Source organism: Cellulomonas sp. ATA003, from assembly GCF_031582905.1.
GTDB lineage: Bacteria > Actinomycetota > Actinomycetes > Actinomycetales > Cellulomonadaceae > Pengzhenrongella.
In genome coordinates, this window is the sequence record NZ_CP133990.1 from 1717694 (window position 1) to 1833036 (window position 115343).

Annotated in this window: 90 protein-coding genes and 17 pseudogenes (2 of these 107 running past the window's edge); 52 read left to right on the forward strand and 55 right to left on the reverse strand. The window is 74.4% G+C overall.

The window, feature by feature from the left end; translation table 11 throughout:
- Nucleotides 1–1743, forward strand: partial view of a formate C-acetyltransferase gene (pflB, locus tag REH70_RS08415; RefSeq protein ID WP_310753704.1) — the 3' portion only. 522 nt of this gene lie to the left of the window's left edge; the window shows 1743 of its 2265 coding nt (coding positions 523–2265); its start codon lies off the left edge, out of view; its stop codon occupies nucleotides 1741–1743.
- A 74-nt stretch (nucleotides 1744–1817) separates the two neighbouring features.
- Here the strand turns inward: pflB and REH70_RS08420 are convergent, their stop codons facing one another.
- From REH70_RS08420 to REH70_RS08460, 10 genes and pseudogenes are all read right to left on the reverse strand, one after another.
- Nucleotides 1818–2480 (reverse strand): response regulator transcription factor, encoded by a 663-nt coding sequence (locus REH70_RS08420; RefSeq protein ID WP_310753705.1) that lies wholly within the window; start codon nucleotides 2478–2480, stop codon nucleotides 1818–1820.
- A gap of 108 nt (nucleotides 2481–2588) precedes the next feature.
- Nucleotides 2589–2912 carry a phosphotransferase gene (locus tag REH70_RS20565; RefSeq protein WP_396134697.1) on the reverse strand — a complete coding sequence of 108 codons (324 nt, stop codon included), beginning with the start codon at nucleotides 2910–2912 and terminating at the stop codon, nucleotides 2589–2591.
- Nucleotides 2909–3409: a phosphotransferase gene (locus REH70_RS20570; RefSeq protein ID WP_396134698.1), complete on the reverse strand. Its 501-nt coding sequence runs from the start codon at nucleotides 3407–3409 to the stop codon at nucleotides 2909–2911. The genes REH70_RS20565 and REH70_RS20570 overlap by 4 nt, the downstream gene beginning before the upstream one ends.
- Nucleotides 3410–3713: 304 nt before the next feature.
- Nucleotides 3714–5060 carry a phosphotransferase gene (locus REH70_RS08430; protein ID WP_310753707.1) on the reverse strand — a complete coding sequence of 449 codons (1347 nt, stop codon included), beginning with the start codon at nucleotides 5058–5060 and terminating at the stop codon, nucleotides 3714–3716.
- A complete protein-coding gene (locus REH70_RS08435; protein ID WP_310753708.1) occupies nucleotides 5044–6360 on the reverse strand; it encodes an ABC transporter ATP-binding protein in 1317 nt (438 codons plus the stop codon). The genes REH70_RS08430 and REH70_RS08435 overlap by 17 nt, the downstream gene beginning before the upstream one ends.
- 98 nt (nucleotides 6361–6458) lie before the next feature.
- Nucleotides 6459–6881, reverse strand: a pseudogene (locus REH70_RS08440) (ABC transporter transmembrane domain-containing protein); the annotation flags it as partial.
- Nucleotides 6878–9379 carry a glycosyltransferase family 4 protein gene (locus REH70_RS08445; RefSeq protein WP_310753710.1) on the reverse strand — a complete coding sequence of 834 codons (2502 nt, stop codon included), beginning with the start codon at nucleotides 9377–9379 and terminating at the stop codon, nucleotides 6878–6880. The pseudogene REH70_RS08440 and the gene REH70_RS08445, both read right to left, overlap by 4 nt.
- Nucleotides 9366–10763, reverse strand: a complete 1398-nt coding sequence (locus REH70_RS08450; protein ID WP_310753711.1) for a glycosyltransferase — start codon at nucleotides 10761–10763, stop codon at nucleotides 9366–9368. The genes REH70_RS08445 and REH70_RS08450 overlap by 14 nt, the downstream gene beginning before the upstream one ends.
- Before the next feature lie 154 nt (nucleotides 10764–10917).
- Nucleotides 10918–11865: a HAMP domain-containing sensor histidine kinase gene (locus REH70_RS08455; protein WP_310753712.1), complete on the reverse strand. Its 948-nt coding sequence runs from the start codon at nucleotides 11863–11865 to the stop codon at nucleotides 10918–10920.
- The gene (locus REH70_RS08460; protein WP_310753715.1) at nucleotides 11748–12278 is read right to left on the reverse strand and encodes a hypothetical protein; all 531 of its coding nucleotides are present in this window, start codon (nucleotides 12276–12278) and stop codon (nucleotides 11748–11750) included. The genes REH70_RS08455 and REH70_RS08460 overlap by 118 nt, the downstream gene beginning before the upstream one ends.
- 736 nt (nucleotides 12279–13014) lie before the next feature.
- On the opposite strand from REH70_RS08460, the gene pflA reads away from it, so the two are divergent.
- On the forward strand, nucleotides 13015–13908 hold the full coding sequence (gene pflA / locus REH70_RS08465; RefSeq protein WP_310753717.1) for a pyruvate formate-lyase-activating protein: 894 nt from the start codon (nucleotides 13015–13017) through the stop codon (nucleotides 13906–13908).
- Nucleotides 13909–13993: 85 nt separating this feature from the next.
- Here the strand turns inward: pflA and REH70_RS08470 are convergent, their stop codons facing one another.
- Complete coding sequence (locus tag REH70_RS08470; RefSeq protein WP_310753719.1) at nucleotides 13994–15205, reverse strand: cobalamin-independent methionine synthase II family protein; 1212 nt, start codon at nucleotides 15203–15205, stop codon at nucleotides 13994–13996.
- Between the two features lie 374 nt (nucleotides 15206–15579).
- On the opposite strand from REH70_RS08470, the gene REH70_RS08475 reads away from it, so the two are divergent.
- Nucleotides 15580–16578 carry a diacylglycerol kinase family protein gene (locus REH70_RS08475; RefSeq protein ID WP_310753721.1) on the forward strand — a complete coding sequence of 333 codons (999 nt, stop codon included), beginning with the start codon at nucleotides 15580–15582 and terminating at the stop codon, nucleotides 16576–16578.
- Between the two features lie 107 nt (nucleotides 16579–16685).
- Here REH70_RS08475 and REH70_RS08480 read toward each other — a convergent pair whose 3' ends face one another.
- The 3 genes from REH70_RS08480 to REH70_RS08490 form a co-directional block, all read right to left on the reverse strand.
- Entirely contained in the window at nucleotides 16686–17090 is a 405-nt protein-coding gene (locus tag REH70_RS08480; protein WP_310753722.1) for a hypothetical protein, read from the reverse strand.
- Nucleotides 17075–17587, reverse strand: a complete 513-nt coding sequence (locus REH70_RS08485; RefSeq protein ID WP_310753723.1) for a maleylpyruvate isomerase N-terminal domain-containing protein — start codon at nucleotides 17585–17587, stop codon at nucleotides 17075–17077. The genes REH70_RS08480 and REH70_RS08485 overlap by 16 nt, the downstream gene beginning before the upstream one ends.
- A 2298-nt stretch (nucleotides 17588–19885) precedes the next feature.
- On the reverse strand, nucleotides 19886–21040 hold the full coding sequence (locus tag REH70_RS08490) for an adenylate/guanylate cyclase domain-containing protein (RefSeq protein ID WP_310753725.1): 1155 nt from the start codon (nucleotides 21038–21040) through the stop codon (nucleotides 19886–19888).
- 856 nt (nucleotides 21041–21896) lie between these two features.
- Here REH70_RS08490 and REH70_RS20575 point away from each other — a divergent pair.
- From REH70_RS20575 to REH70_RS08505, 3 genes and pseudogenes are all read left to right on the forward strand, one after another.
- Nucleotides 21897–21974, forward strand: a pseudogene (locus REH70_RS20575) (hypothetical protein); the annotation flags it as partial.
- Between the two features lie 222 nt (nucleotides 21975–22196).
- Entirely contained in the window at nucleotides 22197–24368 is a 2172-nt protein-coding gene (locus tag REH70_RS08500) for a 5'-nucleotidase C-terminal domain-containing protein (RefSeq protein ID WP_310753727.1), read from the forward strand.
- Nucleotides 24369–24646: 278 nt separating this feature from the next.
- Complete coding sequence (locus tag REH70_RS08505; RefSeq protein ID WP_310753728.1) at nucleotides 24647–26155, forward strand: DUF222 domain-containing protein; 1509 nt, start codon at nucleotides 24647–24649, stop codon at nucleotides 26153–26155.
- A 601-nt stretch (nucleotides 26156–26756) separates the two neighbouring features.
- Here REH70_RS08505 and REH70_RS08510 read toward each other — a convergent pair.
- The 3 genes from REH70_RS08510 to REH70_RS08520 form a co-directional block, all read right to left on the reverse strand.
- Nucleotides 26757–27332: a hypothetical protein gene (locus REH70_RS08510; RefSeq protein ID WP_310753730.1), complete on the reverse strand. Its 576-nt coding sequence runs from the start codon at nucleotides 27330–27332 to the stop codon at nucleotides 26757–26759.
- Nucleotides 27333–27526: 194 nt separating this feature from the next.
- A complete protein-coding gene (locus REH70_RS08515; RefSeq protein WP_310753731.1) occupies nucleotides 27527–28714 on the reverse strand; it encodes a bifunctional diguanylate cyclase/phosphodiesterase in 1188 nt (395 codons plus the stop codon).
- 1221 nt (nucleotides 28715–29935) lie between these two features.
- Nucleotides 29936–30793, reverse strand: a complete 858-nt coding sequence (locus tag REH70_RS08520) for an HAD family hydrolase (RefSeq protein ID WP_310753733.1) — start codon at nucleotides 30791–30793, stop codon at nucleotides 29936–29938.
- Nucleotides 30794–31060: 267 nt separating this feature from the next.
- Between REH70_RS08520 and REH70_RS08525 the strand changes: the two genes are divergently transcribed.
- From REH70_RS08525 to REH70_RS08535, 3 genes are all read left to right on the forward strand, one after another.
- The gene (locus REH70_RS08525) at nucleotides 31061–31756 is read left to right on the forward strand and encodes a hypothetical protein (protein ID WP_310753734.1); all 696 of its coding nucleotides are present in this window, start codon (nucleotides 31061–31063) and stop codon (nucleotides 31754–31756) included.
- Nucleotides 31753–32145, forward strand: coding sequence for a M15 family metallopeptidase (locus tag REH70_RS08530; RefSeq protein WP_310753736.1), 393 nt, complete (start codon nucleotides 31753–31755; stop codon nucleotides 32143–32145). Before REH70_RS08525 ends, REH70_RS08530 begins: the two co-directional genes overlap by 4 nt.
- A 102-nt stretch (nucleotides 32146–32247) precedes the next feature.
- Complete coding sequence (locus REH70_RS08535; RefSeq protein WP_310753737.1) at nucleotides 32248–32655, forward strand: VOC family protein; 408 nt, start codon at nucleotides 32248–32250, stop codon at nucleotides 32653–32655.
- A 243-nt stretch (nucleotides 32656–32898) separates the two neighbouring features.
- Here the strand turns inward: REH70_RS08535 and REH70_RS08540 are convergent.
- Together REH70_RS08540 and REH70_RS08545 are read right to left on the reverse strand one after the other, a co-directional pair.
- Nucleotides 32899–33884 (reverse strand): annotated as a pseudogene (locus REH70_RS08540) (acetylxylan esterase); the annotation flags it as partial.
- Between the two features lie 8 nt (nucleotides 33885–33892).
- The gene (locus REH70_RS08545; protein WP_310753739.1) at nucleotides 33893–35299 is read right to left on the reverse strand and encodes a cellulase family glycosylhydrolase; all 1407 of its coding nucleotides are present in this window, start codon (nucleotides 35297–35299) and stop codon (nucleotides 33893–33895) included.
- A gap of 114 nt (nucleotides 35300–35413) precedes the next feature.
- Here REH70_RS08545 and REH70_RS08550 point away from each other — a divergent pair, with 114 nt between their 5' ends.
- The 4 genes from REH70_RS08550 to REH70_RS08565 all read left to right on the forward strand — a co-directional run bounded on the left by REH70_RS08550 (nucleotide 35414) and on the right by REH70_RS08565 (nucleotide 42012).
- Nucleotides 35414–36442, forward strand: coding sequence for a LacI family DNA-binding transcriptional regulator (locus tag REH70_RS08550; RefSeq protein ID WP_310753740.1), 1029 nt, complete (start codon nucleotides 35414–35416; stop codon nucleotides 36440–36442).
- A 286-nt stretch (nucleotides 36443–36728) separates the two neighbouring features.
- A complete protein-coding gene (locus REH70_RS08555) occupies nucleotides 36729–38090 on the forward strand; it encodes an extracellular solute-binding protein (RefSeq protein ID WP_310753741.1) in 1362 nt (453 codons plus the stop codon).
- A 102-nt stretch (nucleotides 38091–38192) separates the two neighbouring features.
- A complete protein-coding gene (locus REH70_RS08560; protein WP_310753743.1) occupies nucleotides 38193–40469 on the forward strand; it encodes a hypothetical protein in 2277 nt (758 codons plus the stop codon).
- 523 nt (nucleotides 40470–40992) lie between these two features.
- Nucleotides 40993–42012, forward strand: coding sequence for an exodeoxyribonuclease VII large subunit (locus REH70_RS08565; RefSeq protein ID WP_310753745.1), 1020 nt, complete (start codon nucleotides 40993–40995; stop codon nucleotides 42010–42012).
- A 156-nt stretch (nucleotides 42013–42168) separates the two neighbouring features.
- Here REH70_RS08565 and REH70_RS08570 read toward each other — a convergent pair whose 3' ends face one another.
- Nucleotides 42169–43050: a Gmad2 immunoglobulin-like domain-containing protein gene (locus tag REH70_RS08570; RefSeq protein WP_310753746.1), complete on the reverse strand. Its 882-nt coding sequence runs from the start codon at nucleotides 43048–43050 to the stop codon at nucleotides 42169–42171.
- Nucleotides 43051–43170: 120 nt separating this feature from the next.
- On the opposite strand from REH70_RS08570, the gene REH70_RS08575 reads away from it, so the two are divergent.
- Nucleotides 43171–43866, forward strand: coding sequence for a DUF488 family protein (locus REH70_RS08575; protein ID WP_310753747.1), 696 nt, complete (start codon nucleotides 43171–43173; stop codon nucleotides 43864–43866).
- Here the strand turns inward: REH70_RS08575 and REH70_RS08580 are convergent.
- Nucleotides 43844–44176: a YnfA family protein gene (locus REH70_RS08580; RefSeq protein ID WP_310753749.1), complete on the reverse strand. Its 333-nt coding sequence runs from the start codon at nucleotides 44174–44176 to the stop codon at nucleotides 43844–43846. The genes REH70_RS08575 and REH70_RS08580 overlap by 23 nt on opposite strands.
- 246 nt (nucleotides 44177–44422) lie before the next feature.
- Here REH70_RS08580 and REH70_RS08585 point away from each other — a divergent pair, with 246 nt between their 5' ends.
- The gene (locus tag REH70_RS08585; protein WP_310753750.1) at nucleotides 44423–45229 is read left to right on the forward strand and encodes a DUF1353 domain-containing protein; all 807 of its coding nucleotides are present in this window, start codon (nucleotides 44423–44425) and stop codon (nucleotides 45227–45229) included.
- Between the two features lie 49 nt (nucleotides 45230–45278).
- Here REH70_RS08585 and REH70_RS08590 read toward each other — a convergent pair whose 3' ends face one another.
- From REH70_RS08590 to REH70_RS08600, 3 genes are read right to left on the reverse strand one after another with little or no spacing between them, the layout of a single operon-like run.
- Nucleotides 45279–46130: an NAD(P)H-binding protein gene (locus REH70_RS08590; RefSeq protein ID WP_310753751.1), complete on the reverse strand. Its 852-nt coding sequence runs from the start codon at nucleotides 46128–46130 to the stop codon at nucleotides 45279–45281.
- A 36-nt stretch (nucleotides 46131–46166) separates the two neighbouring features.
- Nucleotides 46167–46349 carry a DUF1059 domain-containing protein gene (locus REH70_RS08595; RefSeq protein ID WP_310753753.1) on the reverse strand — a complete coding sequence of 61 codons (183 nt, stop codon included), beginning with the start codon at nucleotides 46347–46349 and terminating at the stop codon, nucleotides 46167–46169.
- Nucleotides 46346–47611, reverse strand: coding sequence for an EAL domain-containing protein (locus REH70_RS08600; protein ID WP_310753754.1), 1266 nt, complete (start codon nucleotides 47609–47611; stop codon nucleotides 46346–46348). The genes REH70_RS08595 and REH70_RS08600 overlap by 4 nt, the downstream gene beginning before the upstream one ends.
- Nucleotides 47612–48178: 567 nt before the next feature.
- Between REH70_RS08600 and nirB the strand changes: the two are divergent.
- The 11 genes and pseudogenes from nirB (at nucleotide 48179) to REH70_RS08650 (ending at nucleotide 59400) form a co-directional block, all read left to right on the forward strand.
- Nucleotides 48179–50726: pseudogene (nirB, locus tag REH70_RS08605) on the forward strand (nitrite reductase large subunit NirB).
- Nucleotides 50727–50782: 56 nt separating this feature from the next.
- Nucleotides 50783–51250, forward strand: coding sequence for a nitrite reductase small subunit NirD (gene nirD / locus REH70_RS08610; RefSeq protein WP_310754205.1), 468 nt, complete (start codon nucleotides 50783–50785; stop codon nucleotides 51248–51250).
- Nucleotides 51247–51834: an NAD(P)-dependent oxidoreductase gene (locus REH70_RS08615; protein WP_310753755.1), complete on the forward strand. Its 588-nt coding sequence runs from the start codon at nucleotides 51247–51249 to the stop codon at nucleotides 51832–51834. Before nirD ends, REH70_RS08615 begins: the two co-directional genes overlap by 4 nt.
- Nucleotides 51835–51836: 2 nt before the next feature.
- Complete coding sequence (gene cobA / locus REH70_RS08620) at nucleotides 51837–52643, forward strand: uroporphyrinogen-III C-methyltransferase (RefSeq protein ID WP_310754207.1); 807 nt, start codon at nucleotides 51837–51839, stop codon at nucleotides 52641–52643.
- Nucleotides 52644–52663: 20 nt separating this feature from the next.
- Nucleotides 52664–53742 (forward strand): annotated as a pseudogene (locus REH70_RS08625) (uroporphyrinogen-III synthase); the annotation flags it as partial.
- Between the two features lie 169 nt (nucleotides 53743–53911).
- Nucleotides 53912–54652: a CbiX/SirB N-terminal domain-containing protein gene (locus REH70_RS08630; RefSeq protein WP_310753756.1), complete on the forward strand. Its 741-nt coding sequence runs from the start codon at nucleotides 53912–53914 to the stop codon at nucleotides 54650–54652.
- Between the two features lie 327 nt (nucleotides 54653–54979).
- Entirely contained in the window at nucleotides 54980–56611 is a 1632-nt protein-coding gene (locus tag REH70_RS08635; protein WP_310754209.1) for a ribonuclease J, read from the forward strand.
- A 102-nt stretch (nucleotides 56612–56713) separates the two neighbouring features.
- Nucleotides 56714–57103, forward strand: a pseudogene (locus tag REH70_RS20580) (deoxyribodipyrimidine photo-lyase); the annotation flags it as partial.
- A 326-nt stretch (nucleotides 57104–57429) separates the two neighbouring features.
- Nucleotides 57430–58099, forward strand: a pseudogene (locus REH70_RS20585) (FAD-binding domain-containing protein).
- 113 nt (nucleotides 58100–58212) lie between these two features.
- Nucleotides 58213–58485 carry a DUF2277 domain-containing protein gene (locus tag REH70_RS08645; protein WP_310753758.1) on the forward strand — a complete coding sequence of 91 codons (273 nt, stop codon included), beginning with the start codon at nucleotides 58213–58215 and terminating at the stop codon, nucleotides 58483–58485.
- Between the two features lie 99 nt (nucleotides 58486–58584).
- Nucleotides 58585–59400 (forward strand): phytanoyl-CoA dioxygenase family protein, encoded by an 816-nt coding sequence (locus tag REH70_RS08650; RefSeq protein ID WP_310753759.1) that lies wholly within the window; start codon nucleotides 58585–58587, stop codon nucleotides 59398–59400.
- Between the two features lie 148 nt (nucleotides 59401–59548).
- On the opposite strand, the gene REH70_RS08655 is transcribed toward REH70_RS08650, so the two are convergent.
- Both REH70_RS08655 and REH70_RS08660 read right to left on the reverse strand, forming a co-directional pair.
- On the reverse strand, nucleotides 59549–61231 hold the full coding sequence (locus REH70_RS08655) for a DUF222 domain-containing protein (RefSeq protein WP_310753760.1): 1683 nt from the start codon (nucleotides 61229–61231) through the stop codon (nucleotides 59549–59551).
- 409 nt (nucleotides 61232–61640) lie between these two features.
- Nucleotides 61641–62591: an oxygenase MpaB family protein gene (locus tag REH70_RS08660; protein WP_310753761.1), complete on the reverse strand. Its 951-nt coding sequence runs from the start codon at nucleotides 62589–62591 to the stop codon at nucleotides 61641–61643.
- A gap of 191 nt (nucleotides 62592–62782) precedes the next feature.
- Between REH70_RS08660 and REH70_RS08665 the strand changes: the two genes are divergently transcribed.
- Genes REH70_RS08665 through REH70_RS08680 form a run of 4 tightly spaced genes read left to right on the forward strand, consistent with a single transcriptional unit; the run spans nucleotide 62783 to nucleotide 64852 of the window.
- Nucleotides 62783–63262, forward strand: a complete 480-nt coding sequence (locus REH70_RS08665; RefSeq protein ID WP_310753762.1) for an NUDIX domain-containing protein — start codon at nucleotides 62783–62785, stop codon at nucleotides 63260–63262.
- Entirely contained in the window at nucleotides 63259–64167 is a 909-nt protein-coding gene (locus REH70_RS08670; protein WP_310753763.1) for a ribonuclease Z, read from the forward strand. The genes REH70_RS08665 and REH70_RS08670 overlap by 4 nt, the downstream gene beginning before the upstream one ends.
- On the forward strand, nucleotides 64164–64409 hold the full coding sequence (locus REH70_RS08675; protein ID WP_310753764.1) for a hypothetical protein: 246 nt from the start codon (nucleotides 64164–64166) through the stop codon (nucleotides 64407–64409). The genes REH70_RS08670 and REH70_RS08675 overlap by 4 nt, the downstream gene beginning before the upstream one ends.
- The gene (locus REH70_RS08680) at nucleotides 64406–64852 is read left to right on the forward strand and encodes a uridine kinase (RefSeq protein ID WP_310753766.1); all 447 of its coding nucleotides are present in this window, start codon (nucleotides 64406–64408) and stop codon (nucleotides 64850–64852) included. Before REH70_RS08675 ends, REH70_RS08680 begins: the two co-directional genes overlap by 4 nt.
- A gap of 156 nt (nucleotides 64853–65008) precedes the next feature.
- Here REH70_RS08680 and REH70_RS08685 read toward each other — a convergent pair whose 3' ends face one another.
- The 11 genes and pseudogenes from REH70_RS08685 to REH70_RS08730 all read right to left on the reverse strand — a co-directional run bounded on the left by REH70_RS08685 (nucleotide 65009) and on the right by REH70_RS08730 (nucleotide 75609).
- The gene (locus tag REH70_RS08685; RefSeq protein WP_310753767.1) at nucleotides 65009–65656 is read right to left on the reverse strand and encodes a hypothetical protein; all 648 of its coding nucleotides are present in this window, start codon (nucleotides 65654–65656) and stop codon (nucleotides 65009–65011) included.
- 158 nt (nucleotides 65657–65814) lie between these two features.
- Nucleotides 65815–68733, reverse strand: coding sequence for a DUF2382 domain-containing protein (locus REH70_RS08690; protein WP_310753768.1), 2919 nt, complete (start codon nucleotides 68731–68733; stop codon nucleotides 65815–65817).
- 119 nt (nucleotides 68734–68852) lie between these two features.
- Nucleotides 68853–69422, reverse strand: a complete 570-nt coding sequence (locus REH70_RS08695) for an EAL domain-containing protein (RefSeq protein WP_310753769.1) — start codon at nucleotides 69420–69422, stop codon at nucleotides 68853–68855.
- 44 nt (nucleotides 69423–69466) lie between these two features.
- Entirely contained in the window at nucleotides 69467–69946 is a 480-nt protein-coding gene (locus REH70_RS08700) for a diguanylate cyclase domain-containing protein (RefSeq protein WP_310753770.1), read from the reverse strand.
- On the reverse strand, nucleotides 69844–70257 hold the full coding sequence (locus REH70_RS08705) for a GGDEF domain-containing protein (protein WP_310753772.1): 414 nt from the start codon (nucleotides 70255–70257) through the stop codon (nucleotides 69844–69846). Before REH70_RS08705 ends, REH70_RS08700 begins: the two co-directional genes overlap by 103 nt.
- On the reverse strand, nucleotides 70182–70793 hold the full coding sequence (locus tag REH70_RS08710; protein ID WP_310753773.1) for a GAF domain-containing protein: 612 nt from the start codon (nucleotides 70791–70793) through the stop codon (nucleotides 70182–70184). The genes REH70_RS08705 and REH70_RS08710 overlap by 76 nt, the downstream gene beginning before the upstream one ends.
- Nucleotides 70794–70995: 202 nt before the next feature.
- Entirely contained in the window at nucleotides 70996–71454 is a 459-nt protein-coding gene (locus REH70_RS08715) for a TraR/DksA C4-type zinc finger protein (RefSeq protein ID WP_310753774.1), read from the reverse strand.
- Between the two features lie 137 nt (nucleotides 71455–71591).
- Nucleotides 71592–72068: pseudogene (locus REH70_RS20590) on the reverse strand (SRPBCC family protein); the annotation flags it as partial.
- Nucleotides 71981–72565 carry a PP2C family protein-serine/threonine phosphatase gene (locus REH70_RS08720; RefSeq protein WP_310754211.1) on the reverse strand — a complete coding sequence of 195 codons (585 nt, stop codon included), beginning with the start codon at nucleotides 72563–72565 and terminating at the stop codon, nucleotides 71981–71983. The gene REH70_RS08720 and the pseudogene REH70_RS20590, both read right to left, overlap by 88 nt.
- Complete coding sequence (locus REH70_RS08725) at nucleotides 72457–74106, reverse strand: PAS domain-containing protein (protein WP_310753775.1); 1650 nt, start codon at nucleotides 74104–74106, stop codon at nucleotides 72457–72459. Before REH70_RS08725 ends, REH70_RS08720 begins: the two co-directional genes overlap by 109 nt.
- Nucleotides 74107–74223: 117 nt before the next feature.
- Complete coding sequence (locus REH70_RS08730) at nucleotides 74224–75609, reverse strand: aminotransferase class V-fold PLP-dependent enzyme (RefSeq protein ID WP_310753776.1); 1386 nt, start codon at nucleotides 75607–75609, stop codon at nucleotides 74224–74226.
- A 101-nt stretch (nucleotides 75610–75710) separates the two neighbouring features.
- Here REH70_RS08730 and REH70_RS08735 point away from each other — a divergent pair, with 101 nt between their 5' ends.
- From REH70_RS08735 to REH70_RS08775, 9 genes and pseudogenes are all read left to right on the forward strand, one after another.
- Nucleotides 75711–76553 carry a PAS domain S-box protein gene (locus REH70_RS08735; RefSeq protein ID WP_310753777.1) on the forward strand — a complete coding sequence of 281 codons (843 nt, stop codon included), beginning with the start codon at nucleotides 75711–75713 and terminating at the stop codon, nucleotides 76551–76553.
- Nucleotides 76481–77902 (forward strand): EAL domain-containing protein, encoded by a 1422-nt coding sequence (locus REH70_RS08740; RefSeq protein WP_310753779.1) that lies wholly within the window; start codon nucleotides 76481–76483, stop codon nucleotides 77900–77902. The genes REH70_RS08735 and REH70_RS08740 overlap by 73 nt, the downstream gene beginning before the upstream one ends.
- Nucleotides 77903–78028: 126 nt before the next feature.
- Nucleotides 78029–79705, forward strand: a complete 1677-nt coding sequence (locus tag REH70_RS08745) for a S8 family serine peptidase (RefSeq protein WP_310753781.1) — start codon at nucleotides 78029–78031, stop codon at nucleotides 79703–79705.
- Nucleotides 79706–79890: 185 nt separating this feature from the next.
- Nucleotides 79891–82524, forward strand: a complete 2634-nt coding sequence (locus REH70_RS08750; RefSeq protein WP_310753783.1) for a bifunctional diguanylate cyclase/phosphodiesterase — start codon at nucleotides 79891–79893, stop codon at nucleotides 82522–82524.
- A gap of 86 nt (nucleotides 82525–82610) precedes the next feature.
- The gene (locus REH70_RS08755) at nucleotides 82611–82862 is read left to right on the forward strand and encodes a hypothetical protein (protein ID WP_310753784.1); all 252 of its coding nucleotides are present in this window, start codon (nucleotides 82611–82613) and stop codon (nucleotides 82860–82862) included.
- Nucleotides 82863–82948: 86 nt separating this feature from the next.
- Nucleotides 82949–83734 carry an alpha-glucosidase domain-containing protein gene (locus tag REH70_RS08760; protein WP_310753785.1) on the forward strand — a complete coding sequence of 262 codons (786 nt, stop codon included), beginning with the start codon at nucleotides 82949–82951 and terminating at the stop codon, nucleotides 83732–83734.
- A pseudogene (locus REH70_RS08765) lies at nucleotides 83701–84929 on the forward strand (glycoside hydrolase family 31 protein); the annotation flags it as partial. The gene REH70_RS08760 and the pseudogene REH70_RS08765, both read left to right, overlap by 34 nt.
- An 18-nt stretch (nucleotides 84930–84947) precedes the next feature.
- On the forward strand, nucleotides 84948–85364 hold the full coding sequence (locus REH70_RS08770) for a DUF5110 domain-containing protein (protein WP_310754213.1): 417 nt from the start codon (nucleotides 84948–84950) through the stop codon (nucleotides 85362–85364).
- 61 nt (nucleotides 85365–85425) lie between these two features.
- A pseudogene (locus REH70_RS08775) lies at nucleotides 85426–86042 on the forward strand (flavodoxin family protein).
- Nucleotides 86043–86071: 29 nt separating this feature from the next.
- Here the strand turns inward: REH70_RS08775 and REH70_RS08780 are convergent.
- The 12 genes and pseudogenes from REH70_RS08780 to REH70_RS08835 form a co-directional block, all read right to left on the reverse strand.
- Entirely contained in the window at nucleotides 86072–86890 is an 819-nt protein-coding gene (locus tag REH70_RS08780) for a putative protein N(5)-glutamine methyltransferase (protein ID WP_310753787.1), read from the reverse strand.
- A gap of 16 nt (nucleotides 86891–86906) precedes the next feature.
- Nucleotides 86907–88279, reverse strand: a pseudogene (gene nhaA / locus REH70_RS08785) (Na+/H+ antiporter NhaA).
- A gap of 161 nt (nucleotides 88280–88440) precedes the next feature.
- The gene (locus tag REH70_RS08790; RefSeq protein WP_310753788.1) at nucleotides 88441–89961 is read right to left on the reverse strand and encodes a SulP family inorganic anion transporter; all 1521 of its coding nucleotides are present in this window, start codon (nucleotides 89959–89961) and stop codon (nucleotides 88441–88443) included.
- 174 nt (nucleotides 89962–90135) lie between these two features.
- Nucleotides 90136–90906, reverse strand: a complete 771-nt coding sequence (locus REH70_RS08795) for an ABC transporter permease (protein WP_310753790.1) — start codon at nucleotides 90904–90906, stop codon at nucleotides 90136–90138.
- A gap of 1 nt (nucleotide 90907) precedes the next feature.
- Nucleotides 90908–91846, reverse strand: a complete 939-nt coding sequence (locus tag REH70_RS08800; RefSeq protein ID WP_310753791.1) for an ABC transporter ATP-binding protein — start codon at nucleotides 91844–91846, stop codon at nucleotides 90908–90910.
- Between the two features lie 123 nt (nucleotides 91847–91969).
- Nucleotides 91970–92605 (reverse strand): hypothetical protein, encoded by a 636-nt coding sequence (locus REH70_RS08805; protein WP_310753792.1) that lies wholly within the window; start codon nucleotides 92603–92605, stop codon nucleotides 91970–91972.
- Nucleotides 92587–92754: a hypothetical protein gene (locus REH70_RS08810; protein WP_310753793.1), complete on the reverse strand. Its 168-nt coding sequence runs from the start codon at nucleotides 92752–92754 to the stop codon at nucleotides 92587–92589. Before REH70_RS08810 ends, REH70_RS08805 begins: the two co-directional genes overlap by 19 nt.
- Nucleotides 92751–93644, reverse strand: a complete 894-nt coding sequence (locus REH70_RS08815; protein ID WP_310753794.1) for an ABC transporter ATP-binding protein — start codon at nucleotides 93642–93644, stop codon at nucleotides 92751–92753. The genes REH70_RS08810 and REH70_RS08815 overlap by 4 nt, the downstream gene beginning before the upstream one ends.
- On the reverse strand, nucleotides 93619–94092 hold the full coding sequence (locus tag REH70_RS08820) for a GntR family transcriptional regulator (protein WP_310753796.1): 474 nt from the start codon (nucleotides 94090–94092) through the stop codon (nucleotides 93619–93621). Before REH70_RS08820 ends, REH70_RS08815 begins: the two co-directional genes overlap by 26 nt.
- A 203-nt stretch (nucleotides 94093–94295) precedes the next feature.
- A pseudogene (locus tag REH70_RS08825) lies at nucleotides 94296–96223 on the reverse strand (beta-galactosidase).
- Nucleotides 96117–97637 carry an MFS transporter gene (locus REH70_RS08830; protein WP_310753797.1) on the reverse strand — a complete coding sequence of 507 codons (1521 nt, stop codon included), beginning with the start codon at nucleotides 97635–97637 and terminating at the stop codon, nucleotides 96117–96119. Before REH70_RS08830 ends, REH70_RS08825 begins: the two are co-directional and overlap by 107 nt.
- A 7-nt stretch (nucleotides 97638–97644) precedes the next feature.
- A pseudogene (locus REH70_RS08835) lies at nucleotides 97645–98855 on the reverse strand (alpha-hydroxy-acid oxidizing protein).
- 221 nt (nucleotides 98856–99076) lie between these two features.
- On the opposite strand from REH70_RS08835, the gene REH70_RS08840 reads away from it, so the two are divergent.
- From REH70_RS08840 to REH70_RS08870, 7 genes and pseudogenes are all read left to right on the forward strand, one after another.
- Entirely contained in the window at nucleotides 99077–100393 is a 1317-nt protein-coding gene (locus REH70_RS08840) for an extracellular solute-binding protein (protein WP_310753798.1), read from the forward strand.
- Between the two features lie 59 nt (nucleotides 100394–100452).
- A complete protein-coding gene (locus REH70_RS08845) occupies nucleotides 100453–101394 on the forward strand; it encodes a sugar ABC transporter permease (RefSeq protein WP_310754214.1) in 942 nt (313 codons plus the stop codon).
- Between the two features lie 2 nt (nucleotides 101395–101396).
- On the forward strand, nucleotides 101397–102350 hold the full coding sequence (locus REH70_RS08850; RefSeq protein WP_310753799.1) for a carbohydrate ABC transporter permease: 954 nt from the start codon (nucleotides 101397–101399) through the stop codon (nucleotides 102348–102350).
- Between the two features lie 51 nt (nucleotides 102351–102401).
- Nucleotides 102402–103070, forward strand: coding sequence for a hypothetical protein (locus REH70_RS08855; RefSeq protein WP_310753800.1), 669 nt, complete (start codon nucleotides 102402–102404; stop codon nucleotides 103068–103070).
- On the forward strand, nucleotides 103067–104221 hold the full coding sequence (locus tag REH70_RS08860; RefSeq protein ID WP_310753802.1) for a Gfo/Idh/MocA family oxidoreductase: 1155 nt from the start codon (nucleotides 103067–103069) through the stop codon (nucleotides 104219–104221). Before REH70_RS08855 ends, REH70_RS08860 begins: the two co-directional genes overlap by 4 nt.
- 35 nt (nucleotides 104222–104256) lie before the next feature.
- A pseudogene (locus REH70_RS08865) lies at nucleotides 104257–104559 on the forward strand (Gfo/Idh/MocA family protein); the annotation flags it as partial.
- Nucleotides 104560–104794: 235 nt separating this feature from the next.
- On the forward strand, nucleotides 104795–105349 hold the full coding sequence (locus tag REH70_RS08870; protein WP_310753803.1) for a Gfo/Idh/MocA family oxidoreductase: 555 nt from the start codon (nucleotides 104795–104797) through the stop codon (nucleotides 105347–105349).
- A gap of 69 nt (nucleotides 105350–105418) precedes the next feature.
- Here the strand turns inward: REH70_RS08870 and REH70_RS08875 are convergent, their stop codons facing one another.
- Nucleotides 105419–106060 (reverse strand): maleylpyruvate isomerase family mycothiol-dependent enzyme, encoded by a 642-nt coding sequence (locus REH70_RS08875; RefSeq protein ID WP_310753804.1) that lies wholly within the window; start codon nucleotides 106058–106060, stop codon nucleotides 105419–105421.
- 149 nt (nucleotides 106061–106209) lie between these two features.
- Nucleotides 106210–106998, reverse strand: coding sequence for a hypothetical protein (locus tag REH70_RS08880; RefSeq protein WP_310753805.1), 789 nt, complete (start codon nucleotides 106996–106998; stop codon nucleotides 106210–106212).
- A gap of 200 nt (nucleotides 106999–107198) precedes the next feature.
- On the opposite strand from REH70_RS08880, the gene REH70_RS08885 reads away from it, so the two are divergent.
- A complete protein-coding gene (locus tag REH70_RS08885) occupies nucleotides 107199–107516 on the forward strand; it encodes a putative quinol monooxygenase (protein WP_310753806.1) in 318 nt (105 codons plus the stop codon).
- A 36-nt stretch (nucleotides 107517–107552) separates the two neighbouring features.
- On the opposite strand, the gene REH70_RS08890 is transcribed toward REH70_RS08885, so the two are convergent.
- Together REH70_RS08890 and REH70_RS08895 are read right to left on the reverse strand one after the other, a co-directional pair.
- Nucleotides 107553–107795, reverse strand: a complete 243-nt coding sequence (locus REH70_RS08890; RefSeq protein WP_310753807.1) for a hypothetical protein — start codon at nucleotides 107793–107795, stop codon at nucleotides 107553–107555.
- A 313-nt stretch (nucleotides 107796–108108) separates the two neighbouring features.
- Nucleotides 108109–108900 carry an SDR family oxidoreductase gene (locus tag REH70_RS08895; RefSeq protein ID WP_310753809.1) on the reverse strand — a complete coding sequence of 264 codons (792 nt, stop codon included), beginning with the start codon at nucleotides 108898–108900 and terminating at the stop codon, nucleotides 108109–108111.
- A gap of 157 nt (nucleotides 108901–109057) precedes the next feature.
- Here REH70_RS08895 and REH70_RS08900 point away from each other — a divergent pair.
- Nucleotides 109058–109270: pseudogene (locus REH70_RS08900) on the forward strand (MarR family transcriptional regulator); the annotation flags it as partial.
- Between the two features lie 341 nt (nucleotides 109271–109611).
- Here REH70_RS08900 and REH70_RS08905 read toward each other — a convergent pair.
- Both REH70_RS08905 and REH70_RS08910 read right to left on the reverse strand, forming a co-directional pair.
- Nucleotides 109612–110082: a substrate-binding domain-containing protein gene (locus tag REH70_RS08905; RefSeq protein ID WP_310754215.1), complete on the reverse strand. Its 471-nt coding sequence runs from the start codon at nucleotides 110080–110082 to the stop codon at nucleotides 109612–109614.
- Between the two features lie 8 nt (nucleotides 110083–110090).
- Nucleotides 110091–110957, reverse strand: a pseudogene (locus REH70_RS08910) (LacI family DNA-binding transcriptional regulator); the annotation flags it as partial.
- On the opposite strand from REH70_RS08910, the gene REH70_RS08915 reads away from it, so the two are divergent.
- From REH70_RS08915 to REH70_RS08930, 4 genes and pseudogenes are all read left to right on the forward strand, one after another.
- Nucleotides 110929–111297: an L-rhamnose mutarotase gene (locus REH70_RS08915; RefSeq protein ID WP_310753810.1), complete on the forward strand. Its 369-nt coding sequence runs from the start codon at nucleotides 110929–110931 to the stop codon at nucleotides 111295–111297. The pseudogene REH70_RS08910 and the gene REH70_RS08915 sit on opposite strands and share 29 nt — an antisense overlap.
- Nucleotides 111298–111521: 224 nt before the next feature.
- Nucleotides 111522–112718 (forward strand): L-rhamnose isomerase, encoded by a 1197-nt coding sequence (gene rhaI / locus REH70_RS08920; RefSeq protein WP_396134699.1) that lies wholly within the window; start codon nucleotides 111522–111524, stop codon nucleotides 112716–112718.
- A gap of 3 nt (nucleotides 112719–112721) precedes the next feature.
- A pseudogene (locus REH70_RS08925) lies at nucleotides 112722–114805 on the forward strand (bifunctional aldolase/short-chain dehydrogenase).
- A gap of 144 nt (nucleotides 114806–114949) precedes the next feature.
- On the forward strand, nucleotides 114950–115343 hold the start of the coding sequence (locus REH70_RS08930) for a rhamnulokinase family protein (protein ID WP_310753811.1). 1061 nt of this gene lie beyond the right edge of the window; 394 of the gene's 1455 nt are visible here — the first part of the coding sequence; the start codon lies at nucleotides 114950–114952; its stop codon lies beyond the right edge, outside the window.

Consider the following 115343-nt stretch of genomic DNA (forward strand, 5'->3'; position numbering starts at 1 on the left):
GACGCCTACGGCCGCGGCCGCATCATCGGGGACTACCGCCGTGTCGCCCTCTACGGCGTGGACGCCCTCGTCGCCGCCAAGAACCTCGAGCGCGCCGAGCTGGACCTCGAGCGCTCCGTCGAGGACGTCATCCGCGACCGCGAGGAGGTCGCCGAGCAGATCCGCGCGCTCGGTGAGCTCAAGACGATGGCCGCCTCGTACGGCTATGACATCTCCGGCCCGGCCACCACCGCCCGCGAGGCCGTGCAGTGGCTCTACTTCGCCTACCTCGCCGCGGTGAAGGAGCAGAACGGCGCCGCGATGTCGCTCGGCCGGACGTCGACCTTCGTCGACATCTACCTCGAGCGCGACCTCGCCGACGGCCTCCTCACCGAGGAGGAGGCGCAGGAGATCATCGACGACTTCGTCATCAAGCTGCGGATCGTGCGCTTCCTGCGCACGCCCGAGTACGACGCGCTGTTCTCCGGCGACCCGACCTGGGTCACCGAGTCGATCGGCGGGATCGGCGACGACCGCCGGCCCCTGGTCACCCGGACGTCGTTCCGCTACCTCCAGACCCTCTACAACCTCGGCCCGGCGCCCGAGCCGAACCTCACCGTGCTGTGGAGCGCCGCGCTGCCGGACGGGTTCAAGCGGTTCTGCGCGCAGGTCTCGATCGACACCTCGGCCATCCAGTACGAGTCCGACGACCTGCTGCGCGAGCAGTGCGGTGACGACGCGGCGATCGCGTGCTGCGTCTCGGGGATGACGGTCGGCAAGCAGATGCAGTTCTTCGGCGCGCGGGTCAACGTCGCCAAGGCGCTGCTGTACGCGATCAACGGCGGCCGCGACGAGATCACCGGCGACCAGGTCGCCCCGGTCTCCGCTCCGCTCGCCGGTGACGTGCTCACCTACGACGCCGTGTACCCGGCCTACGACGCGCTGCTGGACTGGCTCGCCGAGACCTACGTGGACGCCCTCAACTGCATCCACTACATGCACGACAAGTACGCCTACGAGCGGCTGGAGATGGCGCTGCACGACCGCGCCGTCCGCCGGACGCTCGCGTGCGGCATCGCGGGCCTGTCCGTCGCGGTCGACTCGCTGTCGGCGCTGCGGTACGCGACCGTCCGGCCCGTGCGGGACGAGACCGGTCTCGTCGTGGACTACGACGTCGAGGGTGACTTCCCGACCTACGGCAACGACGACGACCGCGCCGACGACATCGCGGTGGCGCTCGTGCGGTCCTTCATGGCGAAGATCCGCCGGCAGCCGACCTACCGGGACGCCGTGCACACGCAGTCGGTGCTGACCATCACGTCGAACGTCGTCTACGGCAAGCACACCGGCAACACCCTCGACGGGCGTCGCACCGGCCAGCCGTTCGCGCCGGGTGCGAACCCGATGAACGGCCGCGACACCCACGGCATGCTCGCCAGCGCGCTGTCCGTGGCGAAGCTGCCGTACGACGACGCCCAGGACGGAATCTCGCTGACGTCCACCGTCGTCCCGTCGGGCCTCGGCCGGACGCGCGAGGAGCAGGTCGGCAACCTCGTCGGGCTCATCGACGGGTACACCCTCTCCCACGGGTTCCACGTCAACGTCAACGTGCTCAACCGCGACACGCTCACCGACGCGATGGAGAACCCGGACAAGTACCCGCAGCTGACCATCCGGGTGTCCGGGTACGCGGTGAACTTCACGCGGCTGACCCGCGAGCAGCAGCTCGACGTGCTGTCCCGCACGTTCCACGGGGCGGTGTGACCGGCACCTGACCGCGTCCGGGCACGCACGACCGGCGGCCTCCTCGACGAGGGAGGCCGCCGGCGTGCCCGGAGTCAGCCGTCCGCGAGCCGGTAGCCCATCCCGCGCACCGTCTCGATGCGCTGCGGCCCGAGCTTCTTGCGCAGGTAGGCGATGTAGACGTCCACGACGTTGGAGCCGGGGTCGAAGTCGAAGCCCCACACCTGGCTGAGGATCTGCTCACGGGACAGCACCTGGCCCGGGTTGCGCAGGAACATCTCGGCGAGGGCGAACTCGCGGGCCGACAGGTCGACGGTGCGTCCCGCGGTCGTCGCCCGGCGGGTGCGCAGGTCGAGCGACAGGTCACCCGCGGTCAGCACGGTGACCTCGGCGGCCCGCTCCTCGCGCAGCCGCAGCCGGACCCGGGCCAGGAGCTCCTCGAACCGGAACGGCTTGGGCACGTAGTCGTCCGCGCCGCCCTCCAGGCCGGCCACGGTGTCGGCGACGGAGTCCCGGGCCGTGAGCATGATGACCGGGATGGTGACGCGGGTCTCGCGCAGGCGGGCGAGGACCGCGAACCCGTCCAGGCGTGGCAGCCCGACGTCCAGGATGAGCAGGTCGAACTCGCCCGACGACGCGTGGTCGAGCGCGTCGAGGCCGTCGCCGACGACGGTGGGGGTGAAGCCGCCCGCCCGCAGGCCCTTGGCCACGAACGACGCGATCCGCTCCTCGTCCTCCGCGATGAGGATCCGCTTCATGCCCGTGCTCCCGTCCCGCGGCCCGTGGGCGACCACGCGCCGGACCCTCCGACGCCGCGGTGGCGCGAGGGGCGGCCGCCTCGGTGCTCATCGTGCCCTGCTCGTCGCTCACCAGCCGCCGCGCCGCGGCCGCCGACCCGGGTCGGAAGCCGTACACCGCCACGAGGCGTGCCCGGGTGGCCGCCGCGTACGCCGGGACGCGAGCCAGCACGTGCGGCTCGGGGCGGTACCCCGCCAGGACGGCGTCCCGCGCCGCCGCCGCGCGAGCCGCCGAGCACACCCCTGGTGCACGCGGAGCTCGAGGTGGACGAGCAGGTTGGCCAGGTCCAGGGCGGCCTCCCCGGCCGCCGCGAGGTCGAAGTCCAGCAGCCCGATCCCGCCCGAGCCGTCGACGAGCAGCTGCTTGTCGTGCAGGTCCCGGTGGACGGTCACCAGCGGACCGGCGCTGCCCGGCCACGCCGGCTGCGGGACGTCGACCGGCACGCCGTGCGCCGCGGCGAGCGCCTGCCAGCGGTGCAGCACCGCGAGCTCCGCGGTGGCGTCGTGCACCGGGGCGTCGGGGGCGGTGGGGTCGTGTGCAGGGCGGCGAGGGTGCGGCCGACCTCCCGCGCGGCCGTCACGACGTCGGCGGTCGGGTCGCCCAGCAGGGCGTGCAGCGTGCGCCCGGGCAGCGGGCCCGTGACCACGACGCCGGCGTGGGCGTCGACGTGCAGCACGGGCGGCACCCGCACCCCGGGGACGGCGGCGGCACGGGCCGTCCGGGCCACCTCGGCCGCGCGGTCGGGCCGGACGACCTTGGCGTAGGACCCGTCCCCGAGCCGGACGACGGCGCGACGCTCCGGTCGGTGGGCGACGAGCGCCGCACCCGGGTCGCGCAGCAGGTCCGCCAGCACGCGCAGGCGCCGGTCCGCCCCGGCCGGCTGCACCACGACGCCCCCGGGCGTGCCCGTGCTGCCGGGCGTGCCTGCGCTCCCGGGGGCTCCGTGCCGGCCGCGGTCGGCGCCGTTCGCGCGGACGGGGACGCGGCGGGCGGCAGGCCGACGAGGTGAGCGGGGCGGCCGGTCGCGGCAGCGACGTGGGCGGCACGTGCCGGGTCCGCGAACCACTGCCCGGCGACGGCCGGACCGTGCGGCGGGACGAGCTCGAGCAGCAGGTGCTCGCCGCTGCGCGGCCACGCGCGCCCCAGCCGCAGGCCGTGCGCGTCGGCGACCCGGGCCACGTGCGCGAGCGCGGTCACCGGGCACCGCCGACGGGCATGCGCGACCGACCGGCCCACCCGGCGAGCTCGGCGTCCTCCGCGGTGGTGAGGAGCCGGGCGACCTCGTCCGGCCACCGGGGGCTGCAGCGGCGGAAGGGATCGACGGCGCGTCGCAGCAGGGCGGCGGCGGTGTGGACGCGCAGCCGGTCCTCGTCGACCGTCGCGGCGCAGCCCGCCGCCTCATGGCCCGCGAGGAGGGCGGACGCCGGTCCGGTCACGTCCGCCGCGGCCCACGGGCCGAGCCGGTCCGCGCCGCGGACCGCGCCGCTGTGCAGGGCGGCGATCGCGCTGCCGAGGTCCCCCTCGGCCTCGCCGCCGCCCACCGCGTCGAGGTCGACCAGGCCAACCGTCCCGTCGGCGTCGATCACGACCTGGTCGGCCGAGAAGTCGCCGTGCACAGTGACCGGGGAGGTCCGGCGGTCGGACAGTGCGACGGCCAGCCGTTCGGCGAGCGCGTGGGCGCGGCCGGCCAGGGTCGGGTCCAGCGAGCTCACGGCCTCGGCGGCACGGCGCAGGTCCGTCACCTCGTCGGGGGCGGACCGGACCGGCAGGGCGCCGGCGGGCAGCGCGTGCAGCGCGGCCAGGGCTGCGCCCGTGGCTCGCAGGTCGTCCGCGGTCGCCGTACCCGCCGCGAGCAGCCGGTGCAGCCCCGTCCCCGGGACCCAGGTCAGCGCGACGACCCCGCGCGTGGCGTCGGCCCCCAGTATCTGGGGCACCCGCAGCCCGGCGCCCTGCAGCGCCCGGGTGCCGCCGAGCGTGGCGAGCGTGTCGGCCGGGCGGTGCACGCGCAGCACGACCGCCTCCCCGGACGCCGGGGTCAGCAGGCCGACCCACCGCCGCTGCGGCTTGTGGGCGAGGGTGCGCAGCCCCGAGGCGGCAGGGTCGGCAGCAGGTTCGGCCGGGTCGGCCGGGTCGCCGACCCCGCGCACGCCGACCCCGCGCACGCCGATCCCGCGCACGCCGACCCGCGCGAGCAGGCGGGCGGGGTCGCGGGCCAGCCGGGCGAGGGCGGGCAGGTCCCGGTCCGCCGGGGGCCGCGCGACGACGACGCCCGCGGCGTCGTCCACGAGCAGGAGGTCGTCCGGTCGTGCGGCCGCGACCGTCTTGGCGAGCTTGGGCGCCCCCGGCCGGTAGGCGAGGGCGAACGCGGGCCGGCCGCCGACGTCCAGGGCCAGCGTGCAGGACACCCCGCGCTTGTGTCGCAGGTAGCCGCGGCTGACCGGGGCGCCGAGCCGCTCGGCCAGTGCGTCGTCGTCGAGCAGCAGCGCCAGCCCGGTCAGGGGGTCGCGGCGGACCAGGGTCTCGTCACCGGGCGACAGCACGGCGCACCTCCTCGAGATCTGCCGGCACAGGGACGGCCGGCACGGGGTCGGCCGGCACAGGGTCGGCCGGCTCGGGCATGGCCGGCGGGGTGGGCTCGACGCGACCGTCCCGAAGGCGGACCACACGGTCGCAGTCCCGGGCGGCGTCGAGGTCGTGCGTGATGACGAACGTGGTGCGGCCGGCGGTCAGGCGGCCGAGCGCGGCCACCACCTCGGCCTCGGTGTCACCGTCGAGCCCGGTGAGCGCCTCGTCCAGGACGACGATCGGGGCGTCCCGCAACGCGGCGCGGGCGATCGCGACGCGCTGGCGCTGCCCGCCGGACAGGGTCGCGCCACGCTCGCCGACCACGGTGTCGTACCCGTGCGGCAGGTCCCGGACGAAGCCGTCCGCCCCCGCGAGGCGAGCGGCCGCGACGACGTCGTCGTCGGTGGCGCCGGGCCGGCCGAGGGCGATGTTCTCCCGGATCGACGTCGCGAACAGGACGCTCTCCTGCAGGACGACGGCGACCTGCTCGCGCACCGAGGCCAGCGTCAGGTCGCGCAGGTCGTGCCCGTCGACGAGCACCCGGCCGTCGTCGGGGTCGCGCAGCCGGGACAGCAGCGACAGCAGCGTCGACTTCCCCGAGCCGGACGGCCCGACCACCGCGACCCGCTCCCCGGGGTGGACCACGAGGTCGAGCCCACGCAGGACGGGGTGACCCGGCGTGTAGGACAGGTGCACCCCCTCGAAGCGGACGTCGCCGCGGAAGCGGGGCGCCGGGCGGGCCCAGCTCCGGTCCGCCAGGTCGGGCGCGGTCTGCAGGACGTCGACGATGCGCTCGCCGGACGCCGCGGCCTTCGCGATGCGGCCGGTGTACTTGGCGACGTCGCGCAGCGGCTTGAACGCCGTCTTGAGGTAGGTGAGGAACACGACGAGCTCACCGGGGGTGAGCGCGCCGGCCAGGACCCGCTGCGCGCCGAGGTAGAGCACGAGCCCGGTCGCCAGGCCGACGAGGGCGTCGGTCTTGCGCTCGAGGCCCGCGGACAGCCGCTTGGCCTTGACCCCCTCGGTGAGGCTCTTGTCGTTGCTGCCGCCGAACGCCCGCTGCAGCGGGCCCTCGAGGCTGTACGCCTGGACGACCGTCATCGAGGACAACGACTCGGTCGCCATGGAGGCGAGCGCCCCCTCGGCGGTGCGCTGGCCGCGCGAGACCGTGCTGATCCGGCGCGTGAGCCGGACGCTGACCAGGGCGAACAGGGGGAACACCAGGAGCACGACCCCGGCGAGCTGGAGGTCGAGCACGGCGATGACGACGAGCATCCCGACGAGGGTGACGACGTTCCCCAGCAGGGGAGGAGCGCGGTGACGGTCGCCTCCTGGACGCGGCCGACGTCCCCGGTCACCCGGGTGACCAGGTCGCCGGTGCGCGCCCGGTCGTGGAACGCGAGGGACAGCCGGTGCAGGTGCGCGTACAGCTCGGCCCGCACCCGGGTCAGCACCCGGTTGCCGGCGAGCGCGAAGCACACCGTCATGAGGTAGGACGCCCCGGCGCGCAGCGTCACGACGGCGACGACGGCGAGCGACGCGACGAGCAGCAGGGCGCCGAGGTCGTCCGGCGGGCGGACCGCCAGGTCCGCCCCCGCGGCGACGACGACGGCGTCCAGCACCCACTTCAGCGGCCACGGCTCGAGCAGCCGCAGCGCGACCTCGGCGAGCAGAGCCGCCCCGCCCCCGGCGATGAGCCGCCGCTGCTCGCGCACGTGCGGGCGGAACTCGCGCAGCGTGCGGCGCAGCCCCGGGACGGCCTCCCGCAGCCCGGCGGGGCGCGACCCGCGGCTCATCGGGCGCCCGCCCGGGCCGGGGCGTCGAGAGCCGCGCCGAGCAGCCGGTCGACGACGGCGCGCCACGTGTGGTCGGCGACGGCGGCGGTGCGGCCCGCGCGACCGAGCTCCGCCCGGCGTGCGGCGTCGTGCCGCAGGGCCGCGAGGGCCCGGGCGAGGTCGGCCGGGTCGCCGGGGGTCACCAGGGCGCCGAGGCGGCCGCCGTCGAGCGTGCGGGGCAGCTGACCGACCGCGCTCGCGACCACCGGGACGCCCGCGGCCAGGTACTCGACGACCTTGAGCGGGGAGAAGTAGAGGTCGGGCAGGTCCGGGTAGGGCGCGCACGCGACGTCCATCCGGTGCAGGTGGGTCAGGACGTCGGCCGGCGCGAGCGCCCCGGTGAACGCCACGTGCCGCCCCGCGGCCGCGCGCAGGTCCGCCCCGCACGGACCGTCGCCGACGACGAGGCCGCGCCAGGACGGGTCCGTCCGGTGCAGCCGGTCGAGCGCGGTGAGCAGGACGTCCACGCCGTGCCACGCCTTGAGCGTCCCGACGAACCCCACCGTGAACGGGTCCGACCCGGCGGGGGCGGTCGGCCGGGGTGCGGGCACGACGGCGTCCGTGTCGACCCCGTTGGGGACCGTGAGGACGGCGTGGGTGCGTCCGGACGCCCGCACCCAGTCGGCCACCGCGTCGCTCACGCACGCCACCACGCCGGCTGCACCGAGCGCCTCGGCGGCCACCGCCTCGGCGGCGGCGCGGTCGGCGAGCTCGCGGTGCGCCGCCTGCTCGGCGACCAGCGGGGCGTTGACCTCGAGCACACTCGGGACGCCGGCCGCCGCGGCCCATGCCGTCGCCGTCCGGCCCCACAGCGCGTAGCGCTCGTACACGAGGTCCGGTGGGGGCAGCGCGCCGAGCACGTCCGCGACCGCCCGGTCGCTGCGCTGGGCCGCGCGCTCGCGCTCGGCGGCGGGCCCGCGGCCCACGGCGGGCAGCCGGTGCACCCGGACCGTCGCGAGGTCGGCCGGCGGTGTGCCGCCCTCCCGGGCGCAGACGAGGTCGACGTGGGCGCCGCGGCGCACGAGCTCGCGCAGGACGGCCTGGACGTGCACGGAGGCACCCTTGCTGCCCCACACCGGGATGCCGGGGTCGGTGCAGACGTACGCGACCCTCATCGCCCGGCCCCCGCGAGCAGGTCCCGGCCGTGGGCGCCGACGCCCGGGACGGCGTCGACCGTGCCGGGGAGTGGGGGGTGCCGGGGGTGCCGGACGGGACGGGGAGCCGGGCGGGACGGCGGTGCCGGGGGAGCCGGCGGGACGAAGGGAGCCGGCGAACACCGACCGCAGCACGGCCGCCTGCCGGTGCACGTCGAACCGGTCCTCGACGACCGCGCGGGCGCCGCTCGCGAGCCGGACCCGCAGGGCGGGGTCGCTCAGCAGCCGGCGCAGCGCGTCCGCGAGGGCCGCCGGGTCGTGCTCGGGCACGAGCAGCCCGGTGCGGCCGTCGTGGACGACCTCGGGGATCCCGGTCACCGGGGTCGCGACCGCCGGGGTGCCCAGCGCCATCGCCTCGAGCAGCACGGTCGGCAGGCCGTCGCGGTTGCCGTCGGTCCCCACGACGCACGGCGCGGCGAACGCGGCGGCGCCCTGCACGACCTCGCGGACCCGGCTCTGCGGCAGCGCGCCGAGCAGCCGCACGTGGTCGCCGAGACCGAGGCGCTCGACCTGCGCGGCCAGGTCGGCCTCGCACGGCCCGGTGCCGACGAGGTCCAGGCGGACCGGGACGCCGTCCGCCACGAGGAGGGCGATCGCGTCGACCAGGTCCGCGAACCCCTTCTTCTCCACGAGGCGCCCGACCGCGGCGACGACGCAGGGACGGTCGGCGGGGTCCGCGCCGGGGAAGGTGTCGAGGTCCAGGCCGTTGTAGACCCGCACGACCGACGCCGCCGCCGTGCCGAAGCTCGCGCGCAGGTGGGCCAGGTTGTAGTCGCTCACGGTGACGACCTCCGCGGCGTCGGTGAGCTTGCGGCGCAGGTCCCCGGGGTCGACGTCGTCGTGGAAGATGTCCTTGGCGTGGGCCGTGAAGCTGTACGGCACCCCGGCGAGGCGCGCGCTGAGCCGCGCGACGGTCGTGGCGACGCTCGCGAAGTGGGCGTGCACGTGCGTGATGCCGCGTCGGCGGAGCTGGACGGCGACCTCGACCGCCTGCACCGCGTCGACCACCGCGACCTCGAGCAGCTCGTCGAGGCACGCGGCGAGGCCGGGCAGCTCGGCCCGGGCGCCCGCGAGGCACTCCCACACGTCCGCGGCGCGCAGGCCGGCCGACCGGACGTAGGTCACCGAGGCCCGCACCTGCGCCAGCGCCTCGTGGAAGCGTCCGTCGACCGGCGTGCGCAACGAGAAGACGTCGACGTGCTCGCCGGCCGCCTCCACGGCGAGCAGCTCGTTGACGATGAACGTCTCGGAGAACCGGGGGTACATCTTCAGCACGTAGGCGGTGCGGCGCTCAGACGGGGACACGGGCGGGCTCCTGGGGTCGGGTCAGGCTGGTGGCGGTCGGCTGGGTCGTCGGGACGGTCGTCGCTCGGACGGTCGGGGCGGTGCGGACGGTCGGGGCGGTCGGCGGGCGGGCGTGCGCGCGGCGTGCGGCGCGGTCCAGGAGCTCGGCGCGGTCCAGGAGCGCGGCGGCGAGCCTCGGGACGCGGGCGAGACCGTCGAGGTCGATCGGGCCGGCCGGTGCGGCGGGTCGCGGCCCCACCGCTGCGTCGAGCCAGCGGCCGAGGGCAGCGGGCTCGACGTCACCCGGCTCGAGGACCGACGCGAGGCCGACCCGCTCGAGGCTGCGCGCGCGCACGAGCTGCTCCGCGCGTGGCGTCGTCCGCGGCGCGAGCAGGGTGGGTGCGCCCGCCGCGAGGAGCTCGCAGACGCTGTTGTAGCCCGCCATCGACACGACCGCGGCGGCGCCGGCGATGAAGCGGTCGGCGTCCGGCACGAACTCCAGCAGCACGTGACCGGGCCGGTCGGCCGCCGTCGACCGCAGGGCCTCGCGGGCGTCGCGGCGCATGTAGGGCCCGGTCAGCACGACGCCGGTGTGGCCGGCCGGCAGCGGCGCGCGCAGGAACGCCTCCGCCAGCTCGACGCCGTCCTGGCCGCCGCCGACCAGGCACAGCACGTAGGGCGTGGCCGGGGGTGCCACGCGCGGCGTCGGGCGGGTGCGCACGACGGCGCCCGCGCCACGGCCGTGCGCGAGGTACCCGGTGTAGCTCACCTTGCCCGCGACGGCGGCCGGCAGCCCGCACTCGGTCACGAGGTCGTGCACGGCCGGGTCGCCGTAGACCCAGACGGCGTCGTAGAGGTCGCGCACGGCCTCGGTCGTCCGGGCGTCGTCCCACTGCCGGCGGGCGACCGCCGGGTCGTCGAGGACCTCGCGGAGGCCCAGGACGACCACCGTCGGTGTCGACCGCAGGGCCTCGAGAGCCGGGTCCAGCTCGCCGCCGAGACCGCGGGCCACCTTGTCCACCACGAGCAGGTCCGGCCCGAAGGCCAGCAGGGTCGCGGTGAGGATCGCCGAACGCAGAGCGAGGACCTCGGGGAGCGTCACGCCCAGGGTCCGCGCGGCGTACCCGCCGGCGTGGTCCTTGTGCAGCGTCGGCAGGGTCACGACGTCGGTCCGCGGGGGCAGCGGCAGCGCGGTCGCCTCCGGCGCCCCGGTGAGCAGCAGGACGTCGGTGTCCGGCTCGGCGGCGACGAGCGCGGCGGCCAGGGCGATGTTGCGCCGGATGTGGCCCAGCCCCTGGGTGTCGTGGGAGTACAGCGCCACCCGCCGCGGGCGCTCGGGCTGCCGCGGGTGCTCGAGCCGTCCGGGAGCACCACGCGGCGGCGAGGGCAGGGAGGTGAGGGTCACGGGGATCTCCGACCGGTCGGGCACCGGGTGTCGGTGCGTCCGGTGACGACACTCGCGGGCGTCGATGGGAGTGACGTGAGGTGGCGATGAGAGACCTCTCATCGCCGGGTGCTGCCGCGTGCTACCCGCGCGCTACCCGCGTGCTGCCCATGGGCTACGCGCGCGCGGCGGTCCGGCCGACGGGCAGCACGAGGCGGAAGGTCGACCCCCGGCCGACCTCGCTGTCCAGGCGGACCTGACCGCCGTGCGCCTCGACGACCGCGGTGACGATCGCCAGGCCCAGGCCGTGCCCGTCGGAGCGGCGCGCCTGCGCGGTGGCGCGCGCGAACCGCTCGAAGATCCGCTCGCGGTCGACCTCGGCGATGCCCTCGCCCTCGTCGCGCACCCAGATGTGCACCCGGTCGCCGTCGCGCGAGGAGCCCAGCGCGATGACGTCGCCCGGAGCGGTGTGCTGGACGGCGTTCTGGGCGAGCTGCGTCAGCGCCTGCGTCAGCCGCTGCGGGTCCGCGTCGATCTCGACCGGCACCGCGCCGTCGTACGTCCAGGCGCGGTCGGCGAGGGCCGAGACCTTGGAGAACACCTCGGGCAGCAGGTCCTGCACCGGTACGGGGCGCCGGTCGAGGAAGTCCGGCCGCTCCGACCGGCTGAGCAGCAGGAGGTCGTTGACCAGCCGTCCCATGCGGTCGAGCTCATCGAGGACGAGGGCGATGGTCTCCTCGCGGTCGGCCGGGTCGTCGGTCATCACCTCGAGGTGGCCGCGCACGATGGTGATCGGCGTGCGCAGCTCGTGGCCCGCGTCGCTGACGAAGTCGCGTTGGGAGTCCAGCGCTCCTTCGACGCGGTCGAGCATCTCGTTGAAGGTCCGGGCGAGCTCGGCGGTCTCGTCCGCACCGGACACCGGCATCCGGGCGGACAGGTCGTTCTCGTTGATCGACCGCGCGGTCTCGATGGCCCGGTGCAGGGGCGCGAGCACCCGCCCCGCGATCACGTACGCGAGCGCGGACGCCAGCGCCAGGACGGCGAGGAGCACCAGGGCGATCCGCCCGACCAGGGTGTCCACGCGGGCGAGGCGCTCCGCGGGGAACTCCGCCACCACGAACACCCCCGGACCTCGGGCTCCCCGGCCGGCCCGGTGGAGACCAGCGGGACGGCGAGGTACTCGGCGGTTCCCGCGGTCGTCTCCACCTGGCCGCGTTGCGGCTCGGTGATCTCGGCCATCCGGGCGACGAACGCGCGGTCCGCGGTGAGCTCGGCGGGCGGGCTGGCGCTGGTGAGGAACGGCTCGCCGTCGACGAAGGCGTAGAGGCCCTCGTCGGCGGCGGTCACGTTGCGGCGGAAGAACGTGTCGAGGATGGCCGGCAGGTCGCCGGCGAAAGGCTGCGCGGTCGTCGGGTCGTTGCCCGCGGCGAGCCGGTCCAGCTCCTCGACCTCCTGGCGCAGCCGCGTCTCGACGCTGCTGGTGACGTCGTCGACGAGCACGGTGCGGGCGGCGAACCCGGTGACCCCCAGGGACAACGCGAGCAGCCCGACGTAGGCGAGCAGGATGCGGGTGCGGGTGCCGCCCAGCCCGGCCCGACGCCGGGGGCCGGGCCCGCGGCGCGGGAGCGGGCACCGGTCGACGCGGCGGACGCGCCCGGTGACGCGTCCGGGAGCGTGGGCAGGGCGGTCGGCTCAGTCGTCGTCCGCTCCGTCATCGTCCCCGTCGTCCCCGTCGTCGTCCCGGTCGTCGTCATCATCGTCCCAGTCGTCATCGTCGTCGTCGGGGGGGCGGGGGCGGGCGGTACGGGGGCCGGACGAGGCGGCGGAACCGGTGCCTGCCGGACGGCGGGTGGTGCGGCCGGCGCGTCGGCGCCGGGCCCCGCTCCGGACGGGCCGGTGAGCTGATCGGCGGGCTGATCGGCCGGTGGGACGGCGGGGTCCTCGCCCGCCGGTGGCACCGGGGCGCCCGTCACGTCGGGGACGGGCTCGGTGTCCGGCGTCGTCCCGTCCGGCGAGCCCTCGCCGTCGGACCCGTCGGACCCGGTGCGGAGCTGGATCACCGGCACCGGGGGCGTGTCGTCCGGTGCCTGCGGGAGGGCCAGGGCCAGGGCGCCCGCGACGAGCACCGCGAGCACGCCGACGATCACGGGGGTGCGCATGCGTCCACCGTGCGCGCGGGGGATGAGGCCCCGGTGAGCGGTGGATGAGAAGACTCTCATCTGCGGGACGGAGGTCCCGGGTGCGGGCCCGATCCGCACGGCAGGCTCGAACCATGACCACGACAGCGGCCCCTCTGCCCGCGACGGCCGACGGCGCGCCCGTCATCGAGCTCACCACGCCGCTGGTCGGCGGCGCGCGGGGACGCTCGTCGGGCGGCACCGCGGGTCTCGAGGTGTCCGACGCCGACCGCCACGACCGCCTCGCGCAGATGCGCGCCGGCGAGCTCGGGTCGGTGCACTCCTGGGAGCTGGTGACCGCCGTCGACGGCCCCGGGACGCGCCTGACCGTGTTCCTCGCCGGCTGCCCGCTGCGGTGCCTGTACTGCCACAACCCGGACACCATGGAGATGCGTCGCGGCGAGCCCGTCACCGCCGACGAGCTGCTGGCCCGCATCGCCCGCTACCGCGGCATCTTCGCCGCGACCGGTGGTGGCCTGACCATCTCCGGTGGTGAGCCGCTCATGCAGCCCGCGTTCGTCCGTCGCATCCTGCGCGGCGCGAAGGGGATGGGCATCCACACGACGATCGACACCTCGGGCTTCCTCGGGGCGCACTGCTCCGAGGCGATGCTCGACGACCTCGACCTCGTGCTCCTGGACGTGAAGTCGGGCGACCCGGACACCTACCGCCGGGTGACCGGCCGCGACCTGCAGCCCACCCTCGACTTCGGCCGCCGGCTCGCGGCGCGCGGCACCGAGATCTGGGTGCGCTTCGTCCTGGTCCCCGGCCTGACCGACGACGTCGCGAACGTCGACGTGGTCGCGGACTACGTCGCGACCCTGCCGACCGTCAGCCGCGTCGAGGTGCTGCCCTTCCACCAGATGGGCCAGGACAAGTGGGAGTCCCTCGGGATGCGGTACACGCTCGGCGACACCCGCGCGCCGTCACCCGAGCTCGTGGAGCGCGTCCGCGGGCAGTTCCGCGCGCGCGGGCTGACGGTGCACTGAGCCGCGGCGGCGCCGGGAGCGGCCGGCACCGCGTGAGCGCGCAGCATCGCGCCAGCGCGCCGCGCGCCGCGCGCCGCGCACCGCGTCATCGCCAGAGGCGCTCGCTCGCGATCCGCGCGCCCGCCGAGAGCGCCTCGAGCTTGGCCCAGGCGATCTGCGGGTGGACGCGACCGCCGAGCCCGCAGTCGGTCGAGGCCAGGACGTTCCCCCGACCGACCCGCTCCGCGAACCGGGTGATGCGCTGCGCGACGAGCTCGGGGTGCTCGACCACGTTCGTCGCGTGCCCGACGACGCCCGGGATGATCACCTTGCCGTCGGGCAGGGCGACGTCGTCCCACACGGTGTACTCGTGCTCGTGCCGGGCGTTGGCCGCCTCGAACGTGTACCCGCCCGCGTTCACCTCGAGCATCGTGGAGACGATGTCGGCCATCGGCAGGTCGGTCGTGTGCGGACCGTGCCACGAGCCCCAGCACAGGTGGAAGCGGATGCGGTCCTCGGGCAGCCCGCGCAGCGCGTGGTTGAGGGCCTCGACCCGGATCCGGGTGAACCGCAGGTAGTCCTCGACGCTCGGTTCGGGGTCGATCTGGTCCCAGTTCTCCGCGATCGAGGGGTCGTCGATCTGCAGGACGAGGCCGGCGTCGAGGATCGCCTCGTACTCCGGGCGGAGCGCGTCCGCGCACGCGTACACGAACTCCTCGTCGGTGGCGTAGTGCTCGTTGGCGATCCGTGACGCGCTGCCGGGCGACAGCGCGGTGATGAACCCCTCGGCGGCGCCGGTCGCGGCCATCGCGGCCGTCATGTTGGCGACGTCCGCCGCAACGGCGTCGTGCCCGGTGTAGGTGAGCGGCCCGGTGCACTTGGGGAACGGCGGCGGCGAGTCGCCGCCGGAGAAGATGCCCGACGTCGGGTCGGCGTACGCCGCGGCGAAGCGGCCCCGGTCGCGGCGGTGGAGGAAGCCGGTGAGCCGGACGTCGCCGGGCGCGGCGGCCACCTGGTCGACGGCCCAGCGGCCCTCGAGGTCGAGCTCCAGCCCACCCAGACGCTGGAAGGAGTAGGACCACCACGCGCCGTAGTCGACCGGCGAGCTCATCGCCTTGCCGTACTCGCCGTCGCCGACGACCGAGATCCCGGCGTCGAGCTGACGCTGCACCACCCCGACGACCTGGTCGTGGAGCATCCTCTCGAAGCCCTCGGGTCCCTCGCCGGCGGCGCGTGCGGCGTTCGCGGCGATGAGCTCGGCGGTGCGCGGCAGCGAGCCGGCGTGGGTGGTCTGGATGCGGTCGGTGCTCCGGAGCACGGGGTTCCCTTCGCCGGTCGGGCAGGTCGCGGCCATGCTGCCACGCGGCTGCTCGGCAGTGACGCTCGTCACCGGTCCGTGGGCGCCCCGGTCCCGGCGTCCGGCACCGGCGTCCGGCGGCCCGGGCTCACGGCACCGGGCGACGTCCTGCTGCGGGCACGCTGCTCGTGCTGCCGGAACCGCTGCTCGGCGGGACCCGTCGGCATACCGCGCGGAGGTCGCCGTGGTCTGCGAGGGTGTGGCCGCAGGTACGGCGTCGGCGACGACCCGGAGGCGTCCCGCGGGGCCGTCCGCCGGGTCGGCCCGGTGGGCACGTCCGCCGGACGCCCCGTGGTGCCGCCGCCCACCTGCACCATCTTCAGGAGGCCATCGTCATGGACGCAGCACCCACCGACCGCGCGACCGCGCAGCCCGGGCCGCACCTCGCGCCCGCGGACGAGCGCCGTCCGCTGCGGTCGGCGGTCGTCGTCAACCCGGTGCGCGTCGAGGACCTCCCGACCCGCAAGGAGGCCGTCGAGGCAGCGCTCGCCGAGGCGGGCTGGCCCGCCCCGCAGTGGATCGAGACCACCGCGGAGGACCCGGGTGCAGGTCAGGCGCGCCAGGCGATCGCCGACGGCGCCGAGCTCGTCTTCGTCTGCGGCGGTGACGGCACCGTGCGGTCGACCATCGAAGGTGTCGCCGGGACCGATGTCGCGCTGGCGGTGCTGCCCGCCGGCACCGGCAACCTGCTCGCGACCAACCTCGGCGTGCCGGACGACCCCCGCGCCGGAGTCCATCTGGCGACCCAGTGGGGTCGTCGCCGGCTCGACGTCGGCGACGTCGACGGGCAGGCCTTCGCCGTGATGGCCGGCATGGGCTTCGACGCGGCGCTGCTCGAGGACGCCTCGACCGACCTCAAGGCGAAGATCGGGCCGCTCGCCTACGTGCTCTCGGCCGTGCGGCACCTGACCGACCGCCGTGCGACCGTGCGGGTCAGCATCGACGGACGGGCACCGGTGCGCCGCCGCGCGCGCAGCGTCGTCATCGGCAACGTCGGGCGGCTCCAGGGCGGCGTCACGCTCCTCGCGGACGCCGAGCCGGACAACGGCCAGATGGACGTGGCCATCCTCGCGCCGCGGACCGTCGGGCACTGGGTCGCGCTCGCCTGGGGCGTCGTGCGCCGCCGGCGCGACGTCGCCCACATGCAGGTGCTGCGTGGCACGGACATCACCGTGTCCTGGGACAGCGAGCAGCCGCGGGAGCTGGACGGCGACGTCATCGAGCCCGGCCGGTCCATGCGGGTGACCGTCCGGCCGGGTGCGCTGCTGCTGTGCGTGCCGCAGCCGGAGGAGAGCCCGGACCTCTCCGAGGGCGCGGAGCGGCTCGCGGACTGACCCGCGCACTGCCTGACCGGCTCGCGGGTCACGCCCGGGATCACCGCCCGGGCGCGGCCCGGGTCAGGGCCCGGGTCAGGCCAGGTCCGGTTTCGTGTCGGCGCGGGTCAGGGCCCCGGTACGAGGTCCTTGAACCGGACCGCGAGGTCGTGGTCCCCGGTCACCGTCAGGCCGGAGTGGTCGAGGGGGAGCCGGCCGAGGGCGAACAGCAGCAGCGACTCGTCCTGCCCGCTCAGGACGACCGCCGGCTCGCTGGTCACCGCGCCCCATGTGGTGCCGTCCCACTCCGCCTCGACGGTCAGCGCGGTGCCGGTCAGGCGGATGGCGGTCCCGACCGGCGGCACGGTGCCGGCCGATCCCGCCAACGCGGGCCAGAACACCTGGAGCACCACAGCGCACGCCGGGAGCGCGGCCGCCGTCAGCGTGCCGTCACCGGTGAGGGCCTCGGCGAGATCGCTGCGGTGCACCGCGGCCTCCATGAGGAACACCTCGAGGGCTAGGTCGAGAGGCACGTCGCCGTACGGCATGGGGACGGTCGCCGTCCCGCGCCCAGTGCCCGCGGCCGTGCCGCCGCCCCTGCGCCGGTCCCCCTGCCGGTCCCCGCGCCGGTGCTGCTCGTGGCGTCGGCCAGCGCAGCGGTCAAGGCGTCCAGGGCCTGCCGCAGCGCGGGCACGATCGCGTCGCGGTCGACCGTCAGCTCGCGTCCATGCGCGACCCCGGCGCCGCCCGACGTCGCCAGGCGCAGACCGGCGGTCTCCAGGGTCGTGCCCCAGTGCACGTGGCGGACGAGGTCCTCGACCGTCCACCCGGCGAGTCGGGAGGGTCGGTCCCACACCGTCCGGGCACCGTCGGGCGAGCCGCCGCGCACCGCACCGGGGACCTCAGCGGGCACCTCACCGGGGGAGCCGTCGGGCAGGGTGCCCTCGCGCAGGGCGCCGTCGAGCAGGGCGAGGAAGCCGGCCCACTCCGCGCGGATGAGCGCGGCGGTGGCCGTGACGTCGTCCGGCATGGTGGCTCCTCTCGGTCATCGGTCATCGGTCGTCGGTCATCGGTCGTCGGTCGTCGGTCGGTGGTCAGGCGGGTCTGCCGCCGGCACGGAGGCGGGCACCGAGCTCGGTCGCGAGGTCCGTCATGCCCAGCGCGGTCGCGGTGGCGTACGCCGTCCGGTCGAGCTCCTGCGCCGCGGCACCGTCGCCGAGCGCGTCGAGGACGCGGGCGAGCTCGGCGCGGGACCGCGCGGCGAGCCCGCGGGCGCCCAGGGCGTCGTTGCGGCGCACGGCGTCGGTGAGGTGCTCGCGGGCGCCCGCCGGGTCGCCGGCCGTGTGCAGCGCCAGGCCGACGTAGTGCGACCCTGCCCCCAGGCACATCGCGCCGGCACCGACGACGACGTGCTGGCCGGCCCACGGCAGCAGCCGGTCCGCGATGCGCGCCGCTGTCGCGGCGTCGTCGAGCACCGCGGCGGCCTCGGCGAGGTGAGCCATCGTGGACGCCCACGCGAGGTCGTCCGGCACGAGCGAGAAGTCGTCCGCGGCACACCGGTCGAGGTGCACCTGGGCCCGATCGCGGTCCCCGACGCGGGCGAGCACGGCCGCCGCGGCGAACTCGAACCGGGGGTGGAGCGTCAGCAGGTGGTCGACGGTGGGCAGCAGCGCGGCCACGTCACCGGTCTCGAGGTGCAGCCGCATGAGCTGGCCTCCCCACACCTGCTCGACGGCGCCGTAGTGCGCGCGCCGCGCCTCGACCCGGAAGGCGTCGATCAGGGGCGCGCCGCGCGGTAGTCGCCGGCGAGCAGCGCGCATGGACCGCCACATCGGCGGGTACCAGAAGTACAGCGGTCGCCCGAGCTGCTCGATCAGCGTGGTCGCCGCGGTCTGCATCGCGTCCGCGCCCGCGAGGTCGCCGGCCTCGAGGAGGTCCGTGAGCCGCAGGCGGGTGGCCTCCAGTCGCAGCTCGAGGTCGTCGGTGCCGTCGGCGGCGGCGGCGATCCGCGGGCCCGCAGCGAGCCGGTCGGTCAGGTGCCGGGGATCGCTCTGCGCCGCGCGCAGGGCCAGCAGCGCGTGCGCGAGCGCGGCGGGGTCGCCGCACTCCTGCGCGAGGTCGACCGCCCGCCGGCAGGTGTCGGCGCCCGCCGGGTCGCCGTCGAACACGAGCGCACGCCCCAGGTCGGCGAGCAGGTGGCTGCGTCGCACCCGCTCGCCCGGCGGCAGGGTCGCCTCCGCGGCCCGCAGCAGCTGCACCGAGCGGGCACCCCAGACCGATCGCGGCAATCGGCTCGCGAGCAGGGCGCTCTCGTACCCGGCCGCAGCGGTCACCAGGGTGTCGTCGTCCTCGGCCACCCGCGCGGTGTCGCCCGCCTCGGCGAAGGCGAGCATCGCCTCCTCGACGCGGCCCGAGCGTCGCTCGGCCTCCGCGAGCGCGAGCCGCCGGCGGAGCCGGTCCGGTCCGCCGCCGGTCCCCGGGAGGTCCAGGGCGCGGTGCAGGAGGGCGGCGGACCGCTGCGGGGAGCTGACCGCGTGCCGGGCGGCCGCCTCCTCGAGGCGTGCGGCGGCCTCGTCGGCGAGCGTGCCCGTCGGGGTGCCGTCGGCGAGGCCGGCGGCCAGGGGCGGCAGGGTCTCGACGGCGCGGGCCAGGTGGTGGCCGACGATCTCCGGCTCGCCGCCGTCCGGGGCGGCGTTGACCTCGAGCCACCGGGCGAACCGCACGTGCAGCTCGGCTCGCTCCCGGCGGGCCAGCGACCCGTAGGCGGCGTCGCGCAGGAGGGCGTGCCGGTAGGTGTAGGCGTCACCGGCGAGCGGGTGGGGGTGCGGCCCGACGAGCAGGCCGACCCGCGTGAGGTCCGCGAGCGGGGCGTGCGGTCGCTCGACCCCGAGCGCGGGCAGCGCACCGGTCGGGAACGTGACACCGGGGACCGAGCCGCGCTCGACCACGGTCCGCGACGCCCCGGGCAGCGCGTCGAGCTGTCCCTGGTAGATCGCCTGCACGGTGCTGGGCAGCACGGGCGGCGTCGTGCGGCCGGTGAACGTCCAGCAGGTGCCGTCCGGGCGCAGCGTCCCGGCCTGGATCCACGAGCGCAGCAGCTCCTCGACGAACAGCGGGTTGCCGCCGGACGCCGCGACGACGCCGTCGAGGTGCGTCTCCGGGAGCGTGCCGTCGCCGACCAGCGTGAGCACGAGCTCGCGCGTGACGTCCGCGGCGAGCGGCTCGAGGTGTCGCTCCCGCATCCCGGCGAGGTCGGCGGCGCCGCGGGCGAGGCCGGCGGTGGGGCGTGCGGTGACCAGCACGAGCCGGCCGCCGGGTCGAGGGTGGGTCAGCGCGTAGCGGACGAACGCGCGCAGGTCGGGTCCGGCGAGGTGGAAGTCCTCGACCACCCACACCGGGACCGGCGCCGACGTCGCGTCGAGGACGGCGGTCCACGCGCTGTACAGGTCGAGCGGCGCGGCGTCGAGCACGTCCCCGCGGAGCAGTCGGACCGTGTGCCGTACGTGCACCTCGGCGTGCGCCCGGTCGTAGCCGTGCGCGACCAGGGCGGCGACGAGGTCCGCGTCGAGGTCCGCGTCGAGGTCCACGCGGTGCTCGTCCGGCTCGGCGGACCGCCCACGGAGGCCGTCGCACGCGGCCGCGAGCAGGCGTGCGACGCACGTGTAGCCCCACTCGGGCTCGTCCCCGAGCCGCACCGTCCAGCTCGGGTGCCCGGCCGGCGCGATCGCGTGGCAGAACTCCTCGACGAGCCGGCTCTTGCCGACACCCGGCGGGGACACGAGCACGAGCCCGGGGGTGCGGTGGGCGACGTCGCGACGGCCAGTGCGTCGTGCAGGACGGCGAGCTCGTCGGCGCGGCCGAGCAACGGGGCGTGCAGGCCGTGCTGGCCCAGTCCACGGCGCGGCTCGCTGCGCTCGTGCAGCACGCGCCAGGTGCGCAGCGGTTCCGCCTTCCCCTTGAGGTGCAGCTCGCCGTGGTCCTCGAGGACGAAGCGGTGCGCGACCCCGAACGCCGTCTCGGGGCCGAGGAGCACCTGACCGGGGTCGGCCGCCGACTGCAGGCGCGCTGCGGTGTTGACCGCGTCGCCGGTGACACGCCAGCCGTCCGGCGCCCGGGTCACGACGACCTCACCGGTGTTCACCCCGACGCAGACCCGCAGGCCGCCGCGCGCGGCGTCGGCGTCGAACCCGAGGTCGTGCTCGAGCCGGGCGGTGTCGCGGACGAGGCGGGTCGCGGCGCGCACCGCCCGCACCGGGTCGGTGTCGTCCGCGTGGTCGGTGCCGAACGTCGCCATGACCGCGTCGCCGATGAACTTCTCCACTTGGCCGCCGTGCGCGACGACGGCGTCGGTGGCCCGCGCGAACCAGGCGTCCTGGATCCCGGCGACGTCCTCCGCGTCGAGCCTCTCGGACAGCGCGGTGAAGCCGGCGAGGTCTGCGAAGACCACGCTGACGACCCGCCGTCCCGTCGCGCCCGTGCTCATGTCGCGCTGACGGTAGCGTGCGTCGTCGCAGGTCGTCACCGGTATCGGCTCCCGACGGAGGTGGGCGCGTGGCTGTTCCGACGGCGGGCGTGACGTCGTTGTCCTGGATCCCGTCCGAGCTGATCCGTGGCCCGCTGCGGGTGCCGTTCGACGTCGGCCTCACCCACTACGACGACCCGCCGCCGGACCGGCTCGACGACCTGGACGCCCTGCGCCGCGCCGGCCGGTTCCGCTTCGTCAACCGGCTGCGCGCCACCGCCGAGCTGCATGACGGCCGGATCACCGCGGTGCACCCGGGGCCCGGCACGGGCGGCGTCATCGGGCTGACCAACCTGCTCGGGGGCGCCGTGCGCTTCCCCGCGGTGCAGATGCCCGACCTCCTGACGACACGGATCTCCGACGACGGTGCGGTGGCCGTCGTCCGGCAGACCGCCGGTGGGCGCGCGCCGCTGCCCGCACCGCGTCTCGTCCGGGGGCGCCCCCGTCTGGTCGCTCCGCTGGTGTGGACGACGCTCGAGCTCACGCTGCACGCGGACGGTCGTGCCACCCACCGCGTCGAGGGCGCGAGCGCGTTCCCGCGCCACTGGGTGTACGACGACGCCGGCCGGCTCACCGAGAAGGTGGCGCTCACCGACTCCGACGGTTGGCTGCACGACATGACCGAGGAGCAGAACCCGTGGCGCGGCGTCGAGGCGGCCGCGGTGACCACCCCGGTGGAGACCGAGCTCGAGCGGCGGCTGTCCGTGCTGGTCATGGGCGGCGACCGCCGGGTGCGGCGGCTCGCCGCGGGTGACGTGCTGTTCCGCCAGGGGGAGCCGGGGAGCATGTCGCCCTCCTGCTCGACGGCGTGGTCGCCGTGCGGCGGGACGGCGAGCGACTCGCGGAGATCGGCCCGGGCGCGATCCTCGGTGAGCGTGCCCTGCTCGAGGGAGCGCGGACGTCGAGCGTCGTCGCGGTCACCGACGTGACCGTCGCCGTCGTCCACGGCTCCGCCCTGCCGCGCGAGGAGCTCGAGCGCCTCGTGGACGGACACCGCCGTGAGGACCACCCGCCGCGCTGAAAGTCACCTCCCGTTCATCCGGACGGGCTAACGTCACCGCGTCGAGCATCGCTCGGCGTCCTCCGCTCGCCGTTCCGCCTCTCCACCAGGAGTCCCATGTCCGTGCGCAAGTCCAGCGCGACCGTCGCCGTCGCGTGCCTCGCGGTCGCCGTCGTCCCCACCCTGTCCGCGACCGCCGCGACGGTGCCGCCGGCGCCGTCCGACCCCGTGACCCTCACCCTGCTGTCCACCACGGACACGCACGGGCACGTCATGAACTGGGACTACTTCGCGGACGCGGAGTACGAGGGCGAGGACACGCTGGGCCTGTCCCGCGTCGCGACCGTCGTGAAGGAGGTGCGCGAGCGCGAGCCGGAGAACTCCGTGCTGGTCCTCGACAACGGCGACGCGATCCAGGGCACGCCGCTCACCTACCTCTACGGCCTGGGCGAGCGCGCCGACGAGGTCCTCGGCGGCACGACCGAGCACCCGATGGCGCAGGCCTTCGACGCCATCGGCTACGACGCCCAGGTCGTGGGCAACCACGAGTACAACTACGGCCTCGACATGCTCGCCGCGTACGAGGACGACCTGGCGGCGCCGCTGCTGGGCGCCAACGTCATCGACGTCGTGACCGGTGAGCCGTACCACGAGCCGTACACGCTGCTCGAGCAGGAGATCGACGGCCAGACGGTGACCGTCGGCGTCATCGGCCTGGTCACGCCCGGGGTGCGCGTGTGGGACAAGCAGCACGTCGACGGGGTGCTGGAGTTTCAGGACATGGTCGAGGCGGCGGAGCAGTGGGTACCGGTCGTCGACGACCTCGCCGACGTCGTCGTCGTGCTGGCCCACACGGGCCAGGGCACGGTGCCCGACGCGACGTACGACCCGGCCGACCTGAACGAGGACGTCGTCAACAACATCGCCGTCCAGGTGCCGGGGATCGACGTCATCGTCGCCGGGCACAGCCACCAGGACAGGCCCGCCACGGTGTTCACCAACGTCGCGGACGAGAAGGTGCTCGTCACGCAGCCGTACTACTGGGCGCAGAGCGTCACCGAGACCACCCTGTCCCTGGTGCCCGAGAACGACGGCTACCGCGTCGACTGGAGCGAGGGCGCGGCGCCGAGCGTCGAGCCGCACTACGGCCAGGAGATCGAGACCGAGGACGCCGCGTTCGTCGCCGAGCTCACCGCCGAGCACGAGGCGACGGTCGAGTACGTCAACACGCCGGTCGCGACGTCGGTCACCGAGCTCTCCGCGGCGACGTCGCGGTACGAGGACACCCCGATCATCGACTTCATCAACCACGTGCAGGCGCAGACCGTCGAGTCCGCTCTCGCCGACACCCCGTACGCCGACCTGCCGGTGATCTCCCAGGCGTCCCCGTTCTCGCGCACCGCCGTGTTCCCCGAGGGCGAGGTCACCATCCGCGACATGGCGGGCCTGTACATCTACGAGAACACCCTCGTGGGCGTGCGGATGACCGGTGCCGAGCTCACCGACTACCTGGAGTTCTCGGGGCGGTACTTCAACCAGGCGGAGGTCGGCGCGGAGTTCGACCCGGAGACCGGCACGAACGCGGTCACCGAGGACCGTCCCGAGGGCATCCCGGACTACAACTACGACGTCGTCTCCGGGCTCGAGTACGCGATCGACATCTCCCAGCCCGCCGGGGAGCGCATCGTCGGGCTCTCGCACCCCGACGGCACCCCGGTGGCCGACGACGACGTCTTCGTGCTCGCGGTGAACAACTACCGCCAGAGCGGTGGTGGGGGATACCCGCACGTCGCGGACGCCGAGGTGCTGTACGACGAGCGCCTGGAGATCCGGCAGCTGCTCATCGACTGGGCCGCGGCGGCCGAGGTGATCGACCCGGCGGACTTCTTCGAGCCGAGCTGGACGCTCGTCACCGAACCGGTCGCCACGCCGGTCCCGACGCCCACGCCGACCACCCCGGCGCCGACTCCCACCCCGAGCCCGACGACGACGCCCGCCCCGGGCACGGGCGGTGGGTCGGGTGCCGGGGGACCGGCTCAGGTGCGGCAGGTGGCGGCTCGGGTGGCGCGGGAGGCTCGGGTGCGGCGACGGGCGGCGGCCGGTCCGGGGCCCTCGCGGCGACCGGAGCCGAGGCGGCCGGCATCGCCGGTCTGGCCGCACTGCTCCTCGCGCTCGGCGCCGGCCTGTGGTCGGTCGCGCGCCGCGGGCAGCGGGTGGAGTGACCCGCGGGGACGGGGATCGCGGCGCAGGCACGGGACCTCGCGCCGTGACGTGACGGCTGGTAGCTGACGACGGCGGTGGTGGGCGACGCCCGCCACCGCCGTCGCGGTGTGCGACCGGACGATGTGGTGGAGGTGTTCGGTCAGGGAGGGCCCCTTCCTCCCGCGCCGCCGCCGCACGTTCTCTTAGTCGCGCGCGCTGTCCACAGATGCGTCGCGGTACCTCCGCGTGTGGGTGCCCTCGGTAGACTTCGAACATACGTTCGACGCGGGGAGGTGGCTGCGGTGACCGAGAGCACTCCGCCTGCGGCGCGTCCAGCGCTCCCTCCACCGCCCACGCTCACCGGTGTGGCCATCGCCGTTGACGGGTCCGCTGACGGCGGCACCCCCGCCTGCGCACCAGCGACGCCCGCTCTCGCGTCCGGGCAGACCCTGGTGACGGTGATGGCGTCGCTGACCCGGCAGGTCGGTGGTGCGGCCGGGTGGTCGGCCGTGGACCGGTCGGCGTTGCTGGCGGATCTGGACCGGGTGATCGACGGTCTGAGCGTCGTGCGGGCCGGGGTGCTGGTGGCGGACCGGGATGCCGGGGCGTGGCGTGGTGCGGGTGACCGGTCGTACGAGGCGGCGCGGGGGCGGGTCTCTGGGACAGGTGTGCGGGCGGCGGGGGTGCAGGTGCGGCAGGCCGAGCAGCTCGACGCCGCCCCCGCCGCCACAGCAGCGGTCACCGAGGGTCGCATCACCGTGGGTCACGCGGCGGTGCTGGGGAAGGTCGCGGTGACCGGTACCCCGGTGCAGCGGGAGGCCTTGGCGGACCCGGCGGTCCAGGAGGCGCTGGTCCAGGTGGCCGAGCGGCAGGACGCCGGCACGTTCCAGATCACCGTGGACCGGTGGGCCGCGACCGTGGACCCCGACGGGCTGGAACGCGACCACCAGGCGCGGCGCGCCGAGCGGTACCTGCACCTGACCCAGTCCACCGCGGGGACGTTCCTCAAGGGGCGGTTGGACACGATCGCCGGGCACCGGCTGGCCTTGGCGTTGGAGGCGCTGACCCCGCGCCCGGCAGAGGACGACGACCGTGACCCGGGCGAGCGCCGCGCGGACGCGCTGACGGAGATGGCGGGGCGGGTCCTGGCGTCGGTGGACACGAAGCCTGGTGGGCATGTGCCGGCGCAGATCACGATGGTCATGACTCCCGAGACGTGGGCGGCAGCCCGGGCCGAACGCGACCGGCGACGCCGCGCACCACAGCCCACCACCACGGGCTCAGGCACCAGCACTGGCACTGGCACTGGCACGAGTACGGGTACGGGTACCGGCGATGCGCCCTCCGGTGTGGGGGTGTCCGCCGGCGACGCGGTCAGCCCATCGGCCACGGTCGCCCCGGTGAGCTACCCGCCGGCGACCCTGGAGGACGGCACCCCCGTCCCGGTCACCGAGCTGGCTGCGGCGATGTGCGACTGCGATATCACCAGGGTCGTCATCGACGCCCACGGGGAACTGCTTGATCTCGGCCGCACGCAGCGGTTGTTCACCGGGGCATTGCGCAAGGCGATCATCGCCCGCGACCGCGAGTGCGGGTGGCCGTCGTGCCACGCACCGGCGCGGTGGTGCGAGATCCACCACATCGCCTGGTGGGACCGCGACGACGGACCCACCTCCGCCGACAACGGCGTCCCCCTGTGCTCCTTCCACCACCACGAGACCCACCGACGCGATCTCACCATCACGCGCATCGCCGCCACCGCGACGTCGACGAAGAACGCGACGGCCGCGAGGAGCGCGGCGGCGGTCAGCCGGTCATCAGCGCAGGAGCCGCCCGACGCCGGCGACGCACCTCCCGGCCACCCGCCCCCGTAGGCGCGGTCGCCGCACCGCACGGACCCCCACCGCACGGACCCGCGCCTCGCGGGAGCGGCGCGAGCTGCGCACCACCGGGAGCACTCGCCCGGGTCACCTACGAGTTCCGCGACCGCACCGGTCGGCTGGTCGCCGCGGCGGACGGGGTGATGGGCGCGGGCGACGGGGCTCTGCACCCCGCAGAAGCGGGGCGCTCCGGTGGTCGCGCTTCGTCAGGGACCGCGCCTGCGCAGGCCACCGCCTCGCCCGACACCGGTGAGCTCGAGTGGACGACGGACCCGTTCACGGGCGCCCGTGTGCCGGCGTTCTTCCTGGAGGTGTGAGGTGTGCCGATCACTGCCGAACCGCGGTCCGACGCCACGGCCGGTCGGCGGCACGGGGACGCGCGGAGCCGAACCGTGTGACCACACCGGCGCTGCCGGGCCTGCCCGGGTTGCCGGGTCTGACCGCGCTGCAGGGTCTGACCGCGCTGAAGGGCCTTGCCGCGCTGAAGGGTCGGACCGGGCTGCCGCATCTCACCTCCAGCGCGACGCTGCTGATGTCTCCCTCCGCTCGCCGTGCTGCCGTTCCGTCCATCAGCGGGGTCGCAGTCCCGCACCCTTCAGGGTGATGCCGGCCAACGCGCGGACGACGTCGGGATCCCCGCGTCGCCAGGCGCTGACGACGTCCGGCGCGACGTCGGTGACCCGACCGAGGGGCGCGTCCACGAGTGCGCGGAGCGCGAGCAGGTCCGTACCCGCGGGGAGTCACGGACCGTACGGACCCGCGCAGCGCGCCGCGCGGACAGCCACCGGTGCACGGCCCAGACGCCGGCCACCAGCACGACGGGCCACGCGGCGACCGAGACACCGGCGAGCACCGCTACCCGCTCCGCGCCGGTCTGGATGTCGACTCCCGAGCCCGCGAGGGCGAGTGCGGCGTCGCCGGCCGAGTCGAACGGTGCCCGCAGGTCGTCTCCCAGGAGCGGCGTGCGCGCGACGCCCTCGGCTGCATCGCGCAGACCTTCCTCGAGGGCTCCGCCTGCGCTCTCGAGAGCGCGACCGGGCTCGGCGAGCCGCCCGACGACGTCGTGCACCGCCCGGCCCACGAGGACCCAGGCGACGACCCATGCGAGGACCAGCGTGTCGCCGGCAAGCTGCCGGGCGCGGCGGGCGGGGATCTCGGCGTAGAGGCTCACCGAGGCATCGTCGCGTGTGCGACTGCCTCCCGCACCGGGTCGCCGTGGGGTGCGAGCCGTGGCCGCTCGGCTGTGGCTCGATGAGCGTGCCCGCGCTGACCTGGGGCGCGAGGAGCTGAGGCGCGAGGAGTTGGGGCGCGCGAGGAGCCGAGGCGCGAGCGCCTGGCGAGGTCAGCGTGCAGGGCGAGGGCGGGTCAGGACCCCGTCGCGGGGCGTGGGCGCGGCACGTCGGCGCCGGCGGCACGCCGACCGCCGGTCGGGCTGACCCGGGCGCGATCGGCGCGCAGGCGCACACCGATCTCCTCGGGGGTGGTCGGTCGGGCGAGGTGGAAGCCCTGCCCGATCGCGCAGCCGAGGTCCCGCAGGCTGATGGCGGTGGCTTCCTCCTGGACGCCCTCGGCGATGACCCGCAGCCCGAGGTCCCGGGCGAGCATGATGGTGGAGCGCACGATGATGAAGTCGTGGTGGTCGCGGTCCATGTCGCTGACGAACGACCGGTCGACCTTCAGCTCGTCGACGTCGAGGCGCTTGAGGTAGTTCAGCGAGGCGTGCCCGGTCCCGTAGTCGTCGACGGCGATCCCGACGCCGAGGCTCCGCAGCTCGGCGATGACGACGCCGGCGCGGGCGGGGTCGGACATGAGGCCGGTCTCCGTGACCTCGAGGACGAGCTCCGTGGGCGGGACGCCGTGGTGACGCAGCGCCTCGGCGACCTGACCGGGCAGCGCGAGGTCGGACAGGTGCCTCGCGGACAGGTTGACGGCCATCCGCAGCCGGTGCCCCTCCGCACGCCACCGGGCGAGGTCGGCGAGCGCGGTGTCCAGCACGTAGGCCGTCAAGGCGCCGATGAGGCCGGAGTTCTCCGCGAGCGGGATGAAGCTGTCCGGGGGGACGAGGCCACGGGCGGGATGACGCCAGCGGATCAGCGCCTCGACCCCGACGGTGCTGCGGTCGGTCAGGTCGATCTGGGGCTGGTAGGCGACGGTGAGGTGGCCGTTCTCGAGAGCCGCGCGCAGATCCGCGAGCAGGCGCAGTCGCTCGACGGTGTTGACGTCGAGCCGCTCGGAGTAGACGCAGGTCCGGTCGCGGTCCAGCTTGGCCTGGTAGAGCGCGATGTCGGCGTTCTTCAGCAGCGTCGCGGCGTCGGTGCCGTGCGCGGGTGCGACCGCGACCCCGGCGCTCGCCCGGACCACGAGGTCGAGCTCACCGACCGGCATGGGCGCGGCGAGCGCGGCGAGCAGATCGTGCGCGAGCGCCTCGCTGTCGACGAGGCCGCCGTCGACCACGACACCGAACTCGTCACCGCCCAGGCGGTTGACGAGCTGGGAGCCGCCGAGCACGCCGTCGAGGCGATCGGCGACGGTGCGCAGCAGCTGGTCGCCCACCGGATGTCCGAGCGTGTCGTTGATGTCCTTGAAGTTGTCCAGGTCGAGCAGGACGAGACCGGGGCCGGTGTCGTCCCCCGCGCCGCGATGGAGTGGGAGAGCTGCGCCTGGAGCCGGTCGCGGTTGCCGAGACCCGTGAGCGGGTCGTGCGTGGCCTGGTAGGCGTGCCGCACCGCCACCTTGGTGGACAGGTAGACCGCGAGGGCGGGGGCGCACAGCAGCAGCAGGAACGGGACGCCGCTGCTCGCGACGTTCGCGGCGACCGCGCCGATGCACAGCAAGATGGTTTGGGTGGCGGCGAAGAAGCGCACGTCGTGGCCCACGACCCGCTGCAGCGGCTGGGCAGCGGCGAGCGAGACGACGACGGCGACCAGCAGCCGGTTGACGACGACCATGACCACGCCCGCGATCAGCAGGGGCAGCAGGTCCTCGAGCGGGACCGTGCCTGGCACCTCGAGCAGCCGCAGGTCGGCGAGCCACGTGAACACGGCGCCCGCCGCGAGCAGGCTCAGCGCGTACTGGCCCGAGTTGAACACCGACTTCAGCGGCGCACGCCGCTGCAGGACGTCGTCGGCGAGGCTCGCGACGAGCTGCGCGAGCATCGCGACCCCCAGCCCACCGACGGGGATGAGGGCGAGGACGAACGGCGTGGACGTCGACACGGCCTCGGCCGGCTCGTCGCCGCGTGACACGCTGAGCGGCTTCACCTCGCCGATCAGCGCCGCGAGGGCGAGGAAGGCGGCCGGCCAGACCGGCAGGTCGGTGAGCGTCCGGGACCAGTCGGTCCGGACGGTCACCACGACGAGGGCTGCGACACCGAGGAGTGCGACGAGCAGGACGTACGCGGAGACCACTGAGGACCGGGTGGGCCGACGTGCGGCCCCCGGTCCGGTGTGGAGCCGGTCAGATCCACTTCCAGCCGCTGGTGACGACGGTCGCGGCGACGAGCACCGGAGTGCTCCCCGCGAGACGGACGACGGTGTGCTTCGTGCTGCGCCACTTGAACATTGCCGGGCTCCTCGTGCTGTGTGCCGCCGGATCGCGATCGTGGTCGCGTCTCGGCGTCGGTTCGGGTCCGCCTGCGGGCGGGGCGGGTGCTCCCGCCGTCACTGGACCCATCGGCGCGGAACTCACCTCGTTGAGCGATAGGACCCCCTGCGTGCGAACGGGTGAACCGACGCATGACCTGGTCATCTGTAGCACACCGACGGTCGGTGGGGATCACGGAGCGCCCGTCAGGCCGAGGGCCGTGCGCAACGTGCGGACCACTCCGTCCTGGGTGTTGGACGGCGCCCGGTACCGCGCCCGCGCCAGCACCTGGGGATGCGCGTTGTCCATGGCGACCGAGTGCTCGGCGGCGTCGAGCATCTGCAGGTCGTTGAGGTAGTCCCCGAACGCCATGGTCTGGCTTCGGCTGATCCCGTGCAGGCGCTGCAGGGTCTGCACGGCCGCGCCCTTGTGGACGTCGGCGTGCATGACGTCCACCCAGTGGGCACCCGAGACGACGACTTGATGGGTGTCGGCGAACCGGGCGAGCGCCGGGGCGGTGGTCCGAGCAGCCGAGCCGGCGTCGAAGACGGCGACCTTGAGGACGTCGTCGTCGACCGCGAGGAGGTCGGGGACCGACTCGAGCCGCGCGTAGTAGCGGTCCGCCTCCGCGCGGACGGCGGCGTCGTGCGTCTCGAGGTAGGCCGAGCGTTTCCCGCAGACGACGGCGCCCGCGTGCACCCCGGTCGCCACGAGGTCGCGCACCGCACGCACGACCTCGTCGACGACGCCCCGGTCGATCGTGGTCGAGCTGATCTCCCGTCCACCGTGCGCCACGTAGGAGCCGTTCTCCGCGATGATCACGAGGTCGTCGGCGACCGGGGCGAACTGGGCCGCGAGCGTCGCGTGCTGACGGCCGCTCGCGGGGCAGAAGATGACACCGCGCTCTCGCAGCTGCGGCAGGAGCGACCACAGCGAGTCCGGGATGCGGTGGTCGGCGTCCAGCAGGGTGCCGTCCATGTCGACCGTCACGAGGCGCAGGTCGGGCAGCGGGCCGGTCAGCGCCACCCGGGCAGCGGTGTCGAGGGACATGCGTCGATCCTCCCAGCGCGGTGGGCCGCGGGTGAAATGCGGGCGGCACGCGCGCCGTGACCTGATCGTGACCTCCGGGCCCGTTACCGCGCGGGTCCGGCTGTGCTGTGCTCGGACCGTCGCGCTGATCGGGAGGATCCGGGCAGTGCGACGAGGCGCAGAGGAGGGCGACGGGTGACGGTCGACAGGTCGCGAGGGCGTCACCGCGCTCCGGGGAGAGCCGCAGGGCCCGCCCTCCGCTGGAGCCGCGGCGGCGCGGTCGTGGTCGTGGCGGGGATTCTCGCCGGTGGACCCCCGGCCACCGCGGCACCGGACCGGTGGACCGGCTTCGGCGGGACCATCGCGCCCCCCGTGGCCCAGCGTGCCGCGGGGGCGGCGACGGATCGGCTCGCCCCGGCCGCGCGGGCCTTCGCCGACGCCGCCTGGAGGGAGTCGGTCGCGCTCGCGACCGCTGCGCTCGCCGCGGCCGCTGCCGCGGACGGCCTCGCGGCGACCCTCCCGCCGGACCAGGTCCCGGACCAGGTCCCGGACGCCCTCAGGACGGCAGCCGACCGGCTGACCGGGTTGCTCGGCCCCGGTACGGGCCGATCCCGCGACGTCGGCGACCTGACGCGGAGCGCCGCCGTCGCGCAGACCGCGGGCGAGGTCTTCCGGTACGCCATGGACGTCGAGTCCCTCGTGCAGGCGGCTGCTCAGGAGGCCGTCGTCGTCCCGGGGCAGCGACTCGCCGAGCTCGAGGCGGCCGCCGGGGCTGCCGCGGACGCCGGGAAGGTCCCGCTCGCCCCTCCGGCCCCCTGCCCGACGGCGTCCTGGCCACGTCACCCGGCGCCGGGCCGGCCGAGTCCGTCTCGCCGTCCGCGCGAGCCGGCGCCGGCGCGGTCGGGACGTCCGCACGCGCGCGGCTCCGCCCGGACGCCCCGGCGGGCGTCACCGAGCTCGTCCGGCGCTGGGCGAACGGGATGATCCCGTCCGAGGCGCTGTGCCCGGTGCCGTTCGACCCGTCCGCCCGCCTGCAGTGCGACGCCGCCTCGGCCCTGACCCTGCTGAACGACGCCCACCGCGCCGAGTTCGGACGCGACCTGGACATCGTCAGCGCGTACCGGCCGCTCGACGTGCAGGTCAGCCTGCGGGCGTCGAAGGGGTGGCTGGCGGCGGTCCCCGGGACGTCGAACCACGGGTGGGGCCTCGCCGTCGACTTCGGCGGGATCGGGCGGCTCGGGCAGTTCGACCACCCCGGGTACCGGTGGCTGCAGGAGCACGCCGAGGCGTTCGGCTGGCACCACCCGCGGGTCATGGAGCCCGGTGGCGGCGGACCGCAGGAGCCGTGGCACTGGGAGTTCGGCACCGCCTGACCCGCGCGGGCGAGTGCACCGATGACTTCCGCCGCTGCGGTCGGTCGAAGTGGTGTGGCGCGCCGCGCCCTGTACCGAGCCCTTCGCACCCGGGAGTTCACCATGGCCAACCACCTCAGCCCCTACATCCACCTCGACGGGACGGCGCGCGAGGCCATGGAGCTCTACCGCAGCGTCTTCGGCGGCGAGCTCCAGATGAACACGTTCGGCGAGTTCGGTGCCCCCGAGGGCGTGGACCCGGGCGGCATCATGCACGCCCAGCTCGAGACGCCGCACGGCTGGATCCTCATGGCGTCCGACCTCCCGCCGGGGATGCCGCACACGCCCGGCGGCACCATCACGGTCTGCCTGCACGGCGACGACGCCGACGAGCTGCGCGGCTTCTTCGCCCGGCTCGCGGACGGCGGGACGGTGAACGTCCCGCTCGAGAAGCAGATGTGGGGCGACGAGTTCGGCGAGTGCGTGGACCGCTTCGGCGTCGGGTGGCTCGTCAACATCAGCGGGGCCTGAGCGTCGTCAGCGGAGCCTGAGCGTCGTCAGCGAGGCGTGAGCGTCGCCCGGATGCGCCCGTCCTCGCCGGGTGCGAGCGTGGAGGCATGACCGAGAAACTGCCGGACAGCTTCGACCCCCAGCAGCCCGACGTCCCGACCTGGGCGGTCGACCCCCACCCGATCCCGGACTCGCACGAGGGTCAGGCTCCGACGACGGAGCCCGACGAGGGCGAGTCGGCGGGGAGGGCGTCCCCGGCTGACCCATGAGGGGCGCGAGCCACGCGAGCTGCCGCGGGAAGCGGTGGCCGCCACCGCCCTCGTGCTCGTTGTAGCGGTACACGTCGATCGCCGTGGGCGCCACGCGGCCCGTCGCGGCGCCGTACTCGTTGTGCGCCGCGTAGACGGTGGACGGTGGGCAGATCGGGTCCCGCAGGGCGACCGAGAACAGCACCGGCGCGGTCGCGCGGCGGGCGTGGCTGACCGCGTCGAGGTAGGAGAACGTCCGGAACACCGTCTCGGCGGCGTCGCGGTGGACGGCGAGGTAGCGGGTGATCTCGGCGTAGGGGTCGCGGTCGGTGAGGTCCACCGCGCGGCGCACGTGGCACAGGAACGGGACGTCGGTCAGCACGCCGGCCAGCCCCGGGACGAGTCCGGCGACCGCGAGCGCCATCCCGCCGCCCTGGCTCGCGCCGAGGACGGCGACCCGCGAGGCATCCACGTCGTCCAGGGAGCGGACCGCGTCGACCGCGCGCACCGCGTCGGTGAACAACCGGCGGACGTAGTGCTCGTGCGGGTCGAGGGCGCCGCGCGTGAGGAAACCGGGCGCGGCCGGGCCGCTGCCCACCGGGTCCGGCGTGGCGCCACCGCTGCCGGATCGGCTTCCTGGCCCCGGGTGTCCATCACGAGGGTCACGTACCCCGCGGCCGGCCAGGCGAGGTGCTCGTGCGGGAGCCCGCGCCCCCCGCCGTAGCCGATGTACTGCACGACGGCGGGCAGGCCGCCGTCGGGCACGGGACCGGCCGGACGCAGGAGCCAGGCCTTGATGCGGTGACCACCGAAGCCCGCGAGCTCCACGTCCCGCACGTCGACGGTGCGCAGGCCGGTCGCCACCGGCGTGGCCGTGAGCGCGAGGTCGTGACTGCGTGCCTCGGCGAGCGTCCGGGCCCAGAAGTCGTCGAAGTCGTCGGGCTCGTCCAGGTCGGGGACGTACCCGGGCAGGGCGGCCGGGTCCAGATCGAGGAGTGCCATGGCGGTCCTCAGGGCCGAGCGGCCAGCTCGGCGCGCAGCAGCGCCTCGAGCGGCTCGCGCCGTACGCAACGGTCGAAGGCGAACGAGCCGGTCAGCGCGTCGACGTCGCCCACCTCCACGCCGCGGAACCTCTCGGCGAACTCGTCGACCAGCGGCTCGGCCAGCAGGATGTGCCGGACGAGGAGGTTGATCCAGGGTTTGGCGCCCCAGGGGAACGGGTCGAAGTCCGGGAACTCGGTGGCGAACAGCTGCTCGACCGGCGCGAGCACGTCGCGGACGCCCTGCTCCGAGCCGCCCCACGAGTCCGTGCCGAGTCGGCGCTTCTTCTCCAGGACCGGTCGGATGGTGGCGAGGTAGGGGCTGTCCGGCGCGGTGGTGACGAGGCCCTGGGTGCCGATGTCCTTGTAGGTCCACAGGCTCCAGCTCGCGCCGTGCTCGCGGTACAGGTCGAGCTGGTCCTGCAGCAGGCGCAGGCAGCCGGCGTCCCGCTCGGCGTCTCCGGTGTACAGCGGCCCGAACTCGCCGATCCAGATCGGCGTGCCGGTCCGGCGCATGAACTCGGTGCGCTCGAGGAACTTCGCCTCGACGGTGCCGCGGTCGAAGTGCTGGCCGCGCGTCAGGCCGGGGTAGCGGCTCTCGCTCGCGATGCCCGGCAGCGCGTAGTCGTGCGCGGTGTAGACCGTCTGCGGGAAGACGTCGGTGAACACGGAGAAGTCGGTCGAGTACCGGTTGCCGTCCAGGAAGAGCACGTGGTCGGGGTCGACCGCCCGGATCGCGCGCTCGAGCCGGGCGTAGAAAGGGCCGATGACCTCGCCGCTGGCGTCCGCCGGCTCGTTGAGCGGGTTGTAGCCCGCCACCCACGGGTTGTCCCTGTACCGCTCGGCAACCGCCTCCCACAGGTGCACGACGCGGTCCTGGAAGTGCGGGTGCGTCCAGAAGTGGGCCCAGTGCGACGGGTTGTTCGAGTGCCAGTTCTGGTTCTGGCTCCCGGGCGCGGAGTGCAGATCGAGGATCGTGTAGATGCCGTGGGCCGCGCAGGCGTCGACCACCTGGTCGAGCCGGCGGAAGCCCGACTCCTTGATCGTGAACGGCGCCGAGTCCTCCTCGAAGTGGTGGTAGCTGAACGGCACCCGCAGGCAGTTCACGCCCAGGCCGGCGAGGTAGGCGGCGTCGTCGGCGGTGAAGAAGTCGGTGAGGAAGCCGTCGAAGAAGGCGTCCGACGCCTCGGCGCCCATGCTGCGGCGCATGGCGCGGCGCAGCTGGGCCTCGGTGGCGGGGTAGCCGGTGATGAAGTTCTCCATCGTCATCCAGCCGCCGAGCCCGAAGCCGCGCAGCAGCACCGTGGCGCCGTCGGGGGTGACGAGCCGGTCGCCGTCGACCTGCACCTGGGCCCGCGCCGGACGCGTCGTCTCCATCGTTCCTCCGCACTGAGGGGTGACCGGATGGGGGTAACCGGTTACCATCACCCTAGCCGGTTCGCCGACGCCGTCCAACGCAGGACCGGGCGCCCGGCGCAGGGAGGAGCGCCGGTGTCGGCGACGATGCGCGACGTGGCGCGGCGGGCCGAGGTGTCCGTCAAGACCGTGTCCAACGTGGTCAACCAGTTCCCGCACGTCCGGCCGGCCACGCGCGAGCGCGTGCTGGCCGCGATCGACGAGCTCGGGTACCAGATGAACTTCACCGCCCGCAGCCTGAGCCTCGGCCGCACCGGGATGATCACGCTGGCGATCCCCAAGCTGCGGCTGCCGTACTTCGCGGAGCTGGCCGACGAGGTGATCGGCGCGGCGGAGGCGCGTGGGTACACGGTGCTGGTGGAGCAGACCGGGGGCTCGCGCGAGCGCGAGATCGAGCTGCTGGCGAGTGACCGGCGGCGCATGACGGACGGCCTGATCCTGTCGCCGTTCGGGCTGCGGTCGGGCGACGGCCCGCGGCTCGAGACCGGCTTCCCGGTCGTCCTGCTGGGGGAGCGCTCGCTGCACGCCCGGGTGCACCACGTCGTCATGGCCAACACCGCGGGAACCCGCGCCGTGACGGAGCACCTCCTCGCGATCGGCCGACGGCGCATCGCCCTCGTCGGCTCGTACGAGCCCGGGGCCGAGGGCGCCGGCTATCTGCGGACGCAGGGGTACCTCGAGGCGCTCGCCGCCGCCGGCCTCGAGCGCGACCCGGCACGGACCGCCCCGATCGAGGACTGGACGATGGCCGGTGGCGCGGACGCGATGCGCGCCCTGCTGGCCCGTGGCGTCGAGTTCGACGCCGTCCTCGGGCTCAACGACGTGCTCGCCCTGGGAGCGATGCGCGCGCTCTTCGAGCACGGCCTCAGCGTGCCCGACGACGTCGCCGTCGCGGGCTTCGACGACATCGAGGAGGCGGGCTTCTCCCGGCCCAGCCTCACGACCGTCCGGCCGGACCGCGCGCAGATCGCCCGGCACGCGGTCGCACTGCTCACGGAGCGCATCGTCGGCGCAGGGCCGGAGCCGGCCTCCCCGGACAGGGAGGCGCCGTACGTCGCCGACTACGTCCTGCGTGTGCGCGAGTCCACCGGGCCGCGGGCCTGACGGGTCTGACGGGCCCGGGCCTGAGGGCCGAGGGGCGCGACCGTCGGGACGGTCGCCGTCGGGGGTGAGTGACGGTCGGCCGGTGGATCACGCTGGGCCGGTGGTCACGGTTGACCGGTGGTCATGGTCGACCGGTGGTCATGGTTCGGCTGCGGCGCGCACGGTCTCCTTGACCCTCACCACCCCGTGTGCTCCACTTACACCGGTGTAATTGAACCGATTCAGCCACAGCGGCCACCGGCCGCGCAGCACCAGGCACTCCGCAACGACGCGGGAAAGGGCAACGATGCGACACACACGAGGTACGCAGGTCCGGGCACGTGGCGGGGCGCGGCGCGCGCTGGTGGGCGGGTTCGCCACGGCAGCGCTGCTGCTGACGGCCGCCTGCGGGCAGGGCGAGGAGCCCGCAGCCGAGCCCGAGGCCGACGGCGGCACGGAGGCCGCCGCCGAGGGCCCGGCCGAGATCCGCTTCGTCTGGTGGGGCAACGAGGAGCGCGCGGCCCTCACCAACGAGGCGGTCGACGCCTTCATGGCGGCCAACCCGGACATCACGGTCGAGACGGAGTCCGTCGACTTCAACTCCTACTTCGACCGCCTCGCGACCGCGGTCGCGGCCGGCGACGAGCCCGACGTCATCACCATGGGTGGTGCCTACCCGCGCGAGTACGGCGACCGGGGGGTGCTCATGGACCTCGAGGAGGTCTCCGAGCACCTCGACCTGTCCACCCTGGACGCCAGCGCGCTGGCGAACGGCTACTTCAGCGACACCCAGTACGGCGTCCCGACCGGCGTCAACACGTTCGGGCTCATCGTGAACCCGGCCGTGTTCGAGGCCGCGGGAGTCGAGCTGCCGGACGACGAGACGTGGGACTGGGACGAGTTCGTCGACATCGCGACCGAGATCTCCGCGAACACGCCCGAAGGCACCTACGGCGTCGAGGACCCCACGGCGCCGGACGCGCTCGACCTGTACGCGAACCAGCACACGGGGCTGGGCCTCTACTCGCCCGAGGGCGAGATCGCCATCGAGGCCGAGACCGTCCAGAACTGGTTCGACATGACGACGACGCTCATGGAGCAGGGCGCGACGCCGCAGGCGAGCATCACGGCCGAGCTGGCGGGCCAGCCGGCCCCCGAGCAGACGCTGCTGGGCCGGGGCCTCGCCGGGATGAAGTTCGGCTGGTCCAACCTGCTGTCGGCCTACAGCACCGCGGCCGGCCAGGACATGATCATGCTGCTGCCGCCGGGCGAGTCGAACCACGAGGGCCCGGGCATGTGGCTGCAGGCCTCCCAGCTGTGGACCATCAGCAAGAACACGGAGTACCCCGAGGCCTCGGCCAAGCTGCTCGACTTCATGGTCAACTCCACCGAGGTGGCCGACATCCTCGGCGCCAACCGTGGCATCCCGGCCAACGCCGAGATCCGCGAGCACCTCTCCACCGGCCTGACGCCGGTGCAGCAGACGGAGTACGACTTCATCGAGCGGGTCGGTGGGCACGCGGACGGCGACTTCGTCGTCGGCCCGACCGGCTCCACCGAAAGCGTGCAGATCCTGACCCGGCTCAACGACCAGGTGCTGTTCGGCCAGCTCGAGCCGGCCGCCGCTGCGGAGCAGTTCGTGACGGAGCTCACCGCCGCGGTCTCCTGACCGCCCTCGCGTGCCGGCGCCCGCCACTGGCGGCGCCGGCACGCGGCTGCCCGGAGCACAGCTGACGACCGACGTACCGACCCGCCGAGGAGACCCGCACGCGTGAGCCCCATCGACCGCGAGGTCCTGGTCCGACGACACACCGTGCGGGTCACCGAGATCGATCCCCGCTCACCGCTCCAGGTGGGCAACGGGGAGATCGGCATGTCCGTGGACGTCACGGGCCTGCAGACGTTCCCCGAGCTCTACCCCGTGGTCGACCCCGCGGGTGGGCCGGCCGGGACGCTGCTCGGGACCCAGTCCCAGTGGGGCTGGCACAGCACACCGCCGCCCCCGGGCCTCGACCCGGACACGGCCCTCGGGGCCGCCCGACGCCCGTACCGCACGCCACGCGGCGACGTCCCGTACGTCGACGCCCAGCCGCTGGCCGGTTCGGACGACTCCGCCCTGGACGATGCGACCCTGTGGCTGCGCGCCAACCCGCACCGGCTCGACCTGGCCCGGATGGGCCTGCTGGTGCCCGACGGCGGGTCGTACCGGGCGCCGTCGTCGGCGGACCTGGGCCAGACCCGGCAGAGCCTCGACCTGTGGTCGGGGACGATCACCAGCGACGTCGTCCTGGCCGGTCGCCGCCTGCAGGTGACCACTGCGTGCCACCCCGAGCGCGACGTCCTCGCGGTGCGCGTCGTCGGCAGGGGATCACCCGACGGGTCGGTGCCCGACGACGGCGCAGTGCCCGACGACGACGCGGTGCCCGACGACGGCGCGGTGCCCGACCGCGGCGCAGTGCCCGACGACGGCGTGGGCCTCGCCGTACGGCTGACGTTCCCGTACGGCTCCCAGTCGTGGAGCAACGCCGCCGACTGGCTGAGCCCGGACGCGCACACCACCGAGGTGCACGCGCGGCCGCACGGCGCCCGCGTCCTGCGCCGGTTCGACGGCGCGGGGGAGGCGACGTACCGCGTCGACGTGTCCGTCGGTCCCGGGACGCACGTCGAGCAGACCGGTGCGCACGAGGTCACGGTGACGTCGGACGGGCCGGTGCTCGACCTCGTCGTCGGGCTCGCTCCCACCACGTCGGACGGCACGTCGGACGGCAGCGCGGTCGGCACGGTGGTCGGCACGGGGGACGGCACGGCGGACGGCACGGCGACGCACGGGCCCACCACGGTCGACGACGTGCTCACCGCCACCGCGGCCCACTGGCCGGCGTTCTGGCGCAGCGGCGCCGCTCTGGACCTGTCCGGCAGCACCGACCCGCGCGCCCACGAGCTCGAGCGGCGTGCGGTCCTGTCGCAGTACCTGACCGCCATCCAGTGCGCAGGGTCCCTCCCGCCGCAGGAGACCGGACTGGTCGGCAACAGCTGGCGCGGCCGGTTCCACCTCGAGATGCACTGGTGGCACGCGGCGCACTTCCCGCTGTGGGGTCGGCCGGAGCTGCTCGAGCGGAGCATGGGGTGGTACGAGCGGATCCTGCCCGCCGCGCAGGCGACGGCGCGGCTGCAGGGCTACGCGGGGGCGCGGTGGCCCAAGCAGGTCGGTCCTGACGGCCGGGAGAGCCCGAGCGACATCGGTCCCTTCCTGCTCTGGCAGCAGCCGCACGTCATCCACCTCGCCGAGCTGCTGCGCCGGGCCGGCGACCCGGCCGACGTCGTCGCGCGCCTGGGTGGGCTCGTCGAGGAGACCGCGCGGTTCATGGCGGACGTCGCCGAGCCGACCCCCGACGGCTACGCGCTCGGACCGCCGCTCATCCCGGCGCAGGAGTCCTACGCGTCGATGCGGGACCGGGTCGTCAACCCGCCGTTCGAGCTCGCCTACTGGTCGTGGGCGCTCGGGGTCGCACAGCGCTGGCGCGTGCAGGGAGGCGGCGAGCCGGAGCCGCTCTGGGATGCGGTGGGGCGCGGCATGGTCCGCCCGCTCGTGCGCGAGGGCGTCCTCGCGGCGATCGGCGTCGAGCCGTTCACGATCCGCACCGACCACCCGTCCATGGTCTACGGGCTCGGCGTCGTGCCGGCGACCGACCTCATGGACCCTGCGGTCGTCCGCGCCACGCTGGCGTCGGTGCTCGACGACTGGGACTGGCCCAGCACGTGGGGGTGGGACTACCCGGCGCTGGCGATGACGGCTGCCCGTCTCGGGGACCCCGCGCTCGCGGTCGACCTGCTGCTGCGCGACGAGACCAAGAACCTCCACCTGCCCAACGGTCACAACCGGCAGACCGACCACCTGCCGGTCTACCTGCCGGGCAACGGCGGGCTGCTCGCGGCGCTCGCCCTCATGGCGGGTGGCTGGGACGACGACGGCGGCCGCTCGGCGCCGGGATTCCCCGACGACGGGACGTGGGTCGTCCGGCACGAGGGCTTCGTCCCAGCGCCCTGAACGCCGTTGCGCGACGCTCGCTGCATGTCGCTGTGACGTGGCACTTCGACTATCGGGCTACTCGCCGACCCGCGGCGGGGATGTGGGTGGCGTCCGGGACCCTCGAAAAACCATCGAGACTCCTGAACGGACCTCACGTGACACCCACATCGAGCGACGACGTCATCTCCTCGATCCAGGACTGGATCTCGCGCATCAGGTCTGGGGGCATCGAAGGGACCGTGAGGGTCGTTGGCGAGCTCGCGAACGAACCGCGTAAGGGCACCAGAGCGGAGCTTCTGCTGCCAGTCGGTGGCGGCAGAGTCGGTTTCGGGCTGGTCTCCGTCTGGGTCAACTCGCTGCGCTGGTCGGGGCCAAGGCAGCGACCGCCGACACCTGACCAGCGGCCGGCGGCTGCCGCGGACGAATCGGTAGGACGCCGTGTGACGGTCCAGGGACGGGTCAGCCTCGACAGCGACGGCACCCTCGTCGTCCAGGGCGGTTCGCTGGACATCGACACAGCGTCCCAAGGGCCGTTCTCGCAGTGGCGTGCCGAGCAAGCCGCCGAGGTCGGGATCTCAGTGAAGGGAAGTGCGCACCGTTCGGAGGTCGGCGACATCGTGAACTCGCTCCGAAGTCAGGACCTGTCAGGGGAAGCATCCTCTGGCTCGGAACGGAGTACACGCACGCATATACGGACTTCATCCGTTCGAGCCGCGAACTCGCCGCGGCGACCGCGGTGGCCGGTGCAGTGATGAAGGGGCCGAACGCCGTCGAAAGGATGCGTGCAGCACTGGAAGCGGTCGACCCCCGTCGAACGAAGCTGGTGATCATCGCGCGTGGAGGTGGGGATCGTGTCGACCTGGCCGCGTTCGACGACGCCCGGCTCCTGCGCGCGGTGAAGCAATGCCCTGCACCGACCCTCGTCGCGATCGGGCACGTCCGCGACGAGCCGCTGATCGAGAAGGTCGCCACCTGGGTGTTGAACACTCCGACGGACGTGCGCAAGCCGCTCTACCCAGCGGTCACCGGCAAACCCACGATGGAGGAGCAGCGCGCCAACCGAGCGATACACGACCACGAACTGGCGAGGGCGTGCGCTGAAGTCGAGCGGCTGAACAGAGTCGTGACGGCGTCACAGGCCCAGGCTGTGCACCTGACCCGCGAGCGAGAGCGCGACGTCGACATATTCGCTCGCCACTGGTGGGATTTGGTGCGTGAGGAGAACGCGCGGCGAATCCGGCAGCACTACCGGCTCCTCGCGCTGCTCTTGACCTTTGCCTCGCCCCTCATGGCCTGGCTGTGGTGGCGGGCGGCGGCGCCGGAGTGGCAGGCAACGTGGCTTCATCCGCTGGTGATGCTCGTGGTCGTCTGGGCTGCCGCGGCCATCGTGGGTCTGACACCGCGGCGACTGGGCCGCCGGCCGTGGTTGCGCACGGCTAGCCGGGCCGAACTCGCCAAGGCCTACCGGTCGGCCAAGACCGTGGGCGCGTTCAATCGAGCCGCGGCGGCCCATGACGAGGTCACACCGCGGCTGCGCCGGCCACGCAGCCACCAGACGTGACCGGCAACCGGACGGTCTCTCCCTGCTGAAGTCCGGACACGCCAAGGGAAGATGGGCGGTACGTGACCCTCGTGTCAGCGCCCGAAGGGAAGCGCTGTCACCTGGCGAGCTCCCGGGACCCGCACCGAGCAGGGACGACGCCGTGTGCGGGTGCTGTCAGTCCACGGTGACGGTGCGCGAGTCGGTCATGACCGCGCCGCCCTCGCCGTCCGACGGGTCGCTCTCGGAGATGACGACGGTGTAGGTATCCGGCTGCAGGTCGACGTCGAACGAGTACGGCGCGAAGGTCTGCCCCTCGGCCGTGGTGGTGACACCCGACTCCACCTCTGCACCCTGGGCGTCCAGGACCTGCCAGAGCAGGGTGGCCTCGAACACCGCCGCATCCCCGCTGACCGTCACGGGCGACCCCGTGGTGGCGCCCTCGGCGGGGGTGTCGATCTGCACCAGCAGCCGGACCGACAACGGGTCCGTGCGCATGACCGGCTCGTCCCAGACCAGCACGCCCCACAGGTCCACGTCCTGCTCGCCGCCGATGGTGAGCAGGACGCCGGCGTCCGGGTCGCCGGCCGCCTCGGTCGCGGTGTACACGAGCTGCTGCACCATCAGGGCGGCGGCCTCGGAGCCGACGGACGCGGTCCGCGCCTCCTCGCTCAGGTCGACGACGATCGTGCCGCCGTCGCGGGTCACGCCCAGCACCTCGGTGGCGGGGTCCCACGGCGAGCTGTAGTCGGAGTCGTCCGGACCGGCGATCATCGCCTCGACGGCTGCTCGGACGGGGTCGTCCCCGGCGAGCTCGCGGGGCTCGTGAGCCAACCGGAAGCCGGTGCGCGTGTCGACGAGGTAGTACACCGACGAGGTCTGGGGCGCCGACGTCGGCGACGGGCTCGTGGTGGGGCTCGGGTCGGGTGTCGCCGCGGGGCTGCTGACGACCGGGGCGGGTGTGGTGGGTGCCGCGCCGTCCGTGCCGTCGCCGCACGCGGCGGTCAGGGCGAGGACGGCGGCAGCCGCGAGGGCGGTCCCTCGGCGGTGAACGTGCATGGCGGCCTCCTCGTGGCAGGGTGTGACCTGCGCACTTTACCAACGCTTGGCTGTGTGCGTCACACCCCCGGTTCCAGGCGACCGGTGGCGGGTGTGGGTGGCCCTCGCCATCCTGGGCGGGTGACCACGCCGCCGCCGCTCGTGACGTTCGGGCACGGGACCGCCGACGCCGACCGCATCGCCGAGCTCCTCGTGGGCGCCGGGGTCACGCGACTCGTGGACGTGCGGCGCTTCCCGGGGAGCCGACGCCACCCGCACGTCGCCCGTGACGTGATGGCCCAGTGGCTGCCCGCCGCCGGGGTCGCCTACCGCTGGGAGCCCCGGCTCGGGGGACGACGGCGGGTCGAGCGCACCGGCGACGACGCCTCACCGGACCCGTGGTGGCAGGTCGAGGCGTTCCGCGCGTACGCCGCGTACACCCGCACCCACGAGTTCCGGTCGGCGATGGGTGAGCTCCTCGCCGATGCGCAGCGCCACGACGCCGGTCGGACGGCGGTGCTGTGCAGCGAGACGGTGTGGTGGCGCTGCCACCGGCGGCTGATCAGCGACGTCGCGGTGCTGCTGCACGGCATGCCCGTCGAGCACCTCGCTCACGACGGGCGGCTCGGCCCGCACCGCCCGGCGGCGGGCGCACGCGTCGCGCCGGACGGGCTGCGCTACGACGTGCGCCCCGACCCGGAGCCTGAGCCGAGCCCCAAGTCGAGTCCCGAGCCAGACCCCGAGCCGGGCGCCGACGCGGCGGAGGACGTCCCCGCACCAGCAGTGGCCGCCGGCGCCGGCGTGACGGCCGCCGTCAGGAGCGAGGCGCGTACATGAGCACGGCGACCCCCACGAGGCAGATGCCCGCACCGACGAGGTCGAACCGGTCGGGGCGGAAGCCGTCCACGACCACGCCCCACAGCAGCGAGCCCGCGACGAACACCCCGCCGTACGCCGCGAGGATGCGTCCGAAGTTCGCGTCGGGCTGGAGCGTCGCCACGAAGCCGTACGCCCCCAGCGCGATCACGCCGGCGCCGACCCACAGGGCGCCCCGGTGCTCACGGACGCCCTGCCAGATGAGCCAGGCGCCCCCGATCTCCGCGACGGCGGCGAGCGCGAACAGGAGCACGGAGCGCAGGACGGTCATGGCGGAAGTGTGCCGTCCACCCCGAGCTCCGCACACCGGTCGACGCGGGCACACCGGTCGACGCGCACACACCGGTAGCCGCGCGCGCACCGGCACGTGCCCGCACACCGGCACCTGAGCGGGGAGGGCGAGCACATGCCGTGGCGATGGAGTCCGGAGACGGAGGCGGGGACAGAGGAGGGGACGGAGACGAAGGCGGGGACGGAGACGGAGGCGGGAACGGCGCCGCAGGCTGAGGCGGGGACGGTGGACGCCGAGGGCTTCGGCCCGGACGGTGACGAACCGGTGGGCGGCTTCGTCCCGATCGAGCTGGCGCAGACCGGGCCGAGGTCCTTCACCCTGCGCGCGGACCTCGTCCACGAGCTCCGGCCCGGGAGCACAGGTGTCGGTCCGGATCCGCTCAGCGCTCTCGGCCCGGGTCCCGCGACGGGTCCCGCGACGAGTCCCACGACGGATCCCGCCGCCCAGCCCGCCGTCGTCGTGGTCCCGACCGGGTTCACGACCGACCTCGCGTCGGTCCCGTTCCCACTCTGGGCGCTCATCGGCCCGTTCGGGCGGCACACCCGCGCGGCGATCCTGCACGACTACGGGTGCTCCCTCCTCGAGCCCCCGCTGCGCACGCCGGTCCGCTACCGCGAGCGGGCCGCCGTGGACCTCCGCTTCCGGGTGGCCCTGCTGGACAGCGACGTGCCGCGACTGCGCGCGTGGCTCATGTGGGGTGCGGTGAGCGTCGGCCGCGTCGTCGTGCACGGGTCGGCCGTGCGGGTCGCGGCGCTGGCTCTGCAGCTCGTGGTCGGCCTCGGGCTGCTCGGTCTCGCCGTCGCGGCACCGCTGCCGGTCCCGTGGCGCCTCGGGGCGCTGCTCGCGCCGCTGGTCCTGAGCGCGCTGTGGGGACGCGAGTGGCCGGTGCCCATGATCGCCCACTACGCGGGTGCGCTCGTCCTGCCCGCCCTCGTGGTCAACGTCGTCACGGCCGGTGTGCTCACGGTGCTCGGCCTCGGGTGGCGTGGCCGAGCCACGGACATCGTGCCGACCGGGGTGGGCGACGGCTGAGGCGGCCCGCGCGTCGCTGGACCGTCGGCCGCTCGCCGGTCGGGTCGGATCACCGCGGGTCGGCGAGCAGGTCACGCAGCGACAGCGGTGCGCGACCGGTGAGGTGCTCGACGTCGTCGGTCAGCACGGCCATCTCCGCCCGAGCGATCGCGGTGTAGGTCGAGACCCACGCGTCGACCTGCCACGCGGGCGCGCTGAGGACGGCGCGGGACGCGTACGCCTCGCCCACCGTCTCGGGCTCGTAGCGCATCGGCCGACCGGCGACCTCGGTGACGGTGCGGGCGACGTCGGCCAGGCCGAGGGCGGCGGGACCGGTCAGCGTGTACGTCCGCCCGCGGTGCGCCTCGGGGTCGCGGAGGACGGCGGTCGCGGCACGGGCGACGTCCACCCGGGCGACCGCACCGACGACGCCGTCCCCGGCCGGGCCCCGCAGCACGCCGTCGTCGTCGGCGAACTCCGGCAGGACGTCGAGGTAGAGGCTGTCCCGGAGCACGGTGTGCGCGAGGCCGGACGACCGCAGGTGCTCCTCGGTGACCCAGTGGTCGCGCGCGAGGGTGAAGGTGGCGTCGGGGGCGGCGCCGACGAACGACGTGTAGACGACGTGGCCCACCCCGGCCGCCGCGGCGGCGTCGACCACGGTGCGGTGCTGCGCCAGGCGGTCCTCGCTCTCCCCGGCCGAGACGAGGAGCAGCACGTCGACGCCGTGGAACGCGGCCCGGCACGCCGCGGCGTCGGCGTAGGTGGCCACGACGACGTCGGTGCCGGGCAGCGCGGGGGCGCGTGCCGCGTCGCGCACCACGAGCCGCAGCCCGGGCCCGGACCCGGCCAGCGCGCGGGCGACCATCCCGCCCACGTGCCCGGTGGCGCCCGTCACCGCGAGGCACGGCCCGGCGGGCGTCATGAGAGCACCGTGGCGGACGTCGTCATGACCGGTCCGTCACGCGGCCGTGTGGATGGCCGCCCGGATGCGGGCGATGAGGTCGTCCGCCATCTGCGGCTCCGTGAGGCCGTGGGCGTGCTGGGCGTGCACGGTGCACACCGCGATCATCTCGTCCTCGCTGTCGACGCGGATCACGGCGCCGCAGCCGGGGACGACGTCCCCGCAGGCGTACTCCTTCATGCTGTCTCCTCCTGTGTCGTCGGTCCTGCCCGGGTGATCGGTGGTCGGGCGGGGGCCAGGTCGGCGTCGGTCCGCACGGCGCCCGCGGCGAGCTCCGCGAGGCGCAGCACGAGGCGCTCCGGGCGCAGGATGCCCAGGTACCGCCCGTAGGCGTCGCCGCAGACGATCGGGTCGAACCGCGTGGCCGGCGGGCGGGTCATCGCGCGGGTCGCGACGTCGGTGAGCTCGGCGGTGTCGGTGGCGCGCAGGCTGACCGCGACGACGTCCGGCGGTGCGTCCCCGGCTGCGGGCGAGCCATCGGCGGGCCCGCGGCGCACGAGGCACACCGCTCGGTCGTGCCGGTCGACCACGACGACCAGGTCGTGCCTCGGTGCGGCGAACGGCTGTGTCGAGGACAGCAGGTCCTCGTCCGAGATCGTGGCGGTCCGCTCGACCAGCCCGGCGACGGTGTGCGCTCGTTCGCTGCGGCGGGCGAGGTCGCGGATCGTGGCGGCCATCTCGGGTGGCAGGGAGGCCCAGCCGGGGCCGGGCCGCCCGAACAGCCAGCCCTGGGCGAGCGGGATCCCGAGCCGGACGAAGGCCTCCAGCTCCTCCGGGCGCTCGACACCCTCGACGATGAGGACGGCGTCCAGACGCCCGGCGAAGGCACCGAGGAGCTCGGTGACGGCGAGCTTGATCTCGTCGCGGTCGGCGTGGTCCACGAGGGCGCGGTCGATCTTGACCATCTCGGGCCGGATGAGGGCGACCTGCTGGAGGCCCGAGTACCCGGTCCCCGCGTCGTCCAGGGCGACCACGGCTCCCTTGCCCCGCGCGAGGTCGAGCAGCGCCGTGAGCGGCTCGTACTCGTCGACGCGGACGTGCTCCGTGAGCTCGAGGACGAGGCGGCGCAGGTCGGCGGCCGAGGTGAGCACGTCATGGAGCTCGGGTTCGCACAGCAGGTGCGGGCTGACGTTGACCGTGAGGAAGCAGTCCGCCGGGACGTCGGGCAGCACCGCGATCGCGGCGCGCAGCACGCGTGCCTCGAGGCGAGCGCCGACACCGGCGCGGTCGGCGGCGGCGAACCAGCGGTCGGGCGTGACGCCGGCCGGGTGGTCGAACCGGGCGAGCGCCTCGTAGCCGGCGACCACACCGCGACGCAGGTCGACGATGGGCTGGAAGACCAGGCGGGGCTGCGTGGCGTCGTCGAGCACCTCGGCCAGCGCGCGGTCCCGGTCGAGGTGCGACGGCAGTGCGGCGTCGGGCGCGGACCGGGCGGTCGGCACGGCCGGGACACCGGCTGCTCGGGCAGCGGCTGCTCGGGCAGCGTCGGCACGGGCAGCGTCGGCACGGGCAGCGTCGGCACGGACACCGTGGGCCGGCACCACGGCGAGGGGTGAGCGCTCGTCCGGCACCGTTCCCCCCGTCACCGTCGCTCCTGTCCGAGTGCCGAACCCTGTGCCGGTCGACGCCGTCGCCGACCGCACCGATGTCGGCCCCATGGGCGTCACCGGGGGACGCACACGATCGCGTCGACTGGACGGTAGACCACGGTGAGCACGGCGTCCCATCGACCGGCGCGGTGGTCGCATGAGAAGTCCCTCCTCACACGCCGTCACGCCCCGCTGTGCGGAAGGTGTTCCACGCGGGTAACGAACCCGCACCGTGCCCGACACGTGGGCTTCGTAGCGTCGACGCAGCGGCCCACCCCGGGGCCGAGCGCACCAGGAGGACCGATGCCCTCGTCCGACACCGCACCGCCCGCGCCCGCCGCACCGCCCGCGCCCCTCGACACCCTCGAGAGCCCCGGCGGTCCGGCGGCCTTCCGCCGGCTCGTCGTCGTCGGCGGCGGGATGGTCGCCCAGCGCCTCGTGGAGGCGGTGCGGGACCGCGACGCCGGCGGCGACTGGCACGTGACGGTGCTCGCGGAGGAGCCGCGTGCCCCGTACGACCGGGTCGCGCTGACGTCGTACTTCTCCGGTCGTGATCCCGAGGACCTGTCCCTGGGGACGCCCGACCTGTGGGCCGACCCGCGGGTGACGCTCGTCCGCGGTGCCCCGGTGGTCGAGCTGGACCGGACCGCTCGCACCGTCCGGGTCGCCGACGGGCGCACCTGGACGTACGACGAGCTGGTCATGGCCACCGGGTCGAGCGCCGCGATGCCGCCCATCGAGGGCAACGACCTGCCCGGTGTCTTCGTCTACCGCACCATCGACGACGTCGCCGCGCTGCGCGGCTGGGTCGAGGAGCAGGCGTCGAGCGGTCGCCGGGTGCGTGGCGCGGTCATCGGCGGCGGGCTGCTCGGGCTCGAGGCGGCCGGCGCGCTGCAGGCGCTCGGAGCGGCGTGCACCGTCATCCAGTCCGGGACGCACCTCATGTCGGCGCAGGTCGACCTGGGTGGGGGCGAGGCGTTGCGGCGTCTCATCAACCGCCTCGGCGTCGCCGTGCGGGTCAGCACCGTGACCGAGCGGATGCGGCCGAACCGGCGGGGGACCGTGGGGCGACTGGACTTCGCCGACGGCGGGCGCCTCGACGTCGACGTCGTCGTCGTCGCGACCGGTGTCCGTCCGCGGGACGAGCTCGCCCGGGCCGCCGGCCTGGCGACCGGTGCCCGCGGGGGCGTCGTCGTCGACGACGCGTGCCGCACCGCCGACCCGCACGTGTGGGCCGCGGGCGAGGTCGCCTGCATCGACGGCGCCTGCATCGGGCTGGTCGCGCCCGGGTACGCGATGGCCGAGGTCGTCGTCGACCGCCTGATGGGAGGGAGCGCGACCTTCCCCGGCGCGGACACCGCGACCAAGCTCAAGCTCTCCGGCGTCGACGTCGCGAGCTTTGGTGACGCGTTCGCCACGACACCCGGTGCGCTCGAGCTCGTGCACTCCGACCCGGTCGCCGGGATCTACAAGAAGCTCGTGCTCTCCGACGACGCGCGCACCCTGCTCGGCGGCGTCCTGGTGGGCGACGCGTCGGGCTACGCGAGCCTTCGCCCCATGGTCGGCCGTGAGCTGCCGGGGGACCCGTCGGCGTACCTGCTCCCGGAGGGCGCCGGCAGCGCACCGGTGGGTGGCGACCTGCCCGACGACGCCACGGTGTGCTCGTGCAACAACGTCACCGCCGGCACCGTGCGCGGCGCCGTGACCGACCACGCCTGCACGGACCTTACGTCGGTCAAGGCCTGCACCCGGGCCGGGACGAGCTGCGGGTCGTGCCTGCCGCTGGTCAAGAAGCTCGTCGGCGCCGAGCTCACCCGCGCCGGGGTCAGCGTCTCGAACGCCCTCTGCGAGCACTTCGCCATGTCGCGTCGCCAGCTGTTCGACGCCGTCCGGGTGACCGGGCTGCGGACGTTCAGCGAGATCGTCGAGCGGCACGGCACCGGGCGCGGGTGCGACATCTGCAAGCCGGTCGTCGCCTCGATCCTGTCCTCGCTCGACGGCGGCCACGTCCTCGAGGGCGAGCGCGCGGCGCTGCAGGACACCAACGACCACGTGATGGCGAACCTGCAGAAGGACGGCTCCTACTCGGTCGTCCCGCGGATCCCGGGAGGCGAGATCACCCCCGAGGGGCTGCTCGTCATCGGGCAGGTCGCCCAGGACTACGGGCTCTACACGAAGATCACCGGCGGCCAGCGGATCGACATGTTCGGTGCCCGCATCGACCAGCTGCCCGGCATCTGGAAGCGCCTGGTCGACGCCGGGTTCGAGTCCGGGCACGCCTACGGCAAGTCGCTGCGCACCGTGAAGTCGTGCGTCGGGTCGACGTGGTGCCGCTACGGCGTGCAGGACTCGGTGGGGCTCGCGGTCGCGCTCGAGCTGCGGTACCGCGGCCTGCGCAGCCCGCACAAGTTCAAGCTCGGCGTCTCGGGGTGCGCTCGCGAGTGCGCCGAGGCCCGCGCCAAGGACGTCGGCGTCATCGCGACCGACAACGGGTGGAACGTGTACGTCGGCGGCAACGGGGGTTCACCCCCGGCACGCCCAGCTGCTCGCCGAGGACCTCGACACCGAGACCCTGGTGCGCACCATCGACCGCTACCTCATGTACTACATCCGCACCGCCGACCGCCTGCAGCGCACCGCGGCCTGGATGGAGGAGGTCGAGGGCGGCCTCGAAGGCGTCCGTGCGGTGGTCATGGACGACAGCCTCGGCATCGCCGCCGACCTCGACGCGAGCATGGCGCGCCACGTGGACGTGTACGAGGACGAGTGGAAGGCCACCCTGGAGGACCCGGAGAAGCTCAGCCGCTTCGCGTCGTTCGTCAACGCGCCCGACACCCCCGACCCGTCGCTCGCCTACGTCGCCGAGCGGGGTCAGGCCCGGCCGGCGACCGAGGCCGAGCGGGTCACCACTGCCGGCCCGGGCGGCCCCGTGGTCATCGCCGGCACCACGCTGGCGGTGCGGTCGTGAGCGCGGCGGTCAGCGTGGGGGTGCACGCGGCGGTGCACGCGGGAACCTGGACAGCGGTGTGCCGGCTCGGTGACCTGGCGCGCGAGCGCGGCGCGGCGGCGCTGCTGGACGGCGAGCAGGTCGCCCTGTTCCGCCTCGCGGACGACACCGTGCTGGCCGTGCAGCAGCGCGACCCGTTCAGCGGCGCGCACGTGATGTCGCGCGGCATCGTCGGCAGCCGGGGCGACGTGCCGACGGTGGCGTCGCCCATGTACAAGCAGGTGTTCGACCTGCGCACCGGTCGCTGCCTGGACGCCGTCGGGCGGGAGCCGCAGGACCTGCGGACGTGGCCGGTGCGGCTCGACGGTGACGTCGTGCTGGTGGGCGGGGCACCGGCAGCACCGCCTGGTGCCGGACCTGTGCCCGCCGAGTCTGTGCCGGCCGACTCCGTGCCGGCCGGGCCTGTGCCCGCCGACTCTGTGCCGCCCGCACCCGTGCCGGCCGCACCCGCGCCGGCCGGACCCGGAGCCGGGGTGGCACCGTGACGACGCTGCTGGGCGTCGACCTGACCGGGCGCACGGTGCTCGTCGCCGGCGGCGGCCCGGTCGCGGCCCGCCGGGTGCACGGGCTGCTCGCCGAGGGCGCGGACGTCCGCGTGGTCGCCACGGCGCTCTGCGAGGACCTCGCCGAGCTCGCCGCGGTGGGCGCCGTGCGGTGGCGCTGCGACGAGGTCACCGAGGACGACCTGGACGGGGCGTGGCTCGTGCACACCGCAACCGGCGACGCCGCCGTCGACCGAGAGGTCGCCGCGTGGGCGGACCGGCGGCGCGTGTGGTGCGTGACTGCGGGCGACGTCGCGGTCGGGTCCGCCCGTACCCCTGCGGTGACCCGCGCGGGCGACGTCGTCGTCGGCGTGGTGTCCGACGGCGCCCCCGACCCGGGCCGCAGCCGCGCGGTCCTCCGGTCGGTCGCCGAGCACATGCGCTCGGGCGGCGCCGACCTGCGCCGCCGCCGACCCGCCGTCGGCGCGGGTGCGACGGGGAGCGCGGACGGGCAGACGCCGGAACGGGGGCCCGGGGAGGGCGGGTCGTCCTCGTCGGCGGCGGCCCCGGCGCGGTCGACCTGCTGACCCTGCGGGGCCGTCGGGCGCTGGCCGAGGCGGACGTCGTGGTGACGGACCGACTCGGGCCGACCGCGGTGCTCGACGAGCTGGCGTCCGACGTCGAGGTGGTCGACGTCGGCAAGACGCCCGGCCACCACCCGGTGCCTCAGCACGAGATCAACAGGATCCTCGTGGAGCACGCGCAGCGCGGGCGGACCGTCGTGCGCCTCAAGGGTGGCGACCCCTTCGTGTACGGGCGCGGCGGTGAGGAGGTGCTCGCATGCCGGGCGGCCGGTGTGCCGGTCGAGGTGGTCCCCGGGATCAGCAGCGCGTTGGCGGTCCCGGCGGCGGCGGGCATCCCGTTGACCCACCGCGGCACGGTCGCCGCGTTCCACGTCGTCAACGGGCACGACGGTCTCGACGGCGCGGCGCGGCTCGTGGTGCGCGAGGGGACGGCGACCCTCGTCGTCCTCATGGGCGTCTCGGGGCTGGGTGAGATGGTCGCCGACCTGCTCGCGGACGGCGCGGACCCGGCCACGCCGGTCGCGATCGTCGAGAACGGCGCGACGCCCCGGCAGCGGGTGACGCGGGCGCGCCTGGACGGCGTCGTGGAGCGCGCCCAGGACTTGGGTGTCCGGGCGCCCGCGGTGATCGTCGTCGGGCACGTGGCGGCGGCGGACCTCCTGCTCGCCACGCCGGACGCGCCGCTCACGCCGGACGCTCTCGCCACGCCCGACGCCTCCACCGCGCCGGACGCCTCCATCGCGCCGGACGCGTCCACCACGCCGGACGCCCGGACCACGCCGGGGACCGACCGCGACACAATGGTCCCGTGACCGAGCCCATCGCCCAGACCATGGCGGGCTGCGTGGTCCTCGTGACGGCGGACCGCCGCTCGGCCGAGCTCGGCGCCGCACTGGGCCGCCGCGGCGCGGTGATCCGGCACGCCCCCGCGCTGAGCATGGTTCCCAACGAGGACGACGCGCGGCTCATCGCGGCCACGCGGGCGCTGCTGGACGACCCGCCGGACATCGTCGTCGTCACGACCGGCATCGGGTTCCGCGGCTGGATCGAGGCCGCGGACGCCGTCGGTCTCGCCGAGTCGCTCACCGCGGTGCTGTCGCGGGCGCGGATCGTGGCCCGCGGCCCCAAGGCGCGCGGGGCGATCCAGGCCGCCGGCCTGCAGGCCGACTGGGTCGCGGAGTCCGAGACGTCCGTCGAGATCGCCGAGGCGCTGCTCGACGACGGCGTCGACGGGCTGAACATCGCCGTGCAGCACCACGGCGCGGGTTCCGACGGCCTCGACGAGGCGTTCCGTGCCGCGGGCGCCCGCGTGCACAGCCTCGTCGTCTACCGGTGGGGCCCGCCGCCCGACCCGGCCGTGCTGGCCGCCTCGGTGCGCGCGGTCGCCGCGGGGGAGATCGACGCGGTCGTGTTCACGTCGGCGCCCGGGTCGGCCGCCTGGCTCGCCGCGGCCGACGCCGCCGGGGTCGGCGAGGCCGTCGTCGAGCGGCTGCGCTCGGGGCGGACCGTGGCGGCGGCGGTCGGCCCGACGACGGCGCGACCGCTCGTCGACCGCGGGGTCGAGCCGCTCGTCCCGGACCGCGGCCGGCTCGGATCTCTCGTGCGCGCGCTCGTCGGCCACTACGGCGGACTGCAGGTGCTGACCACGAGCGCCGGGCCGCTGCAGGTGCACGCGGGCGCCGCGGTCCTGGACGGGCGTGTCCTGGCGCTGTCGCCCAGCGCGCTCGAGGTGCTGCGGCTGCTCGCGTCGCGTCGCGGCGACGTCGTCACCCGCGCCGAGGTCCTCGCGGCGCTCCCGGGGAGTCGCAGGACCCGCACGCCGCCGAGGTCGCGGTCGCGCGGCTGCGCGACGCGTCCGGGAGCCGGGACCTCATCCGCACCGTCGTCAAGCGGGGCTACCGGCTCGAGGTGTGCCACCCGGACGAGGTCGCGGTGCGTGACCCGGGCGAGGCCGCGGTGCGTGACCCGGCCGAGTCCGCGACGCGTGAACCGGCCGAGTCCGCCGCGCGCAAGCCGTCCGGTGACGAGGTCCCCACCGTCCCGGCGACCGAGCCGGCTCTGCACCCCGCGAGGAGCGGCCATGTCTGACCTCACCCCGTCGGCGGCCGGTGCTCCGGTGCTCGTCGGCTGCTCGCACGGCACCGACAGCGTCGCGGGGCGCGCCGCGATCCGCTCCATCGTCGAGGGCGTGCGCCGCGCCCAGCCGACGCTGGACGTGCGCGAGGCGTTCGTCGACGTCCAGACGCCCGAGGTCGCGGACGTCGTGGCCGACTCGCTGACCGATGCCGGTGCGGCGGTCGTCGTGCCGTTGCTCCTCTCGGCCGGCTTCCACGTGCACGTCGACATCGCGCAGGCCGTCGCACCGGACGGTGCCTGCGCGTCCGGCGCGCTCGGTCCGGACCCGCGCCTCGTGGCCGTCCTGGTCGACCGGCTGAACGCCGCTGGCGCCGGCCCGGGGGACGCCGTCGTGCTCGCCGCTGCCGGGTCGTCCGACGCGCGCGCGGCCGAGGCCGTCGAGGAGGTCGCCGCCGGTCTGCGGGCGGCGTGGCCGCACGGCGCCGTCGTCGTCGGCTACGGCGCGGGGGCGACGCCGTCGGTGCCCGACGCCGTCGCGACGGCCCGCACGCTCGGCGAGCGCGTCGTCATCGCGTCCTACCTGCTCGCGCCGGGCTTCTTCCACGACCGACTGCTGGCGGCGGGGGCCGACGTCGTCACGGAGCCGCTCGCCCCCGACGACCGCCTCGTCGAGATCGTCGTCGACCGCTACCGGTCCGGCGCAGCGGCGCTCACGCGGGGCCATGCGGGCGCGGGACGTCCCTGAGCCGATCCTGCGGTCCCGCGCTCACGGCATGTCCTGCGGCGCGGCCGGACCCTCCCGCACGTGCCGCCCGGTAGGCTCGCCTCATCGCCACCGGTCGGCAGGCCGGACCACCGCCGCCGCACCCGTGCCCGGCGCGCGGGTCCGAGCGCCGACCGGGCAGCGACCACGACCTGAGACACCCGCATCACCGAGCCGCACCGCACCCGGTGCCGCCCGCCCGCTCGACCCGACGGCAGCGCCCCGCGCCGCCCCCAGATGGAGGCTCGATCCGTGCAGTCAGCACACCGGCAGAAGCTCAGCGCACCGCCCGCCCTCGCGAAGGGTGCGATGCGTGTGACCGCGCTCGGTGGCCTCGGTGAGATCGGCCGCAACATGACGGTCTTCGAGATCGACGGCAAGCTGCTGGTCGTCGACTGCGGCGTGCTGTTCCCCGAGGACCACCAGCCCGGCATCGACGTGATCCTCGCGGACTTCACCTCCATCCGGGACCGGCTCAAGGACATCGTCGCGATCGTGCTCACGCACGGGCACGAGGACCACATCGGCGGTGTGCCGTACCTGCTCAAGGAGCGCGCGGACATCCCCGTCATCGGCTCGGAGCTCACCCTCGCCTTCATCGAGGCCAAGCTCAAGGAGCACCGCATCCGTCCGCGGACGGTGCACGTCGAGGCCGGCGACACCCACCAGGCCGGCCCGTTCGAGCTCGAGCTCGTCGCGGTCAACCACTCCATCCCGGGCGGCCTCGCCGTCGCCATCCGGACGCGTGCGGGCCTCGTGCTGCACACCGGCGACTTCAAGATGGACCAGTTCCCGCTCGACCAGCGGATCACCGACCTGCGGCACTTCGCTCGCCTGGGCGAGGAGGGGGTGGACCTGTTCCTCACCGACTCCACCAACGCGGAGGTGGCGGGCTTCACCACCTCCGAGCGCGAGCTCACGCCGGCGATCGACCACGTCTTCGACACCGCCCCGCGGCGCATCATCGTCTCCAGCTTCGCCAGCCACGTGCACCGCATCCAGCAGGTGCTCGACGCCGCGCACGCGCACGGCCGCAAGGTCGCCTTCGTCGGCCGGTCGATGGTCCGCAACATGGGCATCGCCCGGGACCTGGGGTACCTGACCATCCCGCGCGGGCTCGTCGTCGACGCGAAGAAGCTCGACTCGATGCCGGACAACAAGGTCACGCTCATCTGCACCGGCTCGCAGGGTGAGCCGATGGCCGCGCTGTCCCGCATGGCCAACGGCGACCACCAGATCCAGGTTAACGAGGGCGACACCTTCCTGCTCGCGAGCTCCCTCATCCCGGGCAACGAGAGCGCCATCTACGGCCTGATCAACAAGCTCACCGACCTCGGCGCCAACGTCGTGCACAAGGGCAACGCCAAGGTGCACGTGTCCGGCCACGCGAGCGCCGGCGAGCTCGTCTACTGCTACAACATCGTCAAGCCGCGCAACGTCATGCCGGTGCACGGCGAGGCGAAGCACCTGCGCGCCAACGCCGAGCTCGCCGTGAAGACCGGGGTCCCCGAGGACCGCGTGATCATCGGGCGCGACGGCGTCACGGTCGATCTGGTCAACGGCATCGCGAAGATCTCCGGGCAGGTGCCGGCCGGCCTCGTCTACGTCGACGGGCAGACCGTCGGGCGGGCGACCGAGGACACCCTCAAGGAGCGTCGTCTGCTCCGCGAGGGCGGGATCATCACCGTGCTGGCGCTGGTCGACCCGACGACGAACCTGCTCGCCGAGCCGCTCGAGTTCATCAGCCGCGGGTTCGTCCACGACGACCACACCTTCGACGGCGCGTCGGCCGAGGTCGAGAAGGCGCTCGAGCGTGCCGCGGGCGACCGCGTGCAGGACGTCGAGAAGCTCGAGGGCGTCATCAGCAACGCGGTGAGCCGGTACATCCAGCGCACCTACCGGCGCGAGCCGGTCGTCATCGCCATCGTCGTCGACGCCTGAGCCTGTCCGGCCACGCCCGCCGGACGGGGCGTGCCGTCCGCACAGTGGTCGAGGCGGGCGGCTCGATGAGCCGGGGACGGCGTCGGATCCTAGGCTCCGGTCATGACGACGATCCTCTGGCTGCGCCGGGACCTGCGTCTGCACGATCAGCCCGCCCTGCTGGCCGCTCACGAGGCGGCGGGGGACGGCACGGTGCTCCCGATGTTCGTGCCCGACCCGGTGCTCCTGGCGTCGGCCGGTCCGGTGCGGACGCGCTCCCTCGTCCAGGCGCTGGGCGCGGCCGCGGCGTCCTATGACGGCGCCCTCGTCTTGCGCCACGGGCACCCGCACGAGGTGATCCCCGCCCTCGCGCGGGAGGTGGGCGCCACGAGCGTGCACATCAGCACCGAGACGACGCCGTACGGTCGTCGGCGCGACGCCCGGGTCGCCGCCGCGCTGCCGGACGGCGTCCCGCTCGTCGGCACCGGCAGCCCGTACGCGGTGACGCCGGGGCGCGTCCTCGGGGAGCGGGGACGCCGTACAGCGTGTTCACGCCGTTCTCGCGCGCGTGGCGCGGCCACGGCTGGCGCGCTCCGGCCCAGGTGCCGGCTGGTGGGCGCTGGCACCGCGGCCTGTCCAGTGAGGACCTTCCGCCCGTGCCGCCGGAGGCGTTCGTCGCCGACCTGCCGCCGGTGGGGGAGGAGGCCGCGACGCAGCGGTGGCACGAGTTCCTCGAGGACGGGCTCGAGACCTATGGCGAGCACCGCGACCGGCCCGACCTGCACGGGACGTCGTCGATGTCGGTGCATCTCAAGTACGGCACGATCCACCCGCGGACGATGCTCGCCGACCTCGCCGCGCACCCACTCGGTCGCAGCGAGGGCGCCACCCGGTTCACGACCGAGCTGTGCTGGCGCGACTTCTACGCCGACGTCCTGTGGCACCGCCCGGAGTCGGCGTGGGCGGACCTGTCGCCGGACCTGTCGTCGATCGCCTACGACGAGCCGGGGGAGACCTTCGCCGCGTGGCAGGAGGGCCGGACGGGGTTCCCGCTGGTCGACGCCGGCATGCGCCAGCTCCTGCGCGAGGGCTGGGTGCACAACCGGGTGCGGATGGTCGTGGCGAGCTTCCTCGTCAAGGACCTGCACGTGTGGTGGGTCCACGGAGCACGGCACTTCCTGCGCCACCTGCGCGACGGCGACATCGCCTCGAACAGCCACGGGTGGCAGTGGGTGGCAGGCACGGGCACCGACCCGTCGCCGTACTTCCGGGTGTTCAACCCGGTGCTGCAGGGAGAAGTTCGACCCCGACGGCGACTACGTGCGCAGGTACGTCCCCGAGCTGGCGCACGTGTCCGGCGCGGCGGTCCACCAGCCGTGGAAGGTGCCGGACGGCTACGCGCACGGCTACCCGCAACGCGTCGTCGACCACGGGGCGGAGCGCGCCGAGGCGCTGCGCCGCTACGCGGAGGCACGCGGCAGCCGCGTGAGTGCTCAGCCGACGAGGTGACCGGAGGCGACGCGGTCGGCGTCGTCGACGTGGTGGCTGGACCGCGGTGAAAGGCGCGGCCCACCTCGGGGTAAGCTCCGCCGCTCACGGAGCAGCGCGCGTAGCCTCGACGCATGTGCCGGAACATCCATGAGCTGCACAACTTCGAGCCCGCTGCCACCGACGACGAGGTCCACGCCGCGGCGCTGCAGTACGTCCGCAAGGTCAGCGGCAGCACGAAACCGTCCCGCGCCAACCAGGAGGCGTTCGACCGCGCCGTCGAGGAGGTGGCGCACGCGACGCGGCACCTGCTCGAGTCGCTGGTCACGCACGCCCCGCCCAAGGACCGCGAGACCTTCGCTGCCCAGCAGCGGGAGCGAGCGGCGAAGAGGTACGCCAGCGCGTAGGAGCGCCGGACCGTCGGGTGACCGGTCGGGTGCGCCGGGGGCGCGTCCGGGTCGGGGGCCGACCCCGCCGTCGTCGCCCTCGCCCGGGAGGTGACCGACGTGGGCATCGCGGTCGTGCGCGGGGCGTTTCGTCCCGCGTGGGCCGCGGACCTCGACGACGACCTGTCGGGTGAGCTCACCGCTGCCCTGCGGACGCCGGGCGGCGTGGCGCCGCGTGGCTGGAACCGCTTCTACTTCGAGCCGTACGTCGAGCGGGTGCGCGGCTTCTGGGATCTGGTGAGCCACCCGCAGCTCGTCGGGCTCGCGGAGCACATGTTCGGGCCGGACTGGCGGGTGGTCGAGCTCGGTTGTGACGTGCCGCTCCCGGGTGCCGAGGACCAGCCGTGGCACCGCGACTTCCCCATGCCCCGAGCGACGCGCGAGGAGGGCCGCCTGACGTCGTTCGCGGTCAATGCGTCCGCGGTCGACGTCGTCGACGGCCCGTTCCAGGGTGTGCTCGGCACGCACGTCGAGCCGGGGGACGACTTCGAGGGCGGGATGTTCCCGCCCGAGGACCGGACCGCCGAGCTCGACGGGCGGCTCCAGGCGTTTCACGCCAAGGCGGGGAACGTGTCGGTGCGGTCGGGGCTCATGCTGCACCGCGGGTCGGCCATGGGAATCCATGCGCGTATGCGGCCGGTCGCGATCGTCGGCATCGTGTCGCCTGACGACCGTGCCGTGGTGGATCGGCTCGCCGACCCCACCGACCCGCATCCGCCGCGGATCAGGCTGTCCCGGGAGGCGTGGGACCAGGTGCCGCCCGGGATCGCCGCTCACCTCAGTCACGAGATCGTCAGCGACACGACGGCGTCGCTCCCACCGCACCACACCGAGCACTCGTTCGAGGGGCTCAAGATGGACCAGCGCAAGTCCTGATCCGCTGGTTCGCACGTCTCGGGCAGCTGTACCGCTGTCGCGGCTGTGCGCCCGTATACCCGCGGTACGCGGAGTGACGTGGTCTCCCGGGCCTGCCCAGCTGGAGGCCCGGGAGGTGGTCAGGCGGAGCATGCTCCCGCCGCCCGACTCACCCACGTCCGACCGTGTCCGGCGGGTCGGTGCCGCTCACCCATCCGGTGGTCCCACCGATCGCGGCGCCAAATCGGTCGGTGAAAGCCCATCGTTCCTTGTTGCGGGTGATGGTGATGTTCATGCGGTGGATCAGGTCATGGTGGTACCAGCACAGGAGTATCCCGTTGGTGACGCAGGTGGTGCCGTGGTCGCGCGCCCATTGATCGACGTGATGGGTTTCGCAGAGCACCGGTGGTGCGGTGCAGCCGGGATACGCGCAGTGTTTGTCGCGGGCGATGATGGCGGCGCGCATGTGCGGGGTGAAGAGTCGTCTCTCGCGGCCGACATCGAGGATCTGGGAGTCGGCGGAGAAGAGGAATCGGGTGAATGCTCCGTCGCACATCAACCGGTCCAACGCCGCCCGCGGGACGGGGGTCCCGTCGTGGTACTGCGGGATGCCGATCGGTGAAACGCCGCTGACCGCGGCTGCGGTGAACAGGTCGTCAGACCCGGGCTGGTGGACGGCCGCCTCGGCCGCCTCGGCCGCCTCGGCCCCCTCGGTGGCCTCGGCTCCCTCGACGTGGCCGGCCTGCTCGGGTTGCTCGGTCTGCGCGCCGTATGCGCTCAGCTGGGCGGGGGCCTCGCCACCTGCCGGCGCCACGACGCCGTCCGTGCCGTCCGTGGAGTGCGCGGTGGACATCTCGGGACCACGGCCGGCGCTGTCTTCCGCCTGGCCGCCGTCCGCGCCGGCTCTCGTGCTGTCGGCTGTCGCTGCGGCTGTCGCTGCGCCTGCCCCGGCGTGTGCGGCTGCTTCGGCGTCGGTGATGACGCTGTAGGGGACCAGGACGCTGACGTGGGAGCGGACTGCGCCGCGGGTGCCGGTCAGGCCGCGGTCGAGGACGACGCGGGCGAGGTCGCCGAGGGCTTGGGCGCGCCGCCGGGCGGGGGTCCGGTCGTCACCGACCGCGGGTACGGGGGTGATCGCTTCGAGGGCGGCCTTGAGGTACTGGCCGTTGTCGATGGTGAGCTGCCCGGCCAGGTGGTACCCGTCGGACGTGCGGGACATGGTGAAGTGCTCGCGGTCGGCGGCGTCGCGGTAGCCGCGGTCGTCGGCGTCGGGGTCGGCGGCGGCGGCCCACCGGCGGGTGAGGATCCGTAGCGAGTCGACCGGCCACCCCTTGGCCTGCCCGACCAGGAACGCCTCGTTGCACTCGTTCCCCGGATCAGCGAGGACCTCGCGCCGCAGCAGGGTGGTGGGCGCGATCGTGCCGATCACTTGGACCTGCTCGTGGGTGATCGCCCCAGCCACGCCGGCAGCCGCGGTCGCGGGCAGGTGGTCACGCAGTGCCCGGCCCAGGCGCACCTGGGCGTGCGCGGTCCGCACGCTGACCCGGTGCCGGGCGGCGACCCAGCGGGGGAACGACCGTGCCCCACCCAGGGCCCACAACCCGTCGGCCTCGACCACCGGCAGCATCCGCGCACCAACCACGCCCAACCGGCTGACCACCGACGCCGCCGCGGCGGCGATCACCGCAGCCTGAGCGCCATCCAGGCCGGTGGTGTCCACCGCGGCCAGCGCGTCGGTCGCGGACAGCAACGCACCCACCGCCGCGGCGACGTCGGCCGGCAGTGCGGAAAGGTCAGGTGAGAACCCGCGCGCAATTCCCGAAGGGGTGGGCGTGACGTCGTCGGAATCCACCGCACCCACCTCCCCGCCGAATGGTCGCGGCGTCGTCGCCGCTTTTCTTCAACTCCCTGACCTCCATGCTAGGACGAGCCACTGACAAGCGTCGCAGAGGTCGTGGCTTGTGTGGACGGCGACTTGTGGCGGCGGCCTGTGGTCGCGGCAGAATGCCAGTGAGAGGACGGATTCATTAGTGCGTGTGTGCGGTCATCCGCGGGCCGCGATCGGCCCGAGACCGTCACACACGTGTGACGACGATCGAGTCACGTCGCCGGGGTACCCCGACGTCACGCCGCCCAATCCGCCCCACCAAGCCGAGCAGAGCTCGGCCGAACATGGCGCCGGCAACTCCCGCGATCATCCCGTCGTCGGAAGGCTTCGGTGACCACACGCCATCAGCACACCCGGCGGAGACGCCGTCGGCTCACCCGTGGGCGTTCGGCCCACCCCGCGTGACCTCGCCCGACGGGACGCCTCCGACCGGGCGGGCGCCCACGCCCACAGGCTCCCCGGACTCCACCCGCCGCTCCGCAGCCCCGAGCGCCCAGCGGATCGTGCGCGTGATCGCATGCCCGGCGGCCCGCACCACCGTGTCCTCCGCGACCGGCAGGTACGGCAGCCGCAACGGCCGACGCGTCCAGCGGGGCATCATCGCGACCGCGGCGGCGGCCAGCGCGACGTACGGCGGCCGGGCCGCCCAGGGGAGCGGCGGGCTCACCAGGAGGAACCGGGCGGCCTGGTGCGCCTCCGTCGTGGCGCGCAGCTCGGGACTGTACGCACGCAGCTGGTCGACCAGCTCCGCGAGCGTGGTGGGCGGGTCGATCGCGCCCAGCGCCCGCCCGACCACGGCGACCTGCGCCACGTACTCGTCGCAGCCGGCGGCGTCGAGCGGCTCGGCGCCGTAGCGCTGGTGCGCCGCGAGGAAGCTGTGCGCCTCCGCGACGTGCACCCAGCGCACCAGGTGCGGGTCGGACGCCGCGTACGGCAGCCCGTCGGACGTCACGCCGCTGATCCGCTCGTGCACCGCGCGCACGACGGCGACGGCCTGGGCGGCGTCGTCGGCCGTGCCGAAGGTGGTCGTCGCGAGGAACGTGCTCGTGCGGGCGAGACGGCCCCACGGGTCACCGCGGTAGCCCGAGTGCGCCGCCACCGCGGCCATCGCCTGCGGGTGCAGCGACTGCAGCAGCAGTGCCCGCAGGCCGCCGATGAACATGGACGCATCCCCGTGGACCCGCTGGATCGCGCTGCCCTCGGGGAACCACCGCGGCCCCGGCGTGCCGTGGATGCGGTCACGCGCCTCGGGGCCCTCCGGTCCTGCGACCCGCGCGAACAGCGCGTCGCCGATGCGCGTGCGTACCTCGTCCGTGACCGTCATGCGTCGATCTTCACCCGGGCACGGCCGCACCGCCGGACGAGCGGCCCGCGCCGCACTAGCCTTCACCGGAGCCGCGCCAGGACACGGCACCCGGCCACGGCACCGGCCGGGACGTCACGGACGGCACGGCACGGTCGGCACGGCACTTCACGCACGGCACAGGACGGCACGGAAGGCACGGGAGGGTGCGCATGACGACGAGTGCGGGCCTCCTCCTGTACCGCCGCCGGGGCGCCACCGGCGACGACGTCGAGGTCCTGCTCGGGCACATGGGCGGCCCGTTCTGGGCCCGCAAGGACGCCGGTGCGTGGACGATCCCCAAGGGCGAGCACGGGCCCGACGACGACCCGCACGCCACAGCGGTGCGCGAGTTCACCGAGGAGATCGGCCGCCCACCCCCGGACGCCGACCGCCCCGACCTGCCCCTGGGGACCGTGCGGCAGCGCGGCGGCAAGACCGTCACCGCGTGGGCACGCGCCGGCGACCTCGACGTGACCACCATCGCCAGCAACACCTTCGAGATCGAGTGGCCGCCACGCAGCGGACGGCGGCAGCTCTTCCCCGAGCTGGACCGCGCCCGCTGGGTCCCGCTCGCCGACGCGCGCGACCTCGTCGTCACCGCTCAGCGCGACCTCCTCGAACGGCTCGCCGCCGCCCTGGGGACGCCGTGACGCGCGAGCTCGTCGTCCTCGGCACCGCCTCCCAGGTCCCGACCCGCACGCGCAACCACAACGGGTACCTGCTGCGCTGGGACGGCGACGGCCTGCTGTTCGACCCCGGCGAGGGCACGCAGCGCCAGCTCATCCACGCCGGCGTCGCCGCGTCGGCCGTCACCCGGATCTGCCTCACCCACGTGCACGGCGACCACTGCTTCGGGCTGCCCGGCGTGCTGTCACGCATGGTCCTCGACGGCGTCGCCCACCCGGTGCACCTGCACTACCCGGCGTCCGGCGACGACGTCGTCCGCGCGCTGGTCTCGCTGGCCACCCCGGGACTCGACCTGCGCCTCCACCCGCACGGCAGCGCCGGCGAGGTGGCCGACGGGCTCACCGTCGAACCCCTCGCCCACCGCGTCGAGACCTACGGCTACCGCCTCCGGGAACCGGACGGACGCAGCCTCGTCCCCGCTCGCCTCATCGCCGCCGGCATCCGGGGGCCCGACGTCGGCCGCCTGCAGCGGGACGGGAGCGTGGGCGGCGTCCGGCTCGGGGACGTCAGCGTCCCGCGCCCGGGGCAGTCCGTCGCCGTCGTGATGGACACGGGGGAGTGCGACGGCGCCCGCGCGCTGGCGGACGGCGTCGACCTGCTGCTGGTCGAGAGCACCTTCGCCGACGACGACGCGGCCCTCGCGGCGCAGTACCGGCACCTCACCGCGGGACAGGCGGGTGCGCTCGGCGCGAGCGTGCGTGCCGCGGGCACGGTCGTGCTCACCCACTTCTCGTCGCGCTACCCCGACGTCGGCCCGCTCGTGAAGCAGGCGCGCGTCCGCGCGGAGGGACGCCATGTGGTGGCCGCAGCCGACCTCGACCGCTTCGGGCTGCCACGCCGCCGGGCCGTCGCCCGTGGTGACGCGTGACCCGGGTGGCAGGGCGGGGGTCCGGGTCGAGGTCCGGGTCGAGCGCCCCGCAGGTCCGCCCGTCCACGCCGGGCGGCGTCGTCGACCACGTCGTCGAACGCGTGCTCGCCGCGGCAGCCGGCCACGACCGCGAGGCGCGGCTGCGGGTCGCCGTCGACGGCGCCCCGCGGCGCGACCCGCCGGCCTCGCCGATGCCCTCGTCGACCCGTTGCGCGCTGCCGGCCGGCCCGTGCTCCGCGTGAGCGCCGGTGACTTCCTGCGGCCGGCGTCGGTGCGGCTCGAGCACGGGCGCGAGGACCCCGACGCGCTGCTCGACGACTGGCTCGACGGCGGCGCACTGGCCCGCGAGGTGATCGACCCGCTGGGCCCGGGTGGGAGCGGCCGCTACCTGCCGTCGTTGTGGGACGCCGCACGCGACCGGGCCACCCGCGCTCCGGCGCAGGACGCCCCGCCGGGCGCGGTCCTCGTGCTCGACGGCGCCCTGCTCCTGGGTCGCTGGCTCGACCTCGACCTCACCGTCCACCTCTCCCTGCGCGCGCCGACCCTGCGCCGCCGCACCCCCGAGGCGGACCACTGGACGCTCTCCGCGTTCGAGCGCTACGCGACCGAGGTCGACCCGGAGGCGACCGCCGACGTCGTCGTGCGCGCGGACGACCCCGCGCGGCCCGCGATCGTCGAGCACTGAGCCGAACCCTGAGCCGAGCGCCGAGCCAGCCGTACAGCCAGACGCTGAGCCGAGCCGGCGCCGGCACGACGGAGCCCCGGACGGTCGGACCGAGGTCCGCCGCCCGGGGCTCCGGGTGTCATCGACGGGTGACCGGCACCCGTCCGTACCGTGCGGTCAGCGACCGAGACCGGCGCGGTCGACCTTGCGGTGGTACCGCATGCCGGTGATGCCGCCCAGCACCGCGCCGGCCAGGCTCGCGAGCGCGACGACGACGAGCGCGATGACGCCGCCCGTCGTCAGGTCGCCCTCGTTCACCGGGATGCGCGGGAAGCTGTTGAGATCACCGAGGACGTTGAACTGGTCCCCGGCGACCGCGGCCACGATCGCGACGACGACCGCGATGAGGATCGCCCAGATCCACACGGCCAGCCCCTGCTTGGCGCCGTCGAACCGCGCCATGCGGCCGGCGACGTAGCCACCGCAGAAGTAGGACAGGAACAGGACGAGGAACAGCGCGATCCCGCCGACGATCCCGATCGTGGTGGGGTCCGACGCGACGGCGTCGGCCGCCTCGTTCACGTCCGTGTCGTTGGCGACGCCGACGGCCGTCCCCGCGGCGGCGACGAGCGCGGTGAGGAGGACCGCCGTCCCGGTGGCCGTCAGCCACCCGAAGAACGCCGACCCGAACTTGATGCCCCCGAACTGCTCCTTCTCACGCTCGAGCACGCTCTGGCGGTCGCGCCCGAAGGCCTTGGCCGAGACGGCCCCGGTGGGGTTGGGCTCCTGAGCCGGCCGACCGGCTCCGTGCTGTGAAGTGCTCATCCGACGTCATCTCCTGGGGTGAGGGCCACCGCACGGGTGGCTCCGCGGAAGCACGACGGCCGACCCCGGGTAGAACCCGTGGCCGGCCGTCGGATGGTGCGGTGCTCCACTCGGCGTGGGCGTCGGTGCCGACGTGCTCGCCGAGTCAGCGTGAGGTGTCAGAGACCCTTGGTCCCGCGGGTGGAGTCGTCGTCGAGCTCGATCTCCTCCTTGCGGACCGAGTCGGTGACCGTCTCGGTGTCCGTCACGGTCTCCTTGTCGAGGCGCACGCGCTCGACCGGGACGGTCTCCTTGGCGACCACGGGGCGCTCCTCGGTGAGGACGACCTCGTGCTCCTCCTCGCTGATGGCCGGGCCGTCGAGCGCGTCGCCCACGTTGCCGTCGGTGATCGGCTCGCGCTCGAGACGGACCTCCTCGTGGCTGACCGGGACATTCACCGTCTGCTGCTCGGTGACGACGTACTTGCGCAGCCGCGCGCGGCCCGTGGTGACCTTCTCCGTGCCCACGTGGAGCTCCTCCTCGGAGCGCGTCATGGCGTCGTCGGTCGTGGGGCCGGACGTGTCGTGGCCCACGGTGCCGGTCGTGTCAGCGGTGCCAGCAGTGCCAGCGGTGCCGGTCATGCCAGCAGTGCCGGTCGTGCCCGTCGTCGTGGTGCTGTCGAGGCCCGCGGTGTCGGTGACGTCGTAGTCCGTCGTGGCGGCGCTGTCGTAGCCCACGCCACCCGTGCCGGCGGTACCGGCCGTGCCGGCGGTCTCGGTGCCACTCGTGTAGTCCAGGCCGTAGTAGCGGTAGAGCTCGGCCTCCTCGGACTCCGACAGGTGACCGTTGGAGTCCTCGACCCGCGGGGCGCCCTTGACGGTCGACTTGTCGTAGGGGACCACGATCTCGTCACCGCGCACCGAGGCCTGGTTGAGCGGGATGAACGACTCCGCCGTGCCGAACAGGCCGGTCGTCACGGTGACCCACTCGGGGTTGCCCGTCTGGTCGTCGAGGAAGACCTGGCTGACCTTGCCGATCTTGTCCCCGTCCGAGCCGATCACGGTGCCGCCGGACACGAGCAGGTTCTGAATCTCGTCTGTGCCGATCATGGTGATTCCTCCAGTGGTGTGGGGATGGGGCGCCGCGTGGTGACGCGGAGAACCCCGGAGCACCGGCAGGTCGGTGCGGTCCCTCCGTGACGGTCGCCCGCCGGACTGCCACCGGCTCCGAGGCTCCTGTCTGAAGCCTGTGCCGGCCCCGATCGGTGCTCTGGCGCCGCTCGGGTGCTTGTCGAGACCGCCCTCCTGTGCTGCCTCATTCAGGCTAGGTGGGGCCGACAGGGCCAGCAACCGGAACGGTCCGCCCCGGCCGGTCAGTGTGTCGACACTGGCTTGCGGCTTCGCCAGTCGTGCCCGCAGGTACCGGAGGTCACCGCGCGTCAGGCCGACCTGGTTGCGGGTGCCCTCGATGCCGGCGAACACGCGGAACACGCGGTGCGCCGGTCGAGGGATCCAGGCATCGATGAGCGCGAGCTTGCGGGCGTTGTCCCCGTGCAGCGCGGCCACCACGTTCGCGGTGATGTCCACCACCTCGTCCACCTCCAGGCCGGACGACGCGAGGTGGCGGTGGAGGTCGGCGACGTCGCCGGAGTTCCGCAGATCGGCGAGCAGGAGCACACCACCGGGCCGCAGCACCCGTCGGACCTCGGCCAGGAAGCCGGGCATCGACGGGTAGCAGTGCGAGGACTCGACGTTGACCACGGCGTCGAACGACGCGTCCGGGAAGGGCATGGCCAGCGCGTCACCGCGGACGAACCGCAGACCGGGTCCCCGGCGGTGGCGCGTGGCGAGCGAGGTCGCTGCGGCGGAGAAGTCGAGGCCCGTCGTCGTGCGCGGCCCGGCGTACCGGGCGAGGTACGACGCACCACCGCCGCGGCCCGACCCGACCTCGAGGACGTCGGCCCCGGTGAGATCGGTGCCCGCGACCGTCGCGACGTACAGCGCGATGCAGGAACGGTTGGGCTCGTCGGCCGGGTCCAGCGGCACCGCCCCGGGTCCGACGCCCGACCCCGCCTCCGACGTCGCCTCCAGCGTCGCCCCCGGTGCCGCCCCCGGCGCCGCCTCCGACGTCGCCCCCGAGGTCGGCCCGGGTGTCTTGGCGAGGTCGGCATAGCCGTAGTTCATGAACCCCCAGGCGGGCTCGCGCACGCGGGCGCCGAGCAGCTCGTAGCACGCCCGCCACACGAGCCGGCGCAGCCCGGTCACCGAGTGCCACCCCCGCCGGTGCCCCGGGACGTCGCCCGCTGGCACCGTGCCACCAGGTCTGCCTCCAGCTCTGCCACCAGGTCTGACATCAGGTCTGCGACCGGGTCTCCCACCGGGCGACCGCTCAGACCCGCGGTGCCGGCGCGCACACGCCGCTCCACGCCGCGGCCCACGCGTCGGGGTCGGGCACGGGGAGGCGTCCACCGGCTCGAGCCCGGCGAGGCGGCGGCACACGTCGACGGCGTCGTGCAGCATGCGGTGCAGGGTGTCGTCGGCGTCCGGTCGACCCGTCCCGGCGACGGCCTGCACGGCGAAGTCGACCACGGCGGGACCGGGGTGGTGCGCCAGCGACCCGCTGCCGTGCTCGGCGGCGAAACGCTCCGCCCAGCGGGCGGCGAGCGGCACGTCGTCGAGCGCAGCCCATGCCCGCGCGCGCGGCGGGGCGTCCGCCGGGACGCCGTCGGCGTCCATGAGCCGTACGCAGGTGAGGATGCCGACCGCGAGCGCGCGCTGACGCTCCTCCGGCGCGACCGGCAGCGCCGCGCAGGCGGCGAGGAGGGCGATCTCGTGGTCCCAGCGCCGGTCGGTGCTCACGAGGCCGATGACCGCGGGGATGAGGGGTGCCAGCCGTGGGCGGGCGTCGTCGGAGGTGAGGTCGTTGACATCCCGCGCGAGCCGGGCCAGCAGCGGGTGGGTGCACGCCGGGTGGTCGCTCCACCGCTCGCCGGCCAGGTAGGACGCGAGCTCCATGAAGCAGGCCCCGCGTCGGGGCGAACGATGCCGGCCCCGCGCGAGCAGGGGGAGGAGATCCGGGACGGTCGGGCGCTGCGGCATGGACCTCACCTCGCGGGGAGCGGCCTGTGTGGTCCTCCCGACCTTACGCCTGGCCGGCGCCGGCGTCCCGGCTCGGTCGGCTCGGTCGGCACGTCACCGACCCCCGCCCCCGAGCGGGCTCAGTAGCCCAGGTCGAGCGGGGTCGCCGCCCACGGCGGGTCGAGCAGCTGGGCACGGAGGGCGTCGGGGGGCTGCGGGACCGACAGGTGATAACCCTGGACGTGCGTGCAGCCGAGCTCGTGCAGGCTCTGCAGGGTGTCGGCGTTCTCGACGCCCTCGACGACGACGGTCCGGCGCAGGTTGTGCCCGAGCAGCAGCACGGCGGAGACGACGGCCGCCGCGTCGCGGTTGCCGGACAGGTTGCGGGTGAACGACTGGTCGACCTTGAGCGTCGCGGCGGGGATCTCGAGCAGGCGCCCGAGCGAGGAGTACCCCGTGCCGAAGTCGTCGATCGCCAGCTGCACCCCGAGCGCGCGGATCTGCTCGAGGGCGGCGACCGTCACCTCCGGGTGGCTGATGACGCCGGACTCGGTGATCTCGAGCGTGAGCCGGTGCGGGTCGAGACCGTAGGACGCCACGGTGCGGGCGACGCGCTCGGGCAGGCGCGGGTCGGTGAGCTCCTCGGTGGACACGTTGACGAACATCCGCTGCGGCGCCCGGTCGCCGAGGGAGACGTCCCACTCGGTCACCTGTCGGCACGCCTCGCCCAGCACCCACGCGCCGAGGTCGTTGATCAGCCCCCGCGGACCGCGGCGTCGATGAAGGCACCCGCCGGGAGCAGCCCGCGTGTGGGGTGACGCCAACGGACCAGCGCCTCGACGGCGTAGACGCCCCGCGCGGTGTCCGCCGGCGCGGCCAGCAGGTCGATGATGGGCTGGTAGTGCAGCTCGAGCTCGTCACCGCGCAGGGCCTGCCCCAGCTCGGCGATCAGCCGCTCCTCCGCGGCCGCCCGTGCGCGCTCGGCGGCATGGGTCTCGGCGTCGAAGACCTCGAACCGCCCCCGCCCGGCGTCCTTCGCCCGGTACATCGCGGAGTCGGCCTGGGAGACCAGCGCGTCGGCCGTCTGCGTCGGGTCGTCGGTCGTGGCGATGCCGATGCTCACCGACGTGCTCATCGCGAACCCGGCCGGCCGGTACGGCGCACGCAGCGCGTCGAGGATGCGCTGGGCGACCTTGCCGGCCGCGAGCGGCGCCGTGAGGCCCTCGAGCAGCACGACGAACTCGTCACCGCCGAGGCGCGCCAGGATGTCGGTCGGCCGCAGGGCCCCCGCACCCGCTCGGCCACGGTGGTCAGCAGCCGGTCGCCGGCGTCGTGGCCGAAGGTGTCGTTGACCTCCTTGAGCGCGTCGAGGTCGAGGAACAGCACGCCGACGTGCCCCGGACGGCGGGCGAGGCTCGCGATCGCGTGCGTCACGCGCTCGAAGAACATCCACCGCGTCGGCAGGTCGGTCAGCGGGTCGTGCGTCGCGCGGTGCGCCAGCTCGTCCTGCGCGTGCCGGGCGGTGTCCCGGTCCGCCGCCACCACGAGGTAGGACGTCGCGAGGTTCGCGAGCGTGGTCGCGGCGGCCAGCTCGGCAGGCGTGAGGGGGCGTCGTCGAGGCGGTACAGGCTCAGGACGCCCCACAGCCGACCGCGAGCGCGCATGGGGACCGCGGTCACCGCGCGCGCACCGAGGGTGGTCACCTGACGCTCCAGCTCGGGCCAGCGATCGGCGGACGCGAGGTCGTCGACGACGACGAGGTCCCCGGTCAGGTACGCGTCGTGGGACGGCCCTTCGCCGAGGCACTCCTCGAGCCGCTCGACCGCCTCACCGAGACCCGCCGTGGCGAACGCGGTCCGCAGGGAGCCGGCGGTCGGGCGCGGCGTCATCACGCCGGCACCGTCGACGTCCAGCACCCGCGTCACCCCGGAGCCGAGCTGGCGCAGGATGTCCCCGACCGAGAAGTCGCCGGTCACGGTGGCCGCGAAGTCGTTGAGGACCGTCGCCAGCTCCTGGGTGTCGACGGCGCGCGCACCGGTGCCGGGCGTCGCGCCGACGCGGCCGTGGCGTGCCGAGGTCACAGACGTCGCTCCAGGGGTCCGTTGATGGCCGGGCCGTGACGGCGACCCGTCGGGCTCGTCGCCGAGCCCACGGGTGAGCGTAGGCCCCCGTCGGCGCGGTGGCCTGCGCGGCACCCGTCCGCGTGACGGTCGTCACGGGACGTACCGGACGAATCGCCGCGCCGCCGGACACACCGGGCGGCCTCACCGACGCCGGGCTGCCTCACCGGCGCCCGGACGCGCACCCGATGCAGGTGCGTGCGAGCGGGAGCGCCTCCAGCCGGGCCGCCGCGATCGGGCGGCCGCAGGTCTCGCAGGTGCCGTAGCGGCCACGGGCGAGCCGGTCCCGTGCCGCGTCGACCTCCGCGAGCTGGTGCCTGGCCCGCGCGACGAGCGAGTCGAGCTGTGACCGCTCGAACGCGATGGTCGCGCCCTCGGGGTCGTGCTCGTCGTCCGCGTTGGAGTCGCGGGATGCTGCCACGAGCTCGTCGAAGCCCTCGGTCAGCCCGGTCAGCCGGCGCACCGCGTCGTCCCGGACGACGGCGAGTGCACGCGCGACGTCCGGGTCGACGTCCGTGCCGCTGGTGCCGCTGGGGCCGTTGGTGCTGCTGGAGCCGTTGGTGCTGCTGGGGCCGTTGGTGCTGCTGGTGCCGCCGGCGCCGTCGGTCCCGCGATCGGACACGGCTCAGCGCCCGCGCCCGCCGCGCCGGGCGGCGCGCTCGACGTCGGCGAGGTCGTCGGCCATCTGCCGGCGGTACAGCCGGCCGTCGCGTGTGCCGAAGGCGACCTCGAGCGTGCGCCGCGTCGAGGACCGGGGGCCTCGTGCTCGACGTCGAACGTGCTGACCACCATGGTCGTGCCGACCCCGCGGCGCACGAGGTGGAAGGTGACCCGGCAGACCGTGCCACCGATCGTCCCGAGCGCCTCGTACCCCTCGCCGGGCAGGACGGTCTCCACCGTGAAGTCCAGGGTCACCGGCCGGCGCGACCGCCCGGTGCGGGTCTCGGTCCACCGGGTGCCGGCGTCGAACGGCCCGGGCGTGCGCACGTGCACCGCGGTGACGTGCCGTCGGACGCGGGCGAGCGCGGGGAGGTCCGTCAGGGCGTCCCACACCGCGTCGGCGGGCAGGGCGATGGTGCGCGTCGCGGACGCCGAGCGGCTCGTGGGCACGGGACCTCCAGGGTGGTGCGGGTCGGTCGGCGGACGACTCAGCCGGGCAGGGCCACGCGCACGGCGACCAGCGCGACGTCGTCGGTGCGACGTGCGGGCAGCAGCCGGTCCAGGACCGCGTCGCACAGCCCCTCGACGTCGAGGTGGGCGACGTCGGCCAGGACGCCGCGCAGCGTCTGCAGGCTGTCGCTGAGGGACTCGTCACGACGCTCGACGAGCCCGTCCGTGTACAGGAACAGCGTCGACCCCGGCGTGAGCGTCATGACCGACTCGTGCCGCTCGGCGTCGGGGATGACGCCGAGCAGCAGGTCGCTGCGCGAGGCAGCCAGCGTCGACACCGAGCCGTCCGGGGCGATGAGCATCGGCGGCGGGTGGCCGGCGTTGGACCACCGCACGGTACGGACGCCGGGGTCGGCGCCCGCCGGTCCGGCGTCGGCGTCGGCGTCGCTCTGGTCCTCGCGGACCGGCTCGACCCGGGCGACGACGGCGGTGGCGATGGTCGGTGCCTGCAGCGTCACCATCGCGGTGTCGACCTCGTGGAGCAGCCGGGCCGGACCGGCGCCGGTCGTGACGGCGACGCCCCGCAGGAGGGACCGCAGCTGTCCCATCGCCGCGGCCGCCACGATGTCGTGCCCGACGACGTCGCCGATGACCAGCACCGTGGCCCCGTCGCGCTGCGCGAACGCGTCGTACCAGTCCCCGCCGACCTGCGCCGCCTCACCCGCCGGGACGTAGCGGACCGCGATGTCCAGCCGGTCGGTGCGGGGCGGCTGGGTGAGCAGGGCACGCTGCAGCCCTTCGGCGAGCTGACGCTGCTGACGCAGCATCCGGGAGTTCTCCAGGGCGAGGCCCGCGTGCCCCGCGACCTCCTGCGCGACGGCGAGCTCCTCGGCGGACAGGGTGCGCGCGTCGGCCCGCTGAACAGCGAGATGAGCCCGACGGTCCCGGCCCGCCCCCGCAGGGGGAGCACGACGAGCGTCTCCGGCGCGAGCTCGTGGATGAGGCGGCGGGCCTCGTCCGAGCTGAGCATGCCGTCGATCGCGTCGGTCGCGCCGTGCCCGGTCACGACCATCTCGCCGGTGCGCAGCGCCCGGACCAGGAACGACTCGTCGCTCAACGCGGTCAACCGGTTCTCCGCGTACGCGCGCACGACCGGGCGCGACGCGGCGTCGGCGTGCGCCCAGCCGATGTCCCGCAGCCCGCGCCGCGCCCCGGCGAGCTCGCCGTCGTCGACGAGCGTGACGATGCACCAGTCGGAGAGCACCGGGACGACCAGCTCGGCGAGCCGCCCCACCGCCAGCTCGCCGTCGAGGGTCTCGGTGAGTGCCGCGGTCACCTGCGCGATGAGCGCCGCCCGGCGCACGGCCTGCTGGGTCTCCTCCTGCGCACGACGTCGGGCGGTGATGTCGAGGAAGTACACCGACAGTCCGTCGGGACCCGGCCAGGCGCGCACCTCGTACCAGGCGTCCAGCGGCGGCGGGTAGTACGCGTCGAACGCCACCGGCTCGCCCGCCGTCATGGCGTGGCGGTAGTGCACCTCGAAGTCCGACGCGACGGCGGCAGGGAACAGGTCCCACACGACCCCGCCGAGCAGCGTCTGGCGGTCCGCACCCAGCACGCGCTCGGCCTCGGTGTTCACGTAGGTGAAGCGCCAGTCGTGGTCGAGCGAGAAGAACGCGGTCGGCATGGCCTCGAGCACGCGGCCGAGGTGCTCCTCGCCCTCCTGCCGCCCGGTGACGTCGAGCGCGGCGCCGAGCAGCCGCACCGCGGTGCCGTCGCGGTCGTGCAGCACACGACCGCGGGCGGTGATCCACCGCGGGGGTGTGTCGGGGGCGGCGCCGGCCGGCAGGACCCGGTACTCCGCCTCGAGCTCGTCGTGCGCCTCGACCGCCTGGGCCACGGCACGGTCCACGCCGGGGCGGTCCTCGGGGTGCACGTGCGCGAGGAACTCCTCCGCCGACTGCTCGAGGGGCGTGCCGGCGTCCCGGCCGTAGAGCTCGGCGAGGGCGGGGTCGACGACGACCCGGCCGGTCACGAGGTTCCAGTCGAAGGTGCCGATGCCGGCGGCCGCGATGGCGAGCTCCCCGAGCACACCGCCGACCTCGGGGCGGTGCTCGCGGACGACGCGGTTCTCGGGTCGAGCCCGTCCGGGGCTGTGCGGCATGCGCGACTCCTCCACCTGACCGGTCCGGTGCCGACCTGGCGACCCGGCGGCATGGACGCCCGGCCGGCCCGCGGTCGCCGCGCGGTGCGCGAGACCTCCGGCGGCTGCGCCCGGAGTCTATCCGGTCGGCCGGACCCAGCCCTCCGCCGTCGGTCGGTAGAGCCGGTCGCGCTCCGGGGTCGCGGCGATCTCCCGCAGCGCCTCACCGAGTGCGGCGACGTCCTGGCGTGCGGTGCCGCGGTTCGCGCTCGCCCGCACCGCGCCGGGGACCCGGTCGCGCCGGCCGGCCCGGACGTCGGCGTGGAAGCGGGCGACCTCGTCGTGGGTCAGACCCAGCAGTCGGCCCATGTAGGGGTGCGCGCAGAAGCAGCCGCTGCGCACCCCGATGCCGAACTCCACCGACAGACGCGTCGCGAGGAGCGCGTGCGGCGTGCCCTCCAGGTTGAAGGCCGCGACCGGCAGGCGCGCCGCCGTGCCCGTGGCGCCGTACCGCCGCAGCCGGGGCACGGACGCGAGCTCGCGGTCGAGGTCGGACACGAGCGCCACCTCGTGCGCGAGGACGGCGTCCCAGCCCTGGTCCAGCACGTCCGTGGCGGCGGCGGCGAGCGCGACCGCCCCGAGCACGTTCGGCGACCCCGCCTCCTCGCGCTGCGGACCGTCCGCCCACACCACGTCGTCCCCGGAGACCGCGGACACCGCCCCGCCGCCGACGAGGAAGGGCTCGCCGTCGCGGAACAGGGCTCGGGGCGCCACGAGCGCGCCGGCGCCGAACGGTGCGTACAGCTTGTGCCCGGACAGCGCCAGCACGTCGACCCCGAGGGCCGCCATGTCGATCGGGCGGTGCGGCGCGAGCTGGGCCGCGTCCACGACCACGAGCACACCCCGGTGGCGCGCTGCTGCGGTGATCCGCGCCAGGTCGGGCATCCATCCGGTGACGTTCGACGCCCCGGTGAGGGCGAGCACGCGCGGGCGCGGTGACGCGCCGAGGCCCGCCACGACGTCGTCGACCGTGAAGGTGCCCCGGGTGTCGACGTCGACGGTCCGCACCTGGGCGTGGCGTCGCCAGGGGAGCAGGTTCGCGTGGTGCTCCGCAGCCGTCGTGAGGACCACGTCGTCGGGCTCGAGCCGCAGGCGGAACGCCAGCAGGTTCAGCGCCTCGGTGGTGTTGCGCGGGAAGACGACCTGGTGCGTCGCGGGATCCGCGCCGACGAACCGCCCGACGACGTCACGCGCCGCCTCGTACCGCGCGCTCGTCACCTGCGACTTCGCGCCGGCCCCACGGTGCACGCTGGAGTACCAGGGCAGCAGGTCGGTCACCGCGGCCACCACCGCGGGTGCGGCCGAGCTCGTCGCCGCGGTGTCCAGGTCGACGTAGCGCCGGGTGCCGCCGCCCGCCACCGGAACCCGGACGTCGTCGCCCACGAGCCGGCGGTGAGCGGTCGGCGCGGGTGCGCTCGGTGCGAGGGGCGCGGGGCCCCGCGGGATCGGTGTGGTGGTGGGCATGTGCGCCCCATCGGCGGACCGGGCGACCAGATGAACGAACCGGCCGAAACCGGTCACGAGAAATCGGTCACGTGGCGGGGGTGGCGGTCGATGAGGACGCCGTGGACCAGACCCGCACCCCCGTGCCCGCCGCCACCGTGCCCGCAGCCGCGCCCACCGCGGTGCCCACGAGCGGCGAGACGGGCACCCGGTCCGGCACCGCCCCGGTCCGCCGGTTCCGGCTCACCGGACGGGTGTTCTGGGACCTCGCGATCTACATGGTCGGCCTCGGACTCGCGGTCGGGCTGATCTTCCCGCCGTTCGTCGAGCAGCTGGGCATGCCGCCCCACCTCGCGCGCCGTGCGGTGTTCGTCGGGGCGTGCCTCGGGGCGGGCTTCCTCGTCGGTGCCGCCAACTACGCGCTGTGCCGCACCGTCGTCGGCGGTCGGCTCGCGGTCCTCACCGCCCGCCTGCACGCCGTGGGCGCCACCATCGAGCAGGCCGGCCGCACGGGCGACTGGACGAGCGGCACCACCGAGCGGATCGGTGTCGACTCCGACGACGAGCTGGGCGAGACGGCGCGCGCCTTCAACCGGCTGCTCGACACGCTGGAGGCGGGGGCGCACTTCCGCTCGCTGGTCCGCAACGCGTCCGACCTCATCACCGTCGTCGACCGCGACGGCACCCTCACCTACGCGACCCCGTCCGTCGAGGCGGTGCTCGGGTACCGTCCGGAGGCGCTCCTCGGCGCCGGCGTCGACACCCTCGTCCACCCCGACGACGCCGCCGCGCACCGCGCGCACCTCGTCGCCGTCGTCGCCGGCCCGTCCGGCTCCCCGACGGGTGCCCCGCTGGTCCACCGGATGCGGCACGCGCACGGGGGTGGCGGTGGATGGAGACGGTCGCCGCGGACCTGCTCGACGACGCCGCCGTCGCCGGCGTCGTCCTCACCACGCGCGACGTGAGCGACCGGCACGAGCTCGAGGAGCGGCTGCGCACGCAGGCGTTCCACGACACGCTGACCGACCTGCCCAACCGCGCGCTGTTCATGGAGCGGCTGCGAGCCGCCGAGGACGCGTGCCGCAGCGCGGACGTGCCGATGGCGGTGCTCTTCCTGGACCTCGACGACCTCAAGCCGGTCAACGACACCCTCGGTCACGAGGTGGGGGACACCCTGCTGCGCACGGTCGGTGAGCGGATCCTCGGCGCCCTGCGGCCGGGGGACCTCGCGGCCCGCCTCGCGGGAGACGAGTTCGCGGTCCTGCTGACCGGCGCCGACCGTGCGGGCGACGCGCGCGCGGTGGCCGAGCGCGTGCTCGCGTCGGTGCGCGAGCCGGTGCACCTGGACGACCGGTACGTCCAGGTCGGACTGAGCATCGGTGTCGCGTCGTCCGGCACGCCGGCAGCGGTCGACCTCGGGCTGCTGCGTGCCGCCGACGTCGCGATGTACGTGGCGAAGACGGCCGGCAAGGGCCGGGTGGAGGTCTTCGAGGGCAGCCACCACGCCGCCCGGCGTGACGTCGAACGGCTGCGCGCCGACCTGCACCACGCGCTCGACGCAGGGCAGCTCGAGCTCCACTACCAGCCGATCGTCGCGCTCGACAGCGGCACGGTGACCGGGTACGAGGCGCTGCTGCGGTGGAACCACCCCGAGCGGGGCCCGGTGTCACCCCAGGAGTTCATCCCGCTCGCCGAGGACACCGGCCTCATCGTGCCGATCGGCCGGTGGGTGACCCGGGAGGCGAGTCGGCAGGCGGTCGCGTGGCAGCGGGCCGGTGGCGCGCCGGTCCGCATGAGCGTGAACGTGTCCGCGCGCCAGTTCCACCACCCGGGCTTCGCCCAGGATGTCGCCGCCGCGCTCGACGCGACGGGGCTCGACCCGCGGCTGCTGACGCTGGAGATCACCGAGAGCCTGCTGGTGCAGGACTCCGCGCAGGTGGCCGGCCGCCTGCGACGTCTGAAGGAGATGGGCCTGCGCCTGGCGCTCGACGACTTCGGGACCGGCTGGTCGTCCCTGGGGTACCTGCGGCGCTTCCCGATCGACGTCCTCAAGATCGACCGGTCCTTCGTCGACGGCATCGCGACGAGTGCCGAGGACCGCGCGGTCGCCGGTGCGATCGTGCAGCTGGGCCGGACGCTCGGGCTCGAGGTCGTCGCCGAAGGCGTCGAGGACCCCGACCAGGTCGCGGTGCTCCAGGAGCTGAGGTGCCCGTCGGCGCAGGGGTACCACTTCGGCCGACCGGCACCGGCGGTGCCGGTCGGGCCCGCGGGCGTCCGGGTGCCGGCGGCGGCCGGTCCCCTCGGGCGCCCGTGACCGCGGGTGAGATCCCTGCGCTGACCGGGTGACCCGCGCTCCCGTGCGCCCGACCGGCGCTCGTCGTCGCCCTAGCGTCGGGCCAGCTGGCTGCACAGGCACCCAGCAGCGCGATGGGAGCAACTGATGCAGGACGACATGCGCTCCGGTCATCGACGCCGGTGGGGCGCGATGATCGGGGCCTCTGCACTCGTCTCCGGACTGGTGGTCGTGGCGTCCCCGGGGATGGCCGTCGCCGACGGTCACGGGCACACGCACGGACCCGGCGCGGACCACGGCACCGCCGCGGTCGTCGGGACGACCTGGGGCGACCGCACGGCCGACCGCGCCGCGCTGGGCAGGCACGGCGAGCACGCCGAGTCCCTCGACGCCGGTTCGCTCTTCACCGTGACGCACGCCGTGGGCGCGCGCGCCGTCTGGGAGCGCAAGGACCGCGCCGGACGCGCGATCACCGGGCAGGGCGTGACGGTCGCCGTCCTGGACTCGGGCGTCGAGGAGGTCCCCGGCCTGGCCGGCAAGACCGTCCAGGGCCCGGACCTCTCGCTCGAGTCCGGCGGTGACGGGCTGGCCGACGACACCTACGGCCACGGCACCCACATGGCCGGGATCATCGCCGCGCGCGACGACGTCCCGGTCGACCGCAGGACCGGTGCACCGCGGTCCACCGATCCGGGTGCCCAGCTCGGCGTCGCCCCCGACGCCCAGGTCCTCGCGCTCAAGCTCGCCGCCACCGACGGCAGCACCGACGTGAGCCAGGTCATCGCCGCGCTCGACTGGGTCGCGCAGCACCAGGACGACAACGGCATGGACGTGCGCGTCGTCAACCTGTCCTTCGGCACCGACTCCGTGCAGCCGTACCAGATCGACCCGCTCGCGGCGGCGGCGGAGCACGCCTGGCGCAGCGGACTCGTGGTCGTCGTCTCCGGCGGCAACGACGGCGAGGACGCCGGTGCGCTCAGCAACCCGGCGATCGACCCGTACGTCATCGCGGTGGGTGCGTCCGACCCGAACGGCGCGGCGACCGGATGGTCGGCGCCCTCGGTCGCCGACTTCAGCAGCCGCGGCACGGACGAGCGTCACGTCGACCTCGTCGCCCCGGGGGCGTCCATCGTGTCGCTGCGGGCCCCGGACTCCTTCGTCGACACCGAGCACCCGGAGGGTCGGGTCGCGGGGGACGACACCGGTCGGCTGTTCCGCGGCAGCGGCACCTCGCAGGCCGCGGCGGTCGTCAGCGGCGCGGCGGCGCTCGTGCTGCAGGCCAACCCGGCGCTGACGCCCGATGGGGTCAAGCACGCGCTCGTGAGCACCGCCCGCCCGCTCGCCGGTGAGGCCGCCGTCGACGCCGGGGCCGGCCAGGTCGACATCTCCGCCGCCGTCAGGGCCGCGGAGAAGGTCAAGGCGCACGGGGCGCCCGTCGTCCAGACGTGGCCGCAGGCGTCCGGGCTCGGCTCCCTGGACGCCGCCCGCGGCGGCAGCCGCCTCGTCGACCCCGGGACCGGGGACGTCCTGGTCGGCGAGATCGACGTCTTCGGCGCGCCGTGGGACCCCACGGCGTGGGCGCAGGCGTCGTCGAGCGGCACCGCCTGGGACGGCGGGGAGTGGATGCGCGCCCGGTGGAGCGGTGACGCGTGGACGTCGGACGGCTGGGCCCGCGCCCGGTGGAGCGACGCGTCGTGGGACCGGGCCCGCTGGTCACGCGCCCGGTGGAGCGACGCGTCGTGGGACCGAGCCCGCTGGTCACGCGCCCGTTGGAGTGACGCGTCGTGGGAACGGGCACGCTGGTCGAGCGTTCCCTGGTCCTGACCGTCCGGCTGCCGATGAGGGTGGAGGACCACCCGACGACCGGCGGAGCGGCACGGATGACACACGCAGGAGCAGGACCGGACCGCCCGCACGCCGACACCGGCGTGCGGGCGGCCCGCGTGCGTGGGGTCGGAGCACGTGGGGTCGGCGTCAGTGGGGTCGGCGTGCGGGTGCTGCGGTGGGCGATGGAACCCACCACGGTGACGGTCGCGCTGACTCTCACCCTGCTCGCCGCCGGTGTCGCGCTGTCGCTCCGGCTGCCAGACGGCGCGCTGCTCGCGGTCCCCGAGGGGTCGCCGACGACGTTCGGGGTCCTCGCGCTCGGGCTGCTGTTCTTCCTCACCGAGCTCGGTCAGGCGCGGATCGAGATCCGCCGCCAGGCGTACTCGTTCTCGCTGTCCGGCGTGCCGCTGCTGCTCGGTCTCCTCTACGTCAGCCCCGCCCAGCTCATCGCGATCCGCCTCGCCGCGGCGGTGCTGGCCTTCGCGGTGCAGCGGGTGCCGCCGGTGAAGTTCGCCTTCAACACCGCCGCCTACGGTCTCGACGTCGCCGCCGTGCTGACGCTGTCGCACGCCCTCGTGCGGGAGCCGGCCGAGCTCACCCTGGCCACGGCGGCGCTGTGCTACGTCGCGCTCGCCGCGGTCGACCTCCTCATGAGCGCGATCGTGCTGCTCGTCATCCGGGTGAACGGCGGGCCCGTGGGCCGCGAGGACGTCGCCGAGGTGGCGCTGTCCGCCGGCGGGTTCGTCGCGCTCAACACCGCGATCGGCCTGGTCGGTGCCGTCCTCGTGACGGACGGCAGCCTGGGTGCGGTGCTGCTGGTCGGCCTGGCTGCCGTGTCGGCGCTGTCCTACCGCGCCTACCTGGTGCTGCGCCGTCGCCACCGGTCCCTGCAGGACCTCCAGGACTTCATCCGGCTGGGCGAGGGGCCCGACGGCGCCCGGGGGCTCAACGCGCGCATGCTGCCGCGCGTCCGTGAGCTGCTCAACGCGGGGCGCGTGGAGCTGGTCATCGACGGCGCCGACGGTGACCCGGACACCGTCCTGGTCGTGGACGAGAGCGGCGTCCTCGAGGTCGCGGCCGGGCGCCCCGGGACCGCGGGACGCACGGAGGCCGCGGCCGACGACACGGGGTCGATCCGGGTCCCGCTGGAGGTGGCGGGCGCCACCGGGACGCTCACCACCCGGGAGCGGCTCGGCGACCACGCCCGGTTCACCGCCGACGACCACGTCCTGCTGCGCACCCTCGGTGGGCACCTCGCCGTCGCACTGCACAGCGCGCGCCTGCTCGAGCGCCTGCGGGACGACGCGACCCGGGACAGCCTGACCGGGCTGCCCAACCGCGCCCTGCTCGGCGAGCGGCTGCAGGAGCTCCTCGCCGTCCCGCACGACGCCGGGCGCGTGGCGGTGCTCGTGCTGGACCTGGACCGCTTCAAGGAGGTCAACGACGCCTTCGGTCACGCGTCGGGTGACCGGCTGCTGCAGGCCGTCGCCGCGCGTCTGACCGCCCTGGTGCCGGCGGGCGCGATGGTCGGTCGTCTCGGCGGCGACGAGTTCTCGGTCGTCCTGGCGCCGTCGCAGGACCCGGAGCGGGACGCCGTCGCCCTGGCGGGGCACATCGCGCGCGCCCTGACCGAGCCCGTGGACCTCGGTGAGGCCGCGGTGACCACCGGGGCGTGCGTCGGCGTCGGGGTGGGCGCACCCGGCCTGGACGGCGCCGACCTGCTGCGCCACGCGGACACCGCCATGTACGCCGCGAAGGACGCACGGCTGCCGGTGGTCGTGCACTCCGACAGCCTCGACGAGGGGCGGCGCGAGCGGCTCGCGATGCTCGTGGACATGCGGGCGGCGCTGGACGCGGGCGAGTTCCGGCTCGAGTACCAGCCGAAGGTCGACCTGGCCTCCGGCGTGGTGACCAGCGTCGAGGCGCTCGTGCGGTGGACCCACCCCGTGCTGGGCCCCGTCCCGCCGGACGTGTTCATCCCCGTCGCGGAGTCCACCGGCCTCATCGACGAGCTGACCCGGACCGTGCTGCGGCAGGCGCTGGACCAGTGCCGCCGTTGGCGCGAGGACGGTCACGACCTGACCGTCGCCGTGAACCTGTCGGCCCGCAACGTCAACGACGAGCAGCTCCCCGAGCGCATCGCGGCGGCGCTGGCGCTCGCCGGGGTGCCGGCCGACCGGCTGATCCTGGAGATCACCGAGAGCAGCGTCATGGGCGATCCGCGACGCACGGTGCCGACCCTGGAGCGCCTCGCGGCGCTGGGCGTCACGCTGTCGCTGGACGACTTCGGCACCGGCTACTCGAGCCTGTCCTACCTGCAGCGGCTGCCCGTGCGCGAGCTCAAGATCGACCGGTCGTTCCTCGTCGGGATGGCGCGCGAGGCGGCGGACCCCGGCGACCGCCCGGCCGGTGACGCTCGATCCCGCGACGGGTCGGCCGGCGACGACTTGGCCGGCGACAGCCCGGCCGGCGACAGCCCGCGAGACAGGTCGGCCCGCGGCGCGAGCGAGGTGCTCGTGCGGAGCATCGTCGGGCTCGCCCACAGCCTCGGGCTCCGCGTCGTCGCCGAGGGCGTGGAGACGCCGCAGATCATGGCGGAGCTGCGTGCCCTGGGCTGCGACCTCGCTCAGGGCTACCTCGTCTCCCGGCCTGTGCACCCCCGGTGCCTCGTGGACGTCGTGCACCGCGCCGGGTACCGGACCGCCGGGACCACGCGCGCCGCGCAGGCCGCCGTCCCGACTCCCCGCGGCGCCGCCTGGGCGTCCGGGCAGCGCGTCCCGACCGAGCGCGTCCCGACCGAGCGCGTGCCCGGCTGAGACACCCACCGCGCCGCGCGCAGTTCTCACGTCCCGGTCACCGCGCGGACCCGGGCGGTTCACGCGGGCCGCCTAGCGTCCAGGGCATGGCGGAGTACGTGTGCGTGGACGGACCGTTGTCGGGTCAGCAGTTCGACTGGCGGGACGAGCCCCACGAGGGCGAGGTCCTGACCATCGGCCTGGTCGACGTGGCGCAGGGGGACGTCGGGCCGGACGAGACCGAGGCCGACTACCGGGTGCTGAGCCGGGGCGGCGCCGGCGGCTCCGCACCCGGGCGCCTGGCGTTCGTCGCCGGGCGCGGTGCGTGGCGTGCGGAGCCCGTGCTCGTTCCGGGCTGACCGGCCGCGCCCGGCACGCCCGGCCGGGCTGCGCCAGCATGGTCGGGGGCCGACCGTCGGCCCGTGCCGACCGGACGGAGCCCGCCGTGCCCGTGACCGACCACTACCTGCGCCCCGAGCGCGTCGACGACGTCGAGGTGACGCCCCGGGGACTCCTGGCCGGCCTCGGGACCGAGCAGCTGCGGGTGGACGTGGTGCGCGACGACGTCGTGCGGCTCGCGATCAGCCGCGGCGGCTGCTTCGACGAGACGCCGACGCACGCCGTGTGCGTGGACCCGCTCGCGGGCGAGGTCGCCGTGGAGGTCGAGCGGGCGGACGACGTCGTCCGGGTCCGCACGGCGGCGCTGGTCGTGTCGGTCTGGCTGGACCCGTTCCGCATCGACGTGCACCGCACGGACGGCTCGGCGGTGGTCGAGGCCGCGCAGGACGAGCAGGGACGCTACTGGTCGTACGCGACGCTCAACGACGCGTTCGTGGTGCGCCGGCGGTGCCGCCCCGAGGACGCCGTCTACGGGCTGGGGGAGAAGACCGGCCGGTTCAACCGGCGCGGGCGTGACTTCACGCTGTGGAACACCGACGTCCTGAGCCCGACGGCCTCGGGGAGTTCGCCGACGGCCGGGACGCGAGCGACCCGCGCGCCGACAACACGAGCACCGAGTTCGACCCGTACTACGTGTCGATCCCGTTCTTCTACCACCAGTCCTACCCGGACGGGGCGATGGCCGGGTCCTTCCTCGACAACGGCTACCGCACCGACTACGACTTCAGCGGCGCGCACGAGTACGTCGTGCACGCCTCGGGCGGGCAGTACGTCGAGTACGTCTTCGCCGGCCCCACCATGCCGGAGATCCTCGAGGCCTACACCGGCCTGACCGGCCGCACCGCACCGCCGCCGCTCTGGGCGCTCGGCTACCACCAGTGCCGCTGGACCGACTACACCGCCGACGCGGTCGAGGCGGTCGCCCACCGGCACCGCGAGCTCGATGTGCCGTGCGACGCGCTGTGGCTCGACATCGACCACATGGACGGCTACCGGGTCTTCACCTGGGACGCCGACCGGTTCCCCGACCCGGCCGGGATGCTCGCCCGGCTGGCCGCGGACGGCTTCCGGGTCGTGACGATCGTCGACCCCGGGGTGAAGCACGACCCCGGCTACGCCGTGTTCGACGACGCCGTGCGCCGCGACGTCCTGTGCCGCACCGAGGGCGGTGACCTCTACGTCGGCCAGGTGTGGCCCGGCAACACCGTCTTCCCCGACTTCGCCACCGAGGAGGCCCGCACGTGGTGGGGCGAGCTCAACGCCGCGCACGTGCGGTCCGGCCTGGCCGGCATCTGGAACGACATGAACGAGCCCGCGACCGGGGACATCCCCCGGGCGCGATGCTCTTCGGCCGCGGTGAGCACTCCCACGCCCGGTACCACAACCAGTACGCGCTGCTCATGGCGATGGCGACCACCCAGGGACTGCTCGCCGAGATGCCCGAGCGGCGCACCTTCGTGCTGTCCCGCGGCGGGTCGGCCGGCATCCAGCGGTACGCCGCCAACTGGATGGGCGACAACATGTCCCGCTGGGACCACCTGTGGCTCAGCATGCCGATGGCCGCCGGCTTCGGGGTGTCGGGTCAGGCGTTCGTCGGTGCGGACATCGGCGGCTTCATGGGCGACAGCGGCCCCGAGCTGCTCGTGCGGTGGATGCAGTACGGCACGCTCACGCCGTTCTGCCGCAACCACACCGTCAACACCGCGGTGGAGCAGTACGCCTGGGCCTTCGGCGGCGCCGTCCTGGACGCGGTGCGGGACGCGATCCGGACCCGGTACCGGCTCCTGCCGTACCTGTACGCCGCCTTCCTGCACGCGTCCGAGACCGGCGCGCCGGTGCAGCGGCCGCTCGTCTTCGACCACGGCGACGACCTCGTCACCCGGGACCTCGACGACGAGTACCTGCTCGGCCCGGACCTCCTGGTCGCGCCGGTGACCGCCCCCGGGACGACCGCGCGGCAGGTGTACCTGCCCGCGGGCGGGTGGTACGACCGCCACAGCGACGAGCACCTGACCGGCCGCCGCTACGTGACCGCACCCACGCCGATGGACCGCATCCCGGTGTACGTCCGCGCCGGCGCCGTCGTGCCGTGCTGGACGCAGGCGCCACCGTCGACGGACGGCTACCACCCCACCGAGGTCGAGCTGCACCTGTACGTGCCCCACGAGGACGGGACCCGCTCCTCCCTGCTGCAGGAGGACGACGGCCTCACCCTCGCGGCCCGGGACGGCGCGCGGTACCGCACCTCCGTCACCGTGACCCGGGCCGGACGCACGGTGACCGTGCGCGCCGACGTGGACGGCGACGGCTACCCCGAGTTCCGGCGGACCGCCTTCCACCTCGTGGTGCACGGCGCCGCCGTCGACGCGGTCGACCTCGACGGCACCCGGGTGCCGGTGCGCGACGGCGTCGCGGTACTGCCCAACACGGGGGAGCCGTTCACCGTCCGGTTCGCGGTGTGAGCGGACGCCGGGGCTCAGGCGCCCGGGTGCGGGCACGCCCCGGCGCACCGAGGATGGCGGCATGCAGACCAACCCGGACCTGACCGCCGTCGTCCTCGTGGGGACGCTCACCCTTCCCCGGCCCCGTCGAGCAGCGAGCTGCTCGGCCGGCAGGTGCTCGACGCGCTCGGCGAGCACGGCGTCGTCGGGACCGTCGTCCGGCTCGTCGACCACGACATCCGCCCCGGCGTGCAGGTCGACATGGGCGCCGGCGACGAGTGGCCCGCCATCCGCCGGCTGGTGCTCGCGGCGGACATCCTCGTCATCGCGACCCCGATCTGGATGGGTCAGCCCTCGAGCGTCACCAAGCGCGCGCTCGAGCGCCTGGACGCCGAGCTGTCCGAGAAGGACGACGAGGGGCGGCTGCTGACGTACGGCAAGGTCGCGGCGGTCGCCGTGGTCGGCAACGAGGACGGCGCCCACCACTCGAGCGCCGAGATCTTCCAGGCGCTGGACGACGTCGGCTTCACGATCCCGGCAGCGGCCGTGACGTACTGGGTCGGCCGTGCGATGGAGGGGGTGGACTACCAGGACCTCGACGAGACGCCGGAGACGACCGCCGCCACCACCGCCACGCTCGCGGCGCAGGCCGCCCACCTCGCCCGGCTGCTGCACGGCTCGCCGTACCCGCCCGCGTAGGCGCACGTCCGTCGGCTCGCCCGGGCGCCTCAGCCCGGGCGACGCCCGACGACGGCCGTGGCGTCGACGTCGGCCCACCGCACCACCCGCGGGACCAGCCCGGCGGCCGCGACCGCGTCTCGCAGCGCGTCGGCCTGACGCGCCCCGGACTCGACGACGACGTGCCCGCCGGGCCGGAGCCACGCCGGGGCGCCGTCGAGCACGCGGCGCAGCACGCCCAGCCCGTCCGGGCCGCCGTCGAGGGCGACGGGCGCCTCGTGCGTGCGCGCCTCGGGCGGCATGAACCCGATGGCGTCCGTCGGCACGTAGGGCGCGTTGGCGACCAGCACGTCGACGCGCCCCCGCAGCGAAGCGGGCAGGGCGTCGTACAGGTCGCCGGCGAGCACCCGCCCGCCGCGCGGCACCACGTTGCGGTGCGCGCACCGGACCGCCGCCGGGTCGACGTCGGCCGCGAGCAGGACGACGTGCGGTGCGGCGTCGAGGACCGCCGCCCCGACCGCCCCGGACCCGCAGCACAGGTCCACCACGACCGGGTCGGCACCGGGCAGCAGGGCGAGCGCCTCCCGGACGAGGAGCGCGGTGCGCCGTCGCGGCACGAACACCCCGGGGTCGACCGCGATCCGCACGCCGCAGAACTCGGCCCAGCCGAGCACGTGCTCGAGCGGCTCACCGGCCGTCCGCCGCTCCACCAGCGCGGCGAGCTCGACCGGGGTGCCGGCGGCGTCGACCAGCAGCCGGGCCTCGTCCTCGGCGAAGACGCACCCCGCGGCCCGCAGCCGCGCCACGACGACGGCGTCGGTCGCCGCGTCCGAGACGTCGTCGACGCCCCCGGGCACGGGCCGGGTCACCGAGCCGCTGACGCCGTCAGTGCCGCCGCGGCGCCGGTCCGGCGTCGGGGTCGGTCCCCGTGGTCTCGCCGGAGAACGGGTCCGCCGCGGGCTCGAAGACGTCGGGCACGCCGTCGTTGTCGGTGTCCATGGCCTCCTCGAGCGCGATGCGCTTGTACGCGCGGTTGCGGGACAGCAGCACGATCGAGGCGAGCGTCGCCGCGACCACGGACCCCATGAGGACGCCGATCTTGATGTGCTCCTCACGGGTGACGTCGGAGCCGAACGCGAGCTCGCCGATCAGCAGGGAGACCGTGAACCCGATCCCGCCCAGGAGCGCCACACCGAGCACGTCGGTCCAGCTCAGGCTCTCGTCGAGGTCGGCCCGGGTCACCCGGGTGACGAGGAAGGTCGTGCCGAAGATCCCGAGGACCTTGCCGAGGACGAGCCCCGCGACGATGCCGAGCGCGACCGGGTCGCGCAACGTCTCGACGAAGCCGGACAACCCACCGACGGTCACGCCGGCGGCGAAGAACGCGAACAGCGGCACGGCGAACCCGGCCGAGATCGGGCGGAAGCGGTGCTCGAAGTGCTCCGCGAGGCCCGGGCCGGCGTCGGGCCCCCGGCGGCCGCGCTGCGGATCACCGGGACGGTGAAGCCGAGCAGAACCCCGGCGACGGTCGCGTGCACGCCGGACTCGTGCATGAGGGTCCAGGCGGCGACGGCGAGGGGGATGAGCAGCCACCACGAGCGGATGCGCTTCTGCACCGCGACGCCGAAGACGGCGATGACGGCGATCGCCCCGAGCAGCGGCAGGAGCCGGACGTCCTCGGTGTAGAACACCGCGATGATCGTCACGGCGAGCAGGTCGTCGACCACGGCGAGGGTGAGCAGGAACGTGCGCAGCGCGGCCGGCAGGTGCGACCCGATGACGGCGAGCACGGCGAGCGCGAACGCGATGTCGGTGGCGGTCGGGATGGCCCACCCGCGCATCGCGTCGCTGCCGGCGAGGACGTTGACGCCCACGTAGACCAGCGCGGGCGCGGCCATCCCGCCGACCGCGGCCAGGATCGGCAGCGCCGCGCGGCGCGGGTCCCGCAGGTCGCCCGCCACGAACTCACGCTTGAGCTCGAGGCCGACGACGAAGAAGAAGATCGCCAGCAGCCCGTCCGCCGCCCACGTCGCGAGCGTCAGGTCCAGGTGCAGCGCGGCCGGCCCGACCCGGATCTCACGGAGCGAGGCGTAGCTGTCCGCCCACGGCGAGTTCGCCCAGATCAGGGCCACGACCGTCCCGACCAGCAGCAGTGCACCGCCGACCGTCTCCTTGCGGAGGATCTCCGTGATCCGCTGGTTCTCCGACCACGAGCCACGGGTCAGCAGAGGAGGACGGGTCGACGAGCTCGAGGGCACGGGTGGAGGCCTTCCGTTGGGGTGATCTGGGGTCGACACAGACGCGGGGTCGACAAGACGTTGCCGACCAGACTTCCCGGCGCACCGCGGACAGCGTAACGGCGCGTCGGAGGCCGTGCGCGCCGTCGTCGGGCGCCGTGGTCAGGTGCCGTCGCGGATGCTCAGTGACCCCCGCCGAGCTGACCGGCGAGCCGCTCGTGGCGACGGGCGCTGTCCGGGTCCAGGCCCCGGATCGTGACCGTCTTGCCCTTCGACGCGTACTTCGTGGTGATGGCGTCCAGCGCGGCCACCGTGGAGGCGTCCCAGATGTGCGCGCCGGACAGGTCGATGACGACCTCGCGGGGGTCGCCGGCGTAGTCGAACTGGTAGACGAGGTCGTTGGACGACGCGAAGAACAGCTCCCCGGTGACCGCGTACACGCGCTGGGCGTCGTCGTCGGAGGCGTCCAGGCGGGTGACCGTGGTCAGGTGCGCGACCCGGCGCGCGAACGCGACCATCGCGACCAGGACCCCGACGCCGACGCCGTAGGCGAGGTTGTGGCTGACCACGGTGACCACGACCGTGGCGAGCATCACGGCGGTCTCCGAGCGCGGCATGCGGCGCAGCGTCGAGGGCCGGACGGAGTGCCAGTCGAACGTGGAGATCGCCACGAGGATCATCACGGCCACGAGTGCTGCCATCGGGATGATCGCGACGAGATCGCCGAGCCCGACGACGAGCGCGAGCAGGAACACCCCGGCCAGGAAGGTGGAGATCCGCGTGCGGGCGCCGGACGCCTTCACGTTGATCATCGTCTGGCCGATCATCGCGCAGCCGCCCATCCCCCCGAAGAAGCCGGTGATGACGTTCGCCGCCCCCTGACCCCAGCTCTCGCGGGTCTTGTTCGAGTGCGTGTCGGTGATGTCGTCGACGAGCTTGGCGGTCATGAGGGACTCGAGGAGGCCGACGACGGCCATGGCGAGGGCGAACGGGGCGATGATCTGCAGCGTCTCGAGGGTCAGCGGCACGTCGGGGAACAGCAGCGCGGGCAGGCTCTCGGGCAGCTCACCCTCGTCGCCCACGGTGGGCACCGTGACAGCCGCGGTGACCGTGAACGCCGTCAGCAGGACGATCGCCACCAGCGGGGCCGGCACGACGTTTGAGAGCCGCGGCAGCCCGAAGACGATGACGAGGCCGACGGCGACCAGCGGGTACACGGCCCAGGGAACGTCGCGCAGGTGGGGCAGCTGGGCCAGGAAGATGAGGATCGCCAGCGCGTTGACGAAGCCGACCATGACCGAGCGGGGCACGAACCGCATGAGCCGCGCGATGCCGAGCACACCCAGGACGACCTGGATGAGGCCGCCGAGGATCACGGTCGCCAGCAGGTAGTCGACCCCGTACTCCCGGGCGACCGGCGCGATGACGAGCGCGATGGCCCCGGTCGCCGCGGAGATCATCGCGGGGCGACCGCCGAGGAACGCGATGGACACCGCCATGGTGAACGACGCGAACAGCCCCAGCCGCGGGTCGACCCCGGCGATGATCGAGAACGAGATGGCCTCGGGGATGAGCGCGAGCGCGACGACGAGCCCGCCGAGGACCTCGGTGCGCAGCCGTCGCGGGGAGCGCAGCGCGGCCAGCACGGAGTCGGACTCGTCGGCCTCCGGGATGCGGGGCGTGGTGGTCGCGGGGTGGGACACGCGGGTCTTCCGTTCGTCGTCGCAGGGCGGAGCCGGGGAGCATGCGGAGCCGGGGAGCGGGCGGGCCGGGGAGCGGGCGGCGCCGACGACGGCGGCCTCGCCCGGGCATGGTGCCACGCGGGCGCCGGCGAGGGCCGCGCGGTCCGGGTGACGGACCGCGCGGCGGTCGACGGCCTAGGTCCAGCGGAACAGGCGGGCGGCGAGCGGGACGCAGACCGCCGTCCACACCGCCATCACGGTCAGCTCGAGCGCCGGGACCCCGGTGCCGTACCAGCCGGCGGCGAGCGCGCCGGACGCCGCGCCCACGGGGGTGTACGCGCTGATCGTCTGGATGACCGGGGGCATGAGCGGCAGGGGCATCCACACCCCGGCGAAGAACAGCGAGGTGAAGAAGGCGAGCATCCCGACCCCGGTCGCGGCGCCGGCGGTGCCCGCACGCGCGGCGATGAGGCAGCCGACGGCGAGCGCGGAGGCCGCCCCGAGCAGGAACGAGGCCACGACGAGCACCGGGCTGCGGGGGAGCGAGATGTCCAGCAGGACGACGGCGAGCACGACCGCGAGCACCGACGCCGCGACGAGCGTCCCCCCGCTCACCAGGAGCTGGGCGACGAGAACGCGGGACGGCGGCAGCGGCGTGGTCGACAGTCGGCGCAGCACGCCCTTCTCGCGGTAGCCGGCCAGGACGGCGGGGAACGTGGAGAACGCCACCGTCGCGATCGCGAGCGCGAGCACGATCGGGGTGTAGGCGGTGATGGCGGTGACCTGCGCGAGGTCCGGGTCGCCGGCGTCGAACGGCTCATCCGCCCACGGCATGGCCAGCCCGAGGACGACCAGCAGCAGCCCCGGGAACACGAGCCCGAAGAACACCGCGGCGGGATCACGCCAGGACAGCCGTGCCTCGACGACGGTGAGGCGGGCGAGGACCGCGGGACCGGTGGCGGACATCTCAGACCTCCGAGTGCTGCGTCGTGAGCCGGACGAAGGCGTCCTCGAGCGTGCGCTGCTCGAGGCGGACCCGGTGGGCGCGCACGCCGGCGTGCGCGAGGGCGACGAGGACGTCCTGCACGGCGTCGTCGGTGCAGCGCACCTCGACCTCGGGCGCTCGGTCCGCGGCGCCCGGCACCGGGACGAGGCGCACCGCGTGCACGCCCGGGACCGCGTCGAGGGCGCCGTCGGGCAGCGGGACGTCGGGGCTCAGGCGGACGACGACGTCGCCGCCGGCCTGGGCGGCGAGGTCCGCGGGCGTCCCGGTGGCGACGACCCGACCGGCGTCGATGACCACGATCCGGTCGCACAGCCGTTCCGCCTCCTCCATGAGGTGCGTGACGAGCAGGATCGTCACGCCCCGGTCCCGGACGGCCTCGACGAGGCGCCAGGTGTCGCGCCGCGCCTGCGGGTCCAGCCCGGTGGTGAGCTCGTCGAGGATCGCCACCTCGGGGTTGCCGACGAGGGCGAGCGCGACGGACACGCGCTGCTTCTGACCGCCGGACAGCCGACCGAAGCGCGTGCCGGCCTGGTCGGTGAGCCCGAGGTCGGCGAGCAGGGCGTCGGGGTCGGCCGGGTCGGCGTAGAACGACGCGTACAGCGTCAGGGCCTCCCGGACGGTGAGGGCGGCGGGCAGCTCGCTCTCCTGGAGCTGCAGCGCGAGCCGCTCGCGCAGCGCCGGACCGTCCGTGCGCGGGTCGAGCCCGAGGACGCGGACGTGGCCCGCGTCCGGGACGCGCAGCCCGGCGAGGCACTCGACCGTGGTCGTCTTGCCGGCGCCGTTGCGGCCGAGGATGCCGACCACCTCGCCGCGCTGGACGGTGAGACTCACGTCGTCGACCGCGACTCGGTCGCCGTAGGTCTTGCGCAGGTGCGCGACCTCGAGGACGGGTGCGCTCATGGTGGTTCCCTCCGGTGCGTCGGTGTGCGTCGGTGCGTCGGTGCGTCCAGTCCGTGAGGGCGGAGCGCGAGTGCGGCGCGGGGGTGCGGCGCGGGGTGCGGTCCCGCCGGTCGTCCGACCGGCTCAGCCGGTCGGCGCGCGGAGCGGTGCGCCGCGCAGCGCAGCGTGCGTCACGGCCAGCAGGGCCGCGGCGAGCCCGAGGCAGACAGCCGCGAGGACGACGGTGGGCAGCGGGTCGCCCCCGCCGAGCGGACCGGGCGCGGCGGCGACCCAGTCCGGCCGGGCAGCCGCCTCGGCGACCAGGACGGGACCGACGGTCAGGGGGAGCGTGAGGGTGCCCCACCACCCGCCCCCGCGGTAGTAGACCGCGCCGACGCACAGTCCGGACGCGGCGTACACGGCCGGGACCAGCCCGTTCTCGGCGAGGACGAGAGCGATCTGGCCGGTGTCGGTGTACAGGTGGTGGCTGCCCAGGGTCGTCGGCCACCCGCGGGCGTCGAACACCGCACGCTCGACGAGGTAGCCGACGGCGGTCACGACGGCGTAGGCGGCGACGACGCCCAGCCCGGCCACGGTCGCCGCGGCGGTGAACGACCGCCGCGTCATCCCGTTCGCGACGTGCGCGGTGAGGTACCCGGTGACGACGGCTATCCCCATCGCGAACAGGAACCACCGGGGGCCCTGGTCGAGCATCTCCCACACGCTGCCCTCGAGCTCGTCGACGCGGTGCAGCACCACGGTCAGCACGACGGCGACCACGGCGACGACCCCCACAACCCCGCGCCGAGGACGAGCTGGACCGACAGCAGCTGCCCGGCGGTCCGCAAGGTCGGGGAGCGACGGGATGTCGCGGGCGAGCCGGGGGCGGGATCGGAGGCAGAGCCGGGACGGCGCTCGGTCGTGGTCATCGCTGGTCTCCTCGGGTGAGGTGGACGAAGAGGTCCTGCAGGGGGACGGGACCCACGTCGAGCCCGAGGTCGCGCGCCTGGCGGTCCGCGGCCAGGGCGGGGTCGGCGTCCGGGGACGGCGCGACGTCGAGGACGGTCGCCTCCGCCGTCCGCCCGAGGGAACGCCGCCCGAGCACAGTGCGGTGCGCGGTGAACGCCTCGACGGCGTCCGCGGGGCCGGTGACGCTCATCCCGCGGGAGCGGAGGGTGTCGGCGTCGTCGTCGACCAGGACGCGCCCGCGGTCGAGGATGAGCACCCGTTCGAAGAGCCGCTCGACCTCCTCGATGAGGTGGCTGGACAGGATGATCGTGCGCGGGTGGGCGGCGTAGTCGGCCAGCAGCTCGTCGTAGAACAGGTACCGCGACGGAGCGTCCAGGCCGAGGTAGGCCTCGTCGAACATCGTCAGCGGTGCCCGCGAGGCGAGGCCGACGACGACGCCCAGCGCGGACCGCTTGCCGCGCGACAGCTCGGTGGGCTTCTTGCGGAGCGGGATCTCGAACCGGTCCACGAGTCGGTCGGCGAGGTCGGCGTCCCACTGCGGCCGGGCGGCGGCCGCGTACCGCAGCACGTGGCGGCACGCGGTCTCCACGACGTCGCCGCTCTCCCGGACCAGGCAGGTGCCGGCCATGACGCGGGCGTTCTCCCACGGGTCCTCGCCGTCGACGAGGACGGAGCCGCCGGAGGCCCGGCGATAGGCCGCCAGGACCGACAGCAGGGTCGTCTTGCCCGACCCGTTGCGTCCGAGCAGCCCGAGGATGGTCCCCGCGCCCAGGTCGAACGAGACGCCGTCGAGCGCCGTGGTGCGGCCGTACCGGACGGTGAGGTCACGGACCGCGATGTCGAAGCTCATCGCTGCTCCTCGGGGGAACGGGGGTGATGGGGGTGATGGGAGGCGGACCGGTGGGCGTGGTGCCGGGGCCGGTGGGGGCGGTCGTCCGAGCCTCGGCGTCCACGGTGCGCAGGCGGTCGACGACCTCCTCGAGGGGGACCCCGAGGAGTCGGGCCTGGGCGGCGACGGGCTCGACCACGTCGGCGAAGAAGGTCTCGCGCCGGTCGGCGAGGAGGCGCTCGCGTGCCCCGGGCGCGACGAAGATGCCGACCCCTCGCCGCTTGTAGACGACGCCCTCGTCGACGAGCTGGGCGAAGGCCTTGGCGGCGGTCGCCGGGTTGATGCGGTACGTGGTCGCGTACTGCGTGGTGGACATGACCTGGTCCTCCTCCGCGAGCGCGCCGCTGAGGATGTCGGCGCGGATGCCGTCGGCGATCTGGAGGTAGATGGGGTCACGACCGTCGAACATCCCCGCACCTTCTCCCAAAGCTTCACTGGTTCGTTACTCTAGTAATGAACCATGGAGCCGGCCGGGCGCGCAAGGGGTGCACGGGACGGATGCGGGCGGACCGTCGCAGCGCGACGGCAGGCGACGCGACGGCAGGCGACGCGACGAGCGGGCCGGTCCCTGCAGGGACCGGCCCGCTCGTGGGCACCTCGACGCTGGTGCGGTCAGCCCTCCTGCACGACGGCGACCCCGTGCGCGGGCACGGTGAGCGTCCCGTCCGCCGAGCCACCGGTCAGCAGGTCGACCCCGCGGGCCGCGACGACGACGTCGTCCGCGGTGTGGTTGAGGACGAAGAGGAACGTCGCGTCCGAGGTCGCCCCCTCGGCGGTCCCGTCCCCGGCCGCGTGCCGGCGCACGACCTCGACGCCGGACGGCAGGTCGGCCACGACGGGGGTGACGCCGGCCTCGGCGAGGAGGGCGTCGGTGAGGCGGGAGGCGGCGTCGTCGTCGAGGCGGGTCGCGGCGTACCAGGCCGCCCCCGTGCCGACGGCGTGCCGGGTCACGGCCGGGTGGCCGGCGAGCGCGCCGTCGGCCCAGGTCCGGACCGCCTCGGCGCCGGTGAGGTGGGTCTTCTCGCTCCACAGGGTGGCGGTCGTGCCGTCGTCGAGGGTGAGGCGCTCGTCGGCGCCGAGCGGGTAGAGCTCCTCGGTGCGCACGCCCAGGAGCTCGCGGAACGCGCCCGGGTACCCGCCGAGGCGCACGTGGTCGTGCTCGTCGACGATCCCGCTGAAGTAGGTGACCAGCACGCTGGCCCCGCCGCGGGCCGCGGTCGCGACGCGCTCGGCGACGTCGTCGGTCACGGTGTAGAGGGTCGGGACGACGACGAGCCGGTAGCCGGTCAGGTCCGCACCGGCCGGGACGACGTCGACCGTGACGCCCCGGTGCCAGAGCTGGCGGTACCAGTCGCGGACGCCGTCGGCGTAGCGCAGGTCCTGGGTGGGGTGGGAGTCGAGCTCGCTGCCCCACCACGACGGGTAGTCGAAGACGAGGGCGACATCGGCCCGGACGCGGCTGCCCTTGATCGGCGCGAGCGCCCGCAGCGCGTCGCCGAGCGCGACCGTGTTGCGCCACACGTCGGTGTCCGTGCCGGCGTGCGGCAGCATCGCGGAGTGGTACTTCTCCGCGCCGGCCGCGGACTGGCGCCACTGGAAGAACATGACCGCGTCCGCGCCGCGGGCGACGTGCGTCAGGGAGTTGCGCAGCATCTCGCCCGGCCCCTTGGCCCGGTTGCGCGGCTGCCAGTTGACCGCCGACGTCGAGTGCTCCATGAGGATCCACGGCGCGCCACCGGCGACGCCGCGGGTCAGGTCCGCGCTGAAGGCGAGCTCGACGTGCCCCTCGGGGTCCCGGGCGGGCAGATAGTGGTCGTTCGCGACGACGTCGAGGTCACCGGCCCAGGAGAAGTAGTCCATCCACTTCGTGCCCGTGGACAGCATGAGGTTGGTCGTGGTGGGGATGTGCGGTGTGAGCTCGCGCAGCAGGTCGCGCAGGGCCCGGTAATGGGTGAGCAGCTCGTCGGAGGAGTAGCGCGCGAAGTCCAGCTGCTGGGTGGGGTTGGCGTAGGTGGGCGCGGTGCGCGGCGGCAGCACCTCGTCGAAGGAGTCGTACCGCTGGGACCAGAAGGCCGTCCCCCACGCCGCGTTGAGCGCCGCCACGGTCCCGTACCGCGCCTCGAGCCAGCGCCGGAACGCGGAAGCGGCATCGTCCGAGAAGTCGTGCGGGACGTGGCAGCCGAGCTCGTTGTCGACGTGCCACAGCGCGACGGCGGGGTGCTGCCCGTACCGCTCGGCCATCGCGCGGGTCATCCGCAGCGCGTAGTCGCGGAACACGGGGAGGACACCGCGTACGCCTGCCGGCCGCCCTGACCGAGGACGGTCCCGTCGGCGAGCTGCGGGAGGATCTCCGGGTGCCCGCGCGTGAGCCACGGCGGCGGTGACGCGGTCGCGGTCGCGAGCGCGACCCGGATGCCACCCGCGTGGAGCCGGTCAAGGACCGCGTCCAGCCAGTCCCAGTCGTACTCGCCCTCGCGCGGCTCGAGCATCGCCCAGGAGAAGATCGCGACGCTGACGAGGTTGACCCCCGCCTCGCGCATGAGCTCGACGTCCTCGACCTGCGTGGCGACCGGCCACTGCTCGGGGTTGTAGTCGCCGCCGTACGCGAGGCCGGTGACCTCCGGGAAGCGGGTACCGGGTGTGTGCCCGTGGTCTGCTGTCATGGGTGCTGCGTTCCTCTCGAAGGGGCGTGCGGTGCGGTGGTGTGGTCGGGGATCGCCACGGGGTGGCGGGTGCGGGCGAGCGCCGCACCGACGGCCGCGGTCGCGAGGAGCGCGAGCCCGCCGGTGACGACGAGGCCGAGGCGAACGCCGAGCTGCTCGGCGAGCCAGCCCTGGAGCAGCGCGCCCAGCGCGTGCCCGCCGAGCAGGACGGGGAGTAGATGCCCAGGACCCGGCCTCGCACGGACGGGTCCGCGGCGAGCTGGACGTACGTCGCCGCGCAGGTGAGGAAGAACAGGGTCGCCGCTCCGACGGCGCCGAGGGCGATCACGAAGGCCAGGTGCGTCGGCATGACGGCGGCCGCTGCCTCGGTGACCGCGAACAGCGCTGCACCCAGCACGAGCACGCGGGCGCGCAGGCGCGCGAGCCGGGCGGCCAGCACCGCGCCCAGCAGGGCGCCGACCGCGCTGACCGTGTTGTACAGCCCGAAGCCCTGCGCCCCGGTGCCCCACACCCCGTCGGCGAACGAGGCCAGCACGACCGGACCGTTCATGCCCAGGGCGCCCATGAGCCCGGCGAGCACCACCACCCAGAGCAGGTGCGGCCGCTGGGCGACGAACCGGAAGCCCTCGCGCAGCTGTCCGCGTGCGCGGGGGATGACGGGGGCCCGGATCAGCTCGCCGGGGCGGATCGCCGCGATGAGCGCCACGACGGCCAGGCACACGACGGCGTTGGCGCCGAACGCCCAGCCCTGCCCGACCTGCGCGATGACGATCCCGGCCACCGCCGGGCCGACGAGTCCACCGCCCTGGTTCAGCGCGTTGTTCATGCTGACCGCCGAGCGCAGCGACGCGTCGCCCACCACCTCGCCGACCAGTGCCTGGCGCGCCGGCAGCTCGACCGCGGCGACGAGACCGAGCACAACCGCCGCGACGTACAGGTGCCCGACGGTCACGACCCCGGTGAGGGTGAGCGCGGCCAGCCCGGCGGCGACCGCCGCCGAGCACGTCTGGGTGCCCAGCACGAGCCGGCGCCGGTCGTACCGGTCGGCCAGGACGCCGCCCATCGGGCCGACCACGAACAGCGGCAGGAACTGCAGGGCGACCAGCAGCCCGACCGCCGCCGGGCTGCCGGTCAGGTCGAGCACGAGCCAGTCCGTGGCCATCCGCAGCATCCAGATCCCGCTGCTGCCGAGCAGCTGGGCCGAGACGTAGAACCGGAACGCGCGCCGGCGCAGCAGCGGGACCGCCGGGACGGCCGCGACGGCCGTGACGTCGGTGGCGGGCGCGGTCACGCGGGCGTCAGGGCAGGCGCACGTGCTGGGGACCGAGCTCGTCCACGCTGCGCACCCCGAGCAGCGCCATCGTGCGGCGGACCTCCTTCGTGAGGATCTCCGCGGCGCGGTCCACCCCGCGCTCACCGCCGGCCATGAGGCCGTAGAGGTACGCCCGGCCGATCATCGTGGCGTCCGCGCCGAGGGCGAGCGCGGCGACGACGTCGGCGCCGCTGGTGATGCCGGTGTCGACCCACACCTCGCTGCGCCCGTCGAGCGCCTCGACGACGTCCGGCACGAGGCGCAGCGGGACCGGCGCGCGGTCCAGCTGACGGCCTCCGTGGTTGGACAGCACGACGGCGTCGGCACCGGCGTCGCTGACCAGGCGGGCGTCCTCGACGGTCTGGATGCCCTTGATGATCAGCGGGCCATCCCAGCTCGCGCGCAACCACTCCAGGTCCGCGATGGTCATGGACGGGTCGAACAGCTTGTCCAGCAGCTCGGCGACTGTGCCGTCCCACTCGGACAGCGACGCGAACGTCAGCGTCTCGGTGGTCAGCAGGTTCATCCACCACGCGGGGTGCGTCGCCGCGTCCAGGACCGTCTTCGCGGACAGCGCCGGGGGATCGAGAAGCCGTTGCGGGCGTCCCGCAGGCGCGCACCGGCGACGGGCACGTCGACGGTGAGCATGAGCGCCTCGTACCCGGACGCCTTGGCGCGGGCCATGAGGTCCTCGCCGGCGGAGCGGTCCTTCCACACGTAGAGCTGGAACCACTTGCGCGCCTCGGGCGACGCCGCGGCGACGTCCTCGATCGACGTCGTCCCCATGGTCGACAGCGCATACGGGATGTTGCGACGGCCCGCGACCTTGACCACGGCGCGCTCGCCCTCGTGGTGCATGAGGCGGGTGAACCCCGTCGGCGCGAAGGCGAAGGGGACCCCGGCGGGGCGGCCCAGGAAGTCTGTGGTGGTGTCCACGGCCGACACGTCCTGGAGGATCGACGGACGCAGCTCGAGGTCCCGGAACACCGTCCGTGCGCGCCGCAGGCTGATCTCGCCCTCGGCGGCGCCGTCGGTGTAGTCGAAGACCGAGCGCGGGGTCCGGCGACGAGCGACCTGGCGCAGGTCCCCGATCGTGAGCGCCTCGCCGAGCCGGCGCTGCGTCGGGTCCAGGACGAGCGGCTTGGGCCGCATCAGCGGCTTGAGCTCGGACCAACGAGGGATCTGGCGCTGGGTCATCACGGCTCCGTGGTGTGGTGAGGGCGAGGCGAGTCAACGCCTCCGCGACATTGTAACGTTTCATCGCGACCGCGGGCAGCGATCCCAGCGATGAGCCCCGGGCGGTCCGGTCGCGGCGACGTCACCACGTTATAACGTTTCAATCTCACCCTTGACGGCCTGAAGGGGCCACCCCTACGGTCGGGAATGCGCTTACCTTCTGAGCAGAGAGGCTCACCACGATGAAGCGGTACACCCTGAAGGCTGTCGGACTTGCGGCCGCGGCCGCCCTGACCCTGGGGGCGTGCTCGGGCGGGGACGCCGACGCCCCCGCCGAGGGCGCCGCCACGGCGGACCCCAACGAGGAGATCACGCTCAACTTCACCTGGTGGGGCAACGACGACCGCGCTGCCCGCTACGAGGAGGCCCTCGACCTGTTCGAGGCGGCCAACCCGAACATCACGGTGCAGACGAGCTTCCAGGACTTCCCCAACTACTGGACGGCCCGCGCCACCGAGGCCGCCGGGCGCTCCCTGCCGGACGTCATGCAGTTCGACCTGTCGTACCTGCGCGAGTACAACGAGAACGACCACCTGCTCGACCTGACGCCCTACCTGGGCGAGGGCATCGACACCGCCGAGGTCGACGAGGCACTCCTCGCCTCCGGCGCCCTGGACGACAAGCAGGTCGGCATCCCGACGAGCACCAACACGCTGGCGCTCTTCTACCACCCCGCCCTGCTCGAGCAGACCGGGGTCGAGCCCCCCGCCGCGGACTACACGTGGGACGACTACAACGAGTTCGTGGCTGCGGTGTCGGCGGCCGGTGCCACCGCGCCCGACGGCCAGCCGATCTACGGCGGCGCCGACTACACCAACACGTTCTGGTTCTTCCTGCAGTGGCTCGTCCAGCAGGGCATCGAGCCGTTCAGCGCTGAGGGCGAGATCAACTTCACCGAGGAGCACATGACGGAGTTCCTCGGCGTGGCCGAGGACCTGCGGGCCGCCGACGCGGTCTACCCGGTCGACCGCGGCATCCAGCTCCTGCCGCTGGGCGGCTTCACGGTGAACGAGTCCGCCTCGGAGTTCTCCTGGGACAACTTCCTCGCCGGGTACACCGCGGACTCCGGCGACGAGAGCATCGAGATGCTCCCCGTGCCGACCGGCCCGGACGGCGAGAAGGCGATGTTCTTCAAGCCGTCCATGCTCCTGTCGGCCGGTGGCAGCACCGAGCACCCGGCCGAGGCCGCGATGCTCATCGACTTCCTCATCAACGACCCGGAGGTCGGTCGCATCTTCGGCACCTCCAAGGGTGTGCCGGCCACGCAGGTCCAGCGGGACGCGATGACCCTCGAGGAGGGCAGCGTCGACGCCCGCGTCGTGGCCTACGAGGAGGCCGTCGCCGACCACGTGACCGAGCCGGTGCCGGTCCCGGTCAAGGGCTTCGGGTCGATCGAGGCCGAGTACAAGCGCCTCGCCGAGGAGCTCGCCTACGGCACCATCACGGTCGACGAATTCGCCGAGCAGTGGTTCTCCGAGGCCGCCCTGATGGTCCAGTGAGCGCGATTGCCGACCGTCCCTGCGTCTGATCGGAATCGACCGTGACCCTCACCGAAGAGGTGACCGGGACCGCAGGTCGTCCCGCCGTCCCGCCGCCGTCCGCCACCCGGCGGCGGCGGCGGGCGGCGGAGACCCGCGCCGGCTACGCCTTCCTCACCCCGTGGTTGCTCGGGTTCTTCGCCCTGACAGCCGGGCCCATGCTGGCCTCGCTGTACCTGGCGTTCACGGACTACAACCTGTTCGCCCCGCCGTCGTGGGTGGGGCTGGACAACTTCACCCTCCTCTTCTCCGACCCGAGGTTCATCCAGTCGGCGAAGGTGACGGGTCTGTACGTGGTGCTCGGCACCCCGATCAAGCTCGCCGCGGCACTCGCCGTCGCCATGCTGCTGAACAACAACCGCTGGGGTCAGGGCCTGTACCGGTCGGTGTTCTACGCACCCTCGCTGATCGGGGCGAGCGTCTCGATCGCCATCGTCTGGAAGGCGATGTTCATCGACCGCGGCATCGTCGACCGGATCTCCCAGTCCGTCGGCCTGGAGGGCGGCGGCTGGGTCGAGGACCCGTCCAAGACCATGCCGATGTTCATCCTGCTGACCGTGTGGCAGTTCGGTGCCCCGATGGTCATCTTCCTGGCCGGGCTCAAGCAGGTCCCCGCCGAGCTGTACGAGGCCGCTGCGGTGGACGGCGCCGGACCGGTGCGCAAGTTCTTCAAGATCACGCTGCCGATGCTCTCGCCGGTGCTGTTCTTCAACCTGCTGCTGGAGACCATCCACTCGTTCCAGATCTTCGCGTCGGCGTTCATCATCTCGGGCGGTACCGGTGGTCCGGCCGGGTCGACGCTCTTCTACACGCTGTACCTGTACCAGCGCGGCTTCCAGGACTTCCGCATGGGGTACGCCTCGGCGATGGCGTGGGTCCTGGTGGTCGTGGTGGGCATCATCACGCTGCTGTTCTTCCGCAGCTCCAAGGCGTGGGTCCACTACAGCGGGGAGGCCAAGTAGCCATGAGCACCGACCCCACCGTGGTGGCCGAGTCCACCACCACCGCGCCCGAGCACGCCGGGCGAGACCGGCCCACGGTCAGCCGCGAGTCGAGCACAGCGCTGCGCCGCCGGGCTCGTACCCGTGACCGTGGCAAGGGACTGCTGTTCCACGCATTCGTCCTCGTCGTCACGGCGATCGTGCTCTACCCGGCGCTGTGGATGCTGATGTCGTCCTTCAAGCCGACGTCCCAGATCGTCGGGAACGTGTCGCTGTGGCCGGAGTCGGCGTCGTTCGCGAACTACGCCACCGCCCTGCAGGGAATCGGCGGAGTGTCGTTCTGGACGTTCTTCTGGAACTCGATGTTCCTCGCCGTCGCCTCCGTGGTCGGCGTCGCGCTGTCGGCCTCGGTCAGCTCGTACGCGTTCGCGCGCATCGACTTCCCCGGCCGCAAGGTGTGGTTCGCGCTGATGATCGGCACGCTCCTGCTGCCGTTCCACGTCGTGATCATCCCGCAGTACATCGTCTTCAACAATCTCGGTCTGGTGGACACGTACTACCCGCTGCTGCTCGGGAAGTTCCTCGCCGCGGAGGCGTTCTTCGTCTTCCTCATGGTGCAGTTCATGCGCAACCTGCCGCGTGAGCTGGACGAGGCCGCGCGCATCGACGGCGCCGGCCACGTGCGGATCTTCACCGCGATCATGCTGCCGCTGATGAAGCCGGCGCTGGTGACGAGCTCGATCTTCGCATTCATCTGGTCGTGGAACGACTTCTTCGGGCCGTTGCTCTACCTCAAGGACCCGTCGTTGTACCCGCTGCCGATCGCGTTGCGGCTCTTCGTCGACCAGACCTCCACCTCCGACTACGGCGCCCAGATGGCGATGTCGGTGCTGGCCCTGGTCCCCGTGCTGCTGTTCTTCCTGCTGTTCCAGCGGTACCTCGTCGGTGGGGTCGCCACCCAGGGGCTGAAGGGGTGACGTGGCGGCGACGGGACGGGCGACGGGCACGATGAGCACCGGGCGTGGCCGGTGGGACGTGCCGGACGACGACGCGGAGGACACCTCGGCGCCGTCGGGCGGCCTGCTCGGGGGACGACCCGCCTCGGCCTGCTCGGCGAGGTCGGCATCGTCGGGGTCATCGTCATGGTGCTGAGCGTGCCGGTCGTGACGGCCGTCCCGGCCGTCGCCGCCGGCGCACTGCACCTGCGGCGCCACCTGGCCGGCGAACCAGACTCGTACGGCCTCATGCTGCGCGCGTTCGGTCGCGCGTGCCGTGACCTCTGGCTGCTGGCGCTCGGCGTGCCAGTGGTCCTGGCCCTCACGGGGTGGAACGTGTGGCTCACCTGGAGCGGCGTCCTGCCCGGTGGCGCGCTCATCGGGACCGTGAGCGCCGCCGTGGGGCTCGCCGCCGTCGTGGTCGGGCTGCGCACCGCCGGGACCTGGCACCCCGGACTGCGCACGCCCACGGCCGTGCGTGCGGCCGCCGGCCGGGCCGGGCGGGACGTGACGGGCACCGCGCTGCTCGTCGTCGCGGTCGCGCTGTGCGCCTTGCTCGTGTGGATGCTCGAGGCGTTCCTGCTGCTCGTCGGCGGCCTGCTCGCGCTGGCGGCGGTGTCGGTCGAGCACCGGTGGGTGACGCGGACCGGGGGCGACTCGCGTGGTGGCGGCTCGGCCGGCTCCGACGGGACGCTGCGGTGACCGGATCCGACCGGCCCGACCGGCCGCGCATCGCCGTCGTCGGCGCGGGCTGGTGGTCGGCCAACCACCACGTCCCGTCGCTCGCGCAGCACGACGGCGCCGAGCTCGTCGCGATCTGCGACCCCGACCGTGGGCGTGCGGAGCAGCTCGCTTCCGAACACGGCGTCCCGCACGTGACCACGGACCTGGACAGCCTGCTCGCCCTGTGCCCGGACGGCGTCGTCATCGCGACCCCGCACGTCACGCACCACGACCTCGCCTCCCGCGCGCTCGACGCCGGGGTCCACGTGCTGCTGGAGAAGCCGATGACCACGTCGGCGCAGACGGCGGCGGATCTCGTCGTGCACGCGGAGCGGGCCGGGGTGCACCTCGCGATCGGGTACACCGACCAGTACGCGCCCACCGCCGCGCGCGTGCGCCGCGCCGTGCAGTCGGACATCGGCGACCTCGTGCAGGTGATGGCCGAGTTCAGCTCGGGCACCGCCGGGCTGTTCGCCCGCGCCGAGGCCGACGACGCCTCCCGCACCCCCGGGCGCGACGGCGACGACCCCGCCGACCAGCACGCCGGCACCTACGCCGCCGACCAGGGCGGGGGACAGGCGCACACCCAGCTCACCCACCTCATGGGCATGGTCTGCTGGGTCACCGGTCGTGAGGTCGCCGAGGTGGCGGCGTTCACCGACCACCGCGGGCTCGACGTCGACGTGGACGACGCCGCGGCCCTGCGCTTCACCGGCGGCGGCACCGGGGTGGTCACCTCGACCGGCATGGCGGGTGCCGCCAACGGCGAGCGGCACCGGGTGCGGTTCCTCGGCACCTGCGGCACCGTCGACCTGGACATGGCCACCGGGATCGCCGAGGTACGGCACGGTGACGGGACCGTCGCGACGCTGACCCCGCCGCCGCACGAGCCGGACGACCGCACCTGGGCACCGGCGCGCCAGTTCGCCGAGCTCGTCGCCGGGCGGGCCGACAACCCGGCCCCGCCGCGTCCGGCCGCCGCCGCGGCGGCGTGCATCGAAGCGCTGCTGGAGTCCGCACGAACCCGGACCTTCGTCCGGGTGACGCCCCTGCCGGCCACCGACGCAGCGCCCGCTGATGCGCCGGCCACCGACGCACCACCGCAGCACCCCACCGGAGGAGACCTGTGAGCCCCACCCCCACGGTCCCGGCCCGCTCGATCGTCGTGGGCACGGGCGCCGTCGCCGGCCTGCACGCCGCCGCGATCGCCGCCCAGGGGGGCCGCGCCGTCGTCGTCGCCGGGGTGGACATCGACGCCGGCCGCGCCGAGGCCTTCGCACGCGAGCACGGGCTCGCGTCGTGGACCACCGACCTCGCCGCCGCCCTCGACGGGCGGCTCCCCGGTCAGCCCGCGGGCCCGCCGCCCGACCTCGCGCACATCTGCACCCCACCTGGGACGCATGTCCCGCTCGCGCTGCAGTGCCTGGAGGCGGGCGTCCCGGTGCTGCTGGAGAAGCCGCCGGCGCTGAGCCTCGCCGAGGTCGACCGGCTCCTCGACGCCTCCGAGACCACCGGCGTCGACATCGGCGTCGTCGTCCAGCAGCGCTTCGGTGGCGCCGCGCGGCGGGCAGCCCGACTCCTCGCGGACGGGACCCTCGGCCGGCCGCTCGTCGCGACCTGCCACACGCTCTGGTACCGCGAGCCCGCCTACTTCGCCGTGCCGTGGCGCGGTCGGTGGGAGCTTCGAGGGCGGCGGAACCACGATGGGGCACGGCATCCACCAGATGGACCTGCTGCTCTCGCTGCTCGGCCCGTGGGCCGAGGTGACGGCGATGGCCGGGCGGCTGGCCCGCGACACCGCGACCGAGGACGCCTCGATGGCCGTCGTCCGCTTCCCGGGCGGGGCGCTCGCGACGATGGCGAGCTCGGCCATCTCGCCGCGGCAGACCTCGTCGGTGCGGATCGACACCGAACGCGCCACGCTCGAGCTCGAGCACCTGTACGGCTACGGGGACGCCGACTGGACCTTCACCCCGGCGCCCGGGCACGAGGACCTCGCCGCGGTGTGGGCCGCCGACGGGCCGGGCCCGGACAGCGGCCATGACAGCCAGCTCGTCGCGGTGCTCGACGCGCGCGACGCCGGCGAGCCGCTGCCGGTGCCGCTCGCGGACGTCCGCGACTCCATGGAGCTCGTGGCGGCGATCTACGCGTCAGCGTTCACCGGGCAGGTCGTGCGGCGCGGGGACATCGTCCCGGGGCACCCGTTCTACGAGCGCATGGACGGCACCGGCGCGCCCTGGGCCGACGACGAGAGCTAAGACCCAGCAAGCGCACCGCGGCCGGGCACCGCCAGCCGCTGCCGCGTCGGCGTCGCGGTCGAGGAAGCGCTAGGTGTGGGTCGGGCGGGCGATGCGCGTCCGCAGGACCGGGAGGCCGTCGCCGCTGAGGTGCTCGAGCCCGACCGTGCGGCCGGTGAGCGCCAGCAGGAGCGCCTCGGCGTCGCCGCGCACGACCGGACCGGCGCCGTGGGTCCAGCCGACGTCGTCCGCCTCGAGCCGCACTCCGTCGAGCGCGCCGCGAGGGACGAGGCCGGCGGCCTGCCTGCTCGTCAGGAACTCCAGCGACGCCCGCGCGCGTGCCGCGGGCAGCTCACGGGTCAGGCCGAGCGGCCACCGGATGTCCAGCCCGTGCACGAGCAGGTCCGTGAGCGGCGCACCGGGGCCGGCACCGGGCGGGGTGAACCGGCTCTCGGCCCCCTGGCGCAGGACGCCGACGATCTCGTCGAGGGGCCGGGCGGCCACCCGGCGGGTGAGGCGCCGGTTCGCCCGGTCGAAGTCTCCCCGGCAGGCGAGCATGGTGACCGCGAGCCTCGCGGTGCTCACCTCCAGCGGCATGATCAGGTGAGCGGAGACGTCGTGCACCGTCCACGCCTCGCACAGGCTCGGGGTCCGACCCTGCTCGGCCGTCAGACCCGCCAGCAGGTCGGCCATCCGTCGTCGCTCGTCAGCGATCTCCCCGAAGATGTCCACGCCGTCATCGTGGCGTCCGGAGCGCGACGCGGTGGCCGTTTCGGTCCCGCCGCTCGTCCGCGCCGGCGGACGCCCGCGGATCGGGCCACGCCGGTGTCGCCCATGAGGCGTGGCGCCGGTGCGACCTGCAGGCCCGTACCGGTCCGCCGTCACGCCCCGACGATCCGCGCCAGTCCCTGGAACCAGCGCTGGAGGTAAGGGCTCTGGCCCCGGCCCAGGGCCCGGTCGACGCCCTCCAGGACCCACTCCCGGCTCCAGTGACCGCGCCGGACGAGCTGCGGGACGACGTAGTTGTCCAGCCGCCGGGTGGGCCAGGGCGTCGTCTGGTCACGCTGCGCCAGCGAGGCCCCGCTGACCCCGTCGACGTCGAAGATGCGGGCGAAGGTGGTCCTGATCAGGCAGGGCCGCGCCTCGAGGTAGCGGAGCAGGTAGGTGCCGCTCCGGGCGCCGGGGGTACCGGTCGCCAGGCACAGCACCGCACCCTGCTGGGTCGGAGCCGGCGTCAGACCCCCGTGCGCCCAGTCGAACATCGCGTCCAGGCCGCGGGTGCGGTCCACGTCACGCGGGCTGCGGACGAAGCGGGCCGACCACTCCTCGACGAAGGCGTCGAGGTGGTCGGGGAAGAACGCCGGGGGCAGGTCCACGGCGTCCGGCATGTCCAGCGGTGCGTACCTGACCGCGTGCGCGAGTGGTGAGCACCCGAGGACCGCTGCGGCCGCAGCCGACCAGTGCCCGCGCCGCAGCGGACCGGACCACTCGCCGGCGGGCGCTCGGGCGCCGTCCGGGTGGCGGGTGACGACGCGCTCATGGGCGCGCATCGCGGTCCGCAACCGCTGGCGCCGGTCCACCGGCATCGACAGCAGCACCTCGACGGCGTCATCGCGGCGCCCATGACGCAGGGCTGACCACAGCGCTGCGACGTCAGGGGCCTGGTCCATGCCAGGACCGTACTGAGACCGGACGCCGCCGTGCGGCACGGCGGCGCTCAGGGGCCGACGACGGTCAGGGGTCGACGACGCCGTCGGACCCGGCATGCTGGGTCGCAGCACGTCGGGCGTGCACACCGGGGCGGTACCGGCGGTGCGCGCTCGCGCGGCAGACGCCGGTGCGTGGAGCAGAGCTGAGGAGCGGGATACGCGTGATCGGGATCGTGGTGCGGTTCGACGTCCGGGACCGGGAGGCAGCGGTGGCCTTCGACCGTCTGACGGCGGCCGTCGTCGGGCACATCCGCGCCCGCGAACCGGGAACGCTCGTGTACGCCACCCACAGCGTCGACGACGACGCGCTGGCTCGCGTGTTCTACGAGATCTACGCCGACGACGCAGCGCTGCAGGCGCACGAGGACGCCCCCCACGTGCGCGAGTTCCACGCGGCGAAGGAGCCGCTCCTGGCTCGGCCCCCGCGCGTCGAGCTCATCCGGCCCGGCCCGAGCGCGCACGGGATCACGACGGAGTGAGCCCCCGGGCGCTGCTGCGGGCCGCCACCGTCGCCGTCACGTCAGGGGGATCGCGCGGGCATCGAGGTCCGTGAGCCCGTGGAGGACGAGGTCGGTATGGGTCGATGCCAGGCCGATCTCCGGCCAGGCGACCGTCAGTCGGAGTCGACCATCCCCGGGGAGCTCACCGACCCAGGAGGTCGACTGCTGGTCGAACCTGCCACTGCCGCCGCGCGCTTCGGTCTGTGCGCTCTCCACCGGGCCACGTCTGCCGTTCATGGTCACGGCGAGCCGCAGCACGGGCTGCGACTCGCCGGCGCCGAAGCTGATGGCGCCGGCACGGTCTGCTGCCTGTCCTCGTGCGGCGAGGACCAGCGGGAGGTGGAGCCCGGTGCTGTGCGCGAACACGCATCGCAGGCCGACCGTGATCCCGGCGTGTCGAGCCAGGAGGGCAGGCCCGTGGACGACGGCTCCCAGGGCATCGGGCGGCCGCTCGTACGGCCAGGCGTGGTCCTCCACAGGAGGAGTATGGAGGTGGGAGCCGCGCCGAGCTGAGCAGCACGACGTCAGCGCGGTCCCGTGCACACCACGCTCGGCCCGGTCGGCGCCCGGGCTACAGCATGGTCGTGAGGACTCCGCCATCCGCGCGGAGCGACGCCCCGTTCGTCGCGGATGCCAACGGGCTGGCGACGTAGGTGACCAGGTGGGCGATCTCGGCCGGCGTGATGAAGCGCTGCAGGAGGGTCGTCGGGTTCTGGGCGATGATCGCGTCCCGCATCGCCTCGGTCGGGATGTCCTGCGTGGCGGCGATCCGCTCCACGGTCGCTGCGACGCCGTCGGAGAAGGTGGGCCCGCCGAGCACGGTGTTGACGGTGACCGCCGTGCCGCGGGTGCGCTTGGCGAGTCCGTTGCCGAGTGCGAGCATCGCCGCCTTCGTCATCCCGTAATGGATCATGTCGGCGGGGACGTTCACACCGGACTCGCTGCTGATGAAGATGATCCGTCCCCAGCCGCGCTCCAGCATCCGGGGCAGGACGTGCCGGGACAGCCGGACGCCGCTCATGACGTTGACCTCGAAGTAGCGGGTCCACGCGTCGTCGGCGATGTCCTCGAACTCGGCGAGACCGAACAGTCCGACGTTGTTCACGAGGATGTCGACGGCCTCGAGGGACTCGAGCAGTCGCGCCACGTCGGTGGGCTCGCTGAAGTCGGCGACCAGTCCGGACGGATCGGAGCCGGGGTGCTCCTGGCGGAGGCGGTCGACGGCGGCTCCGACCCGCCCCGCGTCCCGCCCGTTCACCGTCACGTGGACGCCCTCGGCGGTGAGCGCAGAGGCGATCGCGTACCCGATTCCCTGCGTCGATCCGCTGATGAACGCCGTCCTGCCGTGCAGTCCCAGTTCCACGATGGCTCCTCTGCAGTCCGTGCTCCGCACGCCTCGGCTTACTTGCTCGGGCAAGTGACTCGGGGAGGCTAGCACTTGCTCAGGCAAGTGACCCCGCCGGGGAGCGGGACCGGTGGCATAGCCTTCCGGCATGTCGATGCAGCCGGAACCCGCCGGGATGACGGAGGCGGAGTTCGGCGTCTGGGTGTCGCTCGCCACGCTGCTGGAACGGCTGCCCGCGGCGCTCGACGCGCAGCTGCAGCGGGACAGCGGCCTCACACACTTCGAGCACGGTGTGCTCTACGCACTCGACAGCGCGCCGGAGCGCACCCTGCGGATGAGCACGCTCGCCGGCTTCGCCAGCGCCACGCTGTCGCGGCTGTCCCGCGCGGTCACCCGCCTCGAGGCGAAGGGGTGGGTCCGCCGCGAGAGCGACCCGACCGACGGGCGGTTCACCCTGGCCGTCCTCACCGAGGAGGGCCACCGCATGGTCGCGCGGTCGACACCCGCTCACCACGCGCTCGTCAAGCACCTCGTCTTCGACTCACTCAGCGATGCGCAGACACGGCAGCTCGGGAGCATCGCGCAGCGCCTCGCCGAAGCGGTCGGCTCCACACCCGCCTGGCGCCCGCCGGCGCAGGGGAGGACGGCCGGAGCCCGTCCGGAGACCTCCGCTCAGCCGGGTGAACCGAGCAGGGTCCGGCGGCTCGTTCGTCGCAGGCGACGCGGCGTTCAGCGAGCAGGCGGGCTGACAGCACCCGCGGCGGGCGCCGGCGCACCACCCGACGACGCACGCACCACGAGCTCGGGCTGGAACTCGACGTGCTGGGCCGGCGCGCCGTCGGGCCCCGCGCCGCGCAGGAGGAGGTCGGCGGCGACCTCACCCAGGCGGTGCGTGGGCTGCCGCACCGAGGTCAGCGGTGTGGTGAGCATCGACGCGAAGTTGACGTCGTCGTACCCCACGACGGCCATGTCGTCCGGGATCCGCAGTCCGTGCGCGCGCAGCGTGCGCATGGCACCGAGCGCGGTGAGGTCGTTGACGCAGAACAACGCGGTGGGGACGGGGCCGCCGTCGAGCAGCTGGGTGACGCCGGCCTCCCCGCCGTCGGCGTTGAGCGCGGGCACCTCCACCTCGACCAGCGCGGAGGCGCCGAGCCCGCATCGTCGAGCGCCCGCAGGGCGCCGGCACGCCGGTCGACGCACTGCTGGATGGTCGACGGCCCGTTGATGAAGCCGACCCGCCGGTGGCCGAGCGACAGCAGGTGACGCACGGCCATGGCCGCGCCCGCGACGTCGTCGACTGCGACGGACGAGACGTCGGCGACGGGGGAGTTCTGGTCGAGCAGGACGACCTGCACGCCGCGGGACCGCAGCTCGAGCAGGTGGTCGACGTCGGCGCCCGCCGGCGTGACCAGCACGCCGAGCACGCCGTGCTCCTCGAACAGCCGCAGGTACCGTGCCTCGCGCGCGAGGTCGCCGTCCGAGCTCGCGAGCATGAGCGTGTAGTCGTCGAGGGCAAGGCGGTCCTCGATGCCCCGGGCGACCTCGGTGAAGAACGGGTTCGCGATGTCGAGGAGCACGGCGCCCACCGTCGAGATCGTCCCGGCCCGCAGCTGGCGCGCGGAGCCGTTGGGGATGAAGGAGAGCTCCTCGATCGCACGCTGGACGCGCTCCCGGGTCGTCTCCGAGACGCGATCGGGACGGTTGAGCACGTTCGAGACCGTCCCGAGGGAGACGCCGGCGTGCCGGGCGACGTCGCTGATGCTCGTGCGCCGCGGGCCCCGTCGTCGCGTGCCGGGGCCGCGCGAGTCGCCGGCCGGCACGGCGGCAGTCGACGCCTCGCCGGTCGGCAGGTCGGCGTCCGACAGGGCGACGTCGGGCACGTCGGCACGGTCCGGGGTGATGGCCACGGGGCTCCCTCTGCTGCGCTGCGCGGACGCCGGTTGACGCTCCGGTGGCCGCCTCGTACGGTCATTCTGCCCATGAATCGATTCAGGTGAGCAATGGAGCGGCGTCCCGGTCCCGGGCCGGCGCCCGGTGAGGAACCCCATGGCGCGCGTCTGCTTCATCTCCCGCATCCGGGCCGACCAGATCGAGACCTACAAGCGGCGGCACGCCGAGGTGTGGCCGGAGATGCTGGACGCGCTGCACGAGACGGGATGGCGGGATTACACGCTGCACCTGTCGCCGGACGGCCTGCTGGTCGGGGTGGTGGACGTCGACGACTTCGACGCCGTCCGTGAGGCGATGGCGGCACGCGAGGTCAACACCCGCTGGCAGGCCGAGATGGCGCAGCTCTTCGGCAGCGACGGCCCGCCGGACGAGGGGTTCGTGCAGCTCGAGTGCGTCTTCGACCTCGACGCCCAGCGCGCCGCCGTCGCCGCCACCAGGCGGGACGGCGGGGAGCCCGCCCGCTGAGTCGCGCCGGGCCGACGGGGCGACGGGCCGACGGGGCGACGGGGCGACGGGGCGACGGGGCGACGGGGCGACGGGGCGACGGGGCGACGGGGCGACGGGGCGACGGGGCGACGGGATCAGCATCACCGCGAGGTGTTGACCGTGGTCGACACACCGGTTACCGTTGCGTCTTGAAACGTTTCACAACGTCGTGGGACGCCAGGCACCGGACGAAGAGGCACAACGTGAGCACGCAGACGACGACGTCGGACGGCGTCGACCGGCAGGAGCAGGCCCTCGCGGCGCTGCGCGACCAGACCATCGAGCTGCCGAGCTGGGCTTTCGGCAACTCGGGCACGCGGTTCAAGGTGTTCGCGCAGGCGGGGGTGCCGCGTGACCCGTTCGAGAAGATCGCGGACGCCGCGCAGGTGCACCGGTACACGGGCGTCGCGCCGCGCGTGTCCCTGCACATCCCGTGGGACAAGGTCGAGGACTACGCCGCTCTGGCGGCCCACGCCGACGAGCACGGCGTCACGATCGGGACGATCAACTCGAACCTGTTCCAGGACGACGACTACATGCTCGGGTCGCTCACGCACCCCGACGCCCGCGTCCGCGCCAAGGCCGTCCGGCACCACCTCGAGTGCCTCGAGGTCATGCGGGCCACCGGGTCGACCGACCTCAAGATCTGGCTCCCGGACGGGCTGAACTACCCGGGCCAGGACGACCTGCGCGCCCGCCAGGACCGGTTGGCCGAGGGGCTCGCCGAGATCTACGCCGGCCTGGGGGAGGACCAGCGACTCGTCCTCGAGTACAAGTTCTTCGAGCCGGCGTTCTACTCGATGGACGTCCCGGACTGGGGGACGTCGCTGCTGCACTGCCTCGCCCTGGGTGACCGCGCGATGGTCGTGCTCGACACCGGCCACCACGCACCGGGCACCAACATCGAGTTCATCGTCGCGCAGCTGCTGCGGGTGGGACGCCTCGGGGCGTTCGACTTCAACTCCCGGTTCTACGCCGACGACGACCTCATGGTCGGCGCCGCGGACCCGTTCCAGCTGTTCCGGATCTTGCACGAGATCGTCCGCGCGGGCGCCCTCGCCCCCGACTCGGGCGTGAACTTCATGCTCGACCAGTGCCACAACATCGAGCCGAAGATCCCGGCGCAGATCCGCTCCGTGATGAACGTCCAGGAGGCGACGGCCAAGGCCCTCCTCGTGGACCGGGACGCGCTCGCCGCGGCGCAGCGGTCCGGGGACGTCCTCGCGGCGAACGGCGCGCTGATGGACGCCTACAACACCGACGTGCGCCCGCTGCTGCGGGGGCTGCGCGAGTCCCAGGGCCTGGACCCTGACCCGATGGCCGCCTTCGCCGCCTCGGGCTACACCGAGACGATCGTGGCCGAGCGCGTCGGTGGCGCGCAGGCCGGATGGGGAGCCTGACCGATGAGCGACACCACGAACCCCGCGCCGGCGACCGGTGGCTCGCCCGCCGAGCAGCTGATCGCCCGCTCCAACCGCCTCGGCGCCGACCCACGCACGACGAACTACGCCGGCGGCAACACCTCCGCCAAGGGCACCGAGACCGACCCGGTGACCGGGCAGCCGGTCGAGCTGCTCTGGGTCAAGGGCTCCGGCGGTGACCTCGGCACCCTCAAGGCCGCCAACCTCGCCGTCCTGCGCCTGGACCGCCTGCGCTCGCTCGTGGACGTCTACCCGGGGATCGACCGCGAGGACGAGATGGTCGCCGCGTTCGACTTCTGCCTGCACGGCAAGGGCGGCGCCGCTCCGTCGATCGACACCGCGATGCACGGGCTGGTCGACGCCGCGCACGTGGACCACCTGCACCCCGACGCCGGCATCGCCGTCGCCACCGCCGCGGACGGCGAGTCGCTCACCCGGGAGATCTTCGGCGACGCGGTCGCCTGGGTCCCGTGGCGCCGGCCCGGCTTCCAGCTCGGTCTCGACATCGCGGCCATCAAGGCCGCCCACCCGGAGGCGATCGGCTGCGTCCTCGGCGGGCACGGCATCACCGCCTGGGGCGACACCAGCGACGAGGCGGAGAGCCGGTCCCTGCGGATCATCGCGGAGGCCGAGGCGTTCATCGCCGGCCGCACCGCCGAGCTCGAGGCCCGCGGCGAGCACCCGTTCGGCGCCGTCGTCCCCGGGCGGGAGGCGCTGCCCGAGGCCGAGCGCCGCGCGAAGGCTGCCGCGCTCGCGCCGGTGATCCGCGGCCTGGCGAGCACCGACCGACCCCAGGTCGGTCACTTCACCGACTCCGACGTCGTCCTGGACTTCGTCGCGCGCGAGCGGCTGGCCCCGCTCGCCGAGCTCGGCACCTCGTGCCCGGACCACTTCCTGCGCACCAAGGTCAAGCCGCTCGTCGTCGACCTCCCCGCCGACGCGCCCGTCGACGACGTCGTCGCGCGGCTGGGTGAGCTGCACGCCGCGTACCGCGAGGACTACGCCGGCTACTACGAGAGCAACGCGACCCCGGACAGCCCCGCCATGCGCGGCGCGGACCCGGCGATCGTGCTGGTGCCCGGCGTCGGCATGTTCTCGTGGGGCAAGGACAAGCAGACCGCGCGGGTCGCGGGGAGTTCTACGTCAACGCGATCAACGTGATGCGCGGAGCCGAGGCGATCAGCACCTACGCGCCGATCGACGAGGCCGAGAAGTTCCGCATCGAGTACTGGGCGCTCGAGGAGGCCAAGCTCGCGCGCATGCCGAAGCCCAAGCCGCTCGCGACGCGCGTCGCGCTGGTCACCGGCGCCGGGTCCGGCATCGGCAAGGCCATCGCCGAGCGGCTCGCGGCCGAGGGCGCGTGCGTCGTCATCGCGGACCTCAACGTCGAGGGCGCGCAGGAGGTCGCCGACTCGCTCGGAGGGCCCGACGTCGCCGTCGCCGTCCGGGCCGACGTGACGTCCGAGGACGACGTCCGCGCGCTGGTCGACGCCGCGGCGCTCGCTTTCGGCGGGGTGGACCTCGTGGTCAACAACGCGGGTCTGTCCATCTCCAAGCCGCTGCTGGAGACCACCGCGAAGGACTGGGACCTCCAGCACGACGTCATGGCGAAGGGCTCATTCCTCGTGGCCCGTGAGGCGGCCCGCGCGATGATCGCGCAGGGGATGGGCGGCGACATGGTCTACATCGCCTCGAAGAACTCGCTGTTCGCCGGCCCAAACAACATCGCCTACTCGGCGACCAAGGCGGACCAGGCGCACCAGGTCCGGCTGCTCGCGGCCGAGCTCGGCGGGCACGGCATCCGCGTCAACGGGGTCAACCCCGACGGCGTGGTCCGCGGCTCGGGCATCTTCGCCGGCGGGTGGGGCGCCCAGCGCGCCGCCACCTACGGCGTCCCGGAGTCCGAGCTGGGCGCCTACTACGCCCAGCGCACGCTCCTCAAGCGCGAGGTGCTGCCCGAGCACGTGGCCGCCGCGGTCTTCGTGCTGACCGGGCCGGACCTCGTGCAGACCACCGGTCTGCACGTCCCGGTGGACTCCGGCGTCGCCGCGGCGTTCCTGCGGTAGCGGCGTGGCGACCACAGGCGACGTGCCCGACGGCGGGGCGCCGGACGAGCTCGTGCCCGACGACGCCGCGCGGGGGCGGGGCACGCCCCGGCCTTCGCCGCGGTCGACCTCGGCGCGTCCAGCGGGCGCGTCATCGTCGGCCGGGTGCAGGGCGACCCGGGGCGGCACCACGTCGAGCTCCACGAGGTCCACCGCTTCCCGAACACGCCGGTCGCCGTCGGGCGGGGTGCGGGGGACGGCGCCCCGACCCTGCACTGGGACGTCCTGGCGCTCTACCGCGGCGTCCTCGACGGGCTGCGGGTCGCGACGCGGACGTTCGGGACGCTCTCGGGCGTCGGGATCGACTCCTGGGCGGTGGACTATGGCTTGCTGGACGCGGACGGCGTCCTGCTCGGCAACCCGGTGCACTACCGCGACGCCCGGACCGACGGCGTCCCGGACCGGGTGTTCGCCACGGTCCCGGCAGCTGACCTGTACGCCCGCACCGGGTTGCAGGTCCAGCCGTTCAACACCGTGTTCCAGCTCGTGGCCACCGCCG

Bases quoted from the DNA above. Each gene is read 5' to 3' on its own strand.
- REH70_RS08840 (WP_310753798.1), top strand. From the start codon at position 99,077: ATGAAGCGGTACACCCTGAAGGCTGTCGGACTTGCGGCCGCGGCCGCC.
- REH70_RS08880 (WP_310753805.1), bottom strand. From the start codon at position 106,998: ATGGACCAGGCCCCTGACGTCGCAGCGCTGTGGTCAGCCCTGCGTCAT.
- REH70_RS08630 (WP_310753756.1), top strand. From the start codon at position 53,912: ATGTCTGACCTCACCCCGTCGGCGGCCGGTGCTCCGGTGCTCGTCGGC.
- REH70_RS08590 (WP_310753751.1), bottom strand. From the start codon at position 46,130: ATGACGCCCGCCGGGCCGTGCCTCGCGGTGACGGGCGCCACCGGGCAC.
- REH70_RS08570 (WP_310753746.1), bottom strand. From the start codon at position 43,050: ATGCACGTTCACCGCCGAGGGACCGCCCTCGCGGCTGCCGCCGTCCTC.
- REH70_RS08740 (WP_310753779.1), top strand. From the start codon at position 76,481: ATGGAGACGGTCGCCGCGGACCTGCTCGACGACGCCGCCGTCGCCGGC.
- REH70_RS08915 (WP_310753810.1), top strand. From the start codon at position 110,929: ATGGCGCGCGTCTGCTTCATCTCCCGCATCCGGGCCGACCAGATCGAG.
- REH70_RS08485 (WP_310753723.1), bottom strand. From the start codon at position 17,587: ATGCCGGACGACGTCACGGCCACCGCCGCGCTCATCCGCGCGGAGTGG.
- REH70_RS08520 (WP_310753733.1), bottom strand. From the start codon at position 30,793: ATGTCCCTCGACACCGCTGCCCGGGTGGCGCTGACCGGCCCGCTGCCC.
- REH70_RS08535 (WP_310753737.1), top strand. From the start codon at position 32,248: ATGGCCAACCACCTCAGCCCCTACATCCACCTCGACGGGACGGCGCGC.
- REH70_RS08770 (WP_310754213.1), top strand. From the start codon at position 84,948: ATGGACCGCATCCCGGTGTACGTCCGCGCCGGCGCCGTCGTGCCGTGC.
- REH70_RS08810 (WP_310753793.1), bottom strand. From the start codon at position 92,754: ATGACCACGACCGAGCGCCGTCCCGGCTCTGCCTCCGATCCCGCCCCC.
- REH70_RS08435 (WP_310753708.1), bottom strand. From the start codon at position 6,360: ATGCTCGTCGTCATCGCCGTGCTCGACCTCCAGCTCGCCGGGGTCGTG.
- REH70_RS08595 (WP_310753753.1), bottom strand. From the start codon at position 46,349: ATGAAGGAGTACGCCTGCGGGGACGTCGTCCCCGGCTGCGGCGCCGTG.
- REH70_RS08850 (WP_310753799.1), top strand. From the start codon at position 101,397: ATGAGCACCGACCCCACCGTGGTGGCCGAGTCCACCACCACCGCGCCC.
- REH70_RS08530 (WP_310753736.1), top strand. From the start codon at position 31,753: ATGATCCCGTCCGAGGCGCTGTGCCCGGTGCCGTTCGACCCGTCCGCC.
- REH70_RS08725 (WP_310753775.1), bottom strand. From the start codon at position 74,106: ATGCCGCACAGCCCCGGACGGGCTCGACCCGAGAACCGCGTCGTCCGC.
- REH70_RS08635 (WP_310754209.1), top strand. From the start codon at position 54,980: ATGCGTGTGACCGCGCTCGGTGGCCTCGGTGAGATCGGCCGCAACATG.
- REH70_RS08665 (WP_310753762.1), top strand. From the start codon at position 62,783: ATGACGACGAGTGCGGGCCTCCTCCTGTACCGCCGCCGGGGCGCCACC.
- REH70_RS08645 (WP_310753758.1), top strand. From the start codon at position 58,213: ATGTGCCGGAACATCCATGAGCTGCACAACTTCGAGCCCGCTGCCACC.
- REH70_RS08820 (WP_310753796.1), bottom strand. From the start codon at position 94,092: ATGTTCGACGGTCGTGACCCCATCTACCTCCAGATCGCCGACGGCATC.
- REH70_RS08815 (WP_310753794.1), bottom strand. From the start codon at position 93,644: ATGAGCTTCGACATCGCGGTCCGTGACCTCACCGTCCGGTACGGCCGC.
- REH70_RS08800 (WP_310753791.1), bottom strand. From the start codon at position 91,846: ATGAGCGCACCCGTCCTCGAGGTCGCGCACCTGCGCAAGACCTACGGC.
- REH70_RS08420 (WP_310753705.1), bottom strand. From the start codon at position 2,480: ATGAAGCGGATCCTCATCGCGGAGGACGAGGAGCGGATCGCGTCGTTC.
- REH70_RS08750 (WP_310753783.1), top strand. From the start codon at position 79,891: ATGGAACCCACCACGGTGACGGTCGCGCTGACTCTCACCCTGCTCGCC.
- REH70_RS08580 (WP_310753749.1), bottom strand. From the start codon at position 44,176: ATGACCGTCCTGCGCTCCGTGCTCCTGTTCGCGCTCGCCGCCGTCGCG.
- REH70_RS08555 (WP_310753741.1), top strand. From the start codon at position 36,729: ATGCGACACACACGAGGTACGCAGGTCCGGGCACGTGGCGGGGCGCGG.
- REH70_RS08690 (WP_310753768.1), bottom strand. From the start codon at position 68,733: ATGCCGCAGCGCCCGACCGTCCCGGATCTCCTCCCCCTGCTCGCGCGG.
- REH70_RS08660 (WP_310753761.1), bottom strand. From the start codon at position 62,591: ATGACGGTCACGGACGAGGTACGCACGCGCATCGGCGACGCGCTGTTC.
- pflA (WP_310753717.1), top strand. From the start codon at position 13,015: ATGACCACGACAGCGGCCCCTCTGCCCGCGACGGCCGACGGCGCGCCC.
- REH70_RS08475 (WP_310753721.1), top strand. From the start codon at position 15,580: ATGGACGCAGCACCCACCGACCGCGCGACCGCGCAGCCCGGGCCGCAC.
- REH70_RS08745 (WP_310753781.1), top strand. From the start codon at position 78,029: ATGCAGGACGACATGCGCTCCGGTCATCGACGCCGGTGGGGCGCGATG.
- REH70_RS08730 (WP_310753776.1), bottom strand. From the start codon at position 75,609: ATGCCCACCACCACACCGATCCCGCGGGGCCCCGCGCCCCTCGCACCG.
- REH70_RS08490 (WP_310753725.1), bottom strand. From the start codon at position 21,040: ATGAGCACGGGCGCGACGGGACGGCGGGTCGTCAGCGTGGTCTTCGCA.
- REH70_RS08685 (WP_310753767.1), bottom strand. From the start codon at position 65,656: ATGAGCACTTCACAGCACGGAGCCGGTCGGCCGGCTCAGGAGCCCAAC.
- REH70_RS08870 (WP_310753803.1), top strand. From the start codon at position 104,795: ATGGGGCACGGCATCCACCAGATGGACCTGCTGCTCTCGCTGCTCGGC.
- REH70_RS08755 (WP_310753784.1), top strand. From the start codon at position 82,611: ATGGCGGAGTACGTGTGCGTGGACGGACCGTTGTCGGGTCAGCAGTTC.
- REH70_RS08500 (WP_310753727.1), top strand. From the start codon at position 22,197: ATGTCCGTGCGCAAGTCCAGCGCGACCGTCGCCGTCGCGTGCCTCGCG.
- REH70_RS08545 (WP_310753739.1), bottom strand. From the start codon at position 35,299: ATGGAGACGACGCGTCCGGCGCGGGCCCAGGTGCAGGTCGACGGCGAC.
- REH70_RS08795 (WP_310753790.1), bottom strand. From the start codon at position 90,906: ATGTCCGCCACCGGTCCCGCGGTCCTCGCCCGCCTCACCGTCGTCGAG.